The sequence below is a fragment of the Enterococcus sp. AZ104 genome (assembly GCF_050546705.1).
GTDB lineage: Bacteria > Bacillota > Bacilli > Lactobacillales > Enterococcaceae > Enterococcus > Enterococcus faecalis.
In genome coordinates, this window is sequence record NZ_CP172952.1 from 2116271 (window position 1) to 2231613 (window position 115343).

The window sequence follows — 115343 nt, forward strand, 5'->3', positions numbered from 1 at the left end:
CCTGACGTGCTCGTGAATAAATTTCAACAGATAATGTTGAAAAACCATTGCCTGTCACAAAGAATGTTACGGCAAAATCGTCCAACGAATAAGTAAAGGCCATAAAGTAGCCAGCAATAATTCCTGGCGCCAAAAAAGGCAAAATAATATTTTTAATCACTTGAACATTATTAGCCCCTAAATCCCGTGCCGCATCTACCATAGAATCGTTCATCTCTTGTAGTTTTGGTAAAACCATTAAAACAACAATTGGAATACTAAAGGCAATATGCGACAATAATACACTTGTAAAACCTAAACTGATAAACCCTACTGCTGTGAAGAAAATTAAGAAACTGGCTCCAATAATAACATCTGGTGAAACGAGTAAAATGTTATTAAAGCTAAGCAACGTGTTCCGGTTTTTACGACGTTTTGTATAATAAATCCCCATCGCGCCAAATGTTCCAATGATGGTTGCTATTAAAGCCGATAAGAAAGCTAGCAAAAACGTATTCAGAACAATGGTTAACAAGCGTGTGTCTTCGAAAACGTTCCGATAATTATCTAACGTAAAACCAGTAAACTGATTCATCGTTTGCGTGTCGTTAAACGAATAAAAAATCAAATAAAAGATTGGTGCGTACAGTAGCGCAAAGACAACGAATAAATACACATAAGACCATTTAAACTTTTTCTTTTGCATTATTTGCCACGCCCTTTCTTCTTCTCACCCGTCAGCAACATCACAATAAACATGGCAACAATTAAAATCACACCTATTGTTGAACCCATGCCCCAGTTTTGCGTTACTAAGAAGTGTTCCTCAATCGCCGTTCCCAACGTAATCACCCGATTGCCGCCAATTAAACGCGTTAACATAAAGAGCGAGAGCGAAGGAATAAAGACAGCTTGAACGCCACTTTTCACACCGTTTAGGGAGAGAGGAAAAATGACACGGCGGAACGTTTCCGCACTGCTAGCTCCTAAGTCCCGACTAGCACTAATCAATGAAGGATTCATCTCTTCTAAGGCATTAAAAATCGGCATAATCATAAATGGAATTTCAATATACGTTGCGACAAATAAAAAACTGAAATCTGTAAACAGAATTTGGTGCGTGCCCAAACCCATAAAACTCATAAACTGATTGATACTCCCATGAATACTGAAAATCCCAATAAAGGCATAAGCTTTTAATAATAAATTCACCCACGTTGGTAAAATAACGAGCATTAACCACAACTGTTTATGCTTGAGCTTTGTCAAAAAATAAGCCGTAGGATAACTTACCAATAACGTAAAAATGGTAATCAGAAAAGCATACCACACTGAATTAATGGTCATACTTAAATACGTTCCTGATGTAAAATACGTTTGGTAATTCGCCAAAGTAAACTGTCCATTCATATCGAAAAATGATTGATAAATAATCATTAGCACTGGCGCAATGACGAATAAAAGTAACCACATTACATAGGGAATCGAATAAATTCGACGCATTGTTTTCATTTTATTTTCCCCTTTCGTTTACTCGTCGTAACTTTCTAAACGGGCATCAAAGTCTTCTTCTGATTCATTGAAGCGCATCACGTGAATATCTTCTGGCTCAAAAGAGAGCCCTACTTGAGCGCCTTCTTTGGCTTTTCGAGTGGAATGCACCATCCATTCATTTCCTTGTTCATCAAAACAAATAATTTCATAATGAACGCCGCGGAATAACTGCGTGTCCACCGTTACGGTTAGCTTGCCTTTTTCAAGCGTGGTAATCGTTAAGTCTTCTGGACGTAAAACGACTTCTACAGGTTCATTTTTCCGCATGCCGCCATCGACACACTCAAACTTTTTGCCCACAAATGAAACTAAATTATCTTCCAGCATCACGCCATCCACAATATTACTTTCCCCTACAAAGTCAGCAACAAAGTGATTAATCGGTTCATCATAAATATCGACTGGTGTGCCACTTTGCACGATATGACCTTTATTCATGACAAAAATTTCATCACTCATCGCTAATGCTTCTTCTTGATCATGGGTCACAAAAATAAAAGTAATTCCTAAACGTTGTTGTAAATCACGTAGTTCATATTGCATCGCTGTGCGTAATTTCAAATCTAAAGCGGATAACGGCTCATCTAAAAGCAATACTTTTGGCTCATTGACAATCGCTCGTGCAATTGCGACCCGCTGACGCTGGCCCCCAGACATTTCACTAATTTCACGTGTTTCGTAGCCGGGTAATTGAACCAAACGTAATGCCTCTTTCACTTTTTTTTCAATTTCTGCTTTGGATAGTTTTTTGATTTTTAAACCAAACGCAACATTATCAAAAACATTCATGTGAGGAAACAAAGCATAATCCTGAAACACGGTATTGACTTGGCGTTTATTGGCAGGTACATCATTTATTCTTTTACCATCAAAATAAACATCGCCAGAAGTCACGTCATTGAATCCCGCAATAATACGCAAAATCGTTGTTTTGCCACATCCTGAAGGTCCTAATAACGTATAAAATTTTCCTTCTTCAATTTCAAAGCTGACATTTTTTAATACTGGTTCATCGTCAAATTGTTTGACAACATTTTCAAATGAAATCACATGGTTTCTCACTGGATAAACTCCTCCATTTCGTCCTTTATAAATACGATTCTGTCGCCACAATTAACGCACGACTTTTTCCTCGACCATTGTTGCTAATTTGGTGAGGTTCTGTTGCTTGGTAATACATGGTTTGACCTTTTTTAGCAATATACGTGGCTTCCCCTAATGTCAAACAAATGGAGCCATCAATCACATAAATAAATGTTTCCGATAGAGAAGGTTCAAACGTTTTATATTCGCCATTTTTATCAAAAGTAATAATGACAGGTTCCATTTCTTTTTCATTTGAGGCTGGAATTAACCATTTTAGTTCATAGCCATGTTCTTCATCATAATAGAGGGTACTTTCTTCTTCATTGTAGACAATTTTCTGTTCAAGCGGTTGCTGACTAAAAAACTGCTCTGGCGTCACGCCTAGTACTTCTAAAATTGAGAAAAATGTTTCCATTGATGGTGAGCTTAAATCCCGCTCCAATTGGGAAATATAGCCTTTGGATAAATCCGTTCTTTCGCCTAATTCTTCTTGTGTTAAATTTTTCTGAATGCGTAAATTTCTCAACTTCTCACCAATTTCCATGGCACACCTCGTTTCTATTTTCAGCTAATCTTTTCAACAAAAGTTTTGTAATACTAAACTTACAGTTTAGTTTTACCTTTTTTAGTATACGAACTTTTTGAAAAATTTCAACCATTTTTCTTTATTTTTCTAGTCTAATTGTCACACAATCTTTCTTTTCTGTATAACTTACTGTTTATAAGAAGAAAAATGATACGAAAAAATCAGAATATGATAAAATAAGACGAGTTGCTTTTTTACATAATTGGAAGGAGAGTTTTTATATGAATTCATTTCAAGCATTTACGTTAAGAGAACAAGATACATCTGTTATTGGTCAACTAGAAACCATTACTTTAGACGACTTATCAGAAGGCACTGTAGTAATCAAAGCAGCCTACTCCTCAGTTAACTTTAAAGACTCTTTAGCTTCAAAAAAAGACGGCGGTGTGATTCGCAATTATCCAATGATTCCAGGAATTGATGTCAGTGGCACTGTTGTCACATCGGAAGATCCTCGTTTCAAAGAAGGCGATAAAGTGATCGTAACAGGCTATCAATTAGGGGTTAGTCATACTGGTGGTTATTCTGAATATGTGCGTGTTCCTGGCGATTGGGTAGTTCCACTTCCTGAAAAAATGAGTCTCAAAGAAGCAATGATTTTCGGAACTGCTGGCTTTACGGCTGGATTATCTGTCACAGCTTTAGAAGACGATGGCTTACGCGACGACAAAGAAGCCCCCATTATTGTAACTGGTGCGACAGGCGGTGTTGCGACATTGTCTATTGCGATGTTGCATCAATTAGGCTACACTTCAATCACTGCATTAACTAGAAAGCCAGATTCTTTTGAGCTTTTAAAAGAGTTAGGTGTTAGTGAATGCTTATTAGTAGAAGATTTCTTAGCAACTCCTGTTAAAGCATTGATGAAACAGCGTTTTGCTTTTGCAATTGATACCACTGGTGGGGAAATTACTTCTGCTGTTTTACCACAACTTCGTTATGATGGCCGTTCAGCCATTTGTGGCCGCGCTGCTGGAATTACATTAGAGACAACCGTTTTACCCTTTATTTTACGGGGCGTTCATTTATTGGGCATTGATTCGGTTAATGTTGGTATGGACAAACGAAAAATAGTCTGGCAACGTCTTGCCACTGATTTAGACATCACTGAAAAAGCTGTGTATCAAGAGATTACTTTAGAAGAACTTCCCCCTGTTTTTGAAGCATTACAAGCAGGCCAACATATTGGACGGACCATTGTCCGAATTTCTTAAGGAGGCGTTTTGATTATGGATGTTTTAGTTACTGCTGGCGGAACGTCAGAACCGATTGATAATGTTCGTTCGATTACCAATCATTCTTCTGGCGGACTAGGAAAAGCAATTGCTGAAAGTTTTTTAGCTGCTGGACACACCGTAACCTACGTAACAACCAAACATGCATTACGTCCAACCCAACAATTGGACTTATCAATTAAAGAAATAGAAACAACGGTTGAATTAGCTACTACGTTAGAACAACTCTTTGCTGAAAAGCAATTTGATGCGATTGTTCACGCAATGGCAGTCAGTGATTTTACGACGGAAGCCGCGCAAACGGAAGAACAATTTATTGATTCTTTTGCTCAACAATTAAGCGAACAAACATTGCCAAAGACCAAAGAAGCCTTGGCAACTATCGTTCAAAACACATTGAATCAGATTGCTGATATTCCTCAAACAGCAACAAAAATTTCATCTGATACGGATCGATTATTAATTTTTCTAAAGAAAAATCCTAAAGTCATCCAAATGATTCGTGACAAGCAACCCCAAACTGTTTTAGTGGGCTTTAAATTACTTGTCGACGTTTCACAAGAAGAACTTGTCCAGGTTGCACAAGCCGCTTTGGTTAAAAATCGGTGTGACTTTGTCTTAGCCAATGACTTGATGAACGTTCATGAAACAGAACACGAAGGATTATTAATTAACGAAACGGGCATTGTCCAAGAAGCTTGTTCAAAACAAGGGATTGGTTCAATGATCGTTAAAAATGTTGAAAAGAAATGGAGAGAACAACAATGAAAACTATTTTATTAGGCGTCTCTGGCAGCATTTCTGCATATAAAGCAGCAGATATTACAAGTCAACTAACTAAGCTTGGCTACAATGTGGAAATTTTAATGACTAAAAGCAGCACAGCGTTCATCACTCCGCTTACCTTACAATCACTTTCTAAGAATCCAGTGCATACGGATGTCATGATGGAAATTGATCCCAGTAAAATTAATCACATTGAGTTAGCTAAAAAAGCGGATTTATTTTTAGTAGCACCTGCTTCGGCCAATACAATTGGGAAATTAGCACATGGGATTGCCGACGACTTATTATCAACAGTTGCTTTGGCACTTTATCCTGAAACACCCAAAATTATTGCGCCCGCGATGAATACGTATATGTACCAAAACCCCATTGTCCAACGAAATATTGGCATTTTAAAAGAAGTCGGCTATCAAGAAATAATCCCACGGGAGGCTCTTTTAGCTTGTGGCGATTATGGTCGTGGCGCACTTGCCACTGTTGAAGATATCCTTCAAACAGTGATGAAAATTTTAGCATCTGATAACAAGGAGTAATTTATGAATAACACGAAAAAATTTACGTTAACAGCAATGTTCTTAGCTATCTTACTTTTACTGGCTTTAACCCCACTAGGATTTATCACATTAGGTCCTTTAAATTCGACCACGATGCATATTCCTGTAATTATTGGTTCCATTGTTTTAGGGCCAAAAATCGGTAGTATGTTGGGCGGCACGTTTGGGATCATTAGCTTAATTAAAAATACGACAGCACCAACACCTTTGTCGTTTGTTTTTTCTCCATTTATTCCTGTGATCGGTACCGATCATGGTAGTTGGAAGGCACTTTTAATTGTGCTCATTCCGCGGATTTTAATTGGGGTCGTTCCTTATTTCGCTTACAAATGGCTAAATAAATTAACGAAGGAAAAAGCGCAACCTGTCTCCTTATTTGTGGCTGGTGTTTTAGGCTCAGCAACGAATACCATTTTAGTCATGAACATGATTTATTTTCTTTTTAATTCAGCTTATGCTGAAATTATTGGTAAAGCTGGAACTGCTGTTTACCTAGCTATTATTGCGACGATTTTCAGTTCTGGTGTGCCAGAAGCTCTTGTTGCTGGTGTAGCTGCTTCAGCAATTGCTAGCGTTTTGCTTCGCTTAATGAAACGGAATGCAACGCAAAAACTATAGAAAAAAACACAGGGACTAAAAATCAAGTTTGATTTTTAGTCCCTGTGTTTTTTATTTATTTTTTTTGTTTTCGTAATTTATAGGCATATTCACTGGCTTTAAATAATAATTTATTAACCGGTAAATCGAATTCCCCAATAAATTCATTAATCGTTGGGTTGAAGTTCGCTTTAAACTTAATTAAGCCATCATTTAAACTACCTTCTAAGCCGCCCATATTACAGCTTTCGCAGCCACGGTTAAAACATTCTTGAATGGCATCTCGCCAAGTCACATATGTTGGCATGTAGCGTTTATAACGATCATCTAAGCCAGCATAAAGGATTTCACTTGTTGGACCAAATGTCACAGCCAAAGCGCCAGCAACCGTGACGATTTCACCAGCTTCTGCGATATTTTCTTCTAATTCTTTTAGTTCCCGAGTCAAGGAAGCATCTAATTCTTCTAAATTATGGCGCTTTTTCACTTGATTTTCTTTCAAATTACTCAAGTCTTTTTGATTTTTGTCATAGCGTTGTCGCGTGCTATCTAAGCGTTCCTTTAAATTGACTTGCGCCAGCATAATAAAGGAGTCTTCTGGGTAAATGTTCAACAGCTTCTTAAAGTAATCACTATTCCGTAAAGAAATATGTTGGCGTTCCATGGTTGATTGAATGACTTTTTCAAATTCATCAACAAAGTCAACATGCCCTTGCTGCACAACGACCCCTTTTTTTTCAGCTGTTTTAATCATTTTCTTGGTGCTTTTTGACAATTGTTCTTCACTAAAATCTTCACGATAAATATTCGCTTGGAAGCGGGGCTGGATGGTGGCCCCCATATCCATTGTCAGTCCTTGATATTTGGCCCCTGCTTTTTTCAAGGTCTCAATAATAGCTGTCGCTTCAGCATGCGGTTGATGTTCTTCTCCCAAATGAAAATCTTGATAGTGAACCGCTGGATCCATTTTTATAAATAAAGCTCGTTTTTTCTTGCCAAATTTTTTCAATTCAGCCATAAAGTAGCTGACCAAACGTTCATTTGTATAGTCCATTACTGGACCTCTTGGTGTATATAACATCGTAAAACCGGCTGGTAATGGTTTGATTAAAACTAAACTTGATGCGACTAATGTATCCTTTTCATAAACCCCAACAATTTCAGAACCCCAGTTATCCTTGACTTTTGCCCATGAAGATGACTGTAGTAAATTACATAATGGGTGATTTTTAACAAATGTATCGTGTACTTCTGCCGGAATACCGATTTTAAATGTGTACATGTTCAAACTCCTCTGCTGTGACTTTCCAATAGTCCGTTTATCTTACACTATCATAGTGTATTCCAACAGACTAGTAAAGTTTTACATGAAAATTTTTAGAAAAAATGTAGATCTTATTCTTTATGTAAAAAAGACGAGGTAGAAACAGTTCATTCTATCACTTAGTTCACTAATAGCAACGACACTTTTCTTCACTGCCATTCAAAGGATGAATCATTTCTATCCACATCTTTTCAATTAAATACGTGTTTCAAATTTTAATGACTTGTTGATAAAATACATGATTGGTGCTGAAATCGTCATAATAATCGCTTCACTTAATGCTAACCAACCATAAGTTGTCCAAAATGCTTGACCGCCACTTGGTACTAGCATAAAGGCAATAAAAAACATACTTACAGTGAAAAATAGACTATTTAGACACATTCTAACAGGAATACTTGGTACCTTTTTTTGTAAAAAAGCTGTTAAGCTCAACGCAAATAATGTTTGCGCACCACCAAACAGAGCATCCATTACACCGAAACCAAAAAATAAGTTAAAAAAGATAACGCCGCCTAAAACACCCCACATCAATTTGCGATTGAAAACGACTAGGTGATTCAAACTTTCTGAAATTCTAAATTGAATCATACCAGAAGAAACTGGCCGAACCAATAAAGAGAGGACAATATATAAGCCCATAATGATACCATTGGCTAAGACTGTTCTTAGCTTTCGATTGGCTTGAAACGAATTTTGCATACTTTTTCCTTCTTTCTCCGAGTTTTTTTACAAGGGATGGTTGATGAACCTTGGTTACAATTGCAACAGTTCACATTCTAATATGGAAAGTCAAAATAGTCAATGAAAGCCCTGTTTTACTTTGCACTTATTTGCAGTTTTCACCTCTCATGCATTGTTTCGTGCCTTTTTCTAGTCATTTTTTACTTTTTTAAGCAATCTTTATTCGCAGAAGTTCCTCCCTCTGGTATAATGGACAATAGCGATTCAAAGGAGGAGCTCAATGAACATTCACTACTATCTTATTATCAACGAGCAGGCAAGTAGCGGCAATGGCCGAAAAGTCGCTAGAAAAGTGATTCAACAACTCAAGCAACAAGAACTTAAATATACGGCTCTTTACACTGATTACGCTGGACATGAAAAAGAATTGACGAAGGAACTTGCAGAAACAACTTTACTTCCTTGGTCTGAAGACTTAGACGTTTCAACTTTTCCAATCCTAGTCGTGCTAGGCGGCGATGGCACACTACATAATGTCATTAATTCATTACTTCCATATGATTCAGCTATTCCTTTAAGCTATATTCCATGCGGCTCTGGAAATGATTTTGCACGGGGGGTGGGATTATCAAGAAATATTGATAAAGCATTGCATCAAATCCTGCGCACCAGACGACCAAAAGAAATTCAAACAATTCATTATGTAGAAGCCAACCAAGAAGAAATCGGCTTAGCCACCAATAATGTTGGCTTAGGGTTGGATGCGGCAATCGTGGAAAAAACCAACGAATCGTCATCAAAAAAAGCCTTAAATAAATTTAAGCTTGGCTCGCTTTCCTATATTTCTTCAATCATTCATGTCTTTTTTAAACAAAAAGGCTTTCCAATTTTAGTTGAAATGAATGGTAAACAATACACATTTAATCGTGCTTTCCTATGTACGGTCACAAATCATCCTTATTTTGGCGGGGGCGTATCAATTATGCCGACGGCCAATCCTCGCAAAGCAGTCGTGGACTTAGTTGTCGTGGAACGAATCAATATTTTTAAAATTTTGTGGCTTATTTTCCTATTGCTTCGTCAAAAACAAGGGAAATCTAAGCATTTTCATCATTTTCAATCAAGTAAAATTCGAATTGTTTCGACGATTCCACAAACCATTCACGCAGATGGCGAGATTTTAGGCAAACGAAGTATTGATATGGTTTATACCACACAAAAACGTTTGTTTTGGTTTTAACTGAGTCCCTTAAGGTTGAAAAAGAGTGCCATAAGTCAAAACGACTTATGGCACTCTTTCCTTTTCTCACATAAATTGATAAGGCGTCGTATCCTTCATTCCAATCATTGGATCAACAGCATTTGTTTGAATAATTTCGACTGTTAGTCGTGGTTCTTTTGGTAATGGTTCTTCGACAACTTTTGTCGCTTTATTTGCTGTTTCTGGGGTTGACTCTTCCCCTTCATCAGCAAATAGTGAAACTTCTTGTACCATTGTGTCAACTAATTGCTCGTCTGTTTCTTTTATCTGATTGGCTTTCGTTGATTGCTGTTCAGTTTCATAAGAGACAGCTTTTGTTTCCTTTTCAGTAAATGGATGGTCTGCCGTTAAACCTTCTTCATAGGCTTCTAACTGGGTTCTAGTCGTTAAGGTCATTTGTTCTGCATTCACGATTCGTTCTTTTAGCATCGTCATGCGACTAGCCGATTCGTTTTTGACACATGTTTCAAAAGCAGAAACCTCACCTAATAGAATTAATAATTCTTTACTACGTGTCACTGCTGTATACAGCAAATTTCGTTGCAGCATTCGGCTATACTGATGAACCATTGGCAGTAACACCATGCGGAATTCACTACCTTGCGCTTTATGAATCGAACAACAATAGGATAACGTAATTTTATTCCATTCATTTCTTTTATACGTTACTTCATTATTATCAAACTGTAAAACCAACTCGTCCACTTTGTCCTCTGAGTCTTTGGCTAAAGTAATTCCGACGATTTCTCCCATATCTCCATTGAACACATTTAATTCTGGCGTATTGACTAGTTGCAAAACTTTGTCCCCAATCCGATAGACGGTGTCATTCCATTTGACTTCTTTTTTCTTACCATCATTTGGATTGAAGATTTCTTGCATCATCTTATTCAAGGCATCAATGCCGGCTGCGCCACGATACATTGGCGCTAAAACTTGGATATCTTGTGGCGTAAACCCTTTTGCTTTTGCCTTTGTGACGATTTGTCGAATGTATTCTTCGATATGACCAATATCACTTGCAAAGAACGAGCGATCCTTTTGATTTTTTTGAAAATCAGCAGGCAACTTTCCTTCTTTAATTTCATGGGCAAGAGGAATAATACTTGAACCGTCTCCTTGACGATAAATTTCGTTTAACTCACATTTGGGAATTTCGTTAATTTGCAATAAGTCATGTAAGACTTGACCTGGACCGACAGACGGTAGCTGATCCTTATCACCAACAAAAATCACTTGCATGTTTGTCGGAATAGCTTTTAATAACGTATTGGCTAACCAAGTATCCACCATGGACATTTCATCTACAATTAGCAAACCACCTTCTAATTCTTTGGCGGTTAAACTCGGATTTTTTTCACGACCTGTCAAGCCTAACAAACGATGGATGGTACTTGCAGGTAAACCTGTCGTTTCGTTCATACGTTTCGCTGCTCGCCCAGTTGGCGCCGCTAGCAAGATTGGAAACATCTCCTGCGTATAGTCTTTGAGATCTAATGAAAGACCATTTAGCTCCGCAAACAACGAGACAATCCCATTAATAACAGTTGTTTTCCCTGTTCCGGGCCCTCCAGTTAAAATAAATAACGGCGATTTAATCGCTTCTTCAATCGCTGCTTGTTGCGAGTCGCCATACTGAATATTTAAACGTTTCTCAATCATTCGGATATTTTTTTGGACTTCTTCTTCCTCATAATGAATTTCTTTTTTACGAGAAAGTAAACGCTGAATCGAAGTACCAATGCCCCATTCAGAAAAATAGAGACTGTTCTCAAAAAGTTTAGTCTCTTCTTGTTGGATTTTTCCATGTTCGACTAACGTAATGATTTCATTGGCTACTTGATCAGGTGAGATTTCCACTGGGCGACTTGCTTCCAAGGTCCGAATCGCTTCTTCTAACAAAACATCTGCTTGAACATACGTATTGCCTGAGCGAATGGAGTGTTCAAACACTTCATGTAAAATCGCCGCTCGAATTCGAACAGCAGAATCCGCCTGAATGCCGATTTGTTCAGCAATATTGTCCGCTCGTTTAAATCCGACTCCCTCAATATCTTCAACTAACTGATAAGGATTTTCTTGAATCACAGAAAGGGTTTCTTCTTGATAGGTTTGATAAATTGAAAAAGCTAACTGACTACCGAAGCCGTATCGATTTAGTCCCACAATCACTTGCTCCATCCCGTGATTCAAGCGAATTGTTTCGACGATTACTTGACGTTTTTTTTCATTTAAAACAGTAACTTCTTCCAAAACACTCGGGTCATCAATAATTCGGTCAATCGCACTTTCCCCTAATACTTCAACAATTTTTTCAGCTGTTCGTTTACCAATGCCAGGAAATTTATCACTTGATAAATAGTTAACCACCCCACTAGCCGAAGTCGGTCTTTCTTGCTGATAACTATCCACCTGAAACTGTCTGCCATAACGAGGATGGTCCACAAAATGACCAAAGAAACGATAGGGTTCCTCTTCTTGAACTTGGCCAAAACTTCCAGTTACTACAATTTCTTTTTCTAAATAATCTGTATTTGTATCGGTCACATTTACAAGAACGACTTTATAAAAATTACTGGGATTTTCAAAAAAGATTGCTTGTACAGTCCCAACAATAAAGGCTTTTTCTTCGTCCTCACCAAAAAGTGTTACCACTACAAGCCCTCCTTTCTGTTGTGCGCTTATTGTGCTTTTTCTTTAGCTAAAAAAGACGTATCATTCCATAACGTTAAGTCGTACGGCATGTTCCTTGATGCCTCTTTGGTTTCAAGGATTGAAAGGCTATTGTTTAACAGCCCGCCCATTGTCCGTAATTCTGATAATGGTTTACCAGCCATCGCTTGGATTGCCGCCGTCAGCGCTGCTCCGTGTCCGACAAATAGAACTGGACCTTCGTGCTGTTTCGCCGCTTCAGCAACTGTTTCTGAAATCCGTTGAATCGCTTGCTCGATTGGTTCACCATCAAAAATTGTTGGATCATACAAATCTAAACGATGCCGTAAATGATCTAATTCTTCTCCATAAAAATTACGCATTTCTTCAATATATTGTCCTTCTAAACGACCTAAACCTAATTCTTTTAAGCTATCTGTATAAACAATTTCAACTGGACGATTCAATTCTTGTTGAATTCCCCGCGCAGTATTTTTAGCACGTAACAGCGGACTAGAATAAATTTTTTCAAACGGAATATCTTGTAAATATTGGCCTAATTGTTTAATTTCGTCATAACTAGTTGGTAATAACGGCGAATCTCCTGTCATTCCTTGAAATCGTTTCTGTTGATTCCATTCAGTTTTTCCATGTCGTGTAAAATATAATTTCATGTAACTTCTCCAAACTTCTTTATCTCTTCATATGTCTTTCTAGTTTATCACTTCCCTGCGAAAATATCCATGGAAGTTTCTAATGGTCTTCGTTCGTATTCTTCTACGCTAATAACTATTGTTGAAAAAAAAGAAATTAAAGCACTATAAAAAGTAGATTTTGTTCTATAGTAACGTTATAATTATATGAGGATTATATTTTTAATAAATAAAGGAGTTTATATTATGTTAATTGTTTTTATATTATTTATAGCAGGTCTTTATTTTGTCGCTGTAGGTTCAAAAAAATGGCGAGATGCTCAAGATCTACAACAAGAACTGTCATTTAGATTTTCCCAATTAGAAGAATATGAAATAGAGCTAGATTCTAGAGAAAAAAATATCGTAGAATTAGAAACAAAAACGTCTAACTTGGTATCGATAGTCTCCAATCTTTCAGAAGAACAAGAAAAGTTAGTAACAGAAATCGAAGGGAAATATGATCCTTCGTTATTGGCAGTTTATCCTTCAATAATAATTCCTAATATTGAAGAAACCACTTCATCTGAAATAAAAAATCAACTTTCTTTATTAAAATTAAAAGAAAAAGAACTAGTATTAGATGGCGCTATCCTTTTCCAAAAATATCTGACAAAAAAAGAGAGTTCCACTTTAAAGAAAAAGATGCTACTTCCCTTAGATTCAGAGATAACCGGACTTCTTAACAAATTAAGTTTATCTAATATTGACTCCACTAGAGAAAAAATCATTAAAGTGTTTGATAAAATAAATCGTCTATATGCATCGGAAAATGTTAAGTTTACAAAAAAATATTTAGCATTAAAATTAGAAGTTCTTGAGCTTAATTATTCATATATAGTAAAAAAAAATGATGAAAAAGAGCAACAAAAAGCAATAAAAGAACAAATGATTGAGGAAGAAAAAGTTCGCAGAGAAATAGATAGAGAGAAGAAGAGAATTGATAAGGAGGAACGACAATTTAATTCTGAAATCACTAAATTATTGGGATATATCCAAAAAGTGACTTCAGAAGTAGAAAAACAACTTTATATTGATAAAATAAAAGAACTAGAACTTAAATTAAAAGAGTTAGAACGTGTAAAAGAAAATGTATTGGAAAGAGAACTAAATACTCGTGCTGGATACGTTTATATTATTAGTAATATAGGTTCTTTTGGTGAACATATATACAAAATTGGAATGACTCGTAGACTAGAACCAATGGATCGTATTAAAGAGCTCGGTAGTGCCTCCGTTCCTTTTGAATTTGATGTACATGCTATGATCTTTTCTGAAGATGCGCCTAAATTAGAAAATGAATTACATAAGCATTTTAAAGCGCAAGAGGTGAATAAAGTAAACTCTAGAAAAGAATTTTTCAAAGTCAATTTATCGGAAATTGAAAAAGTTGTGTTAGAAAAATATAACGGTACCGTTTCATTTACAAAAACAGCTTTAGCAGAACAATATAGACGTTCCCTAGAATTAGATTAAAAAACAAGGCACAACTTTGTGCCTTGTTTTTTAATCTAATTTATCATTTTCATAATGATGCGTCAGTTCTAAGTTCGGAAAATTTTGCTGACGTAAGGCTTCATAAACAATTAGTGCGGCAGTGTTAGAAAGATTCAATGAGCGCACATGTTCATCATTCATAGGAATTCGGATACACTTTTCTTCGTTTTCTCGCATAAACGTTTCTGGTAAGCCCGTTGTTTCTTTTCCAAAAAGGAAATAATGGTCCTCGCCATCATTATAATTGACCTCGCTGTACGTTTGGTGAGCAAATTTGGTTACTAAATGCAAGTGTTTGCCTGCCACATGGGCTAAAAAGGCAGCCAAATCTTTATGATACGTAATATTTACATCATTCCAATAATCTAATCCGGCACGTTTTAAGTGTTTATCATCTGTTGAAAATCCTAAAGGTTCAATTAAATGCAACGGTGTATTCGTCGCTGCACATGTCCGTGCAATATTTCCAGTATTTGCTGGAATTTGTGGTTCAAATAAAACAATATGGTTCGTCAACTATCTTCAGCTCCTCAAATATCAATCGTGTTCATTTTAGCATAAATTCAAAATAAATAGCGCCCACAATACTTATTTTCAAAAAAAAAACCGCATGACGCGATGATGTCAGGCGGCAGCTATTCTAACCAATAAAAAAAAACGTACCGTCTCGGTGTCTAGCACGGCGAGTCGTTACGTTAGTGAAGGTCTCTTCACTAACTTTTATCAGAACAGGACCCTGATAAAAACCAATGAAAAAACAACTTGTAAGTAATATAACACCAATGTCACTTTATTGCAAGACTTTTTTAGGATTTTCTTCACAAAAAAGTCTATCTTTTACGACCTACTAACAAGCGGACGTCAATCGTGATTTTTTCCAATGGTCGCTGTTGTAGCTCGGCTTTAACTTCTTGAGAAACTTGCCACTCTAATGGCGACATTTCTAATAAATCCAACCGTCTTTCCTCGGGAATGTCAAAGCAATAAGTTATTCGTTCATCTACTTCCACTGCTAATTCCTCGGCAAAACGTTGGACTACTTTTTGATTGGAATAACTTTGTTTCTTTTCGTCATTGGGATAAAAAGCCGCTCGTAATTCCTTTAAGTAATTCTCTTCAGGAATAATTTTAATCACAGTCCCGTCAGCTTTTAGTACTCGCCGAAATTCTTGATAATGTGAAGGGGAAAAAATATTTAAAATCGTATCAAGCCCTTCATTCGCAAATGGCAAATTCGTTAAATCCGCCACACACCAAAACGCATCAATTGGCTGATTACTTGCTAAATAGATTCCTTCCTTTGATAAATCAAACCCGATTTTCAGTCCAGATAAGCCTGCTTGACTTAACTCAGCTAGAAAACTCCCTTCACCACAACCAACATCGACTACTGTTTTATTTTGAGGAAGATAGTACATAATTTTGTTTAAAACAGGCGCGTACATGCCACTTTGAATCATTTTTCCTCGAGAAGTAAACATTTTTTTATTATATTCTGTCTGAACGCCATGATTTAGAAAGTATAGCGTGCCTTTCTTGGATAAATCAAATTGATGCCTCTGTTGACAAATCAGACCAACCCCTTCTACATGCATTGGTTCATGACAAGTTGGACAGCGAAATACGGCTGCTTCTTTTTTCAATAATTGTTGTGCTCGTTCAATTTTCTTTAACATTTAAAACTCCTTACGTTCATTAAATGAACATTTTCTCTTATAAAAAGTTGCACTCTTTTTTTCAGGGCTATGGTAGTAAGCAGAATTATGGTACAATGCCTGTGAAGAAAAAGCAAGGAGCGATAATAAATGATTAAAGAATTCTGTGCCGAAAATTTCACTAAGATTCCCCAAGCCATTCAAAAAGGTGCGAATCGCATCGAATTATGCGATAACTTAGCCGTAGGTGGAACGACGCCAAGTACTGGTGTTATTGAAGAAGTCTTAGCATACGCTGGCGAACATTCTGTACCAGTGATGACAATCATTCGTCCTCGTGGCGGCAATTTTGTCTATAATGATATTGAATTAAAAATTATGCATACCGATTTAATCGAAGCAAAGAAATTAGGAACCGACGGCATTGTTATTGGCTGTTTAACTGAGGACGGTTGGTTAGATGAAGAAGCTTTGGACTTATTCATTGAAACAGCTGAAGGCTTGCAAATCACTTTCCATATGGCTTTTGATGCCTTGTCGAAAGAAAACCAATTTAAGGCGATCGACTGGTTAGCTGAGCGTGGTGTGACGCGTATTTTAACTCATGGCGGGCCAGCTGGTACCCCTATCGAAGACAACTTTGATCATTTAAAAGAATTAATTGCCTACGCAGATCAACGGATTCTTATTTTACCAGGTGGCGGTATTTCCACAGAAAACGTTCAAACTGTGATGGACACTTTAAAAGTCACAGAAGTCCATGGCACAAAAATTGTTTAATTTCTTGTATCTAAAAAAGTGAGGTAGCCGTCGTATTAACGGCTATCTCACTTTTTTGATTTCAAGCAAACCAACGAATCCTTTTACCTCAGTCTCATGATAAATAAGTGCAATTTTTTAAACAAAATAACGCATAAACATGCTGGCAATATTGAAATAAATTAATACACTGGTTAAATCACTTAAGGTAGTAATAAACGGGCCACTGGCAACTGCTGGATCAAACCCTAATTTATCCATTAACATTGGGATTAAACTCCCTGCTAAATTCGCCACAGTAATTGCACAGAGCATTGCCATCCCAATCACAAATCCAAGCGGAAGATTATGTTGCCACACGCCAACCACAATCATAATGGTTAAACCTGTCACAGCCCCCGTCACTAGTCCCGTGAGTACTTCACTTAAGATTAAGCGACCAAAATTACTATCCTTTTCATCTTTCATAGCCAAACGGCGTACCGCGACCGCCAATGATTGTGTCCCGGCATTGCCGGCTGTTCCGGTAATTAAAGAAATAAAAACGGCTAAAATACTCGCTTCGCTAACTAACGACTCATAATTACTGATTAACGAGGCCGTAGACATTCCTAAAAACAATAGTGTAATTAACCAAGGTAATCGTTTAGAAGCGGCTTTTAAAGGGTTCTCACTAACTTCTTCAACGTCGACCCCGGCTAAACCAGAGTAGTCGCTAGCGGCTTCATCATCGATAACATCAATAATATCATCAACTGTTACAATCCCCAACAAATGATCATCATAATCTGTAACTGGCACAGCTAAGAAGTCATAGTCACGAATTGTTTGCGCGACATCTTCTTGGTCATCGCCAACATGAACTGAAATAACCCGTTCATTCAAAATATCAGCAATCAAGGTATCATCATCATTAACAATTAAATCCCGCAACGAAATAACGCCAACTAAATGATTTTCTTGGTCGACTACGTAAACGTAATAGATTGTTTCCGCCATGTCCGCTTGATTCTTTAAGACGTACATCGCAGAACGCACTGTTTGATTCGCCACAATCGAAACAAATTCGGTGGTCATAATCGCCCCAGCAGTTTCATCTTCGTAATGAAGTAACTCTTTAATTTCGCCTGCTTCTTCACTACTTAACAAACTAAGATATTTCGCCTTTTGACTTTTATCTAACATATTTAGTAAATCCACCGCATTATCGGTATACATCTCAGCTAACATATCTGCTGCATAACTTGGGCGCATTTCAGCTAAATAATCTTTCATATTCTCATTATCTTCTTCGATAACATCAAACATATCCGCTAGTTCTTTCGGAGATAGGTAATTGTATAAATGTTGTCGGTCTTTTTCATCTAACGATTGGTAAAATTGTCCTTGTTCATAAATGTGTAACGCTAAAAATAGCTCACGAAATTCGTTCATTTGTTGATTTTTTAGCGTTTCTAAAAGAAGGGCAAATTGCTCTTCCATTTCTTGGCCTTCATTCATCTTACACTTTCCCCTCCTGCCTCTTTATTATTATAACGTATCATCTACACTTTTCATATCCTCCGCTAGTGGGGAAATCAGATGAACCGTTTCTTTGGTAAAAGGATGAATAAAAATTAGTTCCATGCAATGCAACGCTTGCCGCTCAATTCCTTGATCCATCTTTCCATGATACATCTCATCCCCTAACAATGAACAGCCAATTGCTTCAAAATGTACCCGAATTTGATGTGTTCGTCCTGTATGGAGCTGAATGCGCACAGCTGCTGCTTGGGCTCCTCTTTTTGCGAGCCAATATTCTGTACTAGCAAATTGACCTGTTTCGATAACTTGGCGTTTTAATAAAGAGGACAAGTCGCGCCCAATTGGCTTTTCAATCAATTGATGCTCGTTTAACTGCTCAATCGCTCCACCAACAAGGGCATAATAAATTTTTGTCACCTTTTTTTCTCGTAATTCTTGATCAATTAAAGCATGAGCAAAGCCGTGTTTCGCAAATAACATCAGCCCAGAAGTATCTCGATCTAAACGAGTCACGACATGAATAACTTGATTCACGTAATTTTGACGCTTGTAATAGCCCTTAACACGATTCGCCATCGTTCCTGAAGGATGATACTGAGCAGGTATTGAGGCAATGCCAGCAGGCTTATTAACTACTAAAAAATGATCATCTTCAAACACAATTTCAATCGGTTCATCATCTGTTAATAATGTCTCATGTTCCGCTTCATCTGGAATCGTCATTTTAACGACATCGCCAGTTTGTAAAGGATAGATGGCATTTTGAACGGTCCCATTCACTTGAATTTTACCACCCTGAAATTTCACCTTTGCTAATAACCCTTTTGAAACACCTTGTTCCTTTAAAAAATATTTCACTTGTTGTGTTGTTTCTTTGTCATATGTCCATTGAAATTCCATCGTTTAATTAATCCTCACCAATAAAGGCATCTTTCACTCGATGCCAGAAATGCATGTGCCGATAAGAGGCAAAATGAATCCGTTCGTCTGCAATTCGATAGCAGACAGAAGCGATATTTTCTTGATAAATATCTAATTGGTCCACCGTGACAAAATAATCATCACTTTCCTGTAATTTAATCTCCAGCCACTCCGTATGTGCGATTACAATCGGTGAACCCAATGTTCGAAAGACACGATTGTTTAAGGAGGCGATTTCGGTTAACTGAAACGCATTAATGCTAGGATGCAAAACAGCTCCACCAATACTTTTATTATACGCAGTAGAGCCGGTTGGGGTCGAAATCGACAACCCGTCACCACGAAATCGTTCAAACAGTTCGTCTTTAATAAACACATCGCCCACCATCGTCCGGTTTCCTCGTTTAATTGTTGATTCATTTAATGCTAAAAAATGTTTATCTGGTTTCCCATCTCTAAACCGAATCCGCACATCTAATAATGGATAACTCGTACTTTTTTCACGATGAATACACAAACTCTCAACTAGTTCTTTTAATTCATAATCACGCCAATCTGTATAGAAACCCAAGTGTCCGGTATGTACACCTAAGAAACTTACTTCGTTTAACAGATGATTAAATCGATGAAAAGCGGAAAGAAGCGTACCATCTCCGCCGACTGAAATCACAAGTTCAGGTTGACGATTGTCTATTTGAATTTGGTTTTGCTCTAATAGTGTTGTCAGTTGTTTTGTGACTTGTTTCGATTTTTCTTCCGAGTTATGAACAATCGCCACTTTCATAAGCAGACTCCTTTACTGATTTTCTGGTGTTTCGTTTTTAATTTGCTTATAGTATTCGTTTTCTAACAATCCACGGCCATGAGAGAAGTAATGTTGTGCTTCTTGAATTTCTTCACGGATAGATGACATCTCTTCATCTAATAAATAGGCTGCCTCTGCCGCTCGCTGAAGGCGTTCTTTCATTTCTTCAGGAAAGACACCTTGATATTTATAATTCAAAGAATGTTCAATCGTTGCCCAAAAATTCATGGAGAGTGTCCGAATTTGGATTTCGGCCAAAATAATCTTTTCCCCGGTGACTAATTGCACAGGATATTCCACCACCACATGGTACGAACGATAGCCACTTTCTTTTTTATTTTCAATGTAGTCCCGTTCTTCCACAATTTTTAAGTCTTTACGATTTCTTAAAAGTGCGACTACCTGGTAAATGTCTTCCACAAATTGGCACATAATCCGCAAACCAGCAATGTCTTGCATTTCTTCTTCAATCCGATTTAAAGGAATATGCCGAATAGCCGTCTTTGTCAAAATACTATCTACTGGTTTCACACGTCCTGTAACGAATTCAATTGGTATGTGTTTATCTTGCTCCCGAAATTGTTTACGAATACCTCGTAGTTTTACTTTTAATTCGCTGACCGCCTGTTCATATGGCGCTAAAAACAGCTCCCACTCTCGTTCCATGGTAGATCCCTCAATTTCCTTGAATTTCATTCACTGATTATTTTACCACAGTCCTCCCTAAAATAGGGTGTTATTCGCTATTTGATTTCCAAACGCCTTTCATTAGAAAAATTTTTCACAGAGAAGACCACTTTTCTTGACGGAAACCTATATAATATGTGAAAATTGGAGTGATTTAAGAAAGAGAGAGAACCCCATGAGTGAGCACTTAGAAATTGAATTTAAAACATTAGTTAGTCCGCAAGATTTCAAACGATTAATCGACCATTTTGCTATTCAAAAAACGGACTTTTTTACGCAAACAAATCATTATTTTGATACGGACGATTTTCAATTAAAAGCACAACGAATGGGCTTAAGAATTCGCGTATTAGCAGATCGTGGTGAGTTAACCTTAAAAGTTCCTGCGCCAGAAGGATTATTAGAAATCAATGACCCTTTATCGCTTGAGACGGCGAACCACTTTATCAAAAGGAATCACCTCCCTACTGAGGGGGCTGTGGCGAAGAAATTACAAGAATTAGGTATTGAAATCGCCTCGATCCATTTAATTGGTTCATTAAAAACAGCACGTGCAGAAAAACAAATTCCTCAAGGACTACTTGCGTTAGACGAAAGTTGGTATAACCAACAGCACGATTTTGAATTAGAGTTAGAAGTTACTGAAGCTGAAAGCGGCAAGCAAGCGTTTCAAACATTAATGGCTGATTTGAACATTCCCATTACGCTTGCACCTAACAAGATTCAACGCATGATGCGGACCACTGCCCCTTAGTATTCGAAGCACTGACGTTCTGGCACCTGTATTTGAAAAAGCATGGCATTGGAGGAAGTATGAATGGTTGAAATTTATTTGTTCGTCAATCCTTTAGGCGGCGTCTGTTTAGAAATTGAAAAAGAAATTATACAATTGTCTGTTAACGACAAGAAGAAAATACAATTGCGCTTTATTCCTTTATTAAACATGAAAACGATCAATGAATTTTTGAGTCGTCAACATATTCCGATTAATGACATTAAACGACGGAATCGAATTTTTGAAGATTTATACTCAGCCGCTCTTGACTATAAAGCAGCACAGTTACAAGGCCGAAAAAAAGGCCGACAATTGTTGATTGGCTTACAAAAAGCAGTAGCTGAAGACGGTCTAGCTTACTCTCCTGAGTTATCAGAAGAACTACTTCTAGCGGCCGGCGGGGATATTGATATGTATCGTAAAGACCGACAATCCGATTTTGTCAAAGAATCTTTCCAAACCGACCAAAAAGTTGCTCGAGAAATGGGGATTAAACAACATCCTACCGCAGTCGTTTACAACTATACTTGCGAGAACGATTTCGGCATTTTAGTCGAAAATTTTGAAAACATGGATGAAATTAAACAACTTTGTCGTGTCCATCCACATAACGAACCGTTGCTAGACCAAGGTGACGCAACCTTTGAATTTAAACGTCGCTCCAATTATCATTTTCCAAATGGACATTTACATTTATTATAAAAAAGATGCTGCGACGAAAGCTGTTAACCAATTATCTTAAGAGTTAAAAAGTGGGATATAAGTCATTTGGACTTATATCCCACTTCTTTGTCTATAATTTTTCAACCAAAGCTTCTAATTCCGTTAAACGTTCTTCAAAAACTTTCATTGCATCTTCGATATACGCGGCTTGTGTCATATCCACGCCCGCTTTTTTCATCACTTCAATTGGGAAGTCACTACTTCCTGCTTTCAAGTAGTTAAGATAGTTCTCTAAAGCTCCCTCTTCTCCAGCTAAAATATGTTTAGACAATGCCGAAGCGGCTGAGAAGCCAGTTGCATATTGATAAACATAGTAATTGTAATAAAAATGTGGAATTCTCGCCCATTCGTAACTGATTTCTTCGTCTCTAACTACTTCTGGTCCATAATATTTAGCATTGAGCTCGCCATAATACTCACTCAAATATTCACTTGTTAATGGCGTGCCTTTAGCATCTTCCGTGTGAATAAAATGTTCAAATTCCGCAAATTGCGTTTGACGGAAAATGGTTCCCTTAAAGCCGTCTAAATAGTGATTTAAGACATACGCACGTACTTTAGGATCTGTTTCTGTTTGTAATAAATATTCTGTTAAAATATTTTCATTTGTGGTTGAAGCAATCTCAGCTAAGAAAATTGAATAGTCGCCATAAACATACGGCTGATTATTTCTTGTATAGTAACTATGAACACTATGGCCCATCTCATGGACTAATGTAAATAGTTGATCCAAACTATCATGCCAATTCATTAAAATGTATGGGGCTGTATCATAAGCTCCTGAAGAATATGCGCCGCTTCGTTTTCCTTGATTTTCAATCACATCAATCCAACGACTTGAAAAAGCTTCTTTAACAATAGATAAATAGTCTTCACCTAGTGGTTTTAAAGCCTCAATTGCTTTTTCTTTTGCTTCTTCATAGCTGTAACGAATTGGTGCTTCACCTAGCAAAGGCGCATACAAGTCGTACATGTGTAATTCTTCTACGTTTAATAATTTTTTTCTTAATTTTACATAACGATGTAGCAAAGGTAAATGTTTATTTACTACAGCTACTAATGTTTCGTGAACACTTTCAGGGATATGATTACTTGCTAAAGATGCTGCCCGAGCAGAATCATAATTTCTAATTTTTGCTTTATAATTATGCGTTTTAACATGTGCACCTAAAGTTGAGGCTAAGGTATTTCTAAATTGTTTGTACACTTTGTACAAACCTTTAAATGCTGCTTCACGAACAGATGGATCGACACTTTCCATTAACTGACCATAAACGCCATGAGAAAGTTGAATCGTTTCGCCTTCAGCATTTTGCACAGTTGGAAATTCTAAGTCTGCATTATTTAAAATTGAAAATGTATTACTTGAGGCACCAAAAATTTCACTAGCCCCCGCCAGTAAAGCTTCTTGTTCCATCGATAAAACATGGGGACGTTCATCTAAAATATTTTGAATATAGTGACGATAAACAGCTAATTTGGGCTGCTCTTCAAAATATCCCCAGATTTGTTCATCACTTAATGTTAAAACCTCTGGGTCAAACCAAGAAACAGCTTCACTAACTTGTGCATATAAAGAACTAGCTCTGGCATATAAAGCTTGGTAAGCTGTATTTGTAGTGTCTTGATCATTTTTTAAATGAGAATAGACATATAATGTTTCCACTTTTCTATAGACATCTAAAACGTATTCTAACGCAGCTAGAAAAGCTTCTGCACCATTCCCTAAGGTACCTTTAAATGATTCTGCTTGATTTAGCTCTTCTGTCAACTGATTATACGCAACATCAAAAGCAGCATCATCTTTAAAAATTTTGGTTAATTCCCAAGTCAATGGAGTTGGAACTTCATCACGTGTTGGTAATTGTTTAATTTCGCTCATAGTTTACTCTCCTTTAAGAAACGTTTTACTCATTATACTATCATAATTTAACACGTGTGACTAAAAAAATGTTGTTTTTTCACTTTTTTTAGCCAATGAATGAGCTTTTCAGGATCTTCTCTTAGGAAAATACTAGTTATTAGGTACTTATTGTTTACTTTAATTAACACATAACATTCTTGTAACCATCTCAATAAGTTATTTCCCACAATTTTAAAAAGCTTTTTTAAGCCAATATTCGGCAGTGGCTGCCAAACAAAGTTCCCTTCTTCAAAAAAAATAGCTTCCAAGATACGCCATAGTTCCTGTTTGGTCACTAAACGCTCTTCTTCGGTTTTTAGTGCTTCCCAAACAAGCATTTTTAAATGAATATCTTCTTCAGAAGAAGGTAATAGCTTCAATCCAGGATAGTAAAACCAAGGAGGTAACTGGAGAAGGTGACAACCTTTCGTATATAAAAAGCTCTGTGTTCTAAGCAACTGAGCATTTCTGTAACCAAGTTGTTGAGTCAATTTTTGATAATAATCATGCATCAATTGACCAGTGTGCCGTCTATTTGGCAGTAAATTTAAATTAGCGGTCGGTAGTCGGAAGATTTCTAGTAATTTTTTTTCGTAAAAATCCCATGATTGTTTTCTTCTATAAAATTGTTGACATTGACTCTCTTCAATATGACAAAGTAATTCTATTCGTTCTTGTTTCTTATTGGCCGTCCATAAATAAAACCCCAAGGACTCCGAAAAGTAAAGAAATTGTTTCGTTAATTGCGTGAGCTTGTCTTTAGGCACTAATCGTTCACCTAAAATCCAAACAACTTGATAGCCATGAGTTTGATAAGTCTCCGTCCGTTCCACCAAACGTTTAATTGGCAATGGACTACATTGAATTTCAATGGCTATCTTCCCAATGAGTAAATCTGGGCGTTGCTTCAAGGCGGGTAAGTATGCCTCAACTTGAAAGGACAGCTTTTCACGTAAACACTTTTCCGCAAAAAGCTGCTTCAAGCGGAGGTGTTCTTCTGTTTCAGCTTCTGCTTCGTACCAACAACTATTCTTTTTACGATGAGCAAAATGGGGTATTTTAATGGGGCCTGCCTTCAAAATGACCGATTGATGACACATTGGACACACAAAAGCTTGTTCGCTTCGTATCTGTGTTAATTCATCAATCGAGCAATCGATTAAAGAAAATAATTCTTGGTTGTCTGCCGTTAAAGCTGTTAACATGATTTTCACCTCTCATAAATAAACTACGCAAAGTTTCTTAATTTTCATCAAAAAAAAAGCAAAAACTCGAAAGTTTTTGCTTTTTTGCTTAATCATTAAAGTAATAACGTGTTAATTCCAACGCACTGCGTTCCATAATACAAGTGCCATATTCGACTAAAGTATCCTGAGTGACAGTTGTTTTATGAGCAAATTCTAAAATTTGTGCAATTTCATTATCAACATTTGTTTTTTCTAATTCATCGGTTAAGAACAAAACTTGTAAGTAATAACGATCGTTGTACGTGTATAAGTTAGTCAAAACAGATTGCATGAAGACTTCTTTGGATAATTGAATCATCGCTTCAAAATTATCTAATTCAAAGATTACATTTCTGTTTGTTTCATCTGTGACTTCCATCTCATCAAGTTCATCGGCGGCTGCTTTGTCTGCTTCAATTTGTTTGCGAATTAATTCGCTAACATCTGCATTGACTTCGCTCAGACCTTCTAAGGAAGACAAGTCGTCCATAGCGACATTTTTACTAATAAACAGTTCTAAACCATCATTTTTAGGCAAGACTTGGAAAGTGACTGCTTCACTGCCTTGGAATTCATCTTCGACATCAACTTCTTCTAAAATACTATAAAAGAAATTTTCAACATCTTTGTGGTTTCCTAGTAAGTCAAGAAAAGTAATCCCTCTATCCGCCAGGTCTTCGTTGCCAATTAACACACGAATCGTATTTTCATTAATATGTTCCATTTCCATAGCGCTACACCTCTCTTTGCTTCAATCAGGAAACTTCTTACGTTCATTGTAGCGAAAACTACACAAAAGTAAAGTGGAAAGTCTGTAAATCCTCGAAAACTAGCGAACGTTTTATAAACTTTGAACTTTTTTAACGATTGGTTTTTCGCTCCTTCTACCTCTTCATCTTAACGCAGTCTCTCCAAAAAAGATACTATTTTTCCTTGACCACGTTCTGCCAAATCAAATGAATACAAGTTCTAAATATGTATTAAAAAGCCAGAGATAAAAATCCCTGGCCCTAAATTCATATGAATCGTTCTTTATTACAATTAACAAATAAAGAACAAAATTTTATATTTTTTATAAACCTGCCATTAATTGTGCTTGGCGCAATTCCAGTTGTCGAACATCTCTTGGTAAGAATCGGCGAATTTCATCTTCGTTAAAACCGACTTGTAATCTTTTCTCATCAATCATAATTGGCCGACGCAACAATCCAGGGTTTTCTTGAACCAACTCTAATAAATCTTGAAGTGGAAGCTCGTCCAAATCCATATTTAATTTTTGGAAAACTTTAGAGCGAGTAGAGATAATCTCTTCTGTTCCATCTTCTGTCATGATTAAAATTGCTTTTAATTCCTCAATATTTAAAGGTTCAGAAAAAATATTTCTTTCTTTAAAAGGAATTTCGTGCTCTTGCAACCAGGCTCTAGCCTTACGACATGACGTGCAACTTGGGGAAGTATAAAGTGTCAACATTGTGCATCACTCCTTTTCGCGAATCATCGCGTTTCTGAAACAGGGAACTGTACTGTTCCTCTATTTAAAACCAGTATACCTAATTTCTAATAAAAATACTAGGGGTTTTTAAACATTTTTTATTAACTTTGTTTATTTTTCCTTCATTACATCCGTGTAAAATTAGGGTTAATTTTTATGAAATTTTATGGATATTCGTTATGATTCTGTAAAAAAGTAATACAGTTTTCTATTTTTATGGTTGCTGTTATAATTTACTTCTCTTGGTGATTTTTCAAGAAGTTCCCATGTATTTTTTTCTAATAAAATGTATAATAGAACTATTCACTATCTTAAGTCTAAAGTCAGGTGGTTATTTAATGAAAACAATTTTTTCTGGTATTCAGCCCAGTGGTACTCCGACAATCGGAAATTACATTGGTGCAATGAAACAATTTATCGAATTACAAAATGAATACAATTGTTATTTTTGTATTGTGGATGAACATGCCATTACCGTTCCCCAAGAACCGCAAAAGCTACGCCAGCAAATTCGTAGCTTAGCAGCTCTTTACCTAGCGGTTGGTTTAGACCCACAAAAAGCAACAATTTTCATACAGTCTGAAGTGAGTGCCCATGCAGAAGCTGGTTGGATCATTCAGTGCAATACTTCTATTGGTGAGTTAGAGCGAATGACACAATTTAAAGATAAATCGCAAAAAAATGGTCGTGCTGGCGTAAGCGCTGGTCTTTTAACATACCCTCCATTAATGGTTGGTGATATCGTGTTGTACAACGCTGACTTAGTGCCAGTCGGAGATGATCAAAAACAACACTTAGAATTAACACGTGATTTTGTGGAACGCTTCAACAAACGTTACGCCCAAAAAAATCAAGAAATTTTAACGATGCCTGAAGTAAAAATCGCTGAGCAAGGTAGTCGAATTATGAGCTTACAAGAACCAACGAAAAAGATGAGTAAGTCTGATACAAATGTGAAGGGCTTTATTTCAATGCTTGATGAGCCAGCAGTGATTCGCAAAAAAATCCGCTCTGCTGTAACTGATTCAACTGGTGTAATTGAATATAATAAAGAAGAAAAGCCTGGTATTACTAACTTACTAAATATTTATTCTGCTGCGACAGGTCAAACTGTTGAGGAACTTGTTCAAGCATACGAAGGCAAAGGCTATGGAGACTTCAAAGCAGATTTAGCAGAAGCAGTAGTTGCCTTATTAGAACCTATTCAAGTGCGCTACCAAGAGCTTCTAGCTTCAGAAGAATTAGATATGATTTTAGATGAGGGCGCAGAAAACGCTCGCCTGGTAGCCAACAAAACACTTCAACGAATGAAAAATGCTGTTGGTTTGGGAAGAAAAGTTCGGCGCTAACTAAACATAATAAAAACCCGCGAAGTTTTATTCGCGGGTTTTTTTATGTTCTAAATTGAGCATCGTACAGCCGACGATAGTGACCTCTTTGCGCGTACAAAGTTTCATGTGTTCCATCTTCTAAAATTCCTTGGTCACTCACTACGATTATTCGATCAGCATGTTTAATCGTTGCCAGTCTGTGGGCAATAATTAATGTTGTTCGCCCGTCAGCTAACGAGTTTAATGACTCTTGAATCACTTGCTCTGTTTCTGTATCTAATGCAGAAGTCGCTTCATCTAGAATTAAAATCGGCGGGTTCTTCAAGAACATTCGCGCAATTGCCACTCGTTGCTTTTGACCGCCCGATAATTTCACGCCACGTTCGCCAATAATTGTGTCCAAGCCATCTGGCATTAGCTGAATTACATGTTCTAAATGTGCTAATTTCACCGCTTGTTGAATGTCTATTTCTGTAGCATTTAAATTCCCATAAGCAATATTTTCTCGTAATGTTCCAGGGAATAAAAACACATCTTGTTGAACAATTCCAATTTGCTTACGTAATGAAGCCAAGGTCATTTGCTGGATATTTCTACCGTCAATCGTAATTTCACCACTACTGACTTCATAAAAACGAGGCAACAGATTGCACAAGGTCGTTTTTCCTGAACCACTTTGTCCAACAAAAGCAACGGTTTCACCAGGTTGAATTTTTAAATTGATATGGTCTAAAACTTTTGTGCCATCTTCATAAGCAAATGAAACATCTTTATAGGCAATCGTTCCCTCTAAATGCGAAACAGCAACAGCTCCTGGCAAATCTTTGATGGACGGTTGTTTGTCCATTTCTTCCGTAAAACGTTTAAAGCCAGCAAATCCTTTGGGATAGCTTTCAATCATATTGTTGACTTTTTCAATCGGCCGAATAAAAATATTGGCTAATAAAATAAATCCTACAAACTGTCCTTCTGTAATTTCTCCTTTAATTGTATAATACGCACCAAAAATTAATGAAAATAAATTTATCAGACGAATTAATAAGTAATTATAGGCGGAACTGACACCCATCACTTTATAAAAATATAATTTCGATTTTCGATACATTTGATTTAAATAATTAAACTGTTTTCGTTCAAATGGTTCATTTGCAAAAGATTGCGTGACACGTATCCCACTTACTGACGCTTCAATCCCAGCATTAAATTCACCTAAATTATCGTAAATATCCGTATTCGCTTTTGTCATTTTTTTATTAAAATAGCCTAGCGCAATCGTGATAAATGGCAATAAAATAAACGTAGCGATGGCTAATTTCACGTGAATGGTTAACATTAATAAAAAAGAACCTGCTAACGTCATAATCGTAATAAAGACGTCTTCTGGACCATGATGCGCCACTTCCGAAATTTCAAAAAGATCAGTGGTCAAACGGCTCATTAATTTCCCTGTTTTTTGATTATCATAATACTCAAACGGTTGTGTTTGCAGATGTTGATATAATTCTTCACGCATATCTGTTTCAATATTCACGCCTAACATATGACCAAAATAAACCACAATAAATTGTAAAAACGTATTGATTATATAAAATGCAAATAAGCCCGCACTAGCTAATGCAATGAGGCGAAAATCTCCTTTTGGCATAATCTTATCAATTACTTGGTTGACTGCTACTGGAAAAGCCAACTCTAACAGCCCCGCAAAAACGGCACACCCAAAATCCAAAATAAATAATCGACGATACGGCCGATAATACCCAAAAAAACGCTTTAACATAACTCCCTAACTCTCCCCCTTCATTCTCATTCATTATACGGAAAAAGACTGTCTCTTGCAAAATTCTAACTTATATCAGAACATGTGTTATTTAAGTAACTTTGACTCAAAATCATTTTCACAAACTTTTCATTATCAGAATATTTTTTCATTTATCGTTTCCATTTTTTCGGTAAAAATAACTATAATTGTCTTTTCCCGCAAGGCTTTGATTTCTGTACAAAACCTTGAAATACAGTGAAAAATACTCTATTTATTTGTGAAAATATCGGCTACAATATAACATATGAAAAGTTTTGTAAAAAAGTTAAGAGGTGCACTTGTTAAATGAGAACCATTGTTTTTGATGTTGATGACACGCTGTACGATCAGCAACAACCCTTTCGAAATGCGATGACTAAAATTTTCCCAAACGTTGCGACAGAGGATATGCATGAATTGTATCTTCGTTTTAGACACCACAGCGATGAAACGTTTCCGAAAGTTTTAGCCAATGAATGGTCCCTAGATTTCATGCGGTTTTTCCGGATGAATGAAACATTAAAGGATCTAAACTATCCAGGAATTTCACAAGAAGAAGGAAAAATTTTCCAACAAGTTTATGAAGAAGAATTGGATAATATTACGATGCATCCAGAAGTTACTAAGCTTCTTGATACTTTACAAGAGAAAGAAATTCCGATGGGGATTATTACAAATGGTCCAACAGACCATCAATTTAAAAAAGTTAAACAATTGAATCTTGAAAAATGGGTTCCAAGCCAAAATATCATTATTTCTCAAAGTACGGGTTTTCAAAAACCTGAAAAGGAAATTTTTGATTTAGCCTGTAATCAATTTTGTATGGAACCTGAACATACTTTATATGTTGGTGATAGTTATGACAATGATATTGTAGGCGCACGTAATGGTGGCTGGCATTCTCTTTGGTTTAACCACCGCTCTCGTGAACTACCAAGTTGCCAACCTGCATCACACCTTGCAGAAGTCACTTGTTTCACCGAACTTTGTCCGACTGTGGAGAAATTATTTAATCTTTAAAAAAAAGCCGCTCTTCAAATTGAAGAACGGCTTTTTTTATTTATTTTTTTGTTTTTTCAGACGTAAAATGATGAACAGGCAGATTATCAGTAAAAGGAGCAATAAACCGATTAAGAGATAAATAAGTTTAGATTCCGTTTTTTTGACGGTTACATCTTTCTCATTAAATGTTTTTGCTTCCTCTTTTGAGATTGTAAATTCTTTCGTAAATTGCCATTTTTTTCCTGAGCCTTCCACAGTCATTGCCAATACATACGTTCCAGCTTCCATTTCATTTTCTTCATAAGGAATAGGGAAATTAAAAATTGAATTGGGCGCCATTTGCATATCTTCTTGTTCTTTCTCTAAAATAACGTTATTTGTTTTCTTATTTTTAACATTTGCCGTTACTTTCATTGATTGAAGATAGGCTGCTTCATGGTTTAACAGTGTTGCAGAAATAACACTGCGCGCATTTCTTTGCGTCGGTTCAACTTTCTCTAAAGACAATTCTGGTTGTACAACTGTTTCATTTTCTCGAAGTAAAACAGCTACTGTATAGGCATAGCGATTTTCAATTGCTAAGCCGTTTGTATTTTCTTTTTGCTTGTCTTTCGTTTCATCGACTTTTTCACTAAACGTGATCCCGCCCGCTAGTTGCCCTGAAAACTCTTCTTTAGGCATCTTCACTCGCAATTCAACTACTTTTTCACTTTTAGCAGGCAATTCAACACTCTCACCGCCGTCTTTCAGTTGAATGATTTCTGATAAATCTGCTGGTGCAGATTTATCTAATGCTGTCAACGACTCACCATATTCAATCACTCCGTTGCTGTTTGTTGTGGCCGACTTCACACTAACATCAATCACTAAATTTTCATCTGTATTATTGGCCGCTCGAACTTTCAAAATTTGTTCTTGGTCTGGTTTCATCATTAAATCAAAATATGTTTTTGTTTTATCTATTTGGTTTTCTGGAATTTCTGTTTCAACACTAAATCGTAATTCTGCTGCTGAGGTTTCAATCCCAAAAGCAAAGAAATAAAAACTTAGGATCATCAGAATAAAATATCTATTTTTCATTTCGCTCTACATTCCATTTCTATGTAAAGGAGAAAGGCTGAGTTCCTCTCTTCCTTTCTCCAAAAAGGTTCTTTTTATGCTGGCGTATTAGCTAATGTCCAAGTAATTGTTGTTTTGTAGGCATCGTTTAATTTAACTGATTTACCTGGCACTTTTAATTGAACATCTTTCATTACTTGACGGCCGTCAACTTCAGCAATTGAACTAGCATTGCCGTATAAGTATGACCATTTCCCAGCACCTTGATCTGTTGCGGCTACCATCACGTTATGACTTTCACCCACTGTACCAAAAGTTACGCTCGCTAAACTTGTTGGTGCAGCGCTTTGTCCTGCTGTCACAGCTGAAGCATTTTGAAAGACAATTTCAGTTCCTTCAAGTGTCTGACCTTTTGTAGCAGAAGTAAATGCAGAATTTTGTTTTGCAGATAAAGTCCAGCCTTCTAAAGTTCCACGATTATCTGTAATTTGAGCAAATAATGGACCCGTTTTTTCAACATTATTTTTATCTTTTAAAACTTGTGCTGATGCAAAATAGATTTCATCTTTTGTGCTGATGATATTTTCACCAAAGTTTAAACTTGAAGCATAGTCCAAGGTTAAGGGGCCTGTAGAACCTTCATCAACTGGTTTGTCAGGATTTACTGGGTCGATAGGTGTCACAGGATCTTTGCCGTCTTTGTCTTCTGGATCCACTACAGGATTTTTGCTGTTAGGATCTTTTTCATCTGGTGCTTTAAATTTTACAATAGCATCTGTGTCGCGATTAGCCACTTCCTCTGCTTGAACTGGTAGTGTGCCTACCGCGATGGTTGCTAAAATTAAGCTGCTTGCGATGGTCATTTTTTTCATGTTAGTGCTCCTTCTCTTCTATTGTTATAGTTTCAATAATTATACGCTTGGTAAATCAGCGATTGTCCATGTTAAAACAGTTTTGTATTGAACAGCATCTTTTGGTGTTGCTCCTGGTACAGTTAATGTGATCGCTGTATTTTTATCTACGCTTTCACCGTCAACTTCCACTTTTTCAATCCCACCGAACGCACTAAGCCAAGTTCCAGAACCTTGACCTTCAGCGGCAGACATCACATTTGATGAATCGCCAGCTACTAAAGTTACTTCATGCGCAGTTGGTGTGACTGCTTTGGAATTAGACACTGCTTTGTTTTGACTTAATTTAATTTCTGAACCGTCTAAAACTTTATTTAATGTTTCTTTTGTCGCTGTTAATTGTGTTTCTTGTTTAACTGTTAAGGCCCAACCGGCATTCGTTCCGCGTTTGTCGGAAATTTGTACATAATTTGGTTTAGGATTAGTCAAATCAGGACCAGAACCGTCTGCCAAGAAAAAGTATTGTGGATTTGCATAATATTTTTCATCTTTATTTGAAATTTTATTTTTGCCAAAGTCTAAACTAGAAGCATAATCGATACTTAGTGGACCAGTTGTTCCTTCATTTGGCTTATTGCCTGTGTCTGGTGTCGTTGGGTCAAAGGGTTCAACAGGTTTTTCGGTATCTGGATTCACTGGATCGACTGGTTTGTTGATAGAGGTATCCGGCGTAAATTCTACGATGGCATTTGATTCATAGTTTTTTTCTTCTGCATTCACTTCTGGTGCAATAGCCACGCCTAAAGTGATAGCGGGGATTGTTGATAAGATAATTTTTTTCATTTTATTGTTCCTTCTTTCTTTTTTTTAAAATAAAACTAGCCATAAAGATGACTATTATTCCGAGATAATTAAACATTTGTTGCTGTTTAGTACCAGTTCGAGGTAAGAAGACTGAGCCTTTTTGATCAACCGTTTTACTTGTTGAATGCTTCAATGATTCTCCACTCACTGCTGGTATTGCTTCCGACTGCTTGGGGAAACGCTGTGGTATCTTACCATCTGGTTTTTCTTTGTTGGCTGGTGGCTCATACTCGCCATAAAAAGAAACTTCTGCATTTGTCGGATAGGCATTTGTTTCAGCAAATACATCAACTGATGAAATCAATCCTAATAGCAATACACCGCTAACTATTTTTTTGATAAGACTCACCCCCTATTTTGCACTGCCATCAGGTACGTCCATCAAGTGCCAAGTTAGTTTTGCTTCGTATTCTTCTGTTTTGGCCGTCCCTCCAGGAACAGATAATAACAACTCTTGGTCATTTTCTTTCCATTGATCAGAAATATTTGTTTCTTGATGTCCATTGACTTGGTTGTGAACAAGAATCGATTGGCCTTCTGGAATGTCCTGTAAGCGATGGTTGGTTCTAAATTTTAAAATATTCGGCAACGTAGCACCTGATTCAGATTTGAAATCAGAAGTAACGGTTAGTGCAAGCGACCAATTATTCCCTGTTTGACGAGTATCCCGTATCACTAATGGTTGATCCATGGAAACAATTGGATATTGGGTCGTGCTACTAGCGATTTGCAGCTCATTCCCAAAGGAAATCGCTGTGGGTACCGTTTTGAACCTGACAGAGCCAACCACAGTGACTGTTAGCGCTAATTCATCAATCTTGTAGCCTTTATCATAGACTTCCACGACCAACTGCTGTTTTCCATAAGTTAGTTCTGGTAATAACAAGGCTTTTTCCTTAAATGTTTTAGAATTAGTGGTTGTTTCATCTGCTAATTTCTGGATTTCTTGGCCCTCTTTTTTGACAATAAATTGTAATCTATTCCCAGCATCGACATCTTGCCAATAAAAAGGCAGGGCTGTTTTTTGAAAGTCATCAATATCGATTGTTTTTTCCATCGACTTTTCTATACGCTCTTTTGACCAAGATAGTTTCGTTTCACTTAAGAAAACTTCTTTGACAGGTTGGACGACTGTTCCAGAAAAGTTCCCTAAGTATGCTTTATCTGTTGATTCCCAGATATAAGAAACGCCTTCATGAGCTTTGGGTAAATTCCATTCAAACAGTCCTTTTGTGGCATCGTAACTTCCATAAGGGCTAATCGTCAGCGGTGGAAATAGTTGACCATCACGAGATACCACCTTATTTTTTAATTGCAGTGGTTTCCCAGCAATATAATCGACAGAAGATAAGATAATCATTTGATTAGATACATCTAGCCCTGTAATGGCCGTTAAGCCTTTTAACGGACTGATATCTGAAATTTGATTTTCTCCCACATCTAAAACTGTTAGATTGAGTGTTTTCTCTAACGGTGCCAAGGAAGAAATTTGATTGTTTCTTGCATACAGTACACGCAGATTAGGAACAGTGCTTAAAGCTTCCAGACTAGCAATCGTTTGATTCATAATACTCAACTCTTCTAGACGTGGCTTATTCGCCAAGGGCGCAATTGTTTTTAATTGATTATTTTCCACATAAAGACGGAGTAGGTTATTTGCTTCCGTAAGCCCATCTAAAGTAGCAATCTGATTATTGGCAGCCCAAATGGTTTCTAAATTACGAAGAGAACGAAGCGGGTCGAAGGAAGTCACTCGATTATTCGGCGTGATTTTTGACGGATGATCTGTCGTATTTTGGATACTTAAATTTTTTAAAGCAGCCATTCCTTCAAGTCCATTTAATGTCGTTAATTGATTGTTCTCAACATACAAGCCTTCTAAATTAATTAATCCTGCTTGACCTAACGGACTAAGATCAGCTATTTTATTGTTTCTCATATATAAAAAACGTAATAGCTTAAATTCACCTTTAGCAAAAGGACTCAAATCTGTTACATTGAGTGAATCTTGAAAAGATAATTCTTCTAAGTTTCTTAGGTATTGAACTCCTTCCACATTAGAAACAACGACATTTTCTAAAATAACTTTATTCAGTTTATCCAATTCTGCTTGGGTGACAGTATTAGAGGTCCGAGATTTGCTTAACTGTTTTCTGATATTTTCCGCAAAGGCTGGATCAGGAAATAGTGTACTGATAGGCGTCGCTTTATCTAAGACAGCACCTGCGTATAATTGGGGCATCATCAGTTGTGCTTCCGTTATCGCTAGTGCTTCATTTGGCGGCTCTTCACTTGTTTCAACAGTCGTTAACTCTTCTGATTGGGGAATCTCCGAACTACTGGTTGCTGAATTTTGCTCTTCTGCCGATGAAGTTTCTGGAATCTTTTCTTCTGAAACAGATGAAACATTTTCTTCACTGGAGGATGCGATTGTTTCGGTCGTTTCGGCGAAAGTTGTTACAGGAAGTAATAAACTATTAGCCAAAAGTAAGGCACTAACTGCGGAGATGCACATTTTTTTCATAAACTTCACCTCCTGATATTTTCTTAATTATAGTGAATATCAACTGAAAATGGGTTCAATTACGACAAACTGTCCAAATTAATTTGTATAGACAAGACAAAGAGCGCCAAATAGGGTTTTCTACCCCTATTTGGCGCTCTTTGTCGCTAAACACAACCAGAATGTATTATGACAAATTCTCAATTATGCCTAGTTTTCTTTTATTTCTTTTAAACTATCCTCTATTTTTTCCAATTGCCCAGCAAAAAATTCTTGTTTGGCTTTTGGTAAAAACAATGTGATAGATAAAAGGATCTGTTCTTTAAAGATTGACCAATCTGCGAATATTTCTTCATTGGTTAAAATCATTTCTATTTTTTCTGCTATTTTTTTCCAGAGGATCATTCGCCAGTTATTTTCACCCACTTCATATTCTTTAAACATGCTTAATACATGAAGAATATGGGGAACATTTTGGCTGACAATCGCCGCAAATAAAAAATCAATAATTACTTGCTCGATAATTTCTAGCGAGCGAATATCAATAATTTCCCGCTCATTGACAGATTGTAGTACACGAAAAAGTAACGAAGTTGGAAACGGCTGCAAGCCAACATTTTTTTGTAATGCTAAAAATTTCAAATTAAAAATAGTATACACATCGGCATTAATTAATCGTTCCAGAATCTGATTTTCTAATGCAATAATCTCTTCTTTTGTCACAACTGTTTGAGGGTTAAAAAGATATTCCAACGCCAACATCGAATACATTACTTCTTGCTTTCCTAAAGCAAAAGACGATTTCTCATAATACGCCCGATAATCTGCAACGATTCGACTACTTTCTTGAAAATTTTTACTAAAGATTGCTTGATTAAACTGCTCCTTAGCTAAAACTGTTTTGGACATTGGCGTTAATTTTTCTGTCATTTCCATCGGCGAAATAGACAAGATTTCGACAATAATGGCTAAATCCGAAATACGCAATTCACTATTTCCTTGGACAAAGCGTTGATAACTTCGACTAGAAACACCATTTTCATCAAAGACACGCAGAGGAATATTTTTTCCTTTACGAATCCGTTCAATTTCTTCACCTAGCGGCCGATATTCCATATATTCTTTTTGTTTCAAACGAATTACTCCATTTCTCTTTAAATAAGATAGCAACTAAGTTGAACGGCTATTCTCCAATGCTTAAAATTGTGCGAATATCTTCTTCCGTCATTTTCGCTAATTGCTCTTCATTTCCTTGAATCACTTTTTGGAACAGCTCGCGTTTCTCTTGCTGTAAGGAATTCATTTTTTCTTCAACCGTTCCTTCTGCAATCATCCGCCACACTTCAACAACCTTTTTTTGTCCCATGCGGTGTGCCCGACCAGCCGCTTGTTCTTCGACTGCGGGATTCCACCATAAATCGTATAAAATAACTGTATCTGCACCAGTTAAATTTAGTCCGGTTCCCCCTGCTTTCAATGAAATTAAGAAGACATCTTTTTCTCCTTCATTGAAGGCATTCGCCATCGTTAACCGATCTTGAGGCTTCGTACTTCCTCGTAAATAAAACGTCTCTAAGCCTAATTCATTCAATTCTTTTTCTAAGATAGAAAGCATGCTTGTGAACTGAGAAAATAATAGGACACGACGATTGTTTTCTTTGGCAGCCACTAAAAAGTCTTTGACTTGTTCCACTTTGCCAGAACCTCCCGTGTAATCCTCAATAAACAAACGCGGATCGCAACAGATTTGTCGTAAACGGGTCAAGCCTGCTAAAATACTCATGCGATTTTTCTTGAAGGTCGCCTGATCCATTTGACTAACATCTGCTTGCATTTGTTTTAGATAGGCCAAATAAACCGTTTTTTGTTCTTCTGTTAAGACACTGTACATATTATTTTCAATTTTTTCTGGTAAGTCTGCGAGCACCGTTTTCTTGTCTCGTCGTAAAATGAATGGTTGAATCATTTTGGCAATTTCTTCCGGCTTAATTTCTCGAAAGGCTTTTTTGCCTGGGAACAATCCCGGTAAGATCATTTGAAAAATTGACCACAGTTCATCTAAATTATTTTCAATTGGTGTGCCACTTAATGCAAAACGTTGTGGTACTTTTAAACTTTTTAAGGCTTGCGCTGTTTTAGTCCCACTATTTTTAACCATTTGGGCCTCATCTAGAATCAAATAGCCGACACGCATTTCCTGATAAAGCTGAACATCTTGTCGCATACTTGCATAAGATGTAATCAGAATATCTTCGGTGCTATTTTGTAAAAGCGCTGCTCGTTCTTGGCGATTGCCAGAAACCACTTGAACATTTAAGGTTGGCGCAAAACGTTTGACTTCGGCTAACCAGTTATAGGTTAAACTTGCAGGAGCGACAATCAAAGCTGTCCCTTTCAAGCGCTCTTCTTCTTTTTCCGAAAGTAAATAGGTAATGGTTTGCAGTGTCTTCCCTAAACCCATTTCATCAGCTAAAATACCGCCAAATTGATAATGGCTAAGCATTTTCAGCCATTTATAACCTGTTTCTTGGTAATGGCGTAACGTTGCTTGTAAGGATTTGGGGACTTGCGCTTCAAAGTTTTCTGGATGCGTTAAATCCGTGACCATTTTTTTAAAGGAATCTGAAAAATGTGCTCGCTCGTTGTCTTCTAATAAACTTTCGATCATGAGGCCTTGATTTTTGGGCACATGAATGACATTGTCTTCTTGATGCATATTTTTTCGTAGCTTCGTTAAAATTGCACTTGTATGGAAAAATTCCTCTGAGTCAAAAGCAAGAATTTCACCACTTTTTAACGTATAAAAAGCATCATTACGTAGCAGACTAGTCAATACTGCATCGATTTCGGTTTCATCAATGCCAGTGACATCAAACCGAATATCTAACCAAGAATCCCCTTCCGCAACTTCAATCGTTGGTTGATGGTGCTGGGCATCTAAATACAATTCCCGTAATTTCCGTCCCATCCGAACTTCTCCTAATTGACGGAAAGCTGGAACTTCGGCTTTAAAGAAATAATACAAGGACTCTCCAGCAGGTAAGACTTTTTCAAAGCCTGTGGTTGTTTGCTGATAGGCAAACTGTTGAAATTGTTGCTTAATTGCTGTTTCTTTTGCTTTATCTCGAACGATTTCTTGATTGACTTCAGGTAATTGAGCATATTTCGGGTTTGTCGAGAAAATGACTTCTCCATAGTGATAGTCAATCCGAGCGTTAATCCGACCTTTAATTTTCTTAAAAATAAAGACTGCTTTTAAAGGATGATGGACGACTAATTCTTCAACTGATTCTTCAACAGACACTCGACCAATTTTTTCCAATAATGGTAACACTTCACTAAATAAATCAGAAACTGTTTCTTTTTCATAAATAATTGACGGCTCTTCCAAGCGTTTCATTAATTGAAGTAACGTGGTGTAGATGGCTTCCTGCTCTTCTGTTAGTAAATAAACCGTTTGATCCGCAATCGCCCAGTGATAGTGGGCTAGAAACGTTGTAATAGGATTCTGAATAGTTAATTTGAAGCTTTGTTCCTCGGTTTTTTGCACTGTAAACGTAAGTGGCAAACTGGTTTCTTTGAACGTTAGATAGCGATACTTATGAGTTTGATTGGTCAATATAAACTGACCCGTTCGATTCATTTTTTCAACTAACGATTGACTGCGATCAATTGGTAATAATAGATAACGTTTGTCGATTTTCCCTTTAACTTGAATACCGTTTGCACCTAATAATTGGCTGGTATGATAAATTGCCGCAAGTTCTGTTAAAATTTCTTGAATCTCCATTGAAAAAGAATCATGTAGCAAAGTAAATTGGTGTTGTTTATTCACCATAAAGGTCATTTCTTTTTCATATGCTTGTAAAAAATCACCAATATTTTTCACAATATATGTTTTAGGTTTGGTGCCTTCCAAACCAATTTTTAAAGAAAGACCAATCGTTGATAATTCTGGATAGTAATTATTCGTTTCGATCACATCTAAATGAAATTCTAAACGTAAAGGCTGCAAGGGAACTTCGGCAGAAGCTTTGCTTAATTTGGCAAAGCCTTTGGTAAACATTTCAGCTGTTGATCGATTTGTTTTCTCAAAACTGACTGTTTGATTCGCTTGAATAATTCTTGACACGCCTCGTTGTTTCAGTGCCAGTTCAACTGCCACTGTATGCTTGCAATAGCCATGTTCCATCCAATATTGACATTCACAAACATCTTGTTCTTTGGCGGTACCATCCAATTCAACAAGATAAAGTTCTTCCCCTAAAACCTCAGACAACCAGATCATTCTTTCTGGATTTTGAACGATAGATAAGACCCGGCCTTCTTGCATATATTCGCGTCCTTGTTCAACGATTCGCTCTGGAATACTCCATTTCATCGACTCACCTCCTCTTCTACTAAGCTAGCTGATAGTGAACGGTACTTTGACCATTCCCATTGCTTTTTATTTGTAATTGTTGTGGAATTCGTGCTTTTAATTCGCCAATATGACTAATAATCCCAATCATGCGGCCTTCATTTTCAATCGTTTCTAACGCCTCCATTGCCATTTCCAATGCTTCTTCATCTAAGGAACCAAAACCTTCATCAATAAACAACGCATCAATTAAGACTCCGCCTGCTTGTTCTTGAATCACTTCTGCTAAAGAAAGTGCCAAAGCTAACGCTGCTATAAAACTTTCCCCGCCTGATAACGTGTGAGCACTGCGCACCGTCCCCGAATTGTCATCATAAATATTGATTTCTAGCCCCGTTTGATTCCGATAACTGCCTGCTTCGTGATTCAATTCAAATTGATAACGACTATTGGTCAGGCGGTCTAAACGCTGATTAGCGACTGTCAGCACTCTTTCTAAATACGTTTGTAACATATACCGTTCAAAACTAATTTTTTTAGGATTATTGCCATTCACCGTATCTGCCAACTGCTGTAGTGCAGCAACTTCCTCAAACTTGTCTTCAATTGTTGTTCTTTGCGCATTAATTTCTTGAACCAACTGTTGGTTATTTTGCATTTTTTCATGCAGTTGATAGTATTTTTTTTCTTGTTCTTCAATTTGTTGTGTTATTTGTTCAATTTCTGTGATGATTAAAGATAATTCTGGGAACGTATCACTAGATAATTTTTTCTCAATTTCAGCGAGTTGGATAGTCAGTTGGGTTTGCTCTTGTTCAAATAAAGCAATTTGTTCTTGCTGACTTTCTAGTGTCGGTACCTCTTTCAACCACTCCGTCAATTGGTCCTCTGTCACTCCTTGTTCCGTTAAAACTGCGTTTAACTGACTCTCAAGTTGTGCGACTGTTTGTTGAAGTGTTTGTTGTTCTTTCTCCAAATGAGTCAACGTACTTTCAAGGATCATTTCTTCTTTCTTCAAGGTTTCTCCTTGTGTCGTCACGTTTTCTTTTTGACGTTCAAATGCAGAGAGTTCTTCTTGAAGCAAAGCTTGTTGTTTGGTCATTTCTTCGTATGTGACGGTTGCATCCAATAATTGGCTAGCAATCATTTGCTGCTGGATAGTGATTCTTTCCAGACTTTGTTGCATTGTTTCTACTTGTTGTCGGAGCACTTCAAAGCGTTGAGAATTTTCAGCTACTTGTTCTTCTAGTTCCGCCAGACGGTCCTTTTCGACTGAAATTTCCGTTAGTTTTTGTGCTATTTGTTGTTTTTCTTTAGCTAATTGCGACTCAACTTCCGCAATTTCTGCAGGTGTTACTTGTGAAAAAGTTAGTCCTGTTAACGGCAACTGCAAGTCAGCAAACTGCGCTGCTAATTGTTCTTGTTCCTCAGTATACGCAGCTTCCTGTTCTTGTAATTGGCTTTCTTTCTGTTGCTTTTCCGCCCCTAATGCAGAGAGCGTTTCAGTAAATCGTTGAACCGTTTTTTCAACTTCCGTTAATTCCCGTTCGGCTTGATCAATCTCTTCTAAGGAAACTTCTTGATGAGTTTGTTGTTTTGGATGTTCTAAAGAGCCACAAACTGGGCAAGGTTCCCCCTCTTCAAGTAACAAGCTTAATCGTTGGATTTGTAAAGAGGCCCATTGACTTTTCTTTGTCTGCAACTTCGCTTCTTCGACGCTTTTTTGTTGCTGTTCAACAGCAAACCGTTGTGTCAACTCGTGCAATTCCCCTTGGTTTTGACTAATTTTTTGCCAAGCTTTTTGATTTTTTTGCCAACGTTCTACAAAATTTTGCCAATGATCTGCTACACTAGAACATTCAAAATTTGCTTTTTCAAGTGTTCCTTCTTGTTCAATAAATTGTTTGGCTGTCGCCACTTTATCCGCCAATGTTGTTTTTTCCTGTTGGCAAGATTCATACTCTTTTTGAATGGCTTGATAATTGGCTTGTTCTGCTATTTTTCGTTGAGCTAACTGTTCATATTCTTGGTATTGTGGTAATTGACGTTGAATCGTTTGAAGACGTTCTTGTTTTTCAGCAATCAATGGTTGTTGTTCTTCCAACTCACTCATGATTGCTTGCCAATCTGTCAATGCTTGTTGCGTTTCCATAAGAGCTTGTTGTTTGGACTTTGTTTCTTGCTCTTTTTGTTGTTTTTCGCTTCGTTTTTCAAAGACTTTTTCAGCTAAAGATTGCTGTTTTTGGCTCCATTTTAATTGCTGAATCTGTTCCTTTAACCGCTCAATGACGGTTTCCTGTTCAGCTTGTTTTGCTTTCTTTTCCAGTAATTCTTCTTTTTGCTGTTGCAAGTTTTGTCGTTCTTCAATAGCATAACGAACTTGCTCTTTTGCTTGTTTGGCTTGTTTTAAGGTTGCAATTTGTTCTCTTTCAACTAATAGTTGTTGCTGAGCCTCTTGTTGTTGGCTTTCTAATAATTGAAGTTTTTCAAAAAGTGTCATTGTCGGTTCAGGTTCTTCTGACCAATGCAACTGTTCTGTTTTCAGTTCAATTTTTTGCTGGGTTTCTTGAATCTCTTGATTGGCAATTTTTAAGCGTTCTTTTAAATTTTCGCTGAACAACTGATACAATTCTGTTCCGAATAAATTACGCAAAACCTTTTCTTTTTCATCACTTTTAGCAATTAAAAAAGTCCGAAACTCTCCTTGTGGTAACAATACAATTTGAGCAAATTGATTGGCATTCAAATGCAATAATTCTTGAATGAGTTCGTCCACTTCGCGTCTTTTAGAATAGGCTCGTAGTTCTTTCCCTTGAGCATCTTTGACAATTAAAGAAATTTTGGCACTTTGTTTACGGACTCCTGTGCCACGTTTTTTAAAAAGTTCTTGTTCGGGAAGGCGGTTCAGTTCATAGAGATACTCGTTATGTTTAAAAAGCAAAGTAACTTCAGTGGCTTCTGAGGGGTCAGCAAATGTGGAACGCATTTCTTTGCCTAAACGTAATTTCCCAGAACTTTCACCAAACAAAGCATAGCTCATTCCATCAAAAATCGTTGTTTTCCCAGACCCTGTTTTTCCACTAATTAGAAAAAGTGAAGAATCTTCAAACTTCGTAAAATCAATGGTTTCATTAATATACGGTCCGAAGTTTTTCAATGTTAAAGATAATGGTTTCATCCTGTTACTTCCCTCTTTCTAATTGATTAAGTGTACTCAGTTCTTCTTGGACCCATTGTGCTTGTTGTTCTGTCAAGGCCTCTCCTGTCACATCGTTAAAAAAGTCATGCAGATGTTCTTCTGGTGAACGTTGTTCTATTTGTACCACTTTTTTCTGATTTCCGTTGCTTGTTTCTCGACCATTCAAACGTTCCAGCCCAATAATTTTGGGGTAAATTTTTCGCAATTGATTCATCATGTTGGGAATGATCGCTCGGTCGGTTAATTGGACATGTAAATAATTTTCCCGATTCACTTCTTGATAAAAAGCGGGATCCGTTAACTGCTGAAACGAGCCCGTCAATTGTTGAATGTCTCGCAATGGTTTCAAAGTACGGAATTGAAAATGAACTTCAGTTTCTGTTTCAACAAGCCAAACACCCTTTTCTTGTGTCATTTCTGATAAAGAAAATTTTACAGGCGAGCCACTGTATCGAGCATTAGGTGCCTGCAACGCATTTTTTCCATGTAAGTGGCCCAACGCGACATAATCAAAAGGCTCTAACAAAGCCGTCGGTACAACATCCAAACCACCCACTGTTAATTTTGTTTCAGAATCAGTTTTTTCACTGCCAGCGACAAAAAAATGACTAACTAACACCTGTTTTTTATTGGGGAGAAAAGATTCTTGCATTTTCGCGACAACTTTTTCCATCGCCGCCTGAATCGTTCGAATCGTTTCATCTTCAAAATATAAGCGAGCCGCAATCGGTTCAAAATAAGGCAACAAATAAAATTGGGTATTGTCGATTTCAATTGGTTGAAAGGCTTGTTCTAAACGCGTATTCAAATGAAATTGCGTTTGGTTAAACCAAGGGCCTCCTGTTTCTAAACGAGTGCTGCTATCATGGTTTCCCGAAATAGCTAACACGGGTAAATGCTCTTTGAGATTCATTTGAATCATCATTTCATTAAAAATCTCGACTGCTTCAACCGCTGGAACAGAGCGATCATACAAATCTCCAGCGATCACAACAGCATCCACTTGCTCTTCTTTCGCAATTGCTAAGATTTGTTTAAAGGCTTCCTTTTGTTCTGCCAATAAATCAAAACCATGTAATTTTTTGCCAATATGCCAATCTGCTGTATGTAAAAATTTCATTTTTTCACCGCCTAAAAAAGTCCTTCTTATTATTATAACAAATTTCTGGTATTTTTTAAGAAAATCGGACAGAAGAATTAGATTTTTAACAAACTTTTTTCTTAACACAAGAAAAAAGACAGGGAGCATCATCTTTTGATGAGACTACCTGCCAGTAACATTCCTATTTTGTAGCGGTTTGTTTTATTCTTTTTCTGTTGATTCATATTTAAAAGTTGGATCAATTTCTTTATCTAACTGATCAAATGCTTCTTGCATCCGACGTTCCACTTCAGCTAAACCGTCTTTATCCATTTTTTTAATATCGCTAATATCGATTGGCTCCCCAAAACGAACCGTTACTTTTTTACGTTTAAACAACTCTTTTAAAGTTAACGGACCTTGATAAACAGATGGCACGATAGGTACTCGCCCCATTTTAGCAATCAAGGCTACCCCGCCTTTTAATTCTGAGGAATGACGCGTGCCACTAGGGAACATAATCAAACTTAAATCAGAATTTTTTAAAATTTTGACAGGTGTTTTAATCGCGCTGGGACCGGGCTTCTCACGATCCACTGGAAACGCATTCGCATGTTTTAAAATGAAACGTAAAACAGGATTTTTAAACAACTCTTTTTTTGCCATAAAGCTAAACTTCTTAGGACTGCCAGCAACAGCTAAATACAGCGGTTCCCACCATGTTCGATGCGGCGCAACTAAGACATAGTTTTGGTCTTTTGGTAATTTTTCTTTATTTTCATAATGTGCATTTCCATTAATCACAAATAAAATGACGCGAACTACGCCACGCATAAATGTAAAAAACATAATTTTCTTCCTTTCTTCTCTCCGCTTTCTAGTATGCCGAAAGCTCTACCTTTTGACAAGCTTTTTTTACTTCTATCAATCAGAGAAATAACATGTCCCTATTAATCTAGGGAACAGATTTTGTCATACGGGTTTAAAAGTAGTATAATACATGAACAATCAGATGAAAAGTTGGAGGTTCTTAATCTATGTTATTATCCGGCGAACGGATTGATCAATTATATGCGGATGATATTCAAATTATTCAAAGCAAAGAAGTCTTTTCTTTTTCCATTGATGCAGTCTTATTGGCTAATTTTCCGCAACTACCAAAAAAAGGCAAGATTGTCGATTTGTGTGCTGGCAATGGCGCGGTCGGCCTCTTCGTTAGTCGGAAAACAGCTGCAAAGATCGACCAAATCGAATTACAACCTCGTTTGGCAGATATGGGTCAACGAAGTATTCTATTAAATAAATTGGAAAAACAAGTAACGATGTATGAACGTGATTTAAAACAAGCGACAGAGGTCATCAAAAAAGATTCTGTTGATTTAGTACTATGTAATCCCCCATACTTTAAAGAACGACCAACTAGCCAAAAAAATCCAAACCCGCATTTAGCGATTGCCCGTCATGAAATTCACACGTCTCTTCAAGAAGTGGTCACTGTGTCGGCGGATTTATTAAAAACAAATGGTCGCCTCGCAATGGTTCATCGTCCTGATCGTTTCCTGGATATTTTACATGCCATGGAAAACGCCAATATTGCGCCGAAAAAAGCTCGGTTTGTTTATCCGAAGCCAGGCAAAGAAGCCAATGTTTTACTAATTGAAGGCATTAAGCAAGGCAAAAAAGACGGTTTTCGTGTGTTACCACCTCTTTTTACATACAATGAGAAGAACGAATACGAAGCAGAAATGAAGGCTATGCTGTATGGAGAATAAGAAATCCCATTATTTTTATGTTTTACTTTGCCAAGATGGTTCCTTTTACGGTGGCTATACAACTGAGCCAGAACGTCGATTAACCGAACATAATAGCGGAACTGGTGCAAAATATACACGATTAGCCAAACGACGGCCAGTCAAAATGATTCATACAGAGAAATTTGAAACACGTAGCGCGGCCACTAAAGCCGAAGCCGCCTTTAAAAAATTAACGCGCAAACAAAAAGAGCAGTATTTAAAAACCTTTCATTAAATGACAACAAGCAAAAAGAAACAGCCATCATTTCATTGATGAAATGATGGCTGTTTCTTTCTCTTTTTAAACTAAGTTCTCGACAAAATGAATAACCATTTCGGCTGATTTTTTCCCAGCTTCATCGATGAATTCGTCAAAGCTTTGAGTTGCTTCGCCATCTGCTGTATCACTCATTGCCCGTACAACTAAGAATGGAATATTGAACTGTGAAGCCGCTTGGCCAATTGCTGCGCCTTCCATTTCGCAAGCTAAGGCTTCAGGAAACTCTTTCTTAATTTTGGCGATTTTCTCAGCGCTATCCACAAAAGTATCTCCAGTAACAATCAATCCTTTACGAATAGCTAAACCAGTTTTTTCAGCAGCTTTCGCAATTTCCATCCGCAAGTATTCACTTGTTTCAAAATACAAAGGTACACCACCAGGCAATTGTCCATAGGCATAACCAAAACCAGTGACATCAACATCAAAGTAAGCTAATTTGTCTGCAATGACTAAATCGCCGACTTTTAGTCCTTCACCGATACCACCAGCAGAACCGGTATTAATCACCATATTTACGCCATATTGATGAATCAATAAAGTCGTGGTCACAGCTGAGGCCACTTTACCAATTCCTGAACGAACCACAATCACCTCATGTCTTCCTAACGAACCAGAAACAAATAAAGCGCCTGCTCGTTCCCATGACATCGTATCTGTCAATTTTTCTTTTAGAATTTTGACCTCTTGATCCATTGCTCCAATAATTCCAATTTTCATAGTGATTCCTCTTTTCTATAAATTCAAAACGATATATGCCACAACGGCTAATAAAATCGCTACAATAATAATTGCCTTGTTTAACCAAGTACTCCGTTCTCGACGCTTCGAGTATTCTCCTACTCGTGACTTGTTGATCGGTTTTTGTTTTTTCTTTTCTTTACGATAAAACGTCGAAATTTCTTTTTCTTTTCGCTTATACGCTTTTTCCGCCAGCTTCTGTTCTTCCTGCTGACGACGTTCTGCTTCTTTTTCTTCTGCTTCTCTGCGTTTGCGAAGTTCTGTCCGAGTGACTAACGGACCTTTGCTCATTGCGTGTCCTCCTTAAACTGTCTCTGCAGTAAATACAATTCCCAGTATTGTATAGCAAAAAGTGTTTTGGCATCACAAATCGTGCCCTTTGCCACTTCTGCTTTGGCTTCAGCTATTGTTAGCTCGTAAAGTTCCAAGATTTCATCTTCATCTTGAGGACGCGGATTTTCGACTTTCTGCAAATCCGTTGCCAAATAGAGAGCCAATTTTTCATTAGCAAATCCTGGTGACAGATACATTGAATTTATGTAGGTGAGCTGACCTGCACGATACCCAGTTTCTTCTTCCAATTCCCGCATAGCCGTCGTTTCCAGTTGATTTTCTTCTCCAGGATCAATTTTTCCCGCTGGAATTTCTAAAATCACTTGTTCCAAGGGTTTTCTAAATTGTTTAACTAAGACGATTTTTCCTTCTGCGGTTAACGGAATCATAGCTACTGCGCCTGAATGAAAAACCAATTCGCGTTTAGCAGTGCCGCCTGTCGGTAAAGCCACGTCATCCAAAAAAACATCAATAATCTTTCCTTTAAAAATTTCTCGACGTTGAAGTGTTTTTTCTTCGAAGTCCTCATAATTTAACATATCTTTCACCAACCTTTCTTGTTTATCATACCCTAAAATGATAAAAATCGCACCCCTTCTTCTCTAGTTAAACCCTTTTCAAAGAAAAAAATTTATTGCTTTAGAAAAAAATTACATTTTCGAAAAAAAATAGACATAAAAAATTCACAACTTCCTTGTATTATTTAAGCATACCAACAAACAACCCTAACAAAACACTTTTTCATTTTTAACTCCTTTCCCGTCCTACCCCCAATTAGGACGGGTCTTTTTTTGCGTTTTATACTTTTTTTCTTAGGATTTCACTAAATCATAAAATACATCTTCCGCTGTATGTCTTTTCTCTCACAGAGTATGCTAAAATAACTATTGTAACGAGAGCTGACTCTTTCGAGGATTAGATAGATAGGAGGAACTATATAAATGAACAAATTAAATACAAAATTACTGATTGGCTATATTCTTTTAGGAGCCTTAATCATTGCTGTCGCTAGAAAATATGGCTTCTTCGCTTTTGTGATTCTGGTAGGCTTTTTAGTATTCGTTCTCTATCGAAAAAAGAAAAATGCCGCCGACAAGAGCGATCAAATGCCTTACTTAACGAAAGATAAAGAAGCCCATTATCGTGAGTTGGGGTTATCTCCACAAGAAATTGATTTTTTCAGAAGTACAATGAGCACAGCCAAAAAACAAATCATACAATTACAAGAAAACATGAATCGTTCAACTAAATTACGGGCGATTGACTTACGTAATGATACAACGAAGGTTTCTAAAGCTCTGTTTAAAGAGTTAGTGAAAGAACCTAAAAAGTTACACTTAGCCAATCACTTTCTCTATACACATTTACCAAATATCGTTGACTTAACAAGTAAGCATTTAGAAATCGAACAACATGAAGTAAAAAACAAACAAACGTATGAAAAATTAGAAGAAAGCGCACAAATCATTGACCAATTGTCAAAATTAGTTAAAAATGATTATGAGGAAATCGTTTCCGATGACTTAGACGATTTAGATGTCGAAATGTCGATCGCTAAAAGCAGCTTGTCGCAAAAAGCTGCAACTGAGGAATCACCTCAAGTAAACGAAGACCAGCAATAATCATTAGGGAGGAAAAAAAATGACTGAGCAACAACCCAAAGAAACAACATCTGTAACCAATACATTGGACGATTTATTAAGTAATCCATTTTCATCAATGGATGAACTAACACCAACGCAACAAAATGAACTATCTGAGTTAAAAGAACAGCAAGCAGCTCCTCGTTTAATTGATAAATTACCACAAGAACGTCAAGCCCAAGCAAAAGAATTAGCTTCAAAAATTGATGTCCAAGATTCACAAGCAGTAATTACCTATGGTTCAAATGCCCAAATCAAACTCGGCGAATTTTCGCAAGCGATGTTAAACCACGTTCAAGCACAAGACATTGGTCCTGTTGGTGATTCACTGACCGATCTAATGTTTCGTTTAAATGAAGCCAATCCCAATGAATTACGTGCTGGCGAAGGCAACTTTATTCAAAAAATGTTAGGTAAAGTCAAACAATCCGTTTACGAAATTACCGCCAAATATCAAAAAATTGGTGCGCAAATTGACAAAATTGCTGTCAAATTAACCCATGAAAAAGATGGTCTTTTAAAAGATAATGCCATGTTAGATCAATTGTATCAAAAAAATAAAGATTATTTTGATGCCTTAAACATCTATATTGCCGCTGGGGAATTAAAAGCAGAAGAACTACGGACGCAAATTATTCCTGAAGCCATGAAAAAAGCGGAAGAATCTGGAGATCAAATGGATGTCCAAATTGTTAATGATTATAACCAATTCCTAGACCGTTTAGAAAAAAGAACCCATGATTTACGCTTGGCTCGTCAAATTACGATTCAACAAGCCCCACAAATTCGTTTAATTCAAAATACTAACCAAGCTTTGGCTGAGAAAATTCAATCATCGGTGAATACGGCGATTCCGTTATGGAAAAACCAAGTAGTCATCGCCTTAACCTTACTCCGTCAAAAAGATGCTGTGACTGCTCAACGTCAAGTCTCTGAAACCACCAATGACTTACTGAAGAAAAATTCAGAAATGCTAAAAATTTCTGCAATTGAAACAGCAAAAGAAAACGAACGTGGCCTAGTCGATATTGAAACATTACAAAAAACACAAAATGATTTAATTGAAACTATCCAAGAAACATTACGTATTCAACAAGAAGGAAAAGAAAAACGCCAAGCTGCCGAAATCGAACTTGGCCATATGGAAGAAGATTTGAAAAATAAATTATTAGAATTAACACAATAAACACTGTCTAGAACAAACTTCTTATAGTACAAGCCTGGGACAAAAATCCAAAGTGATTTTTGTCCCAGGCTTGCTTTTCTTTTTACGCTTGAATATTGTATTTCAGCCACTTAATGATACAATAAAAGAAAACCATGTTTCTTTTTGAAAGGAGGAGCAATTGTGCCACAATTTGCTTCTAAAGCCGAAGAAAAAAATTATTATGAACGCCAAGCTAGCTTAGCAGAGTTTCTAACTTGGTATCATCAACAAGAATTACCTGAATATGAAAAACCCTCTTTAACCGTTGATATGGTTCTTCTTTGTTACAACAAGGAAGCTGATCAATTAAAAGTCTTACTGATTCAACGTAAAGGTCACCCCTTTAGAAACTCATGGGCGCTTCCTGGCGGTTTTGTTAATCGCAACGAATCTACTGAAGATAGTGTTTTAAGAGAAACAAAAGAGGAAACTGGTGTGGTGATTTCTCAAGAAAATATTGAACAATTACACAGCTTTAGTCGCCCAGATCGAGATCCTCGTGGCTGGGTCGTGACAGTCAGCTATTTAGCCTTTATTGGTGAAGAACCTTTAATTGCTGGCGACGATGCCAAAGAAGTCCACTGGTTCAATCTTGAACGGCATGGTCAACACATCACGTTATCTCATGAAGATGTGGAAATTACTTTAGACTTGAAAACAGCGTCCTCTCTTGGTAAAGATACATTAGCCTTCGACCATAGTGAAATTATAATTAAGGCGTTTAATCGTGTTGTTGATAAAATGGAACATGAACCGCAAGTGCTTCAAGTCTTAGGAAAAGATTTCACCATTACGGAAGCCCGTAAAGTTTTTGCGAAGTTCCTCGGCGTTGATTATCGCAGCATTGACCATTCAAATTTTAAAAAAGCCATGACACAATATTTTGAAGAGTTAGGTGAACGTCCCGTTGGCATTGGCCGCCCTTCAAAAATTTACCAATTGAAAACAACAACAGGTTTCTAAGAGGAGGGAATATTTTTTGACTGTTTACTTAAGAAAAGCAGAACCTTCTGATTTGCCTGACATCCTTGCTATCATTGAAGATGGACGCCGCACCTTACAAAAAAGTGGCATTCCCCAATGGCAAAACGGCGATGGCCCGAATCAAGAAATTTTAGCAAAAGATATCGACCAGCAAACTTGCTATATTTTAATGGTTGAGGATGCCTTGGCAGGCGTTGGTGTTTTATATTCGGAGATTGATCCTGCTTATGAAGCGATTTTTAATGGTTCTTGGCAACCTCATTCTCAAACTACGTATACGGCAATTCATCGTGTTGCTCTAAAAAGTTCCTTTCAAGGTCAAGGACTGGCTTTGGTGCTTTTGCGCTCACTGGTTACAGCCGCTCGTTTGCAAGGTGCTACTGATATTCGAATCGATACACATCCACAAAATTTCGCCATGCAGCACCTGATTAAAAAAGCTGGCTTTGTTTATCAAGGTGACGTGATTTTAGATGTTAACGATGGCGAACGTTATGCTTATCAGATGATATTGAAATAAAAAAGTTAGGGATAACTGCCAGATTGACAGCTATCCCTAACTTTTTACATCTTATGAACACTATGAGCGCTTTGAATGCCCTCACAGGCTTCTTTACAAGCTTGATTAATTAATAAATAAGAGGATTCTTTTTGGCGGATTCCTAATTGATATTTCAATTCATCTGTCACTTGGCAAGATTCACTTAATGCCTCTAACCAGAAAAATACTCCTTCTTTATACGTATCTAATCCTTCTAGCAAGATTTTCGTTGCTTCTTTATCATAATACGGCTCTAAATTTTTACGAAACATCATTTCTTCTGTAAAAAAACGATTCACATTATTTCGGCAAAACATATAAGTGTCACGGCCTCTCCGATGTGCAGCCTGATTACAACCGTATTCTTGAACTTCTTTAGAGATGGCTTTGAAAATTTCGTTGTATACTTCAATTCTTTGCATAATTGACAAAATGGTATCTGTATAACTAAACATAACTCCTTGCTCCCTTCCCCTTCTAAGTAACAAAAATTTGCTTGTTACTTTCATTATAAAGGGAATGTTGGGTTTATATCAAATGATACGCTGTTTCCTTGCTAAAATCCTTCGTTTTTTCCTTAAAAGAATAATAAGTAAGCGGATTATTCAATCTGTTATGTTCGGATTTTCTACACTTGGAAAATAAATTATTTTATAAAGCCATTTTCCGTTTTAACTGATGGCAACGGGCCGGTCTGTGTATTGCCAGGAACACCAATATACGTATTTCCGTTGATGGAAGTCATTTCGTTTTCCTCAGCTGCTTCATCTTGAACGGTATAATCACTTTGATATAAAAATTCACCGTTCGTATGGAAGACATAGCCGTCTTGATCTCGTTCATCTGGCTTTTCTAAATTTAAAGACACACGTAATTGATGACGGACATTTTCAATACTATCTGGATATAGTTCAACCATACTGCGCCCTTCATTACTAAAAGTGCGCCAGTCAAAAGAAAGCTGTTGTTTATCATAATTGGTCCAAGTCAAACCTTCTTTGACTAAATGAGTCAATTCATTGGAATCCACATCAGTTTGAATGTTTCCATTTAACGAATCAATAATGTCCATTATTTTCATGATTGATTGACCAGATTTCAACTTGTCTTCAACTGCTTGAATAATTTCTTGTTGTCGGAATCCACGCATAATATCGTTATCGCTATGTCTTTCACGAGCATAAGATAAAGCTTTCGTACCATCTAAATGCTGTTTCCCTGCATCAAAATGAATGGATCCTGGCCCGTCTTTGGTGACACCATCAAACGCCTGCTTGACATTGACATCTATGCCGCCAACTGCATCAATTAACTTAATAAAAGATAAAAAGTTAAACACAACGTAATGATTGATTGGAATATTCAATAATTTCTCAACTGTGTTAACAGAAGCTGTTGGTCCATCGTAGGTATAGGCGGCTTCAATTCGCTGCATCCCTTGGTAATTTTTCGCATCAATTTGCACAAAACTATCCCGTGGCAAACTTAAATAGGTTATTTTCTTCGTCTTGTTATTCACGGTAATCACCATCATAGCATCAGTCCTAGTTGTGCCTAATTTCCGTTCAATTGTATTGTCTAGCCCCATAATCAAAAACGATTGACTATCTTTATTTTGCGCTTCATTATAATCATTTTTTATGGGAACATAGCCTTTATCAATTGTTTTCTTTAAATAGCTACCCGCTACAGCAAAGTATGCTGAGCCGACTGTGACAAAAACCAAAATGATGACTAAACTAATTAAGCTGATTTTTCGCTTCCTACTCATTGGCTGTACTTCCTCTCTCTTAAAAAGTCTCCACCATCATTACTACTCCTCTAAGCAGACAAGAGACAAGTCTATCTTACCAGTCCCCTTCAAAACTAAACATAGCAGAATTTATATAGAGGTATAACCTAGAGGAAACAAAAAAGAGGGGCTTGTTTGTTTAAAAGCCTCTCTTTTTTGTTATTTATTTTTGTGTTCTTTTTTGAACAATTCCACCATTTTTTGCTGTGGTTTTGGAAAAACATAGTCCGAAAATTGTTGTGCTGCCACCCATCGCTGCGACTCTAGTGTGGCTAATTCGCCTGTATTTCGGCCATAAAAGACTAAGATATGCCATTTCAAATGACTGAAAATATGAACGACTTCGCCTAAGGCACGTTTTTGCCAGACAACTGTTTCATAGTCCGTAAAAAAGTTGACAGGTTCTTCAGCGACCAAAGGCTCTGTTACAGGCTCTAACTCTAAAGTTAATTGTTTTTCCGTTTCTGCTGGTTGCGCCAGTTTTTGCAATTGTTGAAATTGTTTTTTGCTAATTTCTTCAATCGGGAACAGCCACATATTGGCTAACAAACCGGTTTCAGGTCGTTGTTCTAATAAAAATTCTTGCTTTTTATTTTCAATAATAGTGCCGACATAATACACATCTTTCGGCTTAACTTTTTTTGATTTGACTGGATAAGCGGTCATTTTATCTGCCTGATAGGCCGCACAATATTGCTGAAGCGGACAGCTTTCACACTTAGGTGAAGTTGGGGTGCAGACGGCTGAGCCTAGATCCATTAAGGCTTGATTAAAATCCCCTGGACGCTCACGATCGATGATTTTAAGCATCGCCGCTTCAAATACTTTACGACTACTCGCTTTTGCAATATCTGCATCAATTTCAAATAAACGGCTCACTACCCGCATGACGTTACCGTCAATTGCTGGTTCGGGGAGATTAAAGGCAATACTGCCAATCGCACCAGCCGTATAGGGGCCGATTCCTTTTAAACTCCGAATATCTTCGATTGTGTCAGGCATTTTCCCACCAAATTCTGAAACAATCTGTTGCGCTGCCACTTTTAAATTACGCGCTCGTGAATAGTAGCCTAACCCTTCCCAAGCTTTCAACAACTTATCATCTGGCGCTTCCGCTAAATCTTGAATCGTCGGAAACCATTCCATAAATCGATAAAAATAATCAATGACTGTATCTACGCGAGTTTGTTGTAGCATAATTTCAGAAATCCAAATACGATATGCATCTGTATTCGCTCGCCAAGGTAAATTGCGTTTTTCTCGTTCATACCAAGCTAAAAAATCTTCCTGGAATGAACTAACTTTTTCGGGACTCCACGCCTCCCAAGGCTCTTTATTCGTCATGTTCTACTTCCTTTTCGCTAATAAATTGCTGAATCAAATCATAGTCAAACCCTTTTTGGAATAAGCTTTGTTTGACTTTTTGGACTTTTTTAGAAAAATCAAATCGCTGATTGGCACGCCATAAACGTTCGCCTTCCTTGTTTAACGCTTGTTGTTCTTGTTCTTCGTCCTTTTCAAAAGCTAAAGATTCCAAAGCTAGATCAATGATTTCATTTGTAAAGCCCTTTTGCATCAGATGCAGACGCGTTTTCTGAAGTGCATCTTTAAAACTTTTAGTTCGATAGCGTTTCATGGCTTTTTCTGCAGTTGCTGTGGCAACATTAAGTTGTTCATCTAACGTATAAAAGGTCAAGCCATGCTGAATATCTTCTTCACTAATGCCTTTTTGCTTTAATTGTTGTGCCACATTTCGTGGTCCTTTATCACTGGTTCGCATAGCTGTCCGTACGTAACTTTCACTAAAAATTGCATCATCTAACAACCGTAGCTCTTCTAAACGTTGAACGATTTTTACTCGATCTTCAGGTACAATTTCTTTCTCTTTTAAATAAGTAAAAATCTCTTTCTTTGAACGTAATTGATAGCTTAAGTAATTCATCGCCATTTGTAACCCGACATCATAAGAACTGGCTTTTTTTATTTCTTCTATTAAAGTATCTGATAACTCTTGACCTTTTAGCAGACGCTGCCGTACTAAAATATCTTCCGAGACACGCAGTTTTTCGCCTGAAGATAGCCAAAGTAGGTAAAATTCACCTTTATCTTTACTAATTCGTGTGATTGTTGTCATCTTATTCTCCTGCCCCTCTAAATCAGAACATATATTCTACTATACCATAGAATCCTTGGAAGCCAAATAAATAAAAATGTGCTAAAATGGGAGGAAGTGAAAAATGTGAGATGACTAAAGGATGAAAGAATATGACCCAACAACTAGTAAAAAAAGGCCAACAAATTTCTTTAAAAATTAAACGATTAGGAATTAATGGCGAAGGTATCGGCTATTATAAAAAATTAATTATTTTCGTTCCTGGGGCGCTACCGAAAGAAGAAGTGACTGCCACGATCACAAATGTTACACCCAAATTTGCTGAAGGAACCCTTCAATCTGTCAAAAAAGCTGCTAAAGATCGCGTGGTCCCTCCTTGTCCTGTCTATGAAACATGTGGCGGCTGCCAACTACAACATTTAGCCTACAAAGCACAATTAGACTTTAAAAAAGATTTATTAAAGCAGGCACTTAACAAATTTAAACCAGCCAATTATCAAAACTATGAACTACGAAAAACAATTGGGATGGAGAATCCTTGGAATTATCGAAATAAAGCCCAATTCCAATTACGCCAAATCGATGGCCAAGTAGAAGCTGGTCTCTATCAAGCTGATTCACATCAATTAGTACCGATTGATAACTGTTTGGTCCAACAGCCTGCGACAACCAAGGTGATGAATACATTAGTTGATTTATTGAATGACTTTCAATTACCAATTTATGATGAACGTAAAAATAGTGGTATCTTTCGAACATTAATGGTTCGAGTGGGCATCCAAACTGGCGAAGTCCAAGTAGTGTTCATTACACAATCGCAGAAATTTCCACAAAAAGAAAAAATGGTTCGCGCAATTAATGAACAATTACCAGAAGTTGTTTCTATTATGCAAAATGTCCAAAATAAAAAAACCTCTCTAGTAATGGGTGATGATACCCTTCACTTATGGGGCAAAGAAAGCATTGAAGAACACATTAACGACGTTGTCTTTGATTTATCGCCGCGAGCATTTTTCCAATTGAATCCAGAACAAACGGAAGTTTTATATAATGAAGGAATCAAGGCCTTAGATTTACAACCAAACGAAACTGTTGTTGATGCTTATTGTGGCGTCGGGACCATTGGCTTAAGTTTAGCGAAACAAGCGCATCAAGTTCGTGGTATGGATACCATTCCCGCCGCAATTGACGATGCTAGATTCAATGCAAAACGACTTGGTGTTACGAACACACATTATGCTGTTGGAACAGCTGAAGACTTATTACCTAAATGGTTCAAAGAAGGCTTTAAACCTGATGCCATTGTAGTTGATCCCCCACGGACTGGTTTGGATCGTAAATTATTAACGGCCCTTTTGAAACAACCACCTAAGAAAATGGTGTATATTTCTTGTAATGTATCCACGTTAGCACGTGATTTAGTTCAATTAGCCAAAGTATATCAAGTAGACTATTTACAATCTGTTGATATGTTTCCACAAACCGCTCGTTGTGAAGTTGTCGTAAAATTAACGAGAAAATAAAAAAAGGAGCGTGGGACAAAAATCACTTTGGATTTTTGCTCCACGCTCAAAAACTGATAAACGGCGGGAACAGAACCAACTCCTTCGGAAATAAGCCGAAATTATCCAAAAATTAAAAAGCAATTTTCGGAAATTTCTTCTTATTTCTCGGAGCTAAACGGTTCTGTCCCGACCTCCTTTAACTAATTAAACAATTATTTACTTAATTAGCTATTTTTTCGTCCGAAGAAGAATGAAACCACAGCAACTAAAATTACTGCCCCAATAATTGATGGCACAATTGCCATACCTGCTACGTGAGGACCCCAGCTACCTAAGATTTTTTCTCCGATAAATGAACCAACTAAACCGGCAACGATATTCGCAATCCAACCCATTGATTGACCTTTGCTTGTAAGCGCGCCAGCGATAGCACCGATAACAGCACCAACGATTAAAACCCATAAAGTATGCATAAAATAATTCCTCCTAAATGCTTTATCTAGCGAATAATTCGCTATGTTACTATTATGGACTACTTTTATTAGATAACAAAATAGTTTGCTTGTTTCCATGAAAAAAAAGCAATAATTTCTGATAATTTCATTAAAAAAACTCAGAACAGGAGACCGATGTGCACTGTTCTGAGCTTTTATTTAAGAAATTGTTGGTCGTTTTACTCGTTCATGTGCGACATCCGCTGCTTGAATCTCTTTATTATTAAAAGGTGTTAAGCGGAATGCCAATTGGAATTCTTCAAACGTAGTCCGGTATTTTTCTAATTGCCACTGGCCACAAGAGTAGCTACCTAGGGCGTTTTGTTTGTAATCGATATTTAAAACAACATACTCACTTTCTTGTAATTCATTGGTATGCTTAGCAACATCTAGCGCTTGTTCTTCAAAATAAGAAACACTAAAATTATATGAATCAGCCGCTGTTGCTACTACCCCTTGGCCGCGATCATCCGTGAATGCGGACCATTTAGTCGCCATGTGGTTACCATTGGCTTGTGGAACAACATAATTAGTGAACATTTCCGCCACTGTAGCATCATAAACGCCAAGTAAACCAGCTTCTTGTGAATCTACATAGTTTTCTCTCGGCCCTTTACCGAAATATTTTACTTCTGATAGAGACTTGTCTAAATGGAGAGTCACACCCAAACGTGGTAACATATCTGGCGCATTTTCAATTTTACCAGCAGGACTACCTTTTAAATCGAAGAAAATTTCGCCATTTGGTGCAATTAAATACTGATAGGTACATTGATAATGCCAAGCACTGTTAGTCGTTCCGTTAATTGTTTTTACGATGACTTGGATAAAATCATCAACTTTTTTCCACTCAAAAGAACGGACAATTTCATGCTCTAAATGTAAGAAATATTTCTTCTTCATTTCATCAATAATTTCCATATCATTACTGATCGGTGCCCGCCAAAATGTAAATTTCGGCCCTTTATGCAATAATTTTTTACCATCTCGTGTCACATTCGTTAAGGCGCCCTTCACTTTATCAAAATTAATTGAAAAGTTTGGTCCTTCAATGTATAAATGAGGGCCAATTTCCTTTGCCATTAGCGAGCCAACTGGTGTGATCTCAATCCCTGGTGTTGCAATTGGCAATTCAAACTGTGCGGTAGCTAATTCATGACCAGCAGATGCATAGGCGGTCGTTTCTTTCAATTGATATGAAAGAGTTAAATAATAGGCGGCTCCTGCCTTTTTAGGAAAATCTAAATGATAAGGTAAGTGCAGTCTTCCTTCTTCTCTAGCAGCAATTGCTGGCACTGCTACTGTCCCTGATTGAATCACTGTTTGATCTTCAGTAATTGTATAAACCAGCTTAAAAATAGCCAAGTTTTCAAAGTCAAACCGACTCAATAATGAGAATTCACCTGACAGAACGTCAATAGCGCTAGTTGTAATGGGTTCAATGACTTTTTTGTATTCATACAAGCTAGGAGATGGCGTACGGTCAGGCATCAACATCCCATCAATACAAAAATCTTTGTTACTTGGATCATCGCCGAAATCGCCGCCATAACGATAATAAACTTCACCGTTATCTGTTACCGATTCAATGCCATGGTCAAACCATTCCCAAATAAAGCCACCTTGTAATTTATCATGAGCATAAAATAGCTCTTGGTATTCTTTTAAATTCCCAGGGCCATTCCCCATCGCATGACAATATTCACATAAAATATGCGGTTTTTTTGAATTTTCAATAATCGTATTCATCAGTAATTCTCTAGTTGGGTGTTCCAACCACGTATACATTGTAGAATAGACATCCGTGACCTCTGCCTCAAAATCACCTTCATAATGAACTAAACGTGTTGGATCCATTTCTTTGGCAATACGGGCCATTTCAATAAAGTTATGACCAAACGCAGATTCATTTCCTAACGACCAAAAGAGAATTGATGGATGGTTTTTATCCCGTTGAATCATCCGTACCATCCGAGAAACATAAGCCGTTTCCCATTCTGGATCGTTGCTAATCCAATCATATTCTCCGGTTAATTCAAAGCCGTGACATTCCAAATCAGTTTCATCAATCACATACATTCCATATTCATCGCATAAATCATAGAAATAAGCAGATGCTGGATAATGGCTGGTTCGAATGGCATTAATATTAAATTGTTTCATTAAACGAATATCTTTTTCAATTTCTTTACGACTAACCACTCGACCATTTTTCGGATTATAATCATGACGATTCATTCCTTTTAGTTTAATGGCCACACCATTGACTAAGAAAGTCTCACCAGATACATGAATATTTCTGAAACCAACTTTTTGCGGAATAACTTCGACGACTTCCCCTTCAGAAAAAACAGTGATAAATAGTTGATACAAGTATGGTTTTTCAGCTGACCAAGCAGTGACAGACGGTAAACTTGCTGAAAATTCAACCGTACCTTGATTTCCTGCGACAGTCTCTTTAAGAACCGTTTTTCCCTGCTGATCCATCAACTCCAATTGAACTTGTTGTCCTTTGTCTTGCCAAAATTTACCCGTAATTGCCAAGTGGCCATTTTGATACGAATCATCTAAATCGGAAATAATAAAGAAATCTTCCAGCCCATTTTCTGGTACACCGAGTAATTCAACATCACGAAAAATACCACTTAACCACCACATATCTTGATCCTCTAAATACGTACCATCTGACCATTGATAGACTCGCACCGTTAAATCATTTGTTTCACCAATTTTAGCGTAAGGCGTAATGTCAAATTCTGCTTCATTTCGTGCACCTTTACTGTAGCCAACTTCATGGCCGTTCACCCAAACATGATAAGCTGAATCTACGCCACAAAAACGTAAAATGATTTTTTTATCGTGAAATGTTTCATCTATAGCAAATGTCCGTTTGTAAATACCTGTTGGGTTTTCCGTTGGTACATACGGCGGATTAATGGGAAAATTGTACCATAAATCAGAGTAATGCATTTTGCCATATCCTTGGACTTGCCAATTTCCAGGAACAGTGATTTGATCCATTTGGCTTGTATCAAAGTCCGTCGCAAAAAAGTTTTCTGGGCTGTATTCTGGCGCTTCTAAAAAGAGAAAATGCCAGCATCCGTTTAAATTTTTGTATGCTTGTGTATATTTATTTTCATTTAATAACGCTGTTTCTTTCGAAGGAAAGCTCGAAAAATGTGCTCGTCCAGGCAACCGATTGATACTATCTACTTTATAATTTTCCCAAGTCTTCATAATCCATTTCTCCTTTACCAACTTCATTTTTTTCTTTTGTTTCATATCGTTTCCAACAAATCCAAGCAAAGCCCATAAAGACAATTAACCCAATAATGTTATACGCCAACATGCCCAGTGGACTAGCGGTTCCTTTCGGTAACGTGCCATTGATTTCTTCCATGATTAATTTTGGATCCGGCACAGTTGACATAAAGAATACAAAGATAAAAATGGCTAATAAGAAAATTCCCGCAATTAAGCCAAAGGTTCGATTACCAAAGCGGAAACTTCTCGGCATTGTTTCTTTTTTCCAACGAAGCCCAATATAGGCGATTAACAAGAACAAGACAGGCACTAATGACGTAGAAGCTGTCATATTAATTAACGTTTCTAAAAAGCTATCCATATTTCCAATTCCTAATGCTGGAATGGCAACTAAAATCGTCACAATAATTCCTTGAACTAACAAAGCATTGGTTGGATTTCCCTCTTCGTTCGTTTTCACTAGCCACTTACCGAAGACCCCATCAGGAATTTCTGAGAAAAATACTTTAACTGGTGCTGCCGTCCACAGAGCCAAAGAACCAAGACTTCCGACAAATAAGATAATTCCTACTAAGCGCACCATCATTGCTGCGGGAATATGGAAATACGTACCTAAAATTTTAAAGATATCAAAAATACCATTTGAAAAATTTCCTTTTAAGACGTCCGTTGGCACTACCAAACCTACAGCAACGGCACCAAGAATATACATGATACCGACCGCAATCGTTGCACCAATCATCGTGCGGACAAACGTTTTATTGCCGCCTTTAACATCCTTAATATATACACCGATACTTTCACCACCGCCAACAGCTTGTAAAATCCACGCCATCGTCATGAAAAAAGTCCAATTAAAAGTTGGCATAATTGACGTCGTGGTAAACTCTTGTGCTGGTTCATTGCCAAAACCAAACACGACGACAAAGGCTAAAACCACAAAAGCTACGCCCATAAATAAACGAGCACCACCCGCTAAGCTAGTCACTTTCGAAATCCACGAAACCCCTTTAATACAAACCCATGTCATTAACCAAAATAACAGGATAGAAATCACTGCAATTATTTTAGTACTATGGTTTCCTTGAAAAACGTTTTGACCTAAAAAAGCGTATGAACCATAAATCAATGTATTCGGTAGTAATGAACAGAAGAAAAACAAGTTGACAAAGAAATATGACCAAGCGCCTAAAAATGCCCATTTAGGTCCTAACACAGATTCCAACCAACTGTGAACACCTGACTCATTCTCAGAATTAGCAGAAGCAAATTCTGCAATCATTAGAATAAATGGTAAAAAGTAAAAAATAGAGCCGAATAAATAGCCTGGAATAGTTGCTAGGCCAATCTGAATACTGTTGTTAACAATGCTGGGAAAGGCAAAAACCGCTGAAAAAGTCATGAGCATCAATGCGACAGAACCTAATCGTTCCCGTGAATGTGTTGCCATTTTACTACATCCTCTCTTTATCAAATTAATTAGTACTCACACATTGTAAAACGCTTACAGTTTTTTAAAAATAAAAAATGTTGCCTATTTCTTGTAAAGATGTTGACTTTTAGAAAGCCTTTACATACTCTTATAAAGAGGTGATAGCATGCAAAATGTTTTTACAAATAATGTCAGCATCCTGATTAATGATCAACTTATTAGCCAAGAATTTCATCTTTATGAAGCTGGCTATGAAAAATGCCGCCCGACAAAACCAACTGAGTTTGCCCCCATTAATTATTGGGTTTTGCATTATTGTAGCGATGGTGAAGGTTATTTTTCAACACCCTTTATGGAAAAACAACACATTACCGCTGGCGATTTGTTTATGATTCCAGCCAATTGTCGCAATATTTATTATCCTAATCGGCAAAATCCTTGGACCTATCATTGGGTCGGTTTTGTTGGAGATCTTTCGTCTCAGTATTTAGAAAAAATAGGCCTGACTACCGAAAATTGTATTTTAAAAGGAACTGTTGATAAGAAATTAGAAAGTTTATTTAAAAATATTTACCAAGAAGCGAAGAAACATAATCATTTTGGCAGTTTAAGTGAAAGCTTTCAATTGTTGAATTATCTAGAGCATCATTCCGTTACACAGCACGAAAACCAAAGCCAACAATTATTTAACCAAATTAAAATGGCTATTCACGAAAATTTTTCAAACAATCTTTCAATTAGTCAATTAGCTTCTGAATATAACATTGATCGTAGCTATTTATTTAAGCTGTTTCAGCGTTATGAACAAACAAATCCTAGTATTTATGTACAAAACTTAAAATTGCAAAAAGCCTGTTCTCTATTAAGAAAAAGTTCCTTAACCATCACGGAAATCAGTTTTGAAGCAGGTTTTTCTTCACCTTCTTATTTTTCAAAATTTTTCTTCCAGAAAAAAGAGATGACACCTCGACAATATCGTCAACAGTTTTTGACTTAAAATAAATTGTTGCTTATCTGTAGTTAAAGAAAAAACAATTTATTTAATAATTAATTAGGGTTTTATTATAGGTGGGAGTGTGATATATAGATTAATCAAAACCAATAAATAATTTACAAGTTTTAGCAAATAAACAATATTGGAGAGAAAGTGGTAGATGATTGTATTGTTGTTAATTTGTCAAAGTAGACAATTAAATTTTATAGATATTTTACTAGCGGTAGTTGTTTTAGCAAAAGACAACTACCGTTTGCTATAAAAAAAGAACCCTTGTAACACAAGGGTTCTCGAACATTCAAAAGTTGAATGAATTATTTTACTGTTACTGAAGCGCCAACTTCTTCTAAAGCAGCTTTTAAAGCTTCTGCTTCTTCTTTAGAAACAGCTTCTTTAACTGGTGCAGGAGCGCCATCAACTACAGCTTTAGCTTCTTTCAAGCCTAAGCCAGTTGCTTCACGAACTGCTTTGATAACTTTAACTTTTTGATCGCCAGCTGCTGTTAATTCAACAGTGAATTCAGTTTGTTCTTCTGCTGCTCCACCTGCTGCTGGTCCAGCTACTGCTACAGGAGCTGCTGCTGATACGTCAAATTTTTCTTCGATAGCTTTAACTAATTCGCTTAGTTCTAAGATAGTTGCTGTTTCTAACTCAGCAACGATGTTTTCAATGTTTAATGCCATTTTGAATTTCCTCCATTTAAATTAAAATTGTTTGTTTTTTATTTGTTTGAATTAGACTGCAATTAAGCAACTTCTTCGTTTTTCTCTGCCACTGCTTTGACAGCGTAAGCCACGTTGCGGACTGGCGCTTGTAATACAGATAATAGCATAGATAGTAAACCTTCGCGGTTTGGTAGTTTTGCCAACGCAGTAATTTGTTCCACTGAAGAAACTTTTCCTTCGATGACGCCACCTTTGATTTCTAATGCTTTTGCATCTTTAGCAAATTCGTCGATGATTTTAGCTGGTGCTACTACATCGTCGTTGCTGAATGCGACAGCAGTTGGGCCTGTAAAGACTTCGTCTAAGCCGTCTAAACCAACTTTTTTAGCTGCACGAGAAAGGATTGAGTTTTTGATGACTTTCATTTCTACGCCTGCATCACGTAATTGTTTACGTAAGTTAGTGACTTCTTCAACTGTTAAACCACGGTAGTCCACGATTACAACTGATGCTGCTGATTCAAATTTCTCAGCGGCTGCTTGAACTAGGGTTTCTTTTTTAGCGATTGCTGCTTCACTCATTTATTTCACCTCCTGATTTTGATGGTGGAGTTGGACTTGGTTTACGATATGTAAAGTAGAAGAATCAAATGAAACTTCGCTCACTTCGTTCGCCAAGTATTGTTTTACATCGGCTTTTTTTCAAAAAGTCGTGTAAAACAACAAAACTCCATGCCACCGTAGACATAGAGGGACCGAATTGTATATAACTCAACAATTGTCCTCGGTAGGAAATTAAGACTTGCGTCACCTACTGTCTTCGGTACAGTTAATTATTAACCTCACTCACTTTACCATAGGGTAAGTGAGTGAGTCAAGAATTTTTTAATTATTTTCTTTCAAATTAGAAAGAAGCTTGGTCAACGTGGATTCCAGGTCCAAATGTTGTTGTTACTGAAATGTTTTTGATATATTGACCTTTAGCAGTTGATGGTTTAGCTTTTAATAATACGTCGTTAATTGTATTGAAGTTTTCAACCAATTTTTCGTTATCAAATGAAACTTTACCGATTGGTACGTGGATGTTACCAGCTTTGTCAACGCGGTAAGTTACTTTACCAGCTTTAACTTCTTCAACAGCTTTTGTAACGTCCATTGTTACAGTACCAGTTTTAGGGTTTGGCATTAAACCTTTTGGTCCTAAGACACGGCCTAATTTACCAACTGTAGCCATCATGTCAGGAGTCGCAACAACTACGTCAAAGTCGAACCATCCACCTTGGATTTTTGCAACCATGTCGTCGTCGCCTACGAAATCTGCACCAGCAGCTTCAGCTTCTTTAGCTTTTTCGCCTTTAGCGAATACTAAAACAGTTTGTGTTTTACCAGTTCCGTTTGGAAGCACAACTGCTCCACGGATTTGTTGGTCTGCTTTTTTAGGGTCAACGTTCAATTTGTAAGCAACTTCAACTGTTGCGTCAAATTTCGCGATGTTTGTATCTTTTGCTAAAGCTACTGCTTCTTCAACTGAGTAAGCTTTTGTAGCATCAACTTTTTTCAATGCTTCTTGCATTTTTTTGCTCTTTTTAGCCATTTTGTTTCCTCCTTGATTGTGGTTATAACGGTTGTACCTCCCACGTCTTTCATATCTTTAAATATGAAACGAACTGAGAAGCTACTTCTTTGAGTAAGTGTGGAATAAAAATTATTCTACGATGATACCCATGCTTCGTGCAGTTCCTGCAACCATGCGCATTGCTGCTTCAACGTCAGCGGCGTTTAGGTCTGCCATTTTAAGTTCAGCGATTTCTTTCACTTGATCGCTTGAAACTGTTGCAACTTTAGTTTTGTTTGGTTCACCTGAACCTTTTTCGATTTTTGCAGCTTTTTTCAATAAGACTGCAGCAGGTGGTGTTTTAGTAATGAATGTAAATGAACGATCTTCATATACAGAGATTACTACTGGAATAATCAAGCCTGCTTGGTCAGCTGTACGAGCATTGAATTCTTTAGTGAATCCCATGATGTTGATACCTGCTTGACCTAACGCTGGACCTACTGGTGGAGCTGGTGTTGCTTTCCCCGCAGGAATTTGTAATTTAACGATTTTTTCTACTTTTTTAGCCACGAAAATACCTCCTTAAGTTCTCGTGCGTGGTTAATGGGGTTGAGATTTCCCCTCCCACTCAACGTACATTTAAAACATACCCTATTACTATACAGGATTCCCTTTACTTTTTCAAGATGTTTTTATGATTTCAAGACAATTTTTTTATCCGTTATTTTCTTCATGAAATGCGCATCATGCTCAATCACTAGCATTGCAGGCCTCACAGATAAGATTAGCGCTTCTAATTGTTGATGATTAAACACATCCAAGTAATTAAGGGGTTCATCCCAAATATAAAGTTCAGCTGATTGAGACAATGATTTGGCTACTTCGACTTTTTTCCGTTGCCCCATACTCATTTGTTCAATTCGATTAGTGAAAACGGCGCGCTCCATCCCAAGTTTTCGTAAGTTATTTAAAAATTGGGTGTAATCTAACTGATTTTTCTCTGCAAATTCGGATAAAGTTCCTTGATTGTCTTCATAATCTTGGCGCACATAAGAAATGGTTAATTGGTGAGCCAAAGTGGCTTCTCCTTCTGAATCTCCAGAAAAATCCCCCAACAAATACTGAATCAAGCTCGATTTTCCTGAGCCATTTTTTCCTGTTATTCCGACAATTTCTCCCGCGTTTATTGAAAAAGAAATTGGCGTAAATAGCCAATTTTTCTCGTAGCCTAGACGAAGCTCTTCCACCGTCAATAATGTTTTGTGATGCGTTGGCTGATAATCCATTGACAAAGGATCAATATACTCAAGATCTTTTAATAGTTTTTCTTTTTCTGCTAATTGTGTTTCGGCACGTTGTTGAATGTGTTTCGAGCGCTTCATTACGCGCGCTGCCCGGGCACCAATGGCTCCTGTATCAAAAATCGCCCCGCTTCCTTTTTCTTTAGCATTGCCGTACTTATCACCTTCACGGTTCATCGACCATTCCGCTTTTTTACGAGCGGTTTCTTTCAAGCGATTGACTTCTTTTTTGATTTTTTCATTTTCTGCTAGTTCAAAAGCATCTCTTAATTTTTTTTGCTCTTCATAAATAGAAAAATTCCCTTGATACAGTGTCAATTGACTTTTTTCAATCGCCAAAATATGATCAACCACTTCATCAACAAATGCCCGATCGTGGCTGACTAAAATAAATCCATGTTTCTTTTTCTTCAAATATTCAGCCACTTGTTGTCTGCCAGCTAGATCTAAATGATTTGTTGGCTCGTCAATTAAAGGAAAGGCATTTTCTTCAATAAAAAGAAGACCTAATAAAACTTTCGTCTTTTCGCCGCCTGATAAAGAAGAAAAGGGCCGCCATAAAACTTCAGGATCAACGTTTAAAAGCGTTAATTCTCGTTCTAATTCCCACTGTTCAAAAGAAGTCACCTCTTGTAAGACATAATAAGTGAGCTGTTGTTCTTCTGCAACTTTTTGTGGAAAATAGACGAAATCGACTTGATGAAGAATCTCTCCTTGGTAATCCAACTGCTTTTGTAACAATCTTAATAAGGTTGTTTTCCCACGGCCATTGCGGCCAATCAATCCTAATTTCCAATTGGTATCCATCGTGATATTTGCCTGATCAAAAAGCAACGCTTCTTGATTATCATAGGCAAAAGATAGTTGTTTTAGTTCAATTTTCGACATAAATATACCTCCATAAAGCAAAATTGATGCAGCTTTACGGAAATCAGCGGCATCAATCCAAGGTATACAAAAAGACCCGTGGTTGAATTCTTTAAGCTAATTTCCGAAAATCCGCACACTCCACCCGTTATATTCAGGCAAAGTTATACAGTTTCTCTAAAAAATTAACTTAAATTTTCAACGCACGAATCCCTCTTTTCGTCTTTTATTATCTAGAATTTAGCATCTCTTCACTGATTTGTCAACGAAGGCCCCTTGCTTTCATTCTGATAAAAATTTAAATTATTCGCTAAAACACAAGCGATTGCCTAGTTCCCCGCCATTTTTTGTGTTAGACTTCCAATGAAAACATATTCTAATGAAGAAGGTGCTGAAATGGAAGAGTTACGCTTTAATAGTGTTTTTGATATTATCGGACCTGTTATGATTGGTCCAAGCAGTTCTCATACAGCTGGAGCGGCAAGAATTGGAAAAGTGGTTCGCAGTATTTTTGGACAGCAACCTGATAGCGTTGACATTTATTTATATGAGTCTTTTGCCAAAACTTATCGTGGTCACGGAACAGATATCGCCTTAGTTGGCGGCCTTTTAGGTATGGAACCAGATGATGAGCAATTAGCCAATTCTTTGGAAATTGCTTATGAACAAGGAATGGAAGTTTGTTTTATTCCTAAAAGTGAAAAAGCAGACCACCCTAATTCCGTTAAAATTGTGGTTTCTTCTGGCGACCGAAAACTATCTGTGACAGGAATTTCAATTGGTGGTGGAAACATTCAAATTTCTGAATTAAATGGCTTCAAATTGTCTTTAAGTATGGGCACGCCAACATTTATCGTTGTTCATCAAGATGTTCCTGGCATGATTGCTAAGGTGACCAACATCCTTTCAGCTAGCGATATCAATATTAGTACAATGACCGTTACCCGAGAATCTAAAGGGGAAAAAGCGATTATGATTATTGAAGTTGATCAAGCCGAAGTCGGTGACATTGTCATGCAATTAGCTGAAATCCCTCATATATATAGCGTTAACTATTTTGACTAAATGAACGTAAAGGAGTAATACGATGTTTTATTCAATTGAAGATTTGGTAGCTCAAGCGAAAGATTACCCTTCTGTGAGCGAATTAATGATTGCAACAGAAATGGCTCATGGCGGGTATTCTCGTGAACGAATTATTGAAACAATGGAAAAAAATCTAGCCGTTATGAAACAATCCGTCGCTGAAGGAATCGCTGGTGTTACCTCAGTAACAGGGCTAACTGGTGGCGATGCAACCCGCTTAAATGATTACATACATTCAGGCAACTTTTTAAGCGGTGAGACCATTTTACAAGCCGTGCGAAATGCGATTGCTGTTAATGAAGTTAATGCAAAAATGGGCTTGATTTGTGCTACACCAACCGCAGGCAGTGCCGGAGTAGTTTCTGGCGTCTTGTTGGCAGTTATTGACCGCTTAAAGTTAACGCATCAGCAACAATTGGATTTTCTATTTACCGCTGGGGCTTTTGGCTTAGTGATTGCCAATAATGCCTCAATCAGTGGTGCCGAAGGTGGTTGTCAAGCTGAAGTCGGTTCTGCTAGTGCAATGGCAAGTGCCGCTTTAGTTGCGGCTTCTGGCGGTACGCCTGATCAATCTGCTCAAGCTGTAGCCATTACGATAAAAAATATGATGGGTCTCATTTGTGATCCTGTTGCGGGACTTGTTGAAGTCCCTTGCGTGAAGCGAAATGCATTAGGTTCTTCTCAAGCCTTCATCTCAGCTGACATGGCTTTAGCGGGGATTCGAAGTGTCATTCCACCAGATGAAGTCATCCACGCAATGTACCAAGTGGGTCGCCAAATGCCACAAATTTTCAAGGAAACCGCTGAAGGCGGTCTTGCGGTGACACCAACTGCACAACGTTTAAGCAAAGAAATTCTAGAGAAACAAAAATAGAAATAACTATAGCAAGAAGCTTACAGAAAAAAACGTCCATTCGTTTTTTCCGTAAGCTTCTTCTTTAATCACTTGTTCCGCCTAAACCAACCACAGCGACAATTCCATTCATGACATCTTTCATCGTTTCACCCACAAATGAAACGGTTCTACCATCAATGCGTTTAATCATTGGTAACATTTCAATGCGATCTGCTTGTGCTGTCGTCACACATTGCAATTTTACAGTTGCAGGTGTTTGCAAGGCATATCGGGGTAATTCAGACAACGCAAAGGAAGTTAACACCTGACTTGTAGTTGCTACGATAGCTTCCCGAACTTGTTGCATGGGTCTATTTTTGATTGCATAACGTCCCAGAGATTCTTTGGTGGAAACAAAGGGGACTTCGGGCATCATTTTTTCTTGAAAAAGTTGTTCCTCTAAGCCTGATTCACCGATAATTAAACCAACAGGGACACCTAATTCGCTAGCGTAAGCTGCATTAATTGTCGTTTCATTCATCGCTAAGTCGTTTATTTTTAAATCATAAGCAACACTAGCGCTATACCCATGATCCATATTCCCTTTTTGTTTACCAATACCGGCATGATAACCTAAGAAAAAGACCACATCATAGCTACTATCCAAGCCACTCATCATATAATCCATGCGAGGAAAGCCGCTCACTAAGGAAATTCGTTCATCCATTTCTGCCAAGCGCGCATAAGCTAAATTCAATCCACGGCTATGCGAATCGGCAATAGTAATTTCTGTAATTTGTTCATTTTTGGTACTCTTTTGAATCCCTTCAATCAACCAAGCCACATGTTGGTGATATAATTCTCGGAATAAAACGGTGTCTTCTTTTTCCATATCAAATGTCGCAATACCTGCTAATCCTTCAATATCGCATGACACATAAATCTTCATTTGTTCCACTCCTTTGACAATGGCTGAACCAGTGCTTGAATTTTGTCGGCGTCTAAATTTTTGATTAATTGAATGACTAATTCTTTCGCCGCTTGGTAATCTTGAAAATCTACATAGCAATGGGGTGTGTGAGCGTAACGGACAGGAATTCCTACAACAATCGTCGGGGCTCCTTGAACTTGTGTAATCGCCATGCCATTGGTTCCACCACCACTTCGAACAGAAACTTGAACAGGAATTTTGTGTATTTTAGCAATCTCTAGTGCATACTCTTGAAATTCCGGATTCGTAATCATAGAAACATCAAAATAACGTAACATCGGTCCTTTTCCCATTGCTGATTGAATCATCTCTGGCGTTTCTGCCGTATCATCAGCCGGGCAGCCTTCGAAAACAATAGCTAAATCAGGATTGACTTGCTTTGCGGCAATAAGTGCTCCTCTTTCGCCAACTTCTTCTTGTGCAGTTACTGTCGCAACTAACTTGAATGGAAGCGTCTCTTCTTTCAACTCCTCCATGACATCCACTAAGCAAGCACAGCCAATGCGACAATCAAAAGCTTTTCCTAAAAAAAGATCTGTCTGTTCGTTGTAACAGCACGTCACATCTGGAATGACCGGTGCACCAAGATCGATTTTGTACGTTTCAATTACTTCTTCTTTTGAAGTAGCACCAATGTCGATCGTCAAATCAGCAATGGTTAACGGCCGCTGACGTTCCTCTGGTGTCATAAAATGAGGGGGTCGACTAGTAACTACGCCTGGCAGATAGGTGCCTTCCCGGTTACGAATCCGAACTTTTTGTGCAGAAATCGTATTAGGGACCCAGCCACCTAACGGAAGAAAACGCAACAAGCCGTTTTCTTTAATTGCTTGAATCATAAAACCCACTTCGTCACTATGGGCATCAAAAAGCACAACTGGACCTTCACTTAGATTATTTTTCTTCTCAAGATATAAATTTTTAATGGCATCTAGCCGTTGAATAGTAAAATCTGCAGTTGCGTGTTGAAGGATTCTAACGACTTCTGTTTCAAAGCCTGAAACACCATTAGCATTTGAAAGTTCCTGAATTAATTGAACAGCTTGACTTTTTTTCATTTTTTCCCAACCTTTACTTGTCACTGATAGAGACTGATTTGTAATAGCCTGAACCTAATGGACCATAGACTAAATTTTGGACAGAATCGGCCACTAAGCGTGCTTCTGTTAATTGATAAAGAGGAACTAGGGGTGCTTCTTCCGCAACCAATTGATCCGCTTTTTGTAATGTTTTCCAACGTTCTTCATATTTATTTGCATAAGTTACGTTTGCTTCTTGAAGCAACTGATCAAAGGTCTTATTAGACCATTTACCAAAATTATTGGAATTTTTTGATTGCAATAGGTTTAAGAAGTCGATTGGATCAGCATATACTGGCGTCCAGCCACCAACCACAATGTCGAAATCTCCGCTGCGACTTTTTTCTAAACGATTATTAAAAGGAACTGGCGAAACATTGACTGTTAAATTTTCTAAATTATCTGCTAAAGCTCCTTGAACATACTCACTGATTTTTTTAGCATTTTCTGTATCCGAACTTAAAATCGTTAGCTCCGCTTTTTCAATTCCTAATTCTTTTTTAGCCGTTTGCCATAACTCTTTCGCTTTTTCTGGTTCACTAGGATTTAAATCTCCTAATTCCTCTGCAAAATCTTTTTGCGTTTCTTGATTAGTGAAACCTGTTGGCACGAAGCCAAGTGCTTTTTTTGAGCCATCATTTAAAACATTTTTAGCTAAACGTTCAGAATTCAATGATAATGCTATCGCTCGACGTGCATTCTTATTTGCCAAAAGATCTTTTTGCGTATTTAATTGGATATAATACGTTCCAGGAATTTCACGAATTTTCAAAGCTGCATTGCCTTGTTCTTGTGCAACAATTTCTCCAGAAATTTTTACAACATCTAATTCTTTCCCTTCGAAAAGATTTTTCCCAGTATTGACTTCTTTAACGACTTGGACATCCACCTTATCTAGCGAAACATTCGCTTGATCCCAATAATTTTTATTCTTCACATAGGACCAAGTATTATTCGTGCCATCCCAACCTTCTAATGTGAAGGCGCCATTGTAAAGTGTTGACTCAGCTGATGTACCATAGTTTTTGCCCGTTTTTTCGACAAATGCTTCATTTAAAGGATAAAAAGCTGGTACCGCCAATAATTGTTGAAAATAACTCATAGGATAGCTTAGCTCTACTTCCAAGGTATGGTCATCAATGGCTGTTACCCCTAACTCTTCTTTAGATTTGCCACCGTCAACAATAGCACGATAATTTTTTAGCCCTTCAAAGTAATAAGCTTGCGGGGAAGCTGTTTTTGGGTCCACTGTGCGCTTCCAAGAGTATTCAAAATCATTGGCTGTGATTGGCTCGCCGTTACTCCATTTTGCATCTTTTCGAATCGTAAAAGTATAGCTTAAACCATCATTAGAGGGCTGTACTTTTTCAGTTGCCAATGCTGGTTTAGCTTCTCCTTTTTCGTCAAAGGAGAAAAGGCCCTCTCCTACTTGACTCATTACATCTGCTGCGGTATTATCCATTGCCAACGACACGTCTGCCGTTGATAATTCCGAATCAATCCCGACCCGTAATACCTGTTGTTCTTGCTTTTTGGTTTCTTTCCCAACACTTCCACAGCCCGAGAGAAGTAAAACCATGATTGCTGCCAAAGACAGCCTTTGCTTTGTTGCCCTTTTCATAAAAACACCTCATTTTTTTATTTTTTGATACCTTTTTCCCACAAAATTATTTATAATCTGATAAAGGAGGTTTGCTCATGAACTTAGATTACTTAAAAGAAACGTATCATTTAACGAAAACAGAAAGTCAGATTTTGTATTATTTGGATCAACAAAGTACGAACGCGGCCGATTTGAGTATTCGAGAAGTTGCCAAACACTGCTTTTCTTCGCCTAGTTCCATCATTCGTTTAGCCAAAAAATTAAATTTATCAGGTTATAATGAACTTATTTACAAATTAAAAGAAGCCCATTTTTCTCAGCCAATCCCTTTTGAAACAGCACCTTCATTTGAAACAACCAACGAGTTTTGTCGACTGCTTGCCAAACACAAGAGTCATTTATTTGTTATTTTAGGTCATGACTTTTCACGACATTTGGCGGCTTACATTAGTGAAGTTTTCAATTTTCATGGCATCCCCAGCATCACAACAGCCCATACTCATTCGATAAATAGTCAAAATAATCAGAATTTTCTTTTTATCATCCTTTCACATTCTGGTGAAGAAAAATACTTAAAAGAAACAGCTCTGCTTGCGAAAGAGAAAAAACATCCTATCATTTCTTTTGTTGGCGCCAAAAATTCAACTCTTGGTCGACTGGCAGATCTCGTTTTTTCAACTGACTCTTACAGCCCGTTTTCAACAAGTGTCGCTCAGCCACAAATGTTTTTTGGCCAAACATTAATCACCTTTGAAGCCTTGATTTGTGCTTATTTAAATCATGAGGACTCCATTCCAATATCTCCTAAAAATAAATAATTTTATTTATTATAGCTGAAAAAAGCTATTTTGCTAGCCAAAGTATAGAAAAAGGCACATGTTCCTTTTTTTATGGAACATGTGCCTTTTTGCTATTTTTTACTCGGCCATAGAAATTCGATTAGCAATTGATCTACTTCAGGATTTTCATGTAATTGACTATGTTGTGCATTTTCTCCTTTAATAATCTGGCTAGTGACTTGAGTTCCTCGCTGTCTTAGCAAGGCGTTGACTGCTAAGGCACTAGATAACGGCACCGTTCCATCACTTAAATCTGTTGCACTTAATTGACCACCAATTAATAAAATGGGCAGTTTTTCTGGAACAACATTAATCATCTCTTGATAATCCAAATAGCGGCTACTTTTTTCTGTGGGGCCGTTTTCTAGTTCCGTTTCGATGGTTTGCTGTTGACTCGTATTAATAAAATCATTGAAGGGTGCTCCAATGCTGACGAATTTTTCAATTTTAGGTAACGATGCGTCTTGCCCATAGGTTCCTAAATAACGTAAGCCACTAACACCGCCCATAGAGTGCCCGACAATATTGGCTTTGTTCACTTGATAATTTTTTTGTAAATAGAGTAATGTGTTTTTTATCCATTCTGTTTGATTCCATTCATTGTTTTTATTATCTTCAAATAGAACTTGAACACTGGGATTCGTCGCTTTGCCACTTAAAGCTCCTCGCTCTTTAACCACGGTCCCATCAGGTTTAACGAGTAGCACTAATTCTTGAGTTGTGGCACCTTGTTTCTCCAAGCGATGCAGTAACGAGCCAAACGAATTTTTAGTTCCTGCGTAACCATGAAAAAAAAGTGTTGGTGTTGTTGTGCGGTTTAACTCAACAGTTGCTTCTTTTGTGGCGGCTTGATTGTCATTCTTCGTGGTTGCCCCAATTTGGCAAGCACTTAATAATAGAACAAGACCCATTAGCAAAGAAAAATAACGATATTTTTGGGCATGTTTCATTTTTTTCATTCCTTTCTGCGATGAACTAAAAAAGGGCTTGGAAAAGAAGTCAGTTGACTGCTTTTCCAGACCCTACAATCTGTATCAATCAGCTGAACAATAGTTTGTCAGCTTGTTTATTAATCAATGTTATCGACTTGTTCAAAGTCTAATTCTGTACTTGTTTCACGACCAAACATATCGATGTTTACTTTTAATTTTTGTTTTTCTTCATCGATTTCTGTCACAACACCTTCAAGACCAGAAAAGGCACCTTCGATAATTTTCACTGTATCGCCTAGCGCTACTTCTAAGTCTGATTGACGGGTGCTCATGCCAATTGAACGTAAAATGTGGTTAATTTCTTCTTGTAATAAAGGAGCGGGTTTACTACCGGCACCATGTGAGCCTACAAAACCAGTTACGCCTGGCGTGTTACGAACAATATACCAAGAATCATCGGTCATAATCATTTCCACTAACACATAACCAGGGAAAGTTTTATGAACGATTTCTTTTTCTTTACCATTTTTGACTTCTTTTTCTGTTTCTTCTGGTACAACGACACGAAAAATATAATCGCCCATCCCCATGCTTTGTGCACGTGATTCAATGTTTGCTTTTACTTTATTTTCATAGCCTGAATAGGTGTGCAATACGTACCAATTTCTTTCAAAAGTTTCCATTACTGATTCGGCTCCTTTAAATGTTTTAGTTTATTTTTTTCGAGCAAATAAAAAAAGCTCAGTTTCCCGAAGCTTTTTCTCGAATACTATTATAGCACCCCTCGTCGGGAAATACTAGAATTAATTATTTCAAAATCCAGCCAAATGCCGTTTGGATAACAGTATCCATGATAAAGAACAATGCTGCAAATAAAATAGATGTTTCAATTACAACTAATGTATCTTTACGCAATTGTTTTTTTGTTGGCCAAGTTACTTGCTTCATCTCATCAGCAACGCTGCGGAAAAATTTCATGTTGATACCCTCCTCTAAATCTATTTCGTTTCTTTATGTAACGTGTATTGATTACAATATTTACAGAATTTATTGATTTCTAAGCGTTCGCCACGTTTACCTTCACTAACGGATTTAGAATAGTTGCGAGAGCCACAAACGGAACAAGCAAGAGCTGCTTTCTTTGTTGCCATGTTCTTCGACCTCCTCTATTCACAAATTTACTTCTTAACAGTACCATTATTCGAAAAAGTTGTCAAAGTTTAATTTACTTTTTAAAGAAGCGCTGTGCCGATTCTTACGTATTTTTTTACCATTATCGCGAATACGTGCTTGATTTCTTTTATAAAATATCTGATTTTTCTTTATTTTCTATTTATTTTAACAAAATTGCTTTTATTCTGAGGTCTCAGCTATTGTTTTCTGCTAAGTTATGATATGATAAATTTATTAAAAATGAACCCTTAGGAGGCCTGTTTATGTTATTAAAATCTGTAGTTATTAAAAAAGATAATTTAACAACCGTCAATGAATCTTGTACTCTAGAAGAAGCTCTTTCTATTTTAGAAGACTCAGGTTACCGTTGTGTCCCAATTTTAGACGAATCTGGAAAAATTTTCCGAGGAAATATCTATAAAATGCATATTTACCGCCACAAAGCAAACGGTGGCGATATGAGTTTACCTGTTACCTATTTGTTAAAAAATGCCACAAAATTTATTTATGTCAACACTTCATTTTTCAAGGTATTTTTTACTATTAAAGAACTACCTTACATTGCTGTTCTAGATGAAAATAATTATTTTTACGGCATTTTAACACACAGCACCTTATTAAATATTTTAGCGCAATCTTGGAATGTAAAACAAGGGAGCTACGTTTTAACAATTGCTTCAGTTGGTCAACAAGGCGACTTAGCAGCCATTTCAAAAATCATTGCCAAATATAGCAGCATCGCCAGCTGTATTACATTGGATGTTGATAGTGAAGAATTTGTTCGTCGCACACTTATTACTTTACCAGCCGGCACAACTGCCGAAACGTGTACAGCCATTGTAGAACATTTAGAGCGGAAAAACTTTAAAGTTGTAGAATTGGAAAATTTAGAAGACGAGTAAAAGAGATGACTCACTTATCTTGATACAAATAAAAAGAAATGGAACAGGTGACAATACACAATCTGCTCCATTTCTTTTTACGTTTGTCTTTTAATATATTTTTGGGAAAAAATTAGTATCAGTATGCCGAACAGCACTATAAAATAGTTTGCTACCGAAATCTTTAACAAAGGTATATTTAGATAATCTACTATTTTTTTAGGAACATACATCAACAGAAAAGTTGTTAGCCAAAAGAACATCCTATTACTCTTTTTATTGGCGTAATACGCACTCATAAAAGATATACCAAAAATGATACCAAAAAAAGTTGTATAAAAAGTGATTTCTGATTCTTTTTTAACAGCTAACTGAACAACTCCTAGAATAACCATCACTATAAATAGAATTAGTAATGTGTAATTAATCCAATAAAAAAACAATCGTTGCATTTAATCACTTCTTTTCCTAAAATTTAAAAAGTACGATGCTGATAACCAATCAAAGGGGCACCTTTGTAACGATAAACTCCTTGCTTATAGAGCGCTACCCAACCGTTTCCATTACTATCAAAAATTTTTGCTAACCTTTCTCCTTCAGTAATTCCATCGCTGCTTACACTTGAAGTATCCTCTGCCAGAACTGTTACACTAGGAACTATTATCGTGCCAAATAAAATCAGGGTTGCTAAACAAATCAATTTTTTCATAATAAACATCTTCTTCTATCAATCTTATATATACAACAAGTATATAAGTTCATTGTATCACATTCATTTTAAAAAATAAGTTTTTTCTCGTTATTATAAAATCAAAAACTAATTGTTTTATCCCTTAAAACAAATAATCTTTATTTAATAAGTATAATTTTCTATCGAATATTTAGAGCGCAAAAACTTTAAAGTTGTTGAATTAGAAAACTTAATAGTAACCTAAAAAAGAAGTAATGGTCTGTGCAGTAGGAAACAGACCTGAAAAACATCTGTCAATCAGCTTGTTATATTTAGCTCTTGGTATCTCACTCCAAAATAAATTGTTTATCGCATATAATAGGTACGTCTTATGATGAACTTACTTTGGAAATCATTCGAGAAGCAACAATCCAAATCGTTCCAATTGTGCGGGTATTATTATTGGCGATTTACTTAGGACTTTTGCTACCTTTTCAATCCCAGAATTATCTCCATTCACTTGAACACTTTAAAAATCAAAAGAGCCTGGGACAAAAATCACTGTGGATTTTTGTTCCAGGCTCAAAACCTGATAAACGGTGGGAACAGAAGCAACACTATGCATTGCTTCGATCTCAACAACTTCTAAGATGTTTTCTCGACATGCGTCTCGTCACAGTATAGCCTTCAAAAGAGCTACAGCTCTAAGAGTTGTGATGTTTAACTGTGAGACATAAACAGATGACATCATCGTGCCTACTTAGTTCTTGGAGTTAAACACTTCTGTCCCGTCCTCTTTTGGCAACTAATGAAGTACTTCTAGACTTCTTCACCAATAATTCGAACTTCCGTTTGCAATTCAACATCAAATTTTTCTTTAATCACTTCTTGGATATGTGCAATTAATTCCACATAATCTGTTGCGGTTGCATGATCGATGTTAACAATAAATCCCGCATGCTTTTCGGAAATTTGAGCACCGCCCCATTTTAAGCCTTGTAAGCCTGCGTCTTGGATTAATTTTCCTGTAAAATGACCAACAGGGCGTTTAAAAACACTGCCACAAGAGGGATACTCTAGCGGTTGCTTCAGTTCACGAAGTTCCGTTAATTCATCCATTTGGGCTTTAATTTCTGCATGGTTTCCTTTTTCTAAAGCAAACGTAGCTTGCAAGACAATACAATGTAATTCTTGAATTTCACTATGACGATAACGGAAATTCAGGTCTTCTTTCGTCATTGTTTGGATAGTTCCATCTGCCAACAGCACTTCTGCAGACTGGAAAACATCTTTAATTTCCCCGCCGTATGCTCCAGCATTCATATAAACAGCACCACCGACACTTCCTGGAATGCCACAAGCAAATTCAAAACCAGTTAAATCAGCTGCTAAGGCTTCGTAGGTTGTATCAATCAGCTTGGCACCAGCATCCACAATCATGGTGGTACCGGCTACTTTGATTTCTTTCATTTCTGTTAGCATAATCACGACATCGCGAATACCGCCATCACGAACAATCAAGTTGCTAGCATTGCCTAATACTAACCATGAAAGTCCTTGTTCTCGGCAATACGCCACAATCTCTTCAACTTCTTTTTTTGTTTTGGGTAAGGCCAACACATCAGCTGGGCCGCCTGTTTTGGTAAAGGTTACGTTTTTTAATGGTTCATCTACTAATAAAGTAATTTCGTTTAATGTTTCTAACATAGCTTTAGTGTTCACGAAAGTTAGTCCTTTCTTTTCAAAATATCTGTCTTATTCTAGCATGATAGAAAGAAAGTTGCTAGTCCTCTTTAAAGAACATGCCGTTGTTGTTGGCGTAGCATTTCTTCACATAACGCATGACTTTCATAGACTTTTTCTTGTTTTAACTCTTGCTCTTGCGGTTTTTGAATGGCCTGGATGAAAGCAGTAACCATTTGGTAAAAACCTCTTTTTTCCAATGTTGGCGTCCAATCTCCCATCTCTTTTACTTGGTATTCTTCTTCTGTTTGGATGGTCAAATGCGTTAAATTTTCCAAGCGATAAGTACCTGTGGGGCTAGTGACTTCAAAAGTTTCTGTATTGGCCCCAGAGTGTAAATCCATGGAACAAACAATCGTTGTCTGTTCGGTTTCTAATTGTAAAATTGCTCGTTTTAAATGACCGTTTTCTTCCACTAATTTTGACTGCACCACGTGGAGCGGTCCTTCCGCTAAATAAACTGCGGTATCAACGACATGTAAAAATAAATCATACATCATAAAACTTGTTTCTCTCGTTGTATTGATGCGGTTCTTTTTAATAAAAATTGTTTGTTTTTCAGGAATATTTTTCAATACTTCCGTATAAGGGGCAAAACGACGATTGAAACCAACCATCAGGCGCAGATTTTTTGCTACTGCCAATGCTTGTAATTCTTTGACTTCAGCAAGCTCTTCACTTAAAGGTTTGTCCACAAAGACGTGAATACCAGCCTGTAATAATTGGCGAACGACTGCACCATGCACTTTTGTGGCTACATGGACAAAGCAAGCATCAATCTTTGCTTCAATCAATTCTTCTATGGTCCCAACGGTTTCTGTAAAGCCATACTGATCAGCGATTTTTTGTCGTGTTTCTGGGTTCCTAGTTGCTAATACAAACTCTGCCAAGTGGCGGCATTCACTATAAGTTGGCAAATACGCTTTTTGTGCAATATTTCCTAAACCAATGACTCCAATTTTCATTCGTTTGTCCTCATTTCTGCTCTTTTTACTATTTTATCATAGACTACTTCTTTCCAAAAATCAGTCATTTTCTCTTTTTCTTTTCAAGTATTTAAAACTTCTTTAAAAAGTATTAGAATAGAAGAAAGCACCAAGCGACCTTTTCTTTGGTTCTGGTTTGCACTGAAACGAGCAAAAGCGTTTCTTATTTGAAAGGAGTTTCAACAATGAAATGTATTTCTTGGAATGTCAACGGCTTACGAGCGGTTGTTAAAAAGAATTTTATGGATGTTTTTAATGAATTAGATGCAGATTTTTTCTGTTTACAAGAAACAAAATTACAAGCTGGGCAAATTGATTTAGAACTTCCTGGCTATCATCAGTATTGGAATTATGCCGAAAAAAAAGGCTATTCTGGCACAGCAATTTTCGCTAAAGAAGAAGCGTTAAGTGTTCGCTATGGCTTAGGTATCGAGGCTCACGATCAAGAAGGCCGCGTGATCACTTTAGAATATCCAGAATTTTTCATGGTCACTTGCTACACACCAAACTCACAAGCTGAACTAAAGCGTTTAGCTTATCGAATGACATGGGAAGATGCTTTTCGTGCCTATTTAAACGAATTAAATCAAGAAAAACCCGTAATTCTTTGCGGTGATTTAAACGTAGCTCATCAAAAGATTGATTTAAAAAATTGGAAAACCAATCAAAAAAATGCGGGGTTCACGCCTGAAGAACGGCAAAAATTTACTGAGTTGTTAGACAGTGGCTTCACTGATACATTCCGTTATTTTTATCCAGAAGCTGAAGGCATCTACTCATGGTGGAGTTATCGCTTTAACGCACGAAAAAATAACGCAGGATGGCGGATTGACTATTTCGTTGTGTCAGAATCCTTGAATGAACGTTTAGTCAGTGCTAAAATCCATACAGATATTCTTGGTAGTGATCATTGTCCAGTGGAAGTTGTACTTGATTTTTAAGTGTTACTCAACGCGTTGAAAGGAGTTTTTTTTAATGAACTTTTACGCTTTTGACTTTGAAACAGCTAGTTATGATAAACATAGTGCCTGTTCCATTGCAATTGTTAAAGTAGAAAATAGTCGGATTGTGGATGAATTTTACACGTTAATCAAACCAGAAACACCTTTTTTCTGGCGAAATACGCAAATTCACGGCATTCATGAATCAGATGTTGTCAATGCGCCCAAATTCCCTGAAGTCTGGCAACAAATTCAGCATTGTTTTCAACCAAATCGGTTAGTGGTCGCTCACAATGCAAGTTTCGATTGTAGTGTTTTGGCTGGCTGTTTAGATTACTATGGCTTAGAACAACCTAATTACCTTTCTTTATGTACAGTCAAAACGAGTCGCAAACTGTTTCCTGAATTTCCTAATCATAAATTAAATACCGTTTGTGAAAACCTCAATATCACTTTAAATAATCATCATGATGCTTTAGAAGATAGCCGAGCTTGTGCCGAAATTCTTTTACAGCAAGAACAACGATTTGGGGTTGAACCTTTAAAAAAATTAGTATTGGTGAAATAATCCAGTTCTTGTTTCCAGCGAGGGCGTTATCTCTTTCATTGGCTAGTTGGCAGGAGATAACGTCTTTTCTTTTACATAACTTTTCCGCTAAAACAAAAATTTTTCAGAAAGGACGCGATGATGTATTCGATTCTTTACTTATTCACAGACTCTCTCAAAAATGCGTGGCGCTCAAAAAACCAATTTAGTACGTTGATTCTTATCTTTATTATTAGTTTTCTGACTTTTTCTGCTCTATTATTGACTTTGTTGTTTTCTCGATGGCTTTCACAAATGATTCTTCTTGACAATTATGCAGTGATTCCTCCCTTGACAATTTTCAGAGGTTTGGCTGGAATCAGCGCTGGAACACTCTTTTTCTTCCTGATTAGTTATATTTGCCGAACTTTCTTCCTAACTTTTTTAGAGCAAAAAAACGACTTACTGATCTTAGCTCTTTTAGGTACGACAAAATTACAAATTTTAATTAGCTATGCCTTACAACCCCTCTATTATTTGATTTTTGTTTTGCCTTTAGCTGCTTTTCTAGCTAATAAGCTCATTCAACAGTTTATCCATGATTTTTTCAGCGAGGTACCTGGTTTAATGCATATCGATAGCTACATGCAAGATGTCTTTTTACCACTAACAGGAAGCCTGTTGTTCATTTGCTGTTGTGTCTTTTTAATTCTTTTTAGGAAACTCAATCGCTTAATCAAAAAAGGTACTTGACTAACTATGCGAAAAAAGTGAGAAATACGTCATCTCGACGTATTTCTCACTTTTTTGAATGACTTAGGTTCTTTAGGTTAATTACTTTTTTCCGCCTCTTTTAAGCCAAGGCTTCAATAATTTCGGTCATTGTTTTTGAACCAAAAATCATTTGTTCGCCATCAATCAGCATTGCTGGAACGCTCATAATTTTCTTTTCTTTTTTCAACTCTGGAAATAGACTAATGTCCACCATTTCTGCTTCCACATGAGGATTAATTGATGCAATACGTTGGCAAGCCGCCACGACATCGGGACAGAAATGACATGTTAGTGAAACAAAGATTTCTATTTTTCTTTTTGGCAATGCAAGTATGTTCTTTTGCAGACTTGCTTCTAACGGCTGCCCCTCGCTGCCGACATTATAAACCGCCAAAACCAACGAGTTTACTTCATGGCCACTAGGAATACCACTAAATTTAATTCCTGTATAGTTTCCTGCCGCATCTAAGAGCACAACGCTAGGCATTTTTTCAATCCCATACAGCAATTCTTTGGCTGGCTCAGTATCTTTCAAAATCGTTTCTAAAGTAATCTTCTGATCCAGACTTGCAAATTCTGTTAAGAATGACTGAAGTTCCAATGATTTTTCATCACTTGCATCCAAAAACTGAAGCAATGTCACTTTTTTGGTTAGTTTAGCGAAAATACCGCTTAATTGTTGGCGCATACTTTCTGGGAACCACTGATGCTTACCAGTAACTTTCGCTGGCTGTTTTTCTTTTGATTGCTGACTGTTTGTTTCAGGGGCAGATTGATTAGCTAATCGTTCAGTCATTCGCTTCGTTACAATCGGTTGGCCCGCCTGTGTTTTTTGTTCTGTCACGTAACGTTGCGCATGAGTGGCGGCAATTGCACCGTCTGCAACCGCCGTCACAATTTGACGTAATTCTTTTATTCGCAAATCTCCTGCTGCATAAACTCCGGGAATATTGGTTTCCATATTTTCAGTTGTTGGCACATACCCACGGTCTAAGGCAATTTTTCCTTCAAAAATTTCTGTACTTGGTTTATTTCCAGCAAAAACAAACAGGCCAAATGTACTGTCTTTTGGTGCTTCATAAACCGTTTCTTCTCCCGTCTGGTTATTGACAAACACAGCTTTTCGGACAAAATCATCTCCCGTAATTTCTTTCACTTCTGTGTTATAAACAATCTTAATTTTCGGGTGATTTTTAGCCGCCTCCGCAGTTAATTTTGCACATGTAAAATCGGGTTCTCGGATAATCATCGTTACTGATTTACCGTAACGTGTCAAATAAACGGCCTCTTCCGCTGCTGCATAACCGCCACCAATCACAAAAATATCTAGGCCTTGGAAAAACTCCCCATCACAAGTAGAACAATAGGCCACGCCGCGTCCTGTAAATTCACTTTCACCAGGGAAACCAATTTTACGAGCAGAGGCCCCTGTCGCAATCAATACTGCATATGCTTGATAGGTTTGACTCGCTGATTGAACAGTTTTTATCGTTTGACTAAAATCAACATCAATAATCTCGTCTTTTGTAAAAGCTACACCGAAGTCTTGTGCTTGAATGCGCATTTCTTCCATTAGTTCTGGACCTGTTGTGTGACGAATCGCTGGATAGTTCACAATTTCAGAAGTCGTCGTTACCTGTCCGCCAATTTTGTCTTTTTCAATAATTAAGGTATCCATCATTGCGCGACCTGCATAGATACCTGCAGATAAAGCAGCTGAGCCGCCACCAATAATAATCAAATCGTAGATTTCTTCTGTCACTTGCTTCTCCTCTTTCTTCTGTGTTTCAGAAAAAGAGCTGAACAAAACATTTTCTCTGTTTTATCCAACTCTTTGACCTCTATTTACAAAGCGAATTTAAATTTTACCAACTAAATCTAAGCTTGGCGCAATTGTTTCTTCTCCTGGTTGCCAATTGGCTGGACAAACTTTATCACCATGTTCTGCTACAAATTGAGAAGCTTCTAATTTTCGAACAAGTTCTTCAGCATTACGACCAATACCCATGTCGTTGATTTCATAAGATTTGATCTCACCTTCTGGACTCACAATAAATGAAGCACGGTAAGCCATTCCAGAAGCTTCATCTAAAACGCCAAAGAAACGAGCAAGTTGACCGTTGGGATCGGCTAACATTGGATATTTAATTTTTCCAATCGTTTCTGTAGCATCAGCCCATGCTTTATGCACATAATGACTATCTTCTGAAACAGAGTAAACCTCACAATTTAATTCCTGTAAATGCGCATAATGCTCTTGCATATCCCCTAATTCCGTAGGACACACGAAAGAAAAATCAGCTGGATAAAAGAAGAAAATACTCCATTTTCCTAAAATATCTTCTGTTGATACTCGTGTAAATTCACCATCGTGATAGGCATCACATTCAAAGTCAAAAAGTTTTTGATTAATTAAATTCATTGTCGTTCCTCCTCTGTTTTTTTACTCTTTAATGATAACAATTTATAATTATTCCGTCAATAGAATAATTATAAACAAACAAGGTTTTATTAACGAATAATACTGTCCTATTGAGAATTTTATGATTATCATTCTCAATTAGAAATAGCGAGATAACTTTTTAAATAACATAAAAAAGAAAGAGAATCATTAAAAGAACTTGCTTTTTAATGATTCTCTTTCTTTTTGTGAAGACATTCTTTAACTATCTAAAATAATCGTTTCTTTCTCTTTGGTAATTAAAATAACTCCATCACCAAGAGGAACTAAAGTAGAAGTTAAATCAGGGTGAGCCATGACTACATCTAAAAATTGGTTTAATTTACGATGAATCGCTCGATTTTTTTTCGGTACTTCCTCAGCAGGGTCTAAAATTGTCCCAGCTTGAAATACATCATCCACCATCAAAACGCCGCCAACTGGTAGCAACCGTAAACATTCAGGTAAAAATTCAATGTATTTTGATTTGGCACTATCCATAAAAATAAAGTCATAAGGTCCTTCCAACGTTGGTAGAATCTCAGCTGCTTGTCCTTCTAAAAGAGTGACCTTTTCTTCTAAGTCTAGGCGTTGGTAGGTTTTCTTCGCTTTTTTTATCATTACGTCAAAACGATCAATCGTGGTCACGTGACCATCTTCACCGACAAATTGGGCCATCAAGCTTGAAGAAAAACCAATTGCTGCCCCGATTTCTAAAATATTTTTGGGCTTTAGTTGTCCTAGCAAAAATTGTAGAAAAACTACTGTTTCGTGCGGAATAATCGGCACCCCTGCTTCATTGGCTTCCGCCTCCACTGCACCTAATTCTCCGGGAAGTTTCTTTTGTTTTGTACGCATATACTCAACCAATTCTGGTTTAACGACTGGTCGATGCATCATTTCGTTTCTCATCACTTTCGCTCCTTTTCGTCCCTTTATTATACGAAGTCCTTGTTCCTCTGTAAAGGATTGAAATAGGATTCTTATTATTTGTTTGAAAATAACATGCACATTCTTAACTTCCTAGCTAAGTGCGGATTACTTCTTGTAAGCACATTTTTTCTTTGTTTCTGCTATTTTTTATTAAGTTTTATTCAGAAAACGTCAAAAAGTAGCCCTCAAGAACATACCTATTGATTTTTTCTCGTTATTTCTTATAAAAATATTTCTACATATGTTAATATTTTCCCTTAAATCACTATTAATTCTTGCTATTTCAAGCCCCAAAACAAGCCTATAACCTTGCTAAAATAAGAAACGTCAATTTTTACTACTTTGTCTGTAAAAATTTGATATCACAAAAGAAAGGAAATCTTGTATACTCTTTACAGATAGTGATTTATAGTGAAGCACATAACCAAATTCCCGGACTTGACTTGGTTCAAGTACATATGCAGGCGAGCTATTTGATAGTTCCCTGATAAAAATCGTTTCGACGATTTTGCACATAGCACTACCTTTCTAAAAGCTAAAAATTATTTTTAGCTAGAAAAAAGACAACCGTTTGAAACGGCTGTCTTTTTTTTTAATAAATTAACCCAAGCAAATCTTCTTTTTCGATATTGCCAAAGTATTTTTTAACGTCAATTTGATCAATGGCTTCTTCTAAAGAAGCTTTATCATATTTCACGCCGGTTAAAATATCTTCAACATCTTTAATTTCACCAAGCCCAAAGAAGTCCCCAAAGATTTTAATTTCTTGAATGGCACCATCCGCCACATTCATTTTCATTTCAATTGAACCAATTGGAAAACGATGGCGACGTTCTAAGTTAAATGCAGGTGATTTACCATAATTCCAATCCCAATTGCGATAGTATTGCTCTGAAATTTTGTTAATAGCCGCCCAGTCTTGATCAGTTAATTCATACGTTTTAACTTGGTCGATCGAATCTACGCCGAAAATTTTCAAAAGAATTTCTTGGCGGAATTCTTCCGTTGTCATCTCTTGTTTATCTTCAGATAAAAATGGTTTAATGTTTGTTACCCGTGAACGAACAGACTTGATACCTTTAGATTCGATTTTATCTTTCCGTACTTTCAATGTATTTACAACTTCATCAATATCACTATCAAACATTAAGGTTCCATGTGCAAACATGCGGCCGTTGGTAGCGTACATCGCATTTCCTGAAAACTTCATATCATTAATCACTAGGTCATTGCGCCCTTTTAATTCGGCACCTTCAACGCCTAAGTCGTGCAATGCTTGAATAATTGGTTGGGTAACTTTCGCAAAATCACGGAAAGAGTTGCCGTCATCTGGCATAATAAAACTAAAATTCAAATTACCATGATCATGATAAACGGCGCCGCCGCCACTTAAGCGACGAACAACATGAATGCCGTGCTCATCTACATATTCTTTGTTAATTTCTTCAATTGTATTTTGGTTACGGCCAATAATGATTGACGGCTCGTTAATGTAAAATAAAAGAATGGGCTCATCTAAAGGCATTTCTGTTAACAAATATGTTTCAATTGCTAAGTTCACTCGTGGGTCATTATTTTCATTCGGTACAAAAATCACAATCGGTTCTCTCCCTTGGTATAGTTACTTTTTTAAATCTCAACTGTTAAATCTGGTTGGGCTAATGTCACTGGAATTTCCGTTCCAGCATAGTTTTGCGCTTCTTCCCGTAGTTGTTCCAATGACCCATGTTGTGGTAAATGGGTCAACATCAATTGTTTGACTTGTGCGGCTTTGGCAATTTCACCCGCTTCTCTTGACGTAAAATGTGCATGATGTCGTTCATTACCTTCAAATAAGTACGTATCCGCTAAGAATAAATCGGCGTCTTTTGCAAAGTCTTCAAAACTTGCTAAGTAACCAGAGTCTCCTGTAAAGACAAAGACTTTGCCAGTCGCTTTTTCAACAATCCGCATCGCGTAACAAGTGACAGGATGAATCGTTTCCATGAAAGTAATTAAAAATGGTCCTACTGCCAACTCTTCTGCTTCAAAATACTCTTTCCCTTCGGAAACGTTAGGAAGCGTTAGTTCTTTGAAATGCATTTGATCTTGTGTATGGCCATATATTGGCAAAATAGGCGTCGGTTCCAGCGTTGGATAAAGCTGACGATAATATTGTAAAACGCCTAAATCTGCGATATGGTCATGATGGTAATGCGACAGAATGACAGCATCTAATTTCAATGGATCTAGATAGTTTTCTAAACGCACTAATGTCGTACTGCCTGCATCAATAAGCAAATGAAAGCCTTCAGATTCTAACAAATAGGAACTCGTTCCTTCTCCTTTGTATGGATAAGCACCTAAACAGCCTAAGACAGTCAATTTCATGTGTGGACAACCTCCTTCAATACGATACTTCCATGTTACCATAAAATAACGGAAAAACGAGGTTAAAACGCTTAAATTTTCACAAAAAGACCAAAGAAAAAACCTGAACCCTTTGTCGAGATAACGAAGGATTCAAGCTTCTTTTTTATTCTTCGGCTAAACCTTTTTCTTCTAAGGCAGTTTGATAAAAACTAGCTAACGCTACATAGTTATAAGGAATCACCCATAATAGACCGATACCAATAGCTAAAAAGCCCACAATATACCAACCAATAAAAGAAAATTGTAAACATAAATATTGCCAAAAACGATTTTTCATTAAATATAACGCCTGTTTCAACGCCATCATAATTGGCAGTTCTGGATTATCAAAACGTAGCCACACAGCAAATTGAAAAACGCCACTCACAAATAAACCAATTAAAAAGATCAAGATAGTGGCAACGCCAAACGCTAGGAAAAAGGAAAAATCATTTAAGAAAAAGGCTTGGATTTCCTCTGGTGTAACTGTATTAAACATCAATTTGAAATACAAGGTTGTCCCTGCCCCAAATAAAATTGGTAACAAAAATAACAAACCAATTACACGTTCAAGTACTTTTTGAAGTAGGTTGACCACAAATAGCGGACCATAATATTTTCCTTGAAAAACACTCATTAAAATATTGACCCGCACCTTTTCACCACGCAACACCTTCAAGGCTGCGTAATATAGCGCATAACTTAACGCGAATAAAACAAAAATTTGCAGTAATACTGCGGCAAAACTACTTTGAAAAACTTGATTTTCACCAGAAAATAAATTTTGCACAATCGATGTTAAGAAGCTCTGTAAAACCACTCCTAAGAAAGTTAACCAAGCCATGATCCCCCATTGCCCATCAAGGGCTCTGCGAGCATTGGCACGATGTTGCGAATTTGTTACTAAACTTTTCATTCATTCCATCCTTTCTGAAACTAATAACTAGTTAATTTAGCGACTGTTTCTTTATCTAGACGTTTCACCACTTCTGTGACTAATTTGACTGTGTTGAAATAATCATCTTCATGAATAACTGAGGTATGTGAATGCAGATATCTAACAGGCACCGTGATGGCTAATGATGGAATCCCGTTGCGCGTTAAATGCATGCGGCCAGCATCCGTACCTCCCCCTGTAATCACTGTATATTGGAAGGGAATGTTATTTTCTTCCGCCACTTGAATAACAAAATCACGTAATTTTTTATGCGGAATCATTGATGCATCATAAATCAAAATTTGTGGCCCTTCACCTAAAACAGAGTCGGCTTCTTTAGGTGTCATTCCTGGTGTGTCACCAGCTGTTCCTGTGTCTAAAGCAAACGCTATGTCTGGATTCACAAGATGCGTACTTGTTTGCGCACCGCGTAGCCCCACTTCTTCTTGCACATCACTGCCTGCAAATAAAATATTGGGGTGCCCTTCTGTCGCTAAATTTTCTAAAACTTTTAATGAAACGGCCGTACCAATTCGGTTATCCCACGCTTTTGCCAATAAAAATTTTGTATCATTCATGCGACGATAGTCAATATATGGTGTCACCATATCCCCTGGATGAATCCCCCATTCTGCAACTTGTTGATCGCTACTTGCACCAATATCAATAAACATATCTGCAATCTCATAGGGTTTGTTACGAACTTCCGCTGTTAACACATGCGGTGGTTTAGACCCAATGACACCATGGTAAACCTTACCAGTCGTGGTTTTAATCTGAACTTGTTGGGCCAACATCACTTGCCCCCACCAACCGCCAACGGTTTGAAATTTTAAAAAGCCTTTTTCTGTGATTTGGGTAACCATGAAACCGACTTCATCCATATGCCCAGAAATGTAGACTTTTGGTCCTTCTTTATCACCAACATTTTTTGCAATAATACTGCCAAGGCCATCATATAAAAATTTATCCGCATACGGTGCTGCATACTTTTTAAATAACGAACGTACTTCGTCTTCATTCCCAGCAATCCCTTTAGCACTTGTTAAATCAATTAACATTTTTTCTTCTTTTGCATCCATAAAAATAACTCCCCTCAAAAACCAATTTTATCCATTATACCACGAACTAAAAAAATACTTACAAAAAATAAATTGAGCAACGTTCTCCACTAAAAATAAACGAAAAAACAGCCTGCACGCTCGTTATTCAACGGCAGGTACAGGCTATTTTCATTGTTACGAAGCGCTTCTAGTCCGCTTCAGATAATTGGTACTTGATCCATCTTGCCTTCTTAAAATTGAGGTAAGACCAATGGATTTTGTTGTTGCCAATCTGTCTGATAAAAACGATCATCAATTTGATACGCTAACTTTTTAGGCGCAGGTTGTTTCATAAATTCATCTACTTGACGATCAACAGCGAGCCAACCACGCCAACCTAAATGAATCGTGTCCGCCATAAAGTAACGTTCATTACTACATGTTGAGAAGTCAGCAATGTTAGTAAAGCCTTGCTCTTGAAGTTGATATTTCAGCTTGCGTGCTACTTGTTGCAACATATCTTGTGACAAGCCCGTATAGTCCGACCAACGTTTGTTAACAGGTGGGATTACAAATAAAACATCGACATTTTTTTCTGCTAACTGTTCTAACGCAGCTTGGAAATCACCATATTCTGGAGAAAAACGATAATCCCATTTCTTTTGTGAATGAGCTAATTTCGGTAAAACTGGTTTAATCCGTTGGCGATAAAAACCGTTACTAATTTCAAATTTATTATTATTAATGGCTTTTGCCGCAATTTTTCCAGCTAGCTGATCTAATTCATTAAAATTATAAGTAGCAGGTAATTGTTTCATATCTTTTTCAACAATTGGTTCTCTGCTAACCATGCCAATTTGGCTAAACAATTCATCTTCACGATTCAAGAAACGGAGATTCATTATAAAATAATCTCGTTGAGAGCGTTGGGGAAGTTGCCCTGCCTGCAGATTTGCCAAAGTTTCCATTAAGACTTTGTCTTTTTGAACAACTGGAAATTTGGTCAAACGTTGTGCTAGATATTGGTCACCGCTGGTTAATTCGGTTAAATTAGCTAACCATTGATAGGTTTGTAATTGTGAATAGTGTGCACCAAAACTATCATTAGGTACACCCTTTTTGACAAACCATTGCGGAGATAAAATAAAGACCGCTTTCTTATTGGCAATCGCATCGCCCATCGAATGAATGACCATTGCTTGGGTTAATGACTGTGTGCCCGCTTCTCCTAGTAAAAACGGTCGGTAGTTCCGTTGATACTTTTCAGAGAGCACACTAGGGTGGAAAGCACTAAATCGACTTAATTCAGAAGAGCCAAAAAAAGGAACATATTTACCAGAAGCCACTGCTTTGTTTTTAATCACATTGCCTTTTAAAACGTTCGGTGCCATTGACGTTGATGCTTCCTTCAACGTTTTTTCGGAAGTTAAATTGATTCTGAACGGTGCAAAAAAGAACACTGCAACCAAGACCGCTGAACAAAGCACTGGACCTAAGATTCTGATTAGTCGTTTTTTTCTAGACATTATTGTAAAGCTTCCACTTGTTGAATGATTTGTTTTGGTGTTCCCCATACTTCACGGTCAAAGTCTGATACAGGAACTTGGATTCCTAATTGTCCTTCAATTTCTACTAATAATTGAACCGTTGCTAAAGAGTCCAATAATCCTTCTTCAAATAATTGAATGTCTTGATTGTTCACAACTTCGTCTGTTCCTGTAATATCTTCTAAAATGTTTAATACTGTTTCTTGAATGTTCATTGTAAATTGCCCCTTTATATTTTTATTTTTGTTTATTTAAACCATAGTTTGTCTAAAAATCCTGAGAAAATCAGGAAGCTGACACAAACCGCTTGGAAAGTTAAAAAGACTGCAAATGCATGTGTAAATTTGTTTGATGGTATGTTGTCTTTATGTTTTTTCTTAAAACGTAGCCAAGCATCTGTTACACAAATTAGTGTTGCATGGTAGAGCCCATAAGCGATGTAGAACCACGTTAATCCATGCCAAATGCCCATGATTAAGAACAACGCAAAGTAACCAATATTAGAAGTCACGATCCGACTTTTAAAGACTTTCTTTTTCATTAAGAAAAACATTAAGCGCATGTAAATGTAATCACGGAACCAAAAAGATAAGGTCATGTGCCAACGATTCCAGAATTCTTTAATATTCCAACTTAGGAACGGTTTGTTAAAGTTCATTGGTGTATCATAGCCCATTAAATAACTTGTGCCAACGGCCAGTAAACTATAGCCTGCGAAATCAAAGAATAGATACAAACTGTAATTATACATATAGCCGACTGTCCACCAAGATAAACCACCTTGTGCCAAGGCCATTTTTTCCACATGTGGTAAAAAGACACCACCAAGATAATGACTGATAATAAACTTATATAAAAATCCTAGAAATAAATAAAAAATTCCTTTTTCTAAAAAGTCTAAATATTTCTCCGCACTCGGCGGGTTTTTCAAATCTTTTTCAAAGCGCCGATAACGATCGATGGGTCCTGAAGAAATAGTCGGGAAAAACAAGAGAAACTGAATGTAACGAAACGGATGATATTCTTTCATTACGCCATCCCGTAAATCCATGACCACTTGGACCGCTTTAAAGGTTAAATAAGAAATCCCTAAAAAGCCAAGTAAGGTTGTTTTGCCTGTCATGAATGGAGAAACTTTCACCCAAACAAGCGGTAATATAGCTAAAAAGACAGCCAGATAAAAGACCCAACCTGCATTTTTATTTTTTCGATAAGCCGCATAGCCCCACGTTAGTAACGTCTGATAAATAACATATACAATCAGAGCGACTCCTTGTTGCCAAAATTCGCCACCAAAACTGATATATAGAAAGACCAGTGTCACGAGTGTTTGGTACCAAGGCCAACGTGTCCCTTTAATGGCTAAAGTTAAAATCATCGGCAACAAGGCCGCAATTAGCAGAACAAAGTAATACGGTGCATTATAGGGAATCATATGAGGAAAATTCATCATGTGGCATTCACCTCATTCATCAACCCTTTCCGATCAATTTTACCATTACTTGTCAAAGGTAATTGTTCAACATATACAAATTTTTGCGGAATCATATAGTCCATTGTCAACGTGGCTAATTCTTGTTTAATTGCCTTAGTTAATTGAAAATCACTTGAAAATTCATGTGCTTGCGGAACGACATAGGCAATTAATTGTTGGACTTTATTTCCTTGATATTTCGGCACAACGACTGCTTGTTTCACGTAGGAAACATTCGTTAAGTGATGATCCACTTCTTCTAACTCAATGCGGTAGCCATGCAATTTAATTTGAAAATCTAAGCGTCCCTCATACTGCAATAGGTTATCGACTAACTTTCCAGCATCGCCTGTGCGATAAGCTGGTACGCCATCTAATTGGAAAAAAGCTTCAGCTGTTTTCGCAGGATTATTTAGATAGCCTTTGGAAACACTTGGTCCAGCAATGACGATTTCACCAATTTCACCTGCAGGTAATTTTGACATGCCTTCCATAATATAAATTTGCGTATCTTCTTTCACATACCCGATTGGTAAACGTTGGACACTTTTTAAAACTTCTTGAGTGATTTCAATGGCACTAATCGCTACAGTCGCTTCTGTCGGCCCATACGTATTATAAATATGTGCAGTTGGGAAACGAGCGGCTAATTTCTCAGCCGTTGGTTTTGGTAATTCTTCTCCACAGAATAAAAACGTGCGCAGTGCTGGTAGATGTTCACCATCGAAGCTTGGTTCCATTAGACACAATTCAATAAAAGACGGTGTTGAAACCCAGACGTCGATTGTTAATTGTGGCAAACGCGTAAATAATTGTTTAAAATCGTTAATGATTTCATTGGGTAACGGAGTTAATGAGCCACCTAACGCCAATGCGGGATAAATAGACATCACCGATAAATCAAACGAATAAGGTGCCTGTGCTAAAAAGCGGGCCCCTTCTTCTAAACCAAAATCTTGCAACAACCAATTCGTAAAGCTAACTAAATTATCATGGCTGATTTGCACACCCTTTGGTACGCCAGTTGTCCCTGAAGTGAAAATGATATAGTAATTACTTGCTCCTGTGACAGGCATCAACGCAGGCGCATGCCGGGGTGCATGCATCATCATTTCTGTTAATTCTTCCGCCGTAATTACTGGCACTTCGGTGGCTAATTCAGGCCATTCATGCACAGCAATCACTGCGGTTGGTTTGGCTACGTTTAGAATTAGTTCAATGCGTTCTTTTGGTGTATGTGCATCAATGGGGATATAGCTAAAACCAGCTTTCGATGCGCCTAAAAAACTCACAATCATTTCAAAATCTAATTCTCCGTATACGACAATCGCTGACTTGTCCGTTTTCAGCTCAGCTAAATAAGCGGCTAGATTGTCTGACTTTTCTTTTAACTCTCCATACGTAGAGACTTTTTCTTCGGTTAAATAAACAGGACGTTGGGGTTCTTTACGTGCCCATTCATCAATCGTTTGAATCATATTAATTACTTTTTCCATGTATAGCCGCCTCCTTAAAACTCGTTATAAATGAAGGTTCCTCCATTGATATTCTTGTAATGATAAAGATAAATTAATGCAATGACAATGAAAGAATAAAATAACGTTTTACCGATGAATTTAAGACTTTCGTTATTGAGAATTTTCTGAAAAGTTGTTTTCATTATCATTCACCTCCTAAGGTTAATCGCTATCCATTATTTTATGCTATATTTCAGCAAAGTCCATTGAAATTTCTTACAATTTAATAAAAAAACTAACAATTTCGTCACTTCTTAAATTTTCATGATTTTCATAAACGGAACTCTCATAATTTTTTCGCATAAAGAAACTGTAAAAACCGCTTCACAACGGCTTTTACAGTTTTTTAAAAATGGATGTGTCGAATCATCCGCGCATAAATGGCAGATGTTAAAATATAAAAAATTAGATAAACAATTATTAAGATTCCACAAGAAAGATATACTAACAAATATCCTGGACTCTTAATAAATTGGCTTAGCAAATAAATGGCAAAGGTAGTATGCAAAATCCCAATGACCATCGGCGGAAAGAAAATCAAACTATTCTGTCGATAAATTTGCTTAGTTATCGCTTTACTAGAAACACCCATCCGTTTTAAAGTCACGTAATCTTGACGCTCACTTACAGCTGAAAAGAGTTGTCGTAACATCAAAATACTGCCCGTAATAAACAACGCTAAAATTGCCACAAACATGGAGACATATAAAGTCAAGCCGTTAATTTTTCGTTCATAGCGTAAAGAGGCGTAGCGATCATTCATATTTAGCCGCCAAGTTTCGGTGACGTCATCTTGCGTATTCTTTGCCTCTTCGTTAGGCATTTGTTTGGCAAAACCACTCAACTGCTGGTTATTTTTTTCATACTTATACAAAATTGGCGCTTGCCATTCTGTGGCAATCTGTTTATTTACGGCTTCATAAAGTTTTTCACGGCTTTTCGTGTCAACATTTACGGCGTTAATCTGATACTGAATGGAATTTTTTGTCACTTTCTGATAAAGGGCATCGGAAACGACAATCGTTGGTAAGGAATATTGCAATAAAAAATTACCTAGATAGTTAGGCAGCACTTGTTGCAGTTGTGCCTTCTCTCCTTCAACAAATTGCAGTTTCGATTCATAACGAGACATACCACTTAAAATATTGGTAAAGCTATCCATATAGATAACACTTTGGTCATTTTTTAAATGTAAATCGTTTAAATAAGGATTAATTTTTTGATAGTTGCGGTAGTTGGAGAAAGATAAAACATTAACTGCTTCAATCGTTTCTTGTTCCTCTTGCGCTTGACCAATTCGCAAACTGCGTTCAATTCCAGTAATTTTATAAGAAAGTGTCACTTCATTTTTTATTTTGGTGTCCTTCGCTTCATCGAGAACTTTCTTCAATTTAGGATAGCTTTCCTGTGAAACTAAAAAGTCCACGGGGCCATCACTGTTGACCGTGTGCATACTAATCGTATACACAAAAACCATCACGCCGATCCCACTCAAGGCTGTCGCAATTAACAAGGTCAAACCAGTGAGTGTTTTGCTACTTTTAAATAAGTAGCGTTTGGCATTGCCTAAAGTAATCATGCGTAAATCTTGGTAATACCATTTTTTTCTATGATTAAATAAGCGAATGATAAAATACATGGTATAACGGAAAAATAAATAAGTTCCCACCACACATAGACCCAAAATGATAAAAGGCGTCAATGTAATAATCATCGGAATCGAGATATCCAATGAATCATTTAATTGTTTATACACAATACCTGTCGCTAAATTCCGAAAATCAAACGCAATAAAATAACCAGCCAGTAAACAAATAGGTCCTAAAATACCTAGAAACTGCCGCCGTTTCGTTAAACGACTATAATTAATTTGACCAATTTTTTCTTGGTGCATAAGCTGCGACAATGGATAACGATAAATCATCCAAATACTTCTTAAGCAGACAATCAAAATCATAAATGCAAAAGCTACACCGGTTTCAATAACGGAACGCCAAGAAATATAGAAGAAACTGGGGACTTCTAAAAACATAACTTTGGCTAAAATCATTGAAAACAACTTGGTGAAAATCACTCCTAAAATAATTCCATTAATTAGTGAAACAAAGCCTAAAACTAAATTTTCTACTAAAAAAATTAGTGAAACTTGGCTCTTTCTCAAGCCAATTAATCGATACAAGCCAATTTCTTGGCTACGTTTTCCTATAAAAAAACGATTTGCTGCCAACATAAAGCCCAAAATAATAATGGTGACTAAGGTACTACCAAGTCCTAAAGATCGCTTAATTTCGATATCACGGCCTGCACCTGCGACAAGAGGCTGGTTGTAAGCAATCGCACGGAAACAATAATAAACGACCGCTGCAAAAGTCATACTAATGTAATAAACCAGATAGTTAGGTACATGAGCTTTTAAATTTTTTAATGATAGTTTAAAAATCATTTGCGCGCCCGCCTCCACCAATCGTTGCTTGCATATCTATCACACGATTAAAAAATTCCTTACGTGATCCTTGACGAACAACTTCTGAGAAAATCGCACCGTCTTTAATGAATAAGATGCGATTGCAAAAACTGGCCGTGTACGGGTCATGTGTCACCATCAAAATTGTGGCATCATCATGCAGATTAATTTCAGCTAAATATTTCAACAATTCTGTTGCTGATTTTGAATCCAGCGAGCCAGTTGGTTCATCTGCAAAAATAATTTTAGGGTTCGTAATCAAAGCACGAGCAGCTGCTACCCGTTGTTTTTGTCCCACAGATATCTCTGGTGGATAAGCAGATAAAAGCTCCTGAATCCCCAAAATCGAAGTCACATGTAACAAACGTTTATCCATTTCTTCTAATGAAACTTTTTCTACAGCTAAAGGCAACAGAATATTGTCCTTCACATTTAACGTATCAATTAGGTTAAACGATTGAAAAATAAACCCCATTTCGTTTCTCCGAAAATCACTTAATTGATTATCTCGCATTTTTAAAATATCTTGTCCGGCGATGCGCACGATTCCTGCGGTTGGCAAAATAATCGAGGATAAGACATTCAACAGTGTCGATTTCCCAGCACCGCTGGGACCCATAATCCCCACAAATTCGCCTTCATCAACGGTAAACGAAATATTATCTAATACTTCTGTTTTATTATTTAAACGACCATATGTCTTGCTGACATGGTTTACTTCTACAATTTTTTTCATTTTTCTCGCTCCAACGTTTTGTTATTACTCTTATTTTACCAAGAAAAAATCTGAATGAACATCGTTTTATCTTACAATATCGTTCGGTAGTCAAAGAATAATTGGCATTTCGTGAATAAATCCGCAAACAATTATTATTTAATAATTGTTATTTTTTAGTGTTGCTTTTAGCAATTTGGCAAAAAACTCTTTGCTGTTTTTTAATTTGGACAAAGAATTTTTTTCACACAAAAAAATTTGCTCAATCCTTTTCTTCATTTGTTTTCATATTTTTTCAAAACAGCACAAGCACAATATATAGTGTTTGTCTAGTGATATTTTACTAAAAATACGCAATATATCGATTGAATTTAGCCGACCTTTGTATTAGGATAGTTACTAACGAGATATAAGGAGCTGGATAAAATGATGAAGATTACTGATGAAAAAGCCGAGGATGTTAATCTCTCAACAATTAAAGTCGTCAAACGGGATGGTCGTTTAGTGACTTTCGATGATCAAAAAATATACGATGCTTTGATCAAAGCTGAACAAAAAATACATGACCAAGTCACTCCTTTGACACATCAAAAAGTCCAATCGATTGTTGCCGATGTCAATCGAGAAATTGCCGAACGTTTTACCAATAACGTAAAAATTTATGAAATTCAAAATATTGTGGAACATACTCTGCTATCCAACAACGAATATGCCTTAGCCGAAGAATACATTCATTACAGAACCCAACGTGATTTTGAGCGTAGTAAAGCGACTGATATTAATGTATCTATCGGCAAATTAATTAATAAAGATCAGACTGTCGTGAACGAAAATGCCAACAAAGACAGTGACGTTTTTAATACGCAACGTGATCTAACCGCTGGGATTGTTGGAAAATCAATTGGTTTAAAGATGTTGCCTTCACACGTGGCTAATGCCCATCAAAAAGGCGACATTCATTACCACGATTTAGATTATCATCCATATACTCCCATGACAAACTGCTGTTTAATTGATTTTAAAGGCATGCTAAACAATGGCTTTAAAATTGGGAACGCTGATGTCGAATCACCAAAATCAATTCAAACGGCCACTGCACAAATTTCTCAAATTATTGCCAATGTAGCTTCCAGTCAATATGGTGGTTGCTCTGCCGATCGGATTGATGAATTATTAGCGCCTTTTGCGGAACGTAATTATGAAAAACATTTAGCAGATGCGCAAGAATGGATTGAAGGAGAAGAACGCCAAAAAGCATTCGCTCGGAAGAAAACGAAAAAAGATATTTTTGATGCCATGCAAAGTCTTGAGTATGAAATTAATACCTTATTTACTTCCAATGGACAAACCCCTTTTACTTCTCTGGGATTTGGTTTAGGTACCAACTGGTTTGAACGAGAAATTCAACGGGCGATTTTACAAATCCGAATTAATGGTTTAGGGATTGAAAAACGAACAGCTATTTTCCCAAAACTAATTTTCACAATTAAACGAGGCGTCAATGCGCAACCTACTGATCCAAACTACGATATTAAACAGCTGGCACTGGAATGCGCAACGAAACGCATGTATCCTGATGTTTTAAACTATGATAAAATCGTTGAACTAACAGGTAGTTTTAAGGTACCAATGGGCTGTCGTTCCTTTTTACAAGGCTGGAAAGACGAACAAGGTGAAGAAGTAAATGTTGGCCGAATGAATTTAGGCGTTGTGACCTTGAACTTACCAAGAATCGCTTTAGAAGCGCAAGGAAGCCAAGAAAAGTTCTGGCAAATTTTAAATGAACGTTTGGCGATCGTTAAAGATGCTTTGGTTTATCGGGTTGAACGTGTTAAAGAAGCTAAACCAGCGAATGCACCGATTTTATACATGTATGGTGCATTTGGAAAACGTTTAGCTACACAGGATGCCGTAGATGAACTGTTTAAAAACAAACGTGCCACGGTTTCACTTGGCTATATTGGCTTGTATGAAGTGGCTTCTGCCTTTTACGGCGGTGCTTGGGAGGACAATCAAGAGGCCAAAAACTTTACACTGGATATTTTAAAAGAACTGAAAAAAAATGCCGACAACTGGGGCAATGAATACGGCTATCATTTTAGTGTCTACTCTACACCGAGCGAAAGCTTGACTGACCGTTTTTGCCGTTTAGATACTGAAAAATTTGGCATCGTCGAAAATATTACAGATAAAGAATATTACACAAATAGTTTCCATTATGATGTACGCAAAAATCCAACGCCTTTTGAAAAACTTGATTTTGAAAAGGATTATCCAAAATACTGTTCTGGTGGTTTTATCCACTACTGTGAATACCCCATGTTACAGCAAAATCCCAAAGCACTTGAAGCTGTCTGGGATTACGCTTATGACAAAGTTGGCTATTTAGGAACCAATACGCCAATTGATCATTGTTATGCCTGTGGTTTTGAAGGGGACTTCCATCCAACTGAACGTGGCTTTGAATGTCCAGAATGTGGCAATCATGATCCTAAGACTTGTGATGTCGTTAAACGGACTTGTGGTTATTTAGGTAACCCGCAAGCTCGCCCAATGGTACATGGTCGTCACAAAGAAATTTCCTCTCGTGTGAAACATTTAAAAAATTAAACTCGATTATTCTATAGAAAGAAGTTTTGCTGATGCGTAATCCGAAACCACAAGAATGGAAAACCGAAGACTACAGCCAAAAAAAGATTGCCGATTACAAAGCGTTCAACTTTGTTGATGGCGAAGGTGTACGCAATAGTTTATATGTGAGCGGCTGTCTCTTTGCTTGTGAAGGTTGTTTTAACAAAGCTGTCCAAAATTTCAATTACGGTACGCCGTTTACAGAATCTTTAATGAATCAAATTATTGAAGATTTGTCCCATGACTATGTCCAAGGTTTGACTCTTTTGGGTGGTGAACCTTTTCTGAATACAGATGTTTGTCTTAGTGTAGTCAAACGTGTGCGGGAAACATTTGGCTCAGCCAAAGATATCTGGTCTTGGTCTGGGTATACCTTTGAAGAACTACTTTTAGAAACGCCTGATAAGCTTGAACTACTCCATTCAATTGACATTTTAGTCGATGGGCGTTTTGAACTGGCAAAACGTAATTTAAATTTACAATTTCGTGGCAGTAGTAATCAACGGATTATTGATGTACCCAAATCACTTGCTGCTGGCAAAGCTGTTATTTGGGAAAAATGTCATGACGCCGAAACGTCTTATGAACAAATCAAAAAATCAATTTAAAAAAGTTAGCCCTTTAGCCATCTCTTGAGGATGTGTCTAAAGGGCTAACTTTTTTCCCATAAAGGTAAAACAATGTTTTCATACGCTAGTGGATCTAAATTCGTTAAAGTAATGCCTAATAAACGGATTCCTTGTTCTAAACCTAAAATATCTTCCCAAATTAAATTCGCTTGATAGAAAAGTTCTTCTTTTTTAGAAATATATTCAGGTAATGTCACACGTTTCGTAATCGTCGTATAGTCAGTATAACGAACTTTCAGGACTACTGTTTTGCCATGTTTTTGCACTCGTTGCAATGCACGCTCAACACCTGCTGCTAATTGTCTCAATTGAGCCGTAACCTGCTCTTCCGTCGTTAAAGGGGTGCCGTAAGTATGTTCCTTGCCTACCGACTTACGATCTCTAGTCACTTGAACTGGCGCATCATGGATACCGCGGACTTTACGATACAATGAATAACCCATTTTACCGAATAACCGAATCAACGTCATCTCATCTTGCTTGTATAAATCTGCTCCAGTAAAAATCCCCAGTTCATGCATTTTAGGCACTGTTTTTTTCCCGATTCCGTGGAAATCTTCAATCGGTAATGCTTTCAAAAAATCTTCGGCCTCTTCTGGTAAGACAACCGTCAGGCCCTTTGGTTTCTGAAAATCTGATGCTAACTTGGCTAAAAACTTATTGTAACTAACACCTGCCGAGCAAGTTAACTGCAATTCATGCCAAATATCATATTGAATTATTTTCGCAATTTTAATAGCCGACTTACTGTTGACCTTATTTTCAGTTACATCTAAATACGCTTCGTCAATAGATACTGGTTCAATCACATCTGTATAGCGGCGAAAAATTTCACGGATTTCTTGAGAAATTTCACTATATTTCTGATAATTACCTGGCTTAAAAATGGCACTTGGACATAGTTCATACGCCTTTTGAGCACTCATAGCCGAGTGAATACCGTACTGTCGAGCAATATAATTCGCTGTGGTTACCACTCCTTTGCCCCCAGTATCACTTGGATGGCGCGCAATAACTAACGGATGTCCTACTAACTCTGGATGATCTCGTTCTTCAACTGAAGCAAAAAACGCGTCCATATCTATATGTATAATTTTTCTCGACGTATCTTTTTTTAAGGGAAAACGTAATTCGCTCATCATTTTGATTCGCCTCCTCCCTCCATTATATACGAACGTCCGTTCTTTTTCAAATTGAAACTTCTTTATTTCAAACAGAAAAAGCTGAAAATCCATGAAGTTATAAACACAGATTTCCAGCTTTTTAATTAAACGACCAATTGTTTTTGTTGATTATAGTAGCCTTTATAGGCAAGATAAGTTGCAATTACTGAACCAATACTTGTTGCTGATAGCAACATAAAGGTCACCATAATCTGATATTTTATCGCATGGACCGGATCAACGCCCGCAAAAATCAAGCCTGACATCATCCCAGGTAAACTAACAATTCCGACAGTTTTGGCAGAATCAATCGTCGGCGCCATCCCGGTTTTCACACTTTGTTGGATGATTGGTAAAGAGGCGAGTTTGATAGTTGCACCTAATGCTAGTTTCTCCATTACCGCTTGCCGTTGGTTTTGAAAAAGAGTATCTAAATTGCGATAGCATAAACCAATTGCCACCATCGAATTGCTGGCAATCATCCCACTGATAGGAATGATTTGAGAAGGAATAAATTTGATAGAACCAGAAAAAATCAAAATACCAATGGTAATTCCTGTACTACAACCAATTGCAATGAAAGAAATCAAAAAGCCCTTTTGTAATTGCTGGCTGCGTTTTTTTGCATTAAAGGCTGCGTTGGAAACAATCACCAAAACCATGATGAGCGTTAAAATAAGGTTATTGACTTGAAAAACATATTTTAATAAATAGCCGACTGCGACTAATTGAATGACTGCTCGAATCACACTAATAATAATATCTTTGGTAAAACCTAATTTTTCTTTAGTACTAATAATTAATGCGACCACCACTAGCATGGCTGAAAAAAATAAGGATAAATTATTAACTGCTAAATCCATCTGTCGGCGCCACCTTTCCTGCTACAATACGAATCACTTGCTGTGCTTGCTGAATTTCTTCGGTATCATGCGTGACACGAACCAGCGTGACTCCTTGCTCTTTGTTTAATTGGTTTAACAATTGATTGACAATCTGTTTGCTTTCTTCATCTAATCCCGTTGTAACTTCGTCTAATAATAAAACATCTGGTACAAAAATAATGTTTCGTAGCAAAGCAACCCGTTGTCGCTCACCACCAGAGAGTTCGGCTATTTTCTTTTCAAGATAAGCAGCGGGCAATTTCACTTGTTGGAGTAATGCCACGACTTTTTCCTGATTAAACGCTTCTTGTCTGACGGTAAATGGAAATAACAAATTATCATACACGGTTTCACCAAATAAAGTTGGCTGCTGAAAACAATAAGAAACCTTTTGGCGGTATGTTTCGATTGGCATTGTAGTAATTGGCGCTTCTTGATAAAAAATTTCGCCTTCTGTAGGACTTAATAATGAAGATAAAATTTTTAAAAATGTACTTTTCCCGCTACCTGAAGGACCAACAATTGTTGTATTGCTGCCTGTTTCAAATGACAAATCAATATCAGAAAGAATGCTACGACCATTTACTTGATAAGACACGCCTTCTGCTCGCAATAAATTACTCATGTTTCTCTCCTTTTTTAAATGGAATGATATTCTTTATATACTTCTTGTTTTTTTACATTTCTCAATTTGGCCACTTCTTTGATTGCCTCTTTGGAACTCCGTCCCTCTTCCTCCATTAAAACTTGCACATGTTCTTTGAGGGAAATAGCTGGCATTGCGGCTATTGTCTCTTTCTCACCAGTAAATCCGCTAACTAATAAACAACACTCGCCTTTTAGCGTATTTTCTGCTAAATATTCTGTTAGTTCTCCTAAGGTACCACGCAAATACTCTTCATGAAGTTTCGTTAATTCCCGACAAATCACAGCGGGGCGTTCTTGACCATAGACTTCAGCAAACGTTGCTACCGTTTTAGCAATCCGATAGGGGGACTCATAAAAAATCTGTGTCGGCCGTTCTTCTTTTAATGCTGATAACACGTCTTTCTGTTCTTTTTTCTTTCTTGGTAAAAAACCATAAAACGTAAATGGCTGTGGTAAAAGACCCGAGGCAATCAAAGCGGTCATTCCTGCCGTAGGTCCTGGCAAGGCAATCACTGCCAGTTCTTCTTCAAGACATGCTGTAACCAATTCATGACCAGGATCACTAATTGAAGGCATACCTGCATCGCTAACTTGGGCAATCGTTTCACCATTCAGCAATCGTGTAATCAGTTGAGGAATTCGCTCTTTGTAATTATGTTCGTGTAAACTAATTTGTGGTGTTGTAATCTCAAAATGATTTAGCAATTTTTGTGTGTTTCTTGTGTCCTCACTAGCAATCACCGTTGCTTCTTTCAATATGTTTAAACAACGAATACTCATATCTTCTAAATTGCCGATCGGTGTTGGGACAAGATACAATTTTCCTTTTGTTGTTTGCTTATCAAAACTTTTCTGTTTTTGCATAGCGCATCCCTCATTTTCCTTTTTCGTTCTATAAATAGATAAAGGTTTGATTTGACAATCGATTGACTGTCAAACCAAACCTTTCCTTTTTATTTGCAGTGTTCCACTAGACTTAACGCGTACGTTCCCCATAAATAACATCAAGACAAAAGGCACATTCTTCATCATTTTCACGTCTTGAACCATATAAAATATTGCAGACATGGAAGCCCTCTTCATAAAGTTTTTCCAAATTCATACGTGATTTTGATAGCTCTTGTTTTTCAGTTTCAGTTGTATTTCCTGCTAACTTATTCAGTTCTTGGAGATGCTCCCGTAAGCGTTGGTTTTCGATTTCCAACGTGGTATTTTTTTCTACCAACTCATGGAGTGCTGCTTTAATTTCTCTTAATTGTGTCACGGAACTGTCTAAATCAGTTTCCAACGAATTTAATCCATCATAGAGCGAACGTTTATCCATTTTGATCACCTTTTTCAGCAGCAACTTTCGCAGTAGCTTCTTTGATTTCTTCGTAATCATAATCCGCTGCGATTTCACGACCATGCAGACGAACTTTGATAATCCGACTTAATAGATTCAACCCGACGACTTTGCCTTTGCCATCTGGTGTTATTACTTCTTTTCCATAATCTGGTAATTCTTTTTTAGCGGCTTCATATTCGTCGTTTTCGTATTTCAAACAACACATTAAGCGGCCACATAATCCCGAAATTTTGACAGGATTTAAAGATAACCCTTGATCTTTAGCCATTTTGATTGAAACTGGCATAAAATCTCCTAGAAATGTTGAGCAACATAGTTGTCTGCCACAAGGGCCAATGCCACCTAATATTTTCGCTTCATCTCGGACACCAATTTGACGTAACTCAATTCGCGTCCGGAAAATAGCCGCTAAGTCTTTGACTAATTCACGAAAATCAATTCGCCCATCTGCCGTAAAGTAAAAAATCATTTTGCTACGATCGAAGGTATATTCTACTCGCACTAATTTCATTTTTAAGTCATGAGCTCGAATTTTTTCATTGGCAATGCTTTTGGCAGCTTCTGCATCAGCCAAATTTTTTTGTTCTTTTTCTAAATCATTGGCTGTTGCTTTATTTAAAATGGGTTTTAGGTCCTCTGGTAAATCGTCTGAATCGACTGTTTTTTTAGGAATAGCAACAGTAGCTAATTGTTTTGACTGTTGAGATTCAACGAGTACTTTCTCATTATAAATATACTCAGATTTTCCAGGAGCAAAATAATAGATATGACCGGCTTCACGGAAGCGAACTCCTACTACTTCTACCATTTTATTCCTCCTAATCTAGTTCAAGTGAACGTCGCTTCAATCGGTTAAGGAACTTGCTGAAACAACTAAGTTCCTACTATATTATGAAACTGAATGCCACTTGGCACTTTTTTCCTTTATGATTTAGGGTGAATCATTTGGATAACTAATTGTTCACAAACATTTTGCCAACTAACATTGGCAGTCCATTTTTGGCGTGCTTTCAAAATTAGCGCCAACCGTTCCGCCTGCTCTTCCGTTACTTTTTTGGCTTGCTGTGTCGCAACACTTTCTTCCAATAATTGACGGTAATAAACCATGAGCAAGTCAAAGCTAAGCGCTTGTTGTTCTTTTTCCTTAAATACTTTGACCATTTTCTTCTGAACGTAGATAAATGCCTGTAAATCATTACTTTTTAGATAATTAAACCATTGCAAAATGATTTCCCTAGCTTCATTAAACCATTCATCTTGAGAGATTTCAACTGCTTTCTCAAAACTATTTGTCAGCTCAGCTAAAAGGGTTGCAGTCTTTTCACCAATCCCCTGTTTGATTAAGCGATCAATTAATGTTTTTTTGACTAATGGTTGAAAATGTAAGGTTTGGCATCGTGATTGAATCGTTGGTAAAATTCGAGAGAGCGAAGTGGTTTCTAAAATAGCTAAAATTTGTCCTTCTGGTTCTTCTAAAAATTTTAAGAGACTATTGGCTGCGCCGGTACTCATTTTATCTGCTTCTTGAATTAAGAAAACTTTTTTAGCAGTCTCGACCCCACTTTTAGAAAACTCCGCTTTTAATTCACGGATTTGGTTCACTTTGATGGTTTGCCCATCTGGCGCAATTCTTAAAACATCTGGATGTTCATTTTCATTAATCCGCACACAATTATGGCATTCGTTACAAGGCTGTTGATTTACTAAATTCGTACAAAAGACATGTTTCGCCATCCATAAGCCAAATTCTTGTTTTCCAGTTCCTGTATCTCCTTCAAAAAGATAAGCATGGGCAAGACGACCATGCTCAAAACTTTTTTGGAGTTGCTTGTACAGCAAAGGTTGCATTTGCTGTAGCTGTTGTGCTTCATTCATCTTAATATTGATGGAATCCTTCAACTGGTAAGACGAAGCAAGTAGCGCCGCCTACTTCAACTTCCACAGGATAAGGAATTTGGCCATCCATTGTGATATCTAAAGTCACAGGTGTTGAAACATATTGTTTTCTTGATTGACATGTTTCTTTAATTAAAGCTAATGTTTCGTCGACACGTTCATCATCAATCCCAATAATAAATGTGCTGTTTCCCGCTTTTAAGAACCCACCTGTTGAGGATAATTTTGTAGCACGAATATTGGCATCAATAAATTCGTTGGCTAATCGGTTACTATCTTTGTCTTGTACAATGGCTAAAATAATCTTCATGGTCTACACCTTCCTATAATTAAAAGTTTTCTGGATAACGTTCAATAATCGCCTGATACGTTGCTTCTACGACAAGTTCTAAACTCATCCGTGCATCAATCTTTTTGATACGTTGTGGATTTTCTTCTGCTAATTTCAAATATTCATGACGAACACGTTGATGAAATTCTAATCCTTCTGAATCTAAGCGATCAATTTGCTGTGTTCGATTTTCTTGAATCCGCCGTAAGCCAGTATCTGAGTCAACGTCTAAATAAATTGTAAAATCTGGTGAGACACCTTCTGTCGCAAACGCATTAATTGAAGCAATGGGGGCAATCCCAATTCTACGCCCAGCGCCTTGGTAGGCTAATGAGCTGTCAACAAAACGATCACATAGGACTAAATGACCTGCTTCCAAAGCTGGCAAGATTTTTTCCACTAAATGTTGACGACGAGCAGCTGCGTAAAGTAAAGCTTCTGTTCGCTCATCCATTCTGTCATTTCTTGGATCTAAAATAACTGTTCGAATCTTTTCGGCAATCGGTATGCCGCCTGGTTCTCTTGTAGTGACAATTTTTCGTTTTGACTCTTTAGCTAATCTTTCAGAAACTTCCTTCAAAACACTGGTTTTACCAGCGCCATCTGGACCTTCAAATGTGATAAAAATACCCTGCACGTGCGAAAACTCCAATCAATTTTTACTTGTATCTATTATACTTCATCTTGCTCTATCAGTCTAATTGAAATCCTTATGTCCTATTTAAAGTGATGCATCCGCTGAAAAAAAGAAACTGAAAAAGAAGTACGGAAAAGCTTGAACTGCGACATTTTCTCACAGAAACGACCTACTTCGATTTCAACTTCTTTTTCCAACGATGTTTCTTTTAAATTTCTCGACGCCCTTCGACTGCTTTTAGCAAGGTTATTTCATCTGCATATTCAATATCGCTGCCGACAGACAAGCCGTGTGCCAAACGAGTAACGGTGATTCCAGCTGGTTTAATGAGCCGTGATAAATACATCGCCGTCGCTTCTCCTTCAGTGGTAGCGTTTGTTGCTATAATGACCTCTTTCACTTCATCATCATGCAATCGTTTGATCAAAGAGGCAATATTAATATCTTCTGGTCCTGTTCCTTCCATCGGTGAAAGCACCCCGTGGAGTACGTGATACAAACCTTGATATTCACGCATTTTTTCCATTGCCATAACGTCTTTTGGTTCTTCCACTACTAAAATAATACTACGGTCACGATTTTTATCTTGGCAAATTTCACAAGGATCTTCTTCAGTAATATTTCCGCAAATACTACAGAAATGGAGATCTCTCTTGACACTAATTAGCGCTTTTGCAAAAGCATTAGCATCTTCTTCTTTCATATCAATTGTATAAAAAGCAAGCCGTGTCGCTGTTTTTTGACCAATTCCTGGTAATTTCATATAACTTTCAATCAATTTTGCAATCGGTTCTGGATAATTCATGAGGCTTCTACAGTCCTTTCTTAGCAAGGCGTTTCTGTTATTACTGAGCGAGTTACAACAGATTTTGCGTCACTGAATATCTTATCACGCCCTGTCAAAAAAGCAACTGACAATTACTGCTTTCTAATACAAAAACAAGTCGTTAGTTACGAGCACTAAACGACTTGTTTTTGTATTAACCAATCCAGGTTTCGTGTGTATAGGCCATTTCCCAAAAAGCGTATTCCATCTCACTGCTGATAACAAAAGCGGTAATCATAGCTGCTTGTTCTTGTGGTGAACTTTCTTCATATAATTGGTCTAACAGTTGGCGTTCCTCTTGGACGTGTTGGTACGCTTCCTCCCCAGCATAGGTTTCAATCCAACGTTGGTACAGTGGCTCTGGTGAGTGTTGTTTGACTAACTGTGCACCAATTTCTTGATAGAGCCAAGAACAAGGCAACATACTTGCTGCGGCCGTCTTAGGCGTTCCTTCAATAAGTTGGCGATACATATGAGAAACATAGTGATAAGCGGTTGGTGCAATCGGTGTCGCTGCAACTTCTTCTTCCGTAATCGCTAGTTCTTCAAAAAAAGTTTCACGAATAGCTAATTCGCCCAACGCGAGATTTTCCGCATTTGTTAAGAGTAATTTTTTCAATCGAGATTGTTGCGTTTGTGCCGCAATCAAGCGATAAAGTTGACTAAAGTGTTTTAAATAGTAATGATCTTGAATTAAATAGTAGCGAAAAATCGTTGGACTCAAGGTTCCTTCATGTAACTCTGTGATAAAAGGATGCTGAAAACTTCCTTGCCAAGAAGCTTGCGCTTGTTCTTTGGCTTGTTCTGTAAATGTCATAGGTTTCTCCTTTACGTTAGAAAAATAAACAAATTTGTAAAAATGATGATCAAAATAGCAAGCCCCATACTGACTTTTGCTGACACAAAATGCTCTTTTCGACTTCTGGTGGCTCCTTCTTCATAGCCATGGGCAGACATTGCTTCCGTATATTTATCTCGCCAAGAAACAGCAACGAGCAGTGTTTTAACATAAAGCATCGGCGACCAAAAATGAAACGTTTTGCCACGGAGTAGGCTTGCTTCTTTTAAATCATTAATTTCTCTTTTCACTTCCGGTAAGGCGTGAACCACCACTAAAATTCCATAAACAAAGTTTGGTGCTAGCCCCTTTTGTTCCAATAACAACAATAATTCTTCAAAATCAACGCCTACAGCAAAAGCTAGTCCTAAACCGGCAAAGGCATACGTTCGACTAAACAAAAGCCAGGCTTGTTGACTACTCGTACCATGCAAATAAATAGACCAAAACGTCCCGATTGCTGGTAAAAGTGGCAAGAAAAATAACCAAAGCAGTAAGCGGGATTTTCGCTGGCCTATTAAAAAAATGACACAACCCATAAAAACCGCCAAATTTGCCAAAATTGACTGAGAAAAAGATAATTCAAAGGTCAAAATAAGAATCAAAGAAGCATAAATTGCTGCATTTGTTTGCTTTATTTGCATGTGGTTCCCTCCTGCCAGATAATCAGTTGTTGCTGCAGCAATTCTATTCGGTAATTGCTCACGCCAGAGAGAGGTTCTAGCCGATGCGTGACGATTAGAAAATCTTGTTGCGCACTTTTTTCTTTGATCCATTCAACAAAATAATTGCATGCTCGCTCATCTAATCCAGCAAAAGGTTCATCTAAAAGTAAACAGTCCAAATCTAAGCTCAGCAAACTAATTAATTGCACCATCTTTTTTTGCCCTTCACTTAGTTGAAAAACACTGTGCTCTAGTTTTTCTTTTAAACCTAAAAAAGTTAAGGCTTCCTCTTGTTTTCTTCTTTTTTCTGCTGTCATGTTCTGACCAAACAAAAGCTCTTCTCGTAAAGTCAACGTGACAAACTGACGATTGGCTTGTTGCACCGCTAATGTCATGTGTTGATACAATTTTTTTGAAGCCCGCAAGCGGCGGCCCGCCAAGAACATTTTTCCTTGATATTTTTGTCTCTGAACGATGGCTTTTAATAAGGTGGATTTCCCCGCCCCATTTGGCCCCGTCAACGTGGTAATTCCTTTAAAAAAAAGCGCTTCTTTTTCTTCAAGTAGCACTCGTTTTCCCTGAGACAAACGAAAATTTTTCAATTGGAGCATTGGTTGTTTTACCACAGAAGTTGTAAGCTGAAATGTCTGCGGTTTTGTTTTGATAAACGTCAACGGTTGCTTTTCAAACTGGCCATTTTTCAACGTGACGACTTGGTCCACAACATCAGCGTAATCGCTGAAATCGTGGTCGCACACCAAAATCGTTTTGCCTGCTTGATGGAGTCTTGCTAAAATTTGAATAAATTGTTTTCGAGAGGTTGGATCAATACTTGCAAAAGGTTCATCTAATAAAAGAATATCTGGGTTCATTGCTAGCAGAACTGTCAACGCCGCTTTTTGTTTTTCACCACCAGATAACGTCGCTAATTCTCGTGTGAATAAGGTTTGAGTCTGAACAAGTTGAAGCGCTGTTTGGATTTTTCGATTCATTTCTTCAGGCGGGATTCCTAGATTTTCTAAAGCAAAAATCAGTTCTCGTTCCAAGGTTTTCATTGTAAATTGTTGACTGGGGTTTTGAAACAGCATGCCAATTTTTTGCGCCTTTTCACGAGTTGATAATTGTCGGCGTTCCATTCCTTCAATCAAAATTTCTCCTTGGTAATCAAGCGGAGCAAATCCGGCAATCAATCGTAAGAGCGTTGATTTTCCACTACCACTATCGCCAATTAATAAGGAAAACGTTCCTTGAGGAATTGCTAAATTTGTCTTTTCAAACAAGGGTTGTTCTCGTGAAAAAGACACAGCTTTTAATTGGATACTATTCATTTTGCCTTCACAGCTAACCCTTGCGCAGACTGATACATTCGTAAAATAACTTTCGTTAAGAAAATACCAAAGAAACAAATAGAAACGAACCGAACGCTAATTAAAGCAATGTTCATCCCCAGACCGTAATTGCCATAACCAAACTTAAAGTATTCATACACATAACTAAAAATAGTCGTCCCAATCGCACTATAAAATAACGTTAGTGTATCGTACCGTTTGTAGCGTGTCACAAAAAAGCCACTTTCACTACCTAGGCCTTGAATCACACCAGAAATTAATACACTAGGTCCGAAATACGAACCATAAAGCATTTCTGCCAAAGCGGCTAAAACTTCCGCCAAAACAGCACTTCCCGCTCGTGGAATCAGCATCGCTGCAATTGGTGCCACCATGGTCCACATTCCAAATAAAAGCTCATTGGCAAATGGACTCAGTCCTAATGGTAACAGCGCAGCATTCAATAACGCATAGAGGAATCCTGCCCCCATAAAAACACCGCCAAACAAAAAGGCTAAAAAAGCGAGTAAGACGACTTGTTGCAATGACCATTTTTTCAATAAAAAAACTCCTTTCTCTTAACAAAAAGCAAAAGGAGTGACTTAAATAAACCCTGATAAAAGAAAACACACTCATCCTAGGACAGAATGAGTGCGTGAAAAATCAAAGTAAATCGGCATTTCCCTGCGACAGTACTAACTGCATCAGGTTCAATGGGTATCATCTCAGCCATAACAGCACCCCAAATGTTTTTTATTAAAATGTACTTTTACTATAGCATAGAATAATTATAAAAACTAGTCTTGGCACTTTTTTCTTTCATCAAAAGCTGAAGAAATCAAACAATTTTGTAAGATAACTGTTAGGCAAATAAATGGTTGGTTTTTCTGGACTTTGTTATATTGTTCTTTATGAAAGAGAGGCGTTTATACTATGGGTAAAACATTAACTGGCTTTCATTTGAAAGTCATTGGGGTTATTTCAATGGTCTTTGACCATCTATTGCAATTTTTTAGTTTTTTAGGCGTGCCTGGTTGGTTCGGATGGATTGGACGAATTGCTGCACCTATTTTCTTATTTGAAAGTTCTGAAGGCTTCATTCACACAAGCAATCGGCGAAAATACATGTTCCGGTTATTGTTAGGCTTCTGGATTATGGGGATTCTGAACGGCATTTTAAATGCGTATTTTTCAACAGGTGGCTTAATTATCAATAATATTTTTGGGACGTTATTTTTAGGTACGGTCTACATGCAGTCTATGGACTATTTTAAACAAAAACAAATTGGTAAAGGGCTTCTTTGGTTTATTGTGCCTTTATTAATCAGTGCTCTACCTCTCGTTGTTTTTAGTTCTCCAGACATATTAAGCAACCCTGCTATCTTAATTGGTTTCCAAATTTTCAATCTGATTGTGCCATCACTAATGATGACAGAAGGTGGGTTTTTATTTGTTCTCTTGGCCGTAGCTTTTTATTTATTCCATGGCAAAAAGTGGTTACAAATTTCAGCAATTGGCGTTGTTGCGTTGATTTCAGCAGCCAGCTATAATTTCCAAGAACTATTCGGGGTGAACCACCAATGGATGATGATTTTAGCAGCGATTCCAATTGTTCTTTATAATGGTGAAAAAGGCCGTGGCATGCGGAATTTCTTTTATATTTTCTATCCAGCTCACATTGCTATTTTTGCAATTATTAGTTTCTTCATGCAACGTTAATTATTTTCTGCTTGACGATTGCCTAAAAACTGTTTACAATGCAACATGTAAACAAATCGTACAGATAACACGCAAGTTGCGTGTCGAGAGAGAGGCGGTTTCTATTCTTATAGAAACTGCTTCTATTTTTTTACGAAAAAATGAAAACTATAGAGGTGATTAAATGGAACAAAAAAACGTACGATTATTCCCTGCCGTTTTAGCGACAGGAATTATGTCTTTTGCTGGCGTATTAATTGAAACAGCAATGAATGTAACCTTTCCGACATTAACAAAGGAATTTGGTGTTTCCACCGGTACCGTGCAGTGGGTGACAACGATTTATTTATTAGTTATTTCTATCATGGTGCCCTTATCCAATTATTTATTAAAAACCTATTCGTTAAGACGCTTATTTATTGTTGCGAATCTTTTCTTTTTGATTGGTTTAGCGATTGATGTCTATTCGCCATCTTTCAGTATCTTGTTATTAGGCCGACTCTTCCAAGGGGCTAGCACTGGGATTGCTTTGCCACTGATGTTTCATATTATTTTGAACTTTACCCCGCTGGAAAAACGAGGAACGATGATGGGGGTAGGCACATTGACCACTTCAATTGCTCCAGCCATTGGTCCAACGTATGGTGGAATCTTAACATCTTCCCTGTCTTGGCACGCCATCTTTTTATTCTTAATTCCTGTTTTACTACTTTCTTTGTTTATGGGATTATCTGCTATTCCAGAAATACCTGTTAAAAAAACCACCACTCTTGATTTGGTTAGTTTAATTGGT

112 protein-coding genes, 1 riboswitch and 1 other annotated feature (2 of these 114 running past the window's edge) are annotated in these 115343 nt (G+C 37.2%); of the genes, 30 read left to right on the top strand and 82 right to left on the bottom strand.

Translation table 11 applies throughout. The features are described from left to right. The 4 genes in view from IGJ37_RS10060 to IGJ37_RS10075 are tightly spaced (at most 25 nt apart) and all read right to left on the bottom strand, a layout consistent with a single transcriptional unit that may run on beyond the window. Positions 1-685: the 5' portion of an ABC transporter permease gene (locus IGJ37_RS10060; protein ID WP_002356512.1), read on the bottom strand. 152 nt of this gene lie to the left of the window's left edge; the window shows 685 of its 837 coding nt (coding positions 1-685); its start codon is at positions 683-685; its stop codon lies off the left edge, out of view. Beyond that, positions 685-1491 (bottom strand): ABC transporter permease, encoded by an 807-nt coding sequence (locus IGJ37_RS10065; protein WP_002356510.1) that lies wholly within the window; start codon positions 1489-1491, stop codon positions 685-687. The genes IGJ37_RS10060 and IGJ37_RS10065 overlap by 1 nt, the downstream gene beginning before the upstream one ends. An 18-nt stretch (positions 1492-1509) precedes the next feature. Continuing rightward, positions 1510-2595: an ABC transporter ATP-binding protein gene (locus IGJ37_RS10070; RefSeq protein WP_002356508.1), complete on the bottom strand. Its 1086-nt coding sequence runs from the start codon at positions 2593-2595 to the stop codon at positions 1510-1512. 25 nt (positions 2596-2620) lie between these two features. Continuing rightward, positions 2621-3163: a helix-turn-helix domain-containing protein gene (locus tag IGJ37_RS10075; RefSeq protein WP_002359576.1), complete on the bottom strand. Its 543-nt coding sequence runs from the start codon at positions 3161-3163 to the stop codon at positions 2621-2623. A gap of 263 nt (positions 3164-3426) precedes the next feature. Between IGJ37_RS10075 and IGJ37_RS10080 the strand changes: the two genes are divergently transcribed. Genes IGJ37_RS10080 through IGJ37_RS10095 form a run of 4 tightly spaced genes read left to right on the top strand, consistent with a single transcriptional unit; the run spans position 3427 to position 6398 of the window. After that, the gene (locus IGJ37_RS10080) at positions 3427-4419 is read left to right on the top strand and encodes a YhdH/YhfP family quinone oxidoreductase (RefSeq protein WP_002356506.1); all 993 of its coding nucleotides are present in this window, start codon (positions 3427-3429) and stop codon (positions 4417-4419) included. Positions 4420-4434: 15 nt separating this feature from the next. Further along, positions 4435-5208: a phosphopantothenate--cysteine ligase gene (gene coaB / locus IGJ37_RS10085; RefSeq protein ID WP_002381480.1), complete on the top strand. Its 774-nt coding sequence runs from the start codon at positions 4435-4437 to the stop codon at positions 5206-5208. After that, positions 5205-5759, top strand: coding sequence for a phosphopantothenoylcysteine decarboxylase (coaC, locus tag IGJ37_RS10090; protein WP_002365039.1), 555 nt, complete (start codon positions 5205-5207; stop codon positions 5757-5759). Before coaB ends, coaC begins: the two co-directional genes overlap by 4 nt. 3 nt (positions 5760-5762) lie before the next feature. After that, positions 5763-6398, top strand: a complete 636-nt coding sequence (locus tag IGJ37_RS10095; protein ID WP_002356501.1) for an ECF transporter S component — start codon at positions 5763-5765, stop codon at positions 6396-6398. Between the two features lie 55 nt (positions 6399-6453). Here the strand turns inward: IGJ37_RS10095 and IGJ37_RS10100 are convergent, their stop codons facing one another. Then, complete coding sequence (locus tag IGJ37_RS10100) at positions 6454-7659, bottom strand: aminoacyltransferase (protein WP_002385715.1); 1206 nt, start codon at positions 7657-7659, stop codon at positions 6454-6456. Positions 7660-7896: 237 nt separating this feature from the next. Continuing rightward, positions 7897-8403, bottom strand: a complete 507-nt coding sequence (locus tag IGJ37_RS10105; protein ID WP_002356499.1) for a QueT transporter family protein — start codon at positions 8401-8403, stop codon at positions 7897-7899. A gap of 262 nt (positions 8404-8665) precedes the next feature. On the opposite strand from IGJ37_RS10105, the gene IGJ37_RS10110 reads away from it, so the two are divergent. Beyond that, a complete protein-coding gene (locus IGJ37_RS10110) occupies positions 8666-9625 on the top strand; it encodes a diacylglycerol/lipid kinase family protein (protein WP_002356498.1) in 960 nt (319 codons plus the stop codon). A gap of 66 nt (positions 9626-9691) precedes the next feature. On the opposite strand, the gene recD2 is transcribed toward IGJ37_RS10110, so the two are convergent. Together recD2 and IGJ37_RS10120 are read right to left on the bottom strand one after the other, a co-directional pair. Further along, a complete protein-coding gene (gene recD2, locus IGJ37_RS10115; protein WP_002372267.1) occupies positions 9692-12301 on the bottom strand; it encodes an SF1B family DNA helicase RecD2 in 2610 nt (869 codons plus the stop codon). A 26-nt stretch (positions 12302-12327) separates the two neighbouring features. Next, entirely contained in the window at positions 12328-12972 is a 645-nt protein-coding gene (locus tag IGJ37_RS10120) for a histidine phosphatase family protein (protein ID WP_002365042.1), read from the bottom strand. A gap of 225 nt (positions 12973-13197) precedes the next feature. On the opposite strand from IGJ37_RS10120, the gene IGJ37_RS10125 reads away from it, so the two are divergent. Continuing rightward, complete coding sequence (locus tag IGJ37_RS10125; protein ID WP_244322688.1) at positions 13198-14466, top strand: DUF4041 domain-containing protein; 1269 nt, start codon at positions 13198-13200, stop codon at positions 14464-14466. A gap of 30 nt (positions 14467-14496) precedes the next feature. Here the strand turns inward: IGJ37_RS10125 and trmL are convergent, their stop codons facing one another. Beyond that, a complete protein-coding gene (gene trmL / locus IGJ37_RS10130; protein ID WP_002356493.1) occupies positions 14497-15003 on the bottom strand; it encodes a tRNA (uridine(34)/cytosine(34)/5-carboxymethylaminomethyluridine(34)-2'-O)-methyltransferase TrmL in 507 nt (168 codons plus the stop codon). 314 nt (positions 15004-15317) lie between these two features. Beyond that, complete coding sequence (locus IGJ37_RS10135) at positions 15318-16163, bottom strand: methyltransferase domain-containing protein (protein ID WP_010821060.1); 846 nt, start codon at positions 16161-16163, stop codon at positions 15318-15320. A 129-nt stretch (positions 16164-16292) separates the two neighbouring features. Here IGJ37_RS10135 and cutC point away from each other — a divergent pair, with 129 nt between their 5' ends. Then, on the top strand, positions 16293-16922 hold the full coding sequence (cutC, locus tag IGJ37_RS10140) for a copper homeostasis protein CutC (protein WP_002359565.1): 630 nt from the start codon (positions 16293-16295) through the stop codon (positions 16920-16922). A gap of 117 nt (positions 16923-17039) precedes the next feature. Here the strand turns inward: cutC and mgtE are convergent, their stop codons facing one another. The 4 genes from mgtE to IGJ37_RS10160 are packed head-to-tail and all read right to left on the bottom strand — an operon-like array spanning position 17040 to position 20817. Continuing rightward, positions 17040-18401 (bottom strand): magnesium transporter, encoded by a 1362-nt coding sequence (gene mgtE / locus IGJ37_RS10145; protein ID WP_002362548.1) that lies wholly within the window; start codon positions 18399-18401, stop codon positions 17040-17042. A 30-nt stretch (positions 18402-18431) separates the two neighbouring features. Continuing rightward, positions 18432-19325, bottom strand: coding sequence for an RluA family pseudouridine synthase (locus IGJ37_RS10150; protein WP_252671554.1), 894 nt, complete (start codon positions 19323-19325; stop codon positions 18432-18434). Between the two features lie 7 nt (positions 19326-19332). Then, positions 19333-20130: an NAD kinase gene (locus IGJ37_RS10155; RefSeq protein WP_002356486.1), complete on the bottom strand. Its 798-nt coding sequence runs from the start codon at positions 20128-20130 to the stop codon at positions 19333-19335. Positions 20131-20142: 12 nt separating this feature from the next. Then, a complete protein-coding gene (locus IGJ37_RS10160; protein ID WP_002356484.1) occupies positions 20143-20817 on the bottom strand; it encodes a GTP pyrophosphokinase in 675 nt (224 codons plus the stop codon). Between the two features lie 196 nt (positions 20818-21013). Here IGJ37_RS10160 and IGJ37_RS10165 point away from each other — a divergent pair, with 196 nt between their 5' ends. Next, positions 21014-21592: a CYTH domain-containing protein gene (locus IGJ37_RS10165; RefSeq protein WP_002356483.1), complete on the top strand. Its 579-nt coding sequence runs from the start codon at positions 21014-21016 to the stop codon at positions 21590-21592. A gap of 63 nt (positions 21593-21655) precedes the next feature. After that, positions 21656-22315, top strand: coding sequence for a ClpXP adapter SpxH family protein (locus IGJ37_RS10170; protein ID WP_002356482.1), 660 nt, complete (start codon positions 21656-21658; stop codon positions 22313-22315). Positions 22316-22406: 91 nt separating this feature from the next. On the opposite strand, the gene pepF is transcribed toward IGJ37_RS10170, so the two are convergent. From pepF to spxA, 4 genes are all read right to left on the bottom strand, one after another. Beyond that, positions 22407-24218, bottom strand: coding sequence for an oligoendopeptidase F (gene pepF, locus IGJ37_RS10175; RefSeq protein WP_325815099.1), 1812 nt, complete (start codon positions 24216-24218; stop codon positions 22407-22409). Positions 24219-24265: 47 nt separating this feature from the next. Next, entirely contained in the window at positions 24266-25444 is a 1179-nt protein-coding gene (locus IGJ37_RS10180; protein WP_104842233.1) for a competence protein CoiA, read from the bottom strand. An 88-nt stretch (positions 25445-25532) separates the two neighbouring features. Beyond that, positions 25533-26195 carry an adaptor protein MecA gene (locus IGJ37_RS10185; RefSeq protein WP_048737912.1) on the bottom strand — a complete coding sequence of 221 codons (663 nt, stop codon included), beginning with the start codon at positions 26193-26195 and terminating at the stop codon, positions 25533-25535. Positions 26196-26537: 342 nt separating this feature from the next. Then, on the bottom strand, positions 26538-26936 hold the full coding sequence (gene spxA, locus IGJ37_RS10190; protein WP_002356477.1) for a transcriptional regulator SpxA: 399 nt from the start codon (positions 26934-26936) through the stop codon (positions 26538-26540). 359 nt (positions 26937-27295) lie between these two features. Between spxA and trpS the strand changes: the two genes are divergently transcribed. Beyond that, positions 27296-28306: a tryptophan--tRNA ligase gene (gene trpS / locus IGJ37_RS10195; RefSeq protein WP_002356476.1), complete on the top strand. Its 1011-nt coding sequence runs from the start codon at positions 27296-27298 to the stop codon at positions 28304-28306. Positions 28307-28349: 43 nt separating this feature from the next. Here trpS and IGJ37_RS10200 read toward each other — a convergent pair whose 3' ends face one another. Continuing rightward, on the bottom strand, positions 28350-30065 hold the full coding sequence (locus IGJ37_RS10200; protein WP_002394119.1) for an ABC transporter ATP-binding protein: 1716 nt from the start codon (positions 30063-30065) through the stop codon (positions 28350-28352). A 327-nt stretch (positions 30066-30392) separates the two neighbouring features. Between IGJ37_RS10200 and IGJ37_RS10205 the strand changes: the two genes are divergently transcribed. Continuing rightward, positions 30393-31106, top strand: a complete 714-nt coding sequence (locus IGJ37_RS10205; RefSeq protein ID WP_002356474.1) for an HAD family hydrolase — start codon at positions 30393-30395, stop codon at positions 31104-31106. Positions 31107-31142: 36 nt separating this feature from the next. Here the strand turns inward: IGJ37_RS10205 and elrE are convergent, their stop codons facing one another. From elrE to IGJ37_RS10255, 10 genes are all read right to left on the bottom strand, one after another. After that, complete coding sequence (elrE, locus tag IGJ37_RS10210) at positions 31143-32168, bottom strand: transmembrane protein ElrE (protein WP_325815101.1); 1026 nt, start codon at positions 32166-32168, stop codon at positions 31143-31145. 74 nt (positions 32169-32242) lie between these two features. Beyond that, complete coding sequence (elrD, locus tag IGJ37_RS10215; RefSeq protein WP_002414060.1) at positions 32243-33019, bottom strand: WxL domain-containing protein ElrD; 777 nt, start codon at positions 33017-33019, stop codon at positions 32243-32245. Positions 33020-33058: 39 nt separating this feature from the next. Continuing rightward, complete coding sequence (gene elrC / locus IGJ37_RS10220; protein WP_002362540.1) at positions 33059-33841, bottom strand: WxL domain-containing protein ElrC; 783 nt, start codon at positions 33839-33841, stop codon at positions 33059-33061. Between the two features lies 1 nt (position 33842). Further along, positions 33843-34211, bottom strand: coding sequence for an LPXTG anchor domain-containing protein ElrB (gene elrB / locus IGJ37_RS10225; RefSeq protein WP_325815102.1), 369 nt, complete (start codon positions 34209-34211; stop codon positions 33843-33845). 3 nt (positions 34212-34214) lie between these two features. Then, complete coding sequence (elrA, locus tag IGJ37_RS10230; protein WP_252671552.1) at positions 34215-36386, bottom strand: enterococcal leucine-rich protein ElrA; 2172 nt, start codon at positions 36384-36386, stop codon at positions 34215-34217. Positions 36387-36575: 189 nt separating this feature from the next. Beyond that, on the bottom strand, positions 36576-37481 hold the full coding sequence (gene elrR, locus IGJ37_RS10235) for an Rgg family transcriptional regulator ElrR (protein WP_002385708.1): 906 nt from the start codon (positions 37479-37481) through the stop codon (positions 36576-36578). 67 nt (positions 37482-37548) lie between these two features. Further along, positions 37549-40746 (bottom strand): SNF2 helicase associated domain-containing protein, encoded by a 3198-nt coding sequence (locus IGJ37_RS10240; RefSeq protein WP_430598917.1) that lies wholly within the window; start codon positions 40744-40746, stop codon positions 37549-37551. Between the two features lie 19 nt (positions 40747-40765). Then, on the bottom strand, positions 40766-43903 hold the full coding sequence (locus IGJ37_RS10245) for an SbcC/MukB-like Walker B domain-containing protein (RefSeq protein ID WP_002385705.1): 3138 nt from the start codon (positions 43901-43903) through the stop codon (positions 40766-40768). Positions 43904-43907: 4 nt separating this feature from the next. Beyond that, a complete protein-coding gene (locus IGJ37_RS10250; protein ID WP_014525046.1) occupies positions 43908-45176 on the bottom strand; it encodes an exonuclease SbcCD subunit D in 1269 nt (422 codons plus the stop codon). A gap of 51 nt (positions 45177-45227) precedes the next feature. Next, the gene (locus IGJ37_RS10255; protein WP_002356461.1) at positions 45228-45854 is read right to left on the bottom strand and encodes a lysophospholipid acyltransferase family protein; all 627 of its coding nucleotides are present in this window, start codon (positions 45852-45854) and stop codon (positions 45228-45230) included. A 188-nt stretch (positions 45855-46042) separates the two neighbouring features. Between IGJ37_RS10255 and IGJ37_RS10260 the strand changes: the two genes are divergently transcribed. Further along, positions 46043-46777, top strand: coding sequence for a tRNA1(Val) (adenine(37)-N6)-methyltransferase (locus IGJ37_RS10260; protein ID WP_002356457.1), 735 nt, complete (start codon positions 46043-46045; stop codon positions 46775-46777). After that, a complete protein-coding gene (locus IGJ37_RS10265; RefSeq protein ID WP_002356455.1) occupies positions 46767-47033 on the top strand; it encodes a GIY-YIG nuclease family protein in 267 nt (88 codons plus the stop codon). Before IGJ37_RS10260 ends, IGJ37_RS10265 begins: the two co-directional genes overlap by 11 nt. Positions 47034-47099: 66 nt before the next feature. Here IGJ37_RS10265 and IGJ37_RS10270 read toward each other — a convergent pair whose 3' ends face one another. Genes IGJ37_RS10270 through IGJ37_RS10280 form a run of 3 tightly spaced genes read right to left on the bottom strand, consistent with a single transcriptional unit; the run spans position 47100 to position 48688 of the window. After that, complete coding sequence (locus IGJ37_RS10270; protein WP_002356454.1) at positions 47100-47795, bottom strand: 5'-methylthioadenosine/adenosylhomocysteine nucleosidase; 696 nt, start codon at positions 47793-47795, stop codon at positions 47100-47102. Positions 47796-47810: 15 nt separating this feature from the next. Further along, complete coding sequence (gene macP / locus IGJ37_RS10275) at positions 47811-48107, bottom strand: cell wall synthase accessory phosphoprotein MacP (RefSeq protein WP_002356451.1); 297 nt, start codon at positions 48105-48107, stop codon at positions 47811-47813. Beyond that, positions 48104-48688: an NUDIX hydrolase gene (locus IGJ37_RS10280; RefSeq protein ID WP_002356449.1), complete on the bottom strand. Its 585-nt coding sequence runs from the start codon at positions 48686-48688 to the stop codon at positions 48104-48106. Before IGJ37_RS10280 ends, macP begins: the two co-directional genes overlap by 4 nt. A gap of 402 nt (positions 48689-49090) precedes the next feature. Between IGJ37_RS10280 and IGJ37_RS10285 the strand changes: the two genes are divergently transcribed. The 4 genes from IGJ37_RS10285 to IGJ37_RS10300 all read left to right on the top strand — a co-directional run bounded on the left by IGJ37_RS10285 (position 49091) and on the right by IGJ37_RS10300 (position 52503). Further along, the gene (locus IGJ37_RS10285) at positions 49091-49771 is read left to right on the top strand and encodes a 5-bromo-4-chloroindolyl phosphate hydrolysis family protein (protein ID WP_252671550.1); all 681 of its coding nucleotides are present in this window, start codon (positions 49091-49093) and stop codon (positions 49769-49771) included. Positions 49772-49790: 19 nt separating this feature from the next. Beyond that, complete coding sequence (locus IGJ37_RS10290; protein ID WP_002356447.1) at positions 49791-50978, top strand: toxic anion resistance protein; 1188 nt, start codon at positions 49791-49793, stop codon at positions 50976-50978. Between the two features lie 144 nt (positions 50979-51122). Beyond that, positions 51123-51962, top strand: coding sequence for an NUDIX domain-containing protein (locus tag IGJ37_RS10295; RefSeq protein ID WP_016633773.1), 840 nt, complete (start codon positions 51123-51125; stop codon positions 51960-51962). Positions 51963-51978: 16 nt separating this feature from the next. Next, positions 51979-52503: a GNAT family N-acetyltransferase gene (locus tag IGJ37_RS10300; protein ID WP_252671549.1), complete on the top strand. Its 525-nt coding sequence runs from the start codon at positions 51979-51981 to the stop codon at positions 52501-52503. A gap of 44 nt (positions 52504-52547) precedes the next feature. Here the strand turns inward: IGJ37_RS10300 and IGJ37_RS10305 are convergent, their stop codons facing one another. The 4 genes from IGJ37_RS10305 to recX form a co-directional block, all read right to left on the bottom strand. Then, on the bottom strand, positions 52548-53033 hold the full coding sequence (locus tag IGJ37_RS10305) for a hypothetical protein (RefSeq protein WP_002356444.1): 486 nt from the start codon (positions 53031-53033) through the stop codon (positions 52548-52550). A 137-nt stretch (positions 53034-53170) separates the two neighbouring features. Continuing rightward, the gene (locus IGJ37_RS10310) at positions 53171-54295 is read right to left on the bottom strand and encodes an LCP family protein (RefSeq protein ID WP_002356443.1); all 1125 of its coding nucleotides are present in this window, start codon (positions 54293-54295) and stop codon (positions 53171-53173) included. Positions 54296-54475: 180 nt separating this feature from the next. Beyond that, on the bottom strand, positions 54476-55660 hold the full coding sequence (gene mutY, locus IGJ37_RS10315) for an A/G-specific adenine glycosylase (protein WP_002368823.1): 1185 nt from the start codon (positions 55658-55660) through the stop codon (positions 54476-54478). Continuing rightward, positions 55650-56450: a recombination regulator RecX gene (gene recX / locus IGJ37_RS10320; RefSeq protein WP_002356439.1), complete on the bottom strand. Its 801-nt coding sequence runs from the start codon at positions 56448-56450 to the stop codon at positions 55650-55652. The genes mutY and recX overlap by 11 nt, the downstream gene beginning before the upstream one ends. A 131-nt stretch (positions 56451-56581) precedes the next feature. Here recX and rlmD point away from each other — a divergent pair, with 131 nt between their 5' ends. Beyond that, a complete protein-coding gene (gene rlmD, locus IGJ37_RS10325; protein WP_002359466.1) occupies positions 56582-57952 on the top strand; it encodes a 23S rRNA (uracil(1939)-C(5))-methyltransferase RlmD in 1371 nt (456 codons plus the stop codon). A 206-nt stretch (positions 57953-58158) separates the two neighbouring features. Here the strand turns inward: rlmD and IGJ37_RS10330 are convergent, their stop codons facing one another. From IGJ37_RS10330 to IGJ37_RS10340, 3 genes are all read right to left on the bottom strand, one after another. After that, positions 58159-58407, bottom strand: a complete 249-nt coding sequence (locus IGJ37_RS10330) for a GlsB/YeaQ/YmgE family stress response membrane protein (RefSeq protein WP_002356434.1) — start codon at positions 58405-58407, stop codon at positions 58159-58161. Positions 58408-58587: 180 nt separating this feature from the next. After that, a complete protein-coding gene (ebgA, locus tag IGJ37_RS10335; protein ID WP_252671548.1) occupies positions 58588-61710 on the bottom strand; it encodes a beta-galactosidase subunit alpha in 3123 nt (1040 codons plus the stop codon). Further along, positions 61643-63142 carry an amino acid permease gene (locus IGJ37_RS10340; RefSeq protein WP_002359464.1) on the bottom strand — a complete coding sequence of 500 codons (1500 nt, stop codon included), beginning with the start codon at positions 63140-63142 and terminating at the stop codon, positions 61643-61645. The genes ebgA and IGJ37_RS10340 overlap by 68 nt, the downstream gene beginning before the upstream one ends. A gap of 148 nt (positions 63143-63290) precedes the next feature. Here IGJ37_RS10340 and IGJ37_RS10345 point away from each other — a divergent pair, with 148 nt between their 5' ends. After that, complete coding sequence (locus IGJ37_RS10345) at positions 63291-64121, top strand: AraC family transcriptional regulator (protein ID WP_325815107.1); 831 nt, start codon at positions 63291-63293, stop codon at positions 64119-64121. Positions 64122-64432: 311 nt separating this feature from the next. Here the strand turns inward: IGJ37_RS10345 and rplL are convergent, their stop codons facing one another. From rplL to lsa(A), 5 genes are all read right to left on the bottom strand, one after another. Continuing rightward, a complete protein-coding gene (rplL, locus tag IGJ37_RS10350) occupies positions 64433-64801 on the bottom strand; it encodes a 50S ribosomal protein L7/L12 (protein ID WP_002356427.1) in 369 nt (122 codons plus the stop codon). 62 nt (positions 64802-64863) lie between these two features. Continuing rightward, a complete protein-coding gene (rplJ, locus tag IGJ37_RS10355) occupies positions 64864-65364 on the bottom strand; it encodes a 50S ribosomal protein L10 (protein ID WP_002356426.1) in 501 nt (166 codons plus the stop codon). A 130-nt stretch (positions 65365-65494) separates the two neighbouring features. Continuing rightward, positions 65495-65624: a sequence feature (ribosomal protein L10 leader region), on the bottom strand. A 62-nt stretch (positions 65625-65686) separates the two neighbouring features. After that, positions 65687-66376, bottom strand: coding sequence for a 50S ribosomal protein L1 (gene rplA / locus IGJ37_RS10360; RefSeq protein ID WP_002356425.1), 690 nt, complete (start codon positions 66374-66376; stop codon positions 65687-65689). A 111-nt stretch (positions 66377-66487) separates the two neighbouring features. Further along, on the bottom strand, positions 66488-66910 hold the full coding sequence (gene rplK / locus IGJ37_RS10365) for a 50S ribosomal protein L11 (protein WP_002356424.1): 423 nt from the start codon (positions 66908-66910) through the stop codon (positions 66488-66490). A gap of 122 nt (positions 66911-67032) precedes the next feature. Continuing rightward, complete coding sequence (gene lsa(A), locus IGJ37_RS10370; RefSeq protein ID WP_252671547.1) at positions 67033-68529, bottom strand: ABC-F type ribosomal protection protein Lsa(A); 1497 nt, start codon at positions 68527-68529, stop codon at positions 67033-67035. A 375-nt stretch (positions 68530-68904) separates the two neighbouring features. Between lsa(A) and sdaAB the strand changes: the two genes are divergently transcribed. Next, positions 68905-69573 carry an L-serine ammonia-lyase, iron-sulfur-dependent subunit beta gene (gene sdaAB, locus IGJ37_RS10375; protein WP_002414070.1) on the top strand — a complete coding sequence of 223 codons (669 nt, stop codon included), beginning with the start codon at positions 68905-68907 and terminating at the stop codon, positions 69571-69573. A gap of 22 nt (positions 69574-69595) precedes the next feature. After that, positions 69596-70468 carry an L-serine ammonia-lyase, iron-sulfur-dependent, subunit alpha gene (gene sdaAA, locus IGJ37_RS10380; RefSeq protein ID WP_002362308.1) on the top strand — a complete coding sequence of 291 codons (873 nt, stop codon included), beginning with the start codon at positions 69596-69598 and terminating at the stop codon, positions 70466-70468. 64 nt (positions 70469-70532) lie between these two features. On the opposite strand, the gene IGJ37_RS10385 is transcribed toward sdaAA, so the two are convergent. Genes IGJ37_RS10385 through IGJ37_RS10395 form a run of 3 tightly spaced genes read right to left on the bottom strand, consistent with a single transcriptional unit; the run spans position 70533 to position 74120 of the window. Continuing rightward, the gene (locus IGJ37_RS10385) at positions 70533-71378 is read right to left on the bottom strand and encodes a M55 family metallopeptidase (RefSeq protein ID WP_128705360.1); all 846 of its coding nucleotides are present in this window, start codon (positions 71376-71378) and stop codon (positions 70533-70535) included. After that, positions 71375-72478, bottom strand: coding sequence for a M42 family metallopeptidase (locus IGJ37_RS10390; protein WP_002356417.1), 1104 nt, complete (start codon positions 72476-72478; stop codon positions 71375-71377). The genes IGJ37_RS10385 and IGJ37_RS10390 overlap by 4 nt, the downstream gene beginning before the upstream one ends. Before the next feature lie 13 nt (positions 72479-72491). Then, positions 72492-74120: a peptide ABC transporter substrate-binding protein gene (locus IGJ37_RS10395; protein WP_002362523.1), complete on the bottom strand. Its 1629-nt coding sequence runs from the start codon at positions 74118-74120 to the stop codon at positions 72492-72494. 77 nt (positions 74121-74197) lie between these two features. Between IGJ37_RS10395 and IGJ37_RS10400 the strand changes: the two genes are divergently transcribed. Further along, positions 74198-74920 (top strand): MurR/RpiR family transcriptional regulator, encoded by a 723-nt coding sequence (locus IGJ37_RS10400; RefSeq protein WP_002367202.1) that lies wholly within the window; start codon positions 74198-74200, stop codon positions 74918-74920. A gap of 92 nt (positions 74921-75012) precedes the next feature. Here IGJ37_RS10400 and IGJ37_RS10405 read toward each other — a convergent pair whose 3' ends face one another. From IGJ37_RS10405 to rpmG, 4 genes are all read right to left on the bottom strand, one after another. After that, positions 75013-75900, bottom strand: a complete 888-nt coding sequence (locus IGJ37_RS10405; RefSeq protein ID WP_002370533.1) for an alpha/beta hydrolase — start codon at positions 75898-75900, stop codon at positions 75013-75015. Positions 75901-76010: 110 nt separating this feature from the next. After that, positions 76011-76556, bottom strand: coding sequence for a transcription termination/antitermination protein NusG (nusG, locus tag IGJ37_RS10410; protein ID WP_002384070.1), 546 nt, complete (start codon positions 76554-76556; stop codon positions 76011-76013). Between the two features lie 124 nt (positions 76557-76680). Beyond that, positions 76681-76851: a preprotein translocase subunit SecE gene (gene secE / locus IGJ37_RS10415; protein WP_002356409.1), complete on the bottom strand. Its 171-nt coding sequence runs from the start codon at positions 76849-76851 to the stop codon at positions 76681-76683. Positions 76852-76871: 20 nt separating this feature from the next. Then, the gene (rpmG, locus tag IGJ37_RS10420; protein ID WP_002356408.1) at positions 76872-77024 is read right to left on the bottom strand and encodes a 50S ribosomal protein L33; all 153 of its coding nucleotides are present in this window, start codon (positions 77022-77024) and stop codon (positions 76872-76874) included. Positions 77025-77309: 285 nt separating this feature from the next. On the opposite strand from rpmG, the gene cbpA reads away from it, so the two are divergent. Next, on the top strand, positions 77310-77948 hold the full coding sequence (cbpA, locus tag IGJ37_RS10425) for a cyclic di-AMP binding protein CbpA (protein WP_002365057.1): 639 nt from the start codon (positions 77310-77312) through the stop codon (positions 77946-77948). A gap of 454 nt (positions 77949-78402) precedes the next feature. On the opposite strand, the gene IGJ37_RS10430 is transcribed toward cbpA, so the two are convergent. The 3 genes from IGJ37_RS10430 to IGJ37_RS10440 form a co-directional block, all read right to left on the bottom strand. Then, positions 78403-78636: a hypothetical protein gene (locus IGJ37_RS10430; RefSeq protein WP_252671545.1), complete on the bottom strand. Its 234-nt coding sequence runs from the start codon at positions 78634-78636 to the stop codon at positions 78403-78405. A 780-nt stretch (positions 78637-79416) separates the two neighbouring features. After that, the gene (gene murB / locus IGJ37_RS10435; protein WP_002387193.1) at positions 79417-80304 is read right to left on the bottom strand and encodes a UDP-N-acetylmuramate dehydrogenase; all 888 of its coding nucleotides are present in this window, start codon (positions 80302-80304) and stop codon (positions 79417-79419) included. Between the two features lie 86 nt (positions 80305-80390). Next, positions 80391-81305, bottom strand: a complete 915-nt coding sequence (locus tag IGJ37_RS10440) for a Gfo/Idh/MocA family protein (protein ID WP_002362516.1) — start codon at positions 81303-81305, stop codon at positions 80391-80393. A 206-nt stretch (positions 81306-81511) separates the two neighbouring features. Between IGJ37_RS10440 and IGJ37_RS10445 the strand changes: the two genes are divergently transcribed. From IGJ37_RS10445 to IGJ37_RS10455, 3 genes are all read left to right on the top strand, one after another. Continuing rightward, positions 81512-82267 (top strand): exodeoxyribonuclease III, encoded by a 756-nt coding sequence (locus IGJ37_RS10445; protein WP_002367205.1) that lies wholly within the window; start codon positions 81512-81514, stop codon positions 82265-82267. A 34-nt stretch (positions 82268-82301) separates the two neighbouring features. After that, positions 82302-82835 carry a 3'-5' exonuclease gene (locus tag IGJ37_RS10450; RefSeq protein WP_002356400.1) on the top strand — a complete coding sequence of 178 codons (534 nt, stop codon included), beginning with the start codon at positions 82302-82304 and terminating at the stop codon, positions 82833-82835. A gap of 120 nt (positions 82836-82955) precedes the next feature. Beyond that, positions 82956-83546: a hypothetical protein gene (locus IGJ37_RS10455; RefSeq protein ID WP_025187916.1), complete on the top strand. Its 591-nt coding sequence runs from the start codon at positions 82956-82958 to the stop codon at positions 83544-83546. 100 nt (positions 83547-83646) lie between these two features. Here the strand turns inward: IGJ37_RS10455 and IGJ37_RS10460 are convergent, their stop codons facing one another. The 14 genes from IGJ37_RS10460 to IGJ37_RS10525 form a co-directional block, all read right to left on the bottom strand. Further along, complete coding sequence (locus IGJ37_RS10460) at positions 83647-85329, bottom strand: FAD-dependent oxidoreductase (RefSeq protein WP_010827704.1); 1683 nt, start codon at positions 85327-85329, stop codon at positions 83647-83649. Positions 85330-85425: 96 nt separating this feature from the next. After that, on the bottom strand, positions 85426-85989 hold the full coding sequence (ahpC, locus tag IGJ37_RS10465) for an alkyl hydroperoxide reductase subunit C (protein WP_002356396.1): 564 nt from the start codon (positions 85987-85989) through the stop codon (positions 85426-85428). 240 nt (positions 85990-86229) lie between these two features. Next, positions 86230-86919 (bottom strand): O-methyltransferase, encoded by a 690-nt coding sequence (locus tag IGJ37_RS10470; protein ID WP_002381418.1) that lies wholly within the window; start codon positions 86917-86919, stop codon positions 86230-86232. A gap of 613 nt (positions 86920-87532) precedes the next feature. After that, a complete protein-coding gene (locus IGJ37_RS10475; RefSeq protein WP_002356394.1) occupies positions 87533-88537 on the bottom strand; it encodes a lipoate--protein ligase in 1005 nt (334 codons plus the stop codon). A 32-nt stretch (positions 88538-88569) separates the two neighbouring features. After that, positions 88570-89310 carry an MBL fold metallo-hydrolase gene (locus IGJ37_RS10480; RefSeq protein ID WP_002356393.1) on the bottom strand — a complete coding sequence of 247 codons (741 nt, stop codon included), beginning with the start codon at positions 89308-89310 and terminating at the stop codon, positions 88570-88572. 145 nt (positions 89311-89455) lie between these two features. Then, positions 89456-90247 carry a DUF975 family protein gene (locus tag IGJ37_RS10485; RefSeq protein WP_002365061.1) on the bottom strand — a complete coding sequence of 264 codons (792 nt, stop codon included), beginning with the start codon at positions 90245-90247 and terminating at the stop codon, positions 89456-89458. A 20-nt stretch (positions 90248-90267) separates the two neighbouring features. After that, on the bottom strand, positions 90268-91350 hold the full coding sequence (locus tag IGJ37_RS10490; RefSeq protein ID WP_002367214.1) for a M42 family metallopeptidase: 1083 nt from the start codon (positions 91348-91350) through the stop codon (positions 90268-90270). A gap of 212 nt (positions 91351-91562) precedes the next feature. Further along, the gene (dltD, locus tag IGJ37_RS10495) at positions 91563-92837 is read right to left on the bottom strand and encodes a D-alanyl-lipoteichoic acid biosynthesis protein DltD (protein WP_002359447.1); all 1275 of its coding nucleotides are present in this window, start codon (positions 92835-92837) and stop codon (positions 91563-91565) included. After that, positions 92837-93073 (bottom strand): D-alanine--poly(phosphoribitol) ligase subunit DltC, encoded by a 237-nt coding sequence (gene dltC, locus IGJ37_RS10500; RefSeq protein ID WP_002356389.1) that lies wholly within the window; start codon positions 93071-93073, stop codon positions 92837-92839. The genes dltD and dltC overlap by 1 nt, the downstream gene beginning before the upstream one ends. Before the next feature lie 32 nt (positions 93074-93105). After that, positions 93106-94311, bottom strand: a complete 1206-nt coding sequence (gene dltB, locus IGJ37_RS10505; RefSeq protein ID WP_325815108.1) for a D-alanyl-lipoteichoic acid biosynthesis protein DltB — start codon at positions 94309-94311, stop codon at positions 93106-93108. Beyond that, positions 94308-95828, bottom strand: coding sequence for a D-alanine--poly(phosphoribitol) ligase subunit DltA (gene dltA / locus IGJ37_RS10510; protein ID WP_002356385.1), 1521 nt, complete (start codon positions 95826-95828; stop codon positions 94308-94310). The genes dltB and dltA overlap by 4 nt, the downstream gene beginning before the upstream one ends. Positions 95829-95842: 14 nt before the next feature. Continuing rightward, positions 95843-95992, bottom strand: coding sequence for a teichoic acid D-Ala incorporation-associated protein DltX (locus IGJ37_RS10515; protein ID WP_002356384.1), 150 nt, complete (start codon positions 95990-95992; stop codon positions 95843-95845). Between the two features lie 203 nt (positions 95993-96195). After that, the gene (locus IGJ37_RS10520; RefSeq protein ID WP_002392853.1) at positions 96196-98292 is read right to left on the bottom strand and encodes an ABC transporter permease; all 2097 of its coding nucleotides are present in this window, start codon (positions 98290-98292) and stop codon (positions 96196-96198) included. Then, positions 98282-99049: an ABC transporter ATP-binding protein gene (locus IGJ37_RS10525; RefSeq protein ID WP_002356382.1), complete on the bottom strand. Its 768-nt coding sequence runs from the start codon at positions 99047-99049 to the stop codon at positions 98282-98284. Before IGJ37_RS10525 ends, IGJ37_RS10520 begins: the two co-directional genes overlap by 11 nt. Before the next feature lie 405 nt (positions 99050-99454). On the opposite strand from IGJ37_RS10525, the gene nrdD reads away from it, so the two are divergent. Then, on the top strand, positions 99455-101638 hold the full coding sequence (gene nrdD / locus IGJ37_RS10530) for an anaerobic ribonucleoside-triphosphate reductase (RefSeq protein ID WP_002385686.1): 2184 nt from the start codon (positions 99455-99457) through the stop codon (positions 101636-101638). A 32-nt stretch (positions 101639-101670) separates the two neighbouring features. Then, complete coding sequence (gene nrdG / locus IGJ37_RS10535; RefSeq protein WP_002356379.1) at positions 101671-102267, top strand: anaerobic ribonucleoside-triphosphate reductase activating protein; 597 nt, start codon at positions 101671-101673, stop codon at positions 102265-102267. A gap of 44 nt (positions 102268-102311) precedes the next feature. Here the strand turns inward: nrdG and dinB are convergent, their stop codons facing one another. The 14 genes from dinB to IGJ37_RS10605 form a co-directional block, all read right to left on the bottom strand. After that, positions 102312-103427 carry a DNA polymerase IV gene (dinB, locus tag IGJ37_RS10540; RefSeq protein WP_301555038.1) on the bottom strand — a complete coding sequence of 372 codons (1116 nt, stop codon included), beginning with the start codon at positions 103425-103427 and terminating at the stop codon, positions 102312-102314. Positions 103428-103555: 128 nt separating this feature from the next. Beyond that, entirely contained in the window at positions 103556-104314 is a 759-nt protein-coding gene (locus IGJ37_RS10545) for an ABC transporter permease (RefSeq protein WP_002356377.1), read from the bottom strand. Then, positions 104298-104960 carry an ABC transporter ATP-binding protein gene (locus IGJ37_RS10550; RefSeq protein WP_002356375.1) on the bottom strand — a complete coding sequence of 221 codons (663 nt, stop codon included), beginning with the start codon at positions 104958-104960 and terminating at the stop codon, positions 104298-104300. Before IGJ37_RS10550 ends, IGJ37_RS10545 begins: the two co-directional genes overlap by 17 nt. Positions 104961-104974: 14 nt before the next feature. Then, positions 104975-105847: a 16S rRNA (cytidine(1402)-2'-O)-methyltransferase gene (gene rsmI, locus IGJ37_RS10555; protein WP_002359438.1), complete on the bottom strand. Its 873-nt coding sequence runs from the start codon at positions 105845-105847 to the stop codon at positions 104975-104977. Positions 105848-105959: 112 nt separating this feature from the next. Next, entirely contained in the window at positions 105960-106307 is a 348-nt protein-coding gene (locus tag IGJ37_RS10560) for a DNA replication initiation control protein YabA (RefSeq protein ID WP_002356372.1), read from the bottom strand. After that, positions 106300-107139 carry a PSP1 domain-containing protein gene (locus IGJ37_RS10565; RefSeq protein ID WP_252671543.1) on the bottom strand — a complete coding sequence of 280 codons (840 nt, stop codon included), beginning with the start codon at positions 107137-107139 and terminating at the stop codon, positions 106300-106302. Before IGJ37_RS10565 ends, IGJ37_RS10560 begins: the two co-directional genes overlap by 8 nt. Before the next feature lie 116 nt (positions 107140-107255). Beyond that, the gene (gene holB / locus IGJ37_RS10570; protein WP_002384059.1) at positions 107256-108206 is read right to left on the bottom strand and encodes a DNA polymerase III subunit delta'; all 951 of its coding nucleotides are present in this window, start codon (positions 108204-108206) and stop codon (positions 107256-107258) included. A 1-nt stretch (position 108207) separates the two neighbouring features. Next, positions 108208-108537 (bottom strand): cyclic-di-AMP receptor, encoded by a 330-nt coding sequence (locus IGJ37_RS10575; protein ID WP_002356367.1) that lies wholly within the window; start codon positions 108535-108537, stop codon positions 108208-108210. 19 nt (positions 108538-108556) lie between these two features. Continuing rightward, a complete protein-coding gene (gene tmk, locus IGJ37_RS10580; protein WP_002356366.1) occupies positions 108557-109195 on the bottom strand; it encodes a dTMP kinase in 639 nt (212 codons plus the stop codon). Between the two features lie 208 nt (positions 109196-109403). Beyond that, positions 109404-110000: a recombination mediator RecR gene (gene recR / locus IGJ37_RS10585; RefSeq protein WP_002356363.1), complete on the bottom strand. Its 597-nt coding sequence runs from the start codon at positions 109998-110000 to the stop codon at positions 109404-109406. A 175-nt stretch (positions 110001-110175) separates the two neighbouring features. Continuing rightward, positions 110176-110838 (bottom strand): thiaminase II, encoded by a 663-nt coding sequence (gene tenA / locus IGJ37_RS10590; protein ID WP_252671542.1) that lies wholly within the window; start codon positions 110836-110838, stop codon positions 110176-110178. Between the two features lie 11 nt (positions 110839-110849). Further along, a complete protein-coding gene (locus tag IGJ37_RS10595) occupies positions 110850-111503 on the bottom strand; it encodes a CbiQ family ECF transporter T component (protein ID WP_325815109.1) in 654 nt (217 codons plus the stop codon). Beyond that, complete coding sequence (locus IGJ37_RS10600; protein WP_002392851.1) at positions 111494-112852, bottom strand: ABC transporter ATP-binding protein; 1359 nt, start codon at positions 112850-112852, stop codon at positions 111494-111496. The genes IGJ37_RS10595 and IGJ37_RS10600 overlap by 10 nt, the downstream gene beginning before the upstream one ends. Beyond that, on the bottom strand, positions 112849-113412 hold the full coding sequence (locus IGJ37_RS10605; RefSeq protein ID WP_002359429.1) for an ECF transporter S component: 564 nt from the start codon (positions 113410-113412) through the stop codon (positions 112849-112851). The genes IGJ37_RS10600 and IGJ37_RS10605 overlap by 4 nt, the downstream gene beginning before the upstream one ends. A 104-nt stretch (positions 113413-113516) precedes the next feature. Beyond that, a riboswitch (TPP riboswitch) is annotated at positions 113517-113607 on the bottom strand. A 178-nt stretch (positions 113608-113785) separates the two neighbouring features. On the opposite strand from IGJ37_RS10605, the gene IGJ37_RS10610 reads away from it, so the two are divergent. Together IGJ37_RS10610 and IGJ37_RS10615 are read left to right on the top strand one after the other, a co-directional pair. Further along, positions 113786-114571: a TraX family protein gene (locus IGJ37_RS10610; RefSeq protein WP_002356353.1), complete on the top strand. Its 786-nt coding sequence runs from the start codon at positions 113786-113788 to the stop codon at positions 114569-114571. A gap of 163 nt (positions 114572-114734) precedes the next feature. Then, positions 114735-115343, top strand: partial view of an MFS transporter gene (locus IGJ37_RS10615; protein ID WP_002362334.1) — the 5' portion only. The gene runs 753 nt beyond the window's last position; the window shows 609 of its 1362 coding nt (coding positions 1-609); the start codon lies at positions 114735-114737; the stop codon falls past the right edge of the window.

Excerpts from the sequence above, each read along its gene's own strand:
- IGJ37_RS10250 (WP_014525046.1), bottom strand. The coding sequence starts at position 45,176 with ATGATGCTCCCTGTCTTTTTTCTTGTGTTAAGAAAAAAGTTTGTTAAA.
- nusG (WP_002384070.1), bottom strand. The coding sequence starts at position 76,556 with ATGGAAACTTTTGAAAGAAATTGGTACGTATTGCACACCTATTCAGGC.
- IGJ37_RS10560 (WP_002356372.1), bottom strand. The coding sequence starts at position 106,307 with ATGGATAAACGTTCGCTCTATGATGGATTAAATTCGTTGGAAACTGAT.
- IGJ37_RS10565 (WP_252671543.1), bottom strand. The coding sequence starts at position 107,139 with ATGGTAGAAGTAGTAGGAGTTCGCTTCCGTGAAGCCGGTCATATCTAT.
- sdaAB (WP_002414070.1), top strand. The coding sequence starts at position 68,905 with ATGGAAGAGTTACGCTTTAATAGTGTTTTTGATATTATCGGACCTGTT.
- dltB (WP_325815108.1), bottom strand. The coding sequence starts at position 94,311 with ATGATGAATTTTCCTCATATGATTCCCTATAATGCACCGTATTACTTT.
- IGJ37_RS10550 (WP_002356375.1), bottom strand. The coding sequence starts at position 104,960 with ATGAGTAATTTATTGCGAGCAGAAGGCGTGTCTTATCAAGTAAATGGT.
- pepF (WP_325815099.1), bottom strand. The coding sequence starts at position 24,218 with ATGAGCGAAATTAAACAATTACCAACACGTGATGAAGTTCCAACTCCA.
- coaC (WP_002365039.1), top strand. The coding sequence starts at position 5,205 with ATGAAAACTATTTTATTAGGCGTCTCTGGCAGCATTTCTGCATATAAA.
- dltC (WP_002356389.1), bottom strand. The coding sequence starts at position 93,073 with ATGAACATTCAAGAAACAGTATTAAACATTTTAGAAGATATTACAGGA.
- secE (WP_002356409.1), bottom strand. The coding sequence starts at position 76,851 with ATGAAATTTTTCCGCAGCGTTGCTGATGAGATGAAGCAAGTAACTTGG.
- IGJ37_RS10390 (WP_002356417.1), bottom strand. The coding sequence starts at position 72,478 with ATGAAAAAAAGTCAAGCTGTTCAATTAATTCAGGAACTTTCAAATGCT.
- sdaAA (WP_002362308.1), top strand. The coding sequence starts at position 69,596 with ATGTTTTATTCAATTGAAGATTTGGTAGCTCAAGCGAAAGATTACCCT.
- IGJ37_RS10200 (WP_002394119.1), bottom strand. The coding sequence starts at position 30,065 with ATGTTAAAGCGTTTTTTTGGGTATTATCGGCCGTATCGTCGATTATTT.
- IGJ37_RS10610 (WP_002356353.1), top strand. The coding sequence starts at position 113,786 with ATGGGTAAAACATTAACTGGCTTTCATTTGAAAGTCATTGGGGTTATT.
- IGJ37_RS10450 (WP_002356400.1), top strand. The coding sequence starts at position 82,302 with ATGAACTTTTACGCTTTTGACTTTGAAACAGCTAGTTATGATAAACAT.
- IGJ37_RS10305 (WP_002356444.1), bottom strand. The coding sequence starts at position 53,033 with ATGAAAGTAACAAGCAAATTTTTGTTACTTAGAAGGGGAAGGGAGCAA.
- IGJ37_RS10575 (WP_002356367.1), bottom strand. The coding sequence starts at position 108,537 with ATGAAGATTATTTTAGCCATTGTACAAGACAAAGATAGTAACCGATTA.
- IGJ37_RS10160 (WP_002356484.1), bottom strand. The coding sequence starts at position 20,817 with ATGGAACGAGAGTGGGAGCTGTTTTTAGCGCCATATGAACAGGCGGTC.
- rlmD (WP_002359466.1), top strand. The coding sequence starts at position 56,582 with ATGACCCAACAACTAGTAAAAAAAGGCCAACAAATTTCTTTAAAAATT.
- IGJ37_RS10280 (WP_002356449.1), bottom strand. The coding sequence starts at position 48,688 with ATGTTAAATTATGAGGACTTCGAAGAAAAAACACTTCAACGTCGAGAA.
- IGJ37_RS10065 (WP_002356510.1), bottom strand. The coding sequence starts at position 1,491 with ATGAAAACAATGCGTCGAATTTATTCGATTCCCTATGTAATGTGGTTA.
- IGJ37_RS10395 (WP_002362523.1), bottom strand. The coding sequence starts at position 74,120 with ATGAAAAGGGCAACAAAGCAAAGGCTGTCTTTGGCAGCAATCATGGTT.
- trpS (WP_002356476.1), top strand. The coding sequence starts at position 27,296 with ATGAAAACAATTTTTTCTGGTATTCAGCCCAGTGGTACTCCGACAATC.
- ebgA (WP_252671548.1), bottom strand. The coding sequence starts at position 61,710 with ATGAAACAAAAGAAAAAAATGAAGTTGGTAAAGGAGAAATGGATTATG.
- IGJ37_RS10185 (WP_048737912.1), bottom strand. The coding sequence starts at position 26,195 with ATGGAAATGGAACATATTAATGAAAATACGATTCGTGTGTTAATTGGC.
- IGJ37_RS10290 (WP_002356447.1), top strand. The coding sequence starts at position 49,791 with ATGACTGAGCAACAACCCAAAGAAACAACATCTGTAACCAATACATTG.
- rsmI (WP_002359438.1), bottom strand. The coding sequence starts at position 105,847 with ATGCAAAAACAGAAAAGTTTTGATAAGCAAACAACAAAAGGAAAATTG.
- recR (WP_002356363.1), bottom strand. The coding sequence starts at position 110,000 with ATGAATTATCCAGAACCGATTGCAAAATTGATTGAAAGTTATATGAAA.
- IGJ37_RS10515 (WP_002356384.1), bottom strand. The coding sequence starts at position 95,992 with ATGAAAACAACTTTTCAGAAAATTCTCAATAACGAAAGTCTTAAATTC.
- nrdD (WP_002385686.1), top strand. The coding sequence starts at position 99,455 with ATGATGAAGATTACTGATGAAAAAGCCGAGGATGTTAATCTCTCAACA.
- IGJ37_RS10165 (WP_002356483.1), top strand. The coding sequence starts at position 21,014 with ATGAGTGAGCACTTAGAAATTGAATTTAAAACATTAGTTAGTCCGCAA.
- IGJ37_RS10245 (WP_002385705.1), bottom strand. The coding sequence starts at position 43,903 with ATGAAACCATTATCTTTAACATTGAAAAACTTCGGACCGTATATTAAT.
- cutC (WP_002359565.1), top strand. The coding sequence starts at position 16,293 with ATGATTAAAGAATTCTGTGCCGAAAATTTCACTAAGATTCCCCAAGCC.
- mgtE (WP_002362548.1), bottom strand. The coding sequence starts at position 18,401 with ATGAATGAAGGCCAAGAAATGGAAGAGCAATTTGCCCTTCTTTTAGAA.
- IGJ37_RS10075 (WP_002359576.1), bottom strand. The coding sequence starts at position 3,163 with ATGGAAATTGGTGAGAAGTTGAGAAATTTACGCATTCAGAAAAATTTA.
- IGJ37_RS10455 (WP_025187916.1), top strand. The coding sequence starts at position 82,956 with ATGTATTCGATTCTTTACTTATTCACAGACTCTCTCAAAAATGCGTGG.
- IGJ37_RS10330 (WP_002356434.1), bottom strand. The coding sequence starts at position 58,407 with ATGCATACTTTATGGGTTTTAATCGTTGGTGCTGTTATCGGTGCTATC.
- IGJ37_RS10240 (WP_430598917.1), bottom strand. The coding sequence starts at position 40,746 with ATGAAATGGAGTATTCCAGAGCGAATCGTTGAACAAGGACGCGAATAT.
- IGJ37_RS10100 (WP_002385715.1), bottom strand. The coding sequence starts at position 7,659 with ATGTACACATTTAAAATCGGTATTCCGGCAGAAGTACACGATACATTT.
- IGJ37_RS10310 (WP_002356443.1), bottom strand. The coding sequence starts at position 54,295 with ATGAGTAGGAAGCGAAAAATCAGCTTAATTAGTTTAGTCATCATTTTG.
- IGJ37_RS10265 (WP_002356455.1), top strand. The coding sequence starts at position 46,767 with ATGGAGAATAAGAAATCCCATTATTTTTATGTTTTACTTTGCCAAGAT.
- IGJ37_RS10595 (WP_325815109.1), bottom strand. The coding sequence starts at position 111,503 with ATGCAAATAAAGCAAACAAATGCAGCAATTTATGCTTCTTTGATTCTT.
- rplL (WP_002356427.1), bottom strand. The coding sequence starts at position 64,801 with ATGGCATTAAACATTGAAAACATCGTTGCTGAGTTAGAAACAGCAACT.
- IGJ37_RS10255 (WP_002356461.1), bottom strand. The coding sequence starts at position 45,854 with ATGTTTTTTACATTTATGCGTGGCGTAGTTCGCGTCATTTTATTTGTG.
- dltD (WP_002359447.1), bottom strand. The coding sequence starts at position 92,837 with ATGTCTAGAAAAAAACGACTAATCAGAATCTTAGGTCCAGTGCTTTGT.
- IGJ37_RS10260 (WP_002356457.1), top strand. The coding sequence starts at position 46,043 with ATGTTATTATCCGGCGAACGGATTGATCAATTATATGCGGATGATATT.
- IGJ37_RS10120 (WP_002365042.1), bottom strand. The coding sequence starts at position 12,972 with ATGAAATTATATTTTACACGACATGGAAAAACTGAATGGAATCAACAG.
- holB (WP_002384059.1), bottom strand. The coding sequence starts at position 108,206 with ATGAATGAAGCACAACAGCTACAGCAAATGCAACCTTTGCTGTACAAG.
- rplJ (WP_002356426.1), bottom strand. The coding sequence starts at position 65,364 with ATGAGTGAAGCAGCAATCGCTAAAAAAGAAACCCTAGTTCAAGCAGCC.
- IGJ37_RS10180 (WP_104842233.1), bottom strand. The coding sequence starts at position 25,444 with ATGTTAACAGCTTTAACGGCAGACAACCAAGAATTATTTTCTTTAATC.
- IGJ37_RS10150 (WP_252671554.1), bottom strand. The coding sequence starts at position 19,325 with ATGGAATTTCAATGGACATATGACAAAGAAACAACACAACAAGTGAAA.
- IGJ37_RS10480 (WP_002356393.1), bottom strand. The coding sequence starts at position 89,310 with ATGAAATTGACTGTCTTAGGCTGTTTAGGTGCTTATCCATACAAAGGA.
- macP (WP_002356451.1), bottom strand. The coding sequence starts at position 48,107 with ATGAGCAAAGGTCCGTTAGTCACTCGGACAGAACTTCGCAAACGCAGA.
- IGJ37_RS10110 (WP_002356498.1), top strand. The coding sequence starts at position 8,666 with ATGAACATTCACTACTATCTTATTATCAACGAGCAGGCAAGTAGCGGC.
- IGJ37_RS10270 (WP_002356454.1), bottom strand. The coding sequence starts at position 47,795 with ATGAAAATTGGAATTATTGGAGCAATGGATCAAGAGGTCAAAATTCTA.
- IGJ37_RS10155 (WP_002356486.1), bottom strand. The coding sequence starts at position 20,130 with ATGAAAGTGGCGATTGTTCATAACTCGGAAGAAAAATCGAAACAAGTC.
- nrdG (WP_002356379.1), top strand. The coding sequence starts at position 101,671 with ATGCGTAATCCGAAACCACAAGAATGGAAAACCGAAGACTACAGCCAA.
- coaB (WP_002381480.1), top strand. The coding sequence starts at position 4,435 with ATGGATGTTTTAGTTACTGCTGGCGGAACGTCAGAACCGATTGATAAT.
- IGJ37_RS10525 (WP_002356382.1), bottom strand. The coding sequence starts at position 99,049 with ATGAAAAAAATTGTAGAAGTAAACCATGTCAGCAAGACATATGGTCGT.
- IGJ37_RS10135 (WP_010821060.1), bottom strand. The coding sequence starts at position 16,163 with ATGTTAAAGAAAATTGAACGAGCACAACAATTATTGAAAAAAGAAGCA.
- IGJ37_RS10105 (WP_002356499.1), bottom strand. The coding sequence starts at position 8,403 with ATGCAAAATTCGTTTCAAGCCAATCGAAAGCTAAGAACAGTCTTAGCC.
- rpmG (WP_002356408.1), bottom strand. The coding sequence starts at position 77,024 with ATGGCAACAAAGAAAGCAGCTCTTGCTTGTTCCGTTTGTGGCTCTCGC.
- IGJ37_RS10485 (WP_002365061.1), bottom strand. The coding sequence starts at position 90,247 with ATGAAAAGTTTAGTAACAAATTCGCAACATCGTGCCAATGCTCGCAGA.
- IGJ37_RS10285 (WP_252671550.1), top strand. The coding sequence starts at position 49,091 with ATGAACAAATTAAATACAAAATTACTGATTGGCTATATTCTTTTAGGA.
- IGJ37_RS10385 (WP_128705360.1), bottom strand. The coding sequence starts at position 71,378 with ATGAAGATTTATGTGTCATGCGATATTGAAGGATTAGCAGGTATTGCG.
- IGJ37_RS10440 (WP_002362516.1), bottom strand. The coding sequence starts at position 81,305 with ATGAAAATTGGAGTCATTGGTTTAGGAAATATTGCACAAAAAGCGTAT.
- IGJ37_RS10490 (WP_002367214.1), bottom strand. The coding sequence starts at position 91,350 with ATGGATGCAAAAGAAGAAAAAATGTTAATTGATTTAACAAGTGCTAAA.
- IGJ37_RS10345 (WP_325815107.1), top strand. The coding sequence starts at position 63,291 with ATGCAAAATGTTTTTACAAATAATGTCAGCATCCTGATTAATGATCAA.
- spxA (WP_002356477.1), bottom strand. The coding sequence starts at position 26,936 with ATGTTGACACTTTATACTTCCCCAAGTTGCACGTCATGTCGTAAGGCT.
- IGJ37_RS10340 (WP_002359464.1), bottom strand. The coding sequence starts at position 63,142 with ATGGCAACACATTCACGGGAACGATTAGGTTCTGTCGCATTGATGCTC.
- IGJ37_RS10125 (WP_244322688.1), top strand. The coding sequence starts at position 13,198 with ATGTTAATTGTTTTTATATTATTTATAGCAGGTCTTTATTTTGTCGCT.
- IGJ37_RS10095 (WP_002356501.1), top strand. The coding sequence starts at position 5,763 with ATGAATAACACGAAAAAATTTACGTTAACAGCAATGTTCTTAGCTATC.
- IGJ37_RS10080 (WP_002356506.1), top strand. The coding sequence starts at position 3,427 with ATGAATTCATTTCAAGCATTTACGTTAAGAGAACAAGATACATCTGTT.
- recX (WP_002356439.1), bottom strand. The coding sequence starts at position 56,450 with ATGACAACAATCACACGAATTAGTAAAGATAAAGGTGAATTTTACCTA.
- elrD (WP_002414060.1), bottom strand. The coding sequence starts at position 33,019 with ATGAAAAAAATGACCATCGCAAGCAGCTTAATTTTAGCAACCATCGCG.
- rplA (WP_002356425.1), bottom strand. The coding sequence starts at position 66,376 with ATGGCTAAAAAGAGCAAAAAAATGCAAGAAGCATTGAAAAAAGTTGAT.
- IGJ37_RS10445 (WP_002367205.1), top strand. The coding sequence starts at position 81,512 with ATGAAATGTATTTCTTGGAATGTCAACGGCTTACGAGCGGTTGTTAAA.
- IGJ37_RS10405 (WP_002370533.1), bottom strand. The coding sequence starts at position 75,900 with ATGAAAAAAATGAAACATGCCCAAAAATATCGTTATTTTTCTTTGCTA.
- mutY (WP_002368823.1), bottom strand. The coding sequence starts at position 55,660 with ATGACGAATAAAGAGCCTTGGGAGGCGTGGAGTCCCGAAAAAGTTAGT.
- IGJ37_RS10470 (WP_002381418.1), bottom strand. The coding sequence starts at position 86,919 with ATGAGAAACGAAATGATGCATCGACCAGTCGTTAAACCAGAATTGGTT.
- murB (WP_002387193.1), bottom strand. The coding sequence starts at position 80,304 with ATGTTAGAAACATTAAACGAAATTACTTTATTAGTAGATGAACCATTA.
- IGJ37_RS10170 (WP_002356482.1), top strand. The coding sequence starts at position 21,656 with ATGGTTGAAATTTATTTGTTCGTCAATCCTTTAGGCGGCGTCTGTTTA.
- IGJ37_RS10545 (WP_002356377.1), bottom strand. The coding sequence starts at position 104,314 with ATGGATTTAGCAGTTAATAATTTATCCTTATTTTTTTCAGCCATGCTA.
- dinB (WP_301555038.1), bottom strand. The coding sequence starts at position 103,427 with ATGAGCGAATTACGTTTTCCCTTAAAAAAAGATACGTCGAGAAAAATT.
- ahpC (WP_002356396.1), bottom strand. The coding sequence starts at position 85,989 with ATGAATTTAATTAATCAAAAACTTTTTGACTTTGAATGTGATGCCTAT.
- elrR (WP_002385708.1), bottom strand. The coding sequence starts at position 37,481 with ATGGAATATCGGCCGCTAGGTGAAGAAATTGAACGGATTCGTAAAGGA.
- IGJ37_RS10400 (WP_002367202.1), top strand. The coding sequence starts at position 74,198 with ATGAACTTAGATTACTTAAAAGAAACGTATCATTTAACGAAAACAGAA.
- IGJ37_RS10520 (WP_002392853.1), bottom strand. The coding sequence starts at position 98,292 with ATGATTTTTAAACTATCATTAAAAAATTTAAAAGCTCATGTACCTAAC.
- IGJ37_RS10600 (WP_002392851.1), bottom strand. The coding sequence starts at position 112,852 with ATGAATAGTATCCAATTAAAAGCTGTGTCTTTTTCACGAGAACAACCC.
- tenA (WP_252671542.1), bottom strand. The coding sequence starts at position 110,838 with ATGACATTTACAGAACAAGCCAAAGAACAAGCGCAAGCTTCTTGGCAA.
- IGJ37_RS10205 (WP_002356474.1), top strand. The coding sequence starts at position 30,393 with ATGAGAACCATTGTTTTTGATGTTGATGACACGCTGTACGATCAGCAA.
- elrE (WP_325815101.1), bottom strand. The coding sequence starts at position 32,168 with ATGAAAAATAGATATTTTATTCTGATGATCCTAAGTTTTTATTTCTTT.
- elrC (WP_002362540.1), bottom strand. The coding sequence starts at position 33,841 with ATGAAAAAAATTATCTTATCAACAATCCCCGCTATCACTTTAGGCGTG.
- dltA (WP_002356385.1), bottom strand. The coding sequence starts at position 95,828 with ATGGAAAAAGTAATTAATATGATTCAAACGATTGATGAATGGGCACGT.
- IGJ37_RS10430 (WP_252671545.1), bottom strand. The coding sequence starts at position 78,636 with ATGAAAAAATTGATTTGTTTAGCAACCCTGATTTTATTTGGCACGATA.
- cbpA (WP_002365057.1), top strand. The coding sequence starts at position 77,310 with ATGTTATTAAAATCTGTAGTTATTAAAAAAGATAATTTAACAACCGTC.
- elrA (WP_252671552.1), bottom strand. The coding sequence starts at position 36,386 with ATGAAAAAAATGTGCATCTCCGCAGTTAGTGCCTTACTTTTGGCTAAT.